Annotated in this window: 104 protein-coding genes and 1 tRNA gene (2 of these 105 only partly in view); 59 read left to right on the forward strand and 46 right to left on the reverse strand. The window is 68.5% G+C overall.

What is annotated here, in order from left to right; all coding sequences use genetic code 11:
* The 7 genes from MEU52_RS05135 to MEU52_RS05165 form a co-directional block, all read left to right on the forward strand.
* A protein-coding gene (locus tag MEU52_RS05135; protein ID WP_238119597.1) for a c-type cytochrome crosses the window boundary here: on the forward strand, positions 1 to 1,010 show its 3' portion. The gene continues 82 nt to the left of window position 1, outside the view; the window shows 1,010 of its 1,092 coding nt (coding positions 83-1,092); the start codon falls outside the window, past its left edge; it ends in the stop codon at positions 1,008 to 1,010.
* 120 nt (positions 1,011 to 1,130) lie between these two features.
* Positions 1,131 to 3,935 (forward strand): [protein-PII] uridylyltransferase, encoded by a 2,805-nt coding sequence (locus tag MEU52_RS05140; protein ID WP_238119595.1) that lies wholly within the window; start codon positions 1,131 to 1,133, stop codon positions 3,933 to 3,935.
* Positions 3,936 to 4,283: 348 nt separating this feature from the next.
* Positions 4,284 to 5,456 carry a tRNA 2-thiouridine(34) synthase MnmA gene (gene mnmA, locus MEU52_RS05145; protein ID WP_238119594.1) on the forward strand — a complete coding sequence of 391 codons (1,173 nt, stop codon included), beginning with the start codon at positions 4,284 to 4,286 and terminating at the stop codon, positions 5,454 to 5,456.
* Positions 5,457 to 5,508: 52 nt separating this feature from the next.
* Entirely contained in the window at positions 5,509 to 6,150 is a 642-nt protein-coding gene (locus MEU52_RS05150) for a class I SAM-dependent methyltransferase (RefSeq protein ID WP_238119592.1), read from the forward strand.
* Between the two features lie 22 nt (positions 6,151 to 6,172).
* Entirely contained in the window at positions 6,173 to 6,913 is a 741-nt protein-coding gene (locus MEU52_RS05155) for a DUF4336 domain-containing protein (RefSeq protein ID WP_238119590.1), read from the forward strand.
* Positions 6,914 to 7,085: 172 nt separating this feature from the next.
* Positions 7,086 to 7,162, forward strand: a tRNA-Met gene (locus tag MEU52_RS05160).
* 219 nt (positions 7,163 to 7,381) lie between these two features.
* Entirely contained in the window at positions 7,382 to 7,825 is a 444-nt protein-coding gene (locus MEU52_RS05165; RefSeq protein WP_238119588.1) for a DUF805 domain-containing protein, read from the forward strand.
* 77 nt (positions 7,826 to 7,902) lie between these two features.
* On the opposite strand, the gene mmsB is transcribed toward MEU52_RS05165, so the two are convergent.
* The 5 genes from mmsB to MEU52_RS05190 all read right to left on the reverse strand — a co-directional run bounded on the left by mmsB (position 7,903) and on the right by MEU52_RS05190 (position 11,980).
* On the reverse strand, positions 7,903 to 8,799 hold the full coding sequence (mmsB, locus tag MEU52_RS05170; protein ID WP_238119586.1) for a 3-hydroxyisobutyrate dehydrogenase: 897 nt from the start codon (positions 8,797 to 8,799) through the stop codon (positions 7,903 to 7,905).
* A 57-nt stretch (positions 8,800 to 8,856) separates the two neighbouring features.
* A complete protein-coding gene (locus tag MEU52_RS05175) occupies positions 8,857 to 9,999 on the reverse strand; it encodes an isobutyryl-CoA dehydrogenase (protein WP_238119576.1) in 1,143 nt (380 codons plus the stop codon).
* Position 10,000: 1 nt separating this feature from the next.
* Positions 10,001 to 10,174, reverse strand: coding sequence for a hypothetical protein (locus MEU52_RS05180; protein ID WP_238119568.1), 174 nt, complete (start codon positions 10,172 to 10,174; stop codon positions 10,001 to 10,003).
* Positions 10,171 to 10,398, reverse strand: coding sequence for a FitA-like ribbon-helix-helix domain-containing protein (locus tag MEU52_RS05185; protein WP_238119566.1), 228 nt, complete (start codon positions 10,396 to 10,398; stop codon positions 10,171 to 10,173). Before MEU52_RS05185 ends, MEU52_RS05180 begins: the two co-directional genes overlap by 4 nt.
* Positions 10,399 to 10,483: 85 nt before the next feature.
* Positions 10,484 to 11,980, reverse strand: coding sequence for a CoA-acylating methylmalonate-semialdehyde dehydrogenase (locus MEU52_RS05190; RefSeq protein ID WP_238119564.1), 1,497 nt, complete (start codon positions 11,978 to 11,980; stop codon positions 10,484 to 10,486).
* Positions 11,981 to 12,193: 213 nt separating this feature from the next.
* Here MEU52_RS05190 and MEU52_RS05195 point away from each other — a divergent pair, with 213 nt between their 5' ends.
* The 4 genes from MEU52_RS05195 to MEU52_RS05210 all read left to right on the forward strand — a co-directional run bounded on the left by MEU52_RS05195 (position 12,194) and on the right by MEU52_RS05210 (position 15,079).
* A complete protein-coding gene (locus MEU52_RS05195) occupies positions 12,194 to 13,135 on the forward strand; it encodes a LysR family transcriptional regulator (RefSeq protein ID WP_238119562.1) in 942 nt (313 codons plus the stop codon).
* A gap of 113 nt (positions 13,136 to 13,248) precedes the next feature.
* Positions 13,249 to 14,043, forward strand: coding sequence for a DUF1217 domain-containing protein (locus tag MEU52_RS05200; protein ID WP_238119560.1), 795 nt, complete (start codon positions 13,249 to 13,251; stop codon positions 14,041 to 14,043).
* 158 nt (positions 14,044 to 14,201) lie between these two features.
* Complete coding sequence (gene rpmB / locus MEU52_RS05205; protein WP_238119558.1) at positions 14,202 to 14,501, forward strand: 50S ribosomal protein L28; 300 nt, start codon at positions 14,202 to 14,204, stop codon at positions 14,499 to 14,501.
* 62 nt (positions 14,502 to 14,563) lie between these two features.
* Positions 14,564 to 15,079 (forward strand): queuosine precursor transporter, encoded by a 516-nt coding sequence (locus MEU52_RS05210; RefSeq protein WP_238119549.1) that lies wholly within the window; start codon positions 14,564 to 14,566, stop codon positions 15,077 to 15,079.
* A gap of 86 nt (positions 15,080 to 15,165) precedes the next feature.
* Here MEU52_RS05210 and MEU52_RS05215 read toward each other — a convergent pair whose 3' ends face one another.
* Positions 15,166 to 15,927 (reverse strand): alpha/beta hydrolase, encoded by a 762-nt coding sequence (locus tag MEU52_RS05215; protein WP_238119547.1) that lies wholly within the window; start codon positions 15,925 to 15,927, stop codon positions 15,166 to 15,168.
* 14 nt (positions 15,928 to 15,941) lie between these two features.
* Positions 15,942 to 17,132 (reverse strand): succinyl-diaminopimelate desuccinylase, encoded by a 1,191-nt coding sequence (dapE, locus tag MEU52_RS05220; protein WP_238119539.1) that lies wholly within the window; start codon positions 17,130 to 17,132, stop codon positions 15,942 to 15,944.
* A gap of 426 nt (positions 17,133 to 17,558) precedes the next feature.
* Between dapE and MEU52_RS05225 the strand changes: the two genes are divergently transcribed.
* From MEU52_RS05225 to MEU52_RS05235, 3 genes are all read left to right on the forward strand, one after another.
* Positions 17,559 to 20,144, forward strand: a complete 2,586-nt coding sequence (locus MEU52_RS05225) for a DUF3772 domain-containing protein (protein WP_238119529.1) — start codon at positions 17,559 to 17,561, stop codon at positions 20,142 to 20,144.
* A gap of 116 nt (positions 20,145 to 20,260) precedes the next feature.
* Positions 20,261 to 20,791: a CAP domain-containing protein gene (locus tag MEU52_RS05230; protein WP_238119521.1), complete on the forward strand. Its 531-nt coding sequence runs from the start codon at positions 20,261 to 20,263 to the stop codon at positions 20,789 to 20,791.
* A gap of 328 nt (positions 20,792 to 21,119) precedes the next feature.
* Complete coding sequence (locus MEU52_RS05235) at positions 21,120 to 22,718, forward strand: AMP-binding protein (RefSeq protein ID WP_238119518.1); 1,599 nt, start codon at positions 21,120 to 21,122, stop codon at positions 22,716 to 22,718.
* A gap of 2 nt (positions 22,719 to 22,720) precedes the next feature.
* On the opposite strand, the gene MEU52_RS05240 is transcribed toward MEU52_RS05235, so the two are convergent.
* Together MEU52_RS05240 and MEU52_RS05245 are read right to left on the reverse strand one after the other, a co-directional pair.
* Positions 22,721 to 25,294: a sensor domain-containing diguanylate cyclase gene (locus MEU52_RS05240; protein WP_238119516.1), complete on the reverse strand. Its 2,574-nt coding sequence runs from the start codon at positions 25,292 to 25,294 to the stop codon at positions 22,721 to 22,723.
* 96 nt (positions 25,295 to 25,390) lie between these two features.
* Positions 25,391 to 25,996, reverse strand: coding sequence for a ribonuclease HII (locus tag MEU52_RS05245; RefSeq protein WP_443266061.1), 606 nt, complete (start codon positions 25,994 to 25,996; stop codon positions 25,391 to 25,393).
* A gap of 284 nt (positions 25,997 to 26,280) precedes the next feature.
* Between MEU52_RS05245 and ypfJ the strand changes: the two genes are divergently transcribed.
* The 13 genes from ypfJ (at position 26,281) to pgi (ending at position 40,521) form a co-directional block, all read left to right on the forward strand.
* Positions 26,281 to 27,204: a KPN_02809 family neutral zinc metallopeptidase gene (gene ypfJ / locus MEU52_RS05250; protein WP_238119505.1), complete on the forward strand. Its 924-nt coding sequence runs from the start codon at positions 26,281 to 26,283 to the stop codon at positions 27,202 to 27,204.
* 182 nt (positions 27,205 to 27,386) lie between these two features.
* Complete coding sequence (locus MEU52_RS05255) at positions 27,387 to 29,003, forward strand: acyl-CoA dehydrogenase family protein (RefSeq protein ID WP_238119503.1); 1,617 nt, start codon at positions 27,387 to 27,389, stop codon at positions 29,001 to 29,003.
* A gap of 324 nt (positions 29,004 to 29,327) precedes the next feature.
* Positions 29,328 to 29,609 (forward strand): acyl carrier protein, encoded by a 282-nt coding sequence (locus MEU52_RS05260; protein ID WP_012113283.1) that lies wholly within the window; start codon positions 29,328 to 29,330, stop codon positions 29,607 to 29,609.
* 15 nt (positions 29,610 to 29,624) lie between these two features.
* The gene (locus tag MEU52_RS05265) at positions 29,625 to 30,098 is read left to right on the forward strand and encodes a 3-hydroxyacyl-ACP dehydratase FabZ family protein (protein ID WP_238119501.1); all 474 of its coding nucleotides are present in this window, start codon (positions 29,625 to 29,627) and stop codon (positions 30,096 to 30,098) included.
* Complete coding sequence (locus tag MEU52_RS05270) at positions 30,091 to 31,278, forward strand: beta-ketoacyl-ACP synthase (RefSeq protein ID WP_238119486.1); 1,188 nt, start codon at positions 30,091 to 30,093, stop codon at positions 31,276 to 31,278. The genes MEU52_RS05265 and MEU52_RS05270 overlap by 8 nt, the downstream gene beginning before the upstream one ends.
* A 262-nt stretch (positions 31,279 to 31,540) precedes the next feature.
* A complete protein-coding gene (locus MEU52_RS05275; RefSeq protein WP_238119478.1) occupies positions 31,541 to 32,824 on the forward strand; it encodes a beta-ketoacyl-ACP synthase in 1,284 nt (427 codons plus the stop codon).
* A 31-nt stretch (positions 32,825 to 32,855) separates the two neighbouring features.
* On the forward strand, positions 32,856 to 33,605 hold the full coding sequence (locus MEU52_RS05280) for an SDR family oxidoreductase (protein ID WP_238119470.1): 750 nt from the start codon (positions 32,856 to 32,858) through the stop codon (positions 33,603 to 33,605).
* Between the two features lie 32 nt (positions 33,606 to 33,637).
* Positions 33,638 to 34,660 (forward strand): zinc-binding dehydrogenase, encoded by a 1,023-nt coding sequence (locus MEU52_RS05285; protein WP_238119461.1) that lies wholly within the window; start codon positions 33,638 to 33,640, stop codon positions 34,658 to 34,660.
* Positions 34,661 to 34,682: 22 nt separating this feature from the next.
* Complete coding sequence (locus MEU52_RS05290; RefSeq protein ID WP_443266005.1) at positions 34,683 to 35,618, forward strand: lipid A biosynthesis lauroyl acyltransferase; 936 nt, start codon at positions 34,683 to 34,685, stop codon at positions 35,616 to 35,618.
* A 610-nt stretch (positions 35,619 to 36,228) separates the two neighbouring features.
* Complete coding sequence (purE, locus tag MEU52_RS05295; protein WP_238119452.1) at positions 36,229 to 36,711, forward strand: 5-(carboxyamino)imidazole ribonucleotide mutase; 483 nt, start codon at positions 36,229 to 36,231, stop codon at positions 36,709 to 36,711.
* Positions 36,712 to 36,715: 4 nt separating this feature from the next.
* Positions 36,716 to 37,825: a 5-(carboxyamino)imidazole ribonucleotide synthase gene (locus MEU52_RS05300; protein ID WP_238119451.1), complete on the forward strand. Its 1,110-nt coding sequence runs from the start codon at positions 36,716 to 36,718 to the stop codon at positions 37,823 to 37,825.
* 322 nt (positions 37,826 to 38,147) lie between these two features.
* A complete protein-coding gene (gene rpsU / locus MEU52_RS05305) occupies positions 38,148 to 38,375 on the forward strand; it encodes a 30S ribosomal protein S21 (RefSeq protein WP_234052638.1) in 228 nt (75 codons plus the stop codon).
* A gap of 517 nt (positions 38,376 to 38,892) precedes the next feature.
* Complete coding sequence (pgi, locus tag MEU52_RS05310; RefSeq protein ID WP_238119450.1) at positions 38,893 to 40,521, forward strand: glucose-6-phosphate isomerase; 1,629 nt, start codon at positions 38,893 to 38,895, stop codon at positions 40,519 to 40,521.
* Positions 40,522 to 40,526: 5 nt separating this feature from the next.
* On the opposite strand, the gene MEU52_RS05315 is transcribed toward pgi, so the two are convergent.
* Positions 40,527 to 40,997 carry a CBS domain-containing protein gene (locus tag MEU52_RS05315; protein WP_238119449.1) on the reverse strand — a complete coding sequence of 157 codons (471 nt, stop codon included), beginning with the start codon at positions 40,995 to 40,997 and terminating at the stop codon, positions 40,527 to 40,529.
* 260 nt (positions 40,998 to 41,257) lie between these two features.
* Positions 41,258 to 42,496: a glutamine-hydrolyzing carbamoyl-phosphate synthase small subunit gene (carA, locus tag MEU52_RS05320; RefSeq protein WP_238119448.1), complete on the reverse strand. Its 1,239-nt coding sequence runs from the start codon at positions 42,494 to 42,496 to the stop codon at positions 41,258 to 41,260.
* Positions 42,497 to 42,849: 353 nt separating this feature from the next.
* Here carA and MEU52_RS05325 point away from each other — a divergent pair, with 353 nt between their 5' ends.
* On the forward strand, positions 42,850 to 43,311 hold the full coding sequence (locus MEU52_RS05325; RefSeq protein WP_238119447.1) for a GatB/YqeY domain-containing protein: 462 nt from the start codon (positions 42,850 to 42,852) through the stop codon (positions 43,309 to 43,311).
* Positions 43,312 to 43,578: 267 nt separating this feature from the next.
* Here MEU52_RS05325 and MEU52_RS05330 read toward each other — a convergent pair whose 3' ends face one another.
* A complete protein-coding gene (locus MEU52_RS05330) occupies positions 43,579 to 45,027 on the reverse strand; it encodes an alanine/glycine:cation symporter family protein (protein WP_238119446.1) in 1,449 nt (482 codons plus the stop codon).
* A 311-nt stretch (positions 45,028 to 45,338) separates the two neighbouring features.
* Here MEU52_RS05330 and dnaG point away from each other — a divergent pair, with 311 nt between their 5' ends.
* The gene (gene dnaG, locus MEU52_RS05335) at positions 45,339 to 47,312 is read left to right on the forward strand and encodes a DNA primase (RefSeq protein ID WP_238119445.1); all 1,974 of its coding nucleotides are present in this window, start codon (positions 45,339 to 45,341) and stop codon (positions 47,310 to 47,312) included.
* 188 nt (positions 47,313 to 47,500) lie between these two features.
* Positions 47,501 to 49,501: an RNA polymerase sigma factor RpoD gene (gene rpoD, locus MEU52_RS05340; RefSeq protein ID WP_238119444.1), complete on the forward strand. Its 2,001-nt coding sequence runs from the start codon at positions 47,501 to 47,503 to the stop codon at positions 49,499 to 49,501.
* A 69-nt stretch (positions 49,502 to 49,570) separates the two neighbouring features.
* Here rpoD and MEU52_RS05345 read toward each other — a convergent pair whose 3' ends face one another.
* The 12 genes from MEU52_RS05345 to MEU52_RS05400 form a co-directional block, all read right to left on the reverse strand.
* Entirely contained in the window at positions 49,571 to 50,284 is a 714-nt protein-coding gene (locus tag MEU52_RS05345; protein WP_238119442.1) for an ABC transporter ATP-binding protein, read from the reverse strand.
* Positions 50,281 to 51,030 carry an ABC transporter ATP-binding protein gene (locus MEU52_RS05350; protein ID WP_238119440.1) on the reverse strand — a complete coding sequence of 250 codons (750 nt, stop codon included), beginning with the start codon at positions 51,028 to 51,030 and terminating at the stop codon, positions 50,281 to 50,283. The genes MEU52_RS05345 and MEU52_RS05350 overlap by 4 nt, the downstream gene beginning before the upstream one ends.
* Positions 51,023 to 51,967 carry a branched-chain amino acid ABC transporter permease gene (locus MEU52_RS05355; protein WP_238119431.1) on the reverse strand — a complete coding sequence of 315 codons (945 nt, stop codon included), beginning with the start codon at positions 51,965 to 51,967 and terminating at the stop codon, positions 51,023 to 51,025. The genes MEU52_RS05350 and MEU52_RS05355 overlap by 8 nt, the downstream gene beginning before the upstream one ends.
* A gap of 26 nt (positions 51,968 to 51,993) precedes the next feature.
* On the reverse strand, positions 51,994 to 52,914 hold the full coding sequence (locus MEU52_RS05360) for a branched-chain amino acid ABC transporter permease (RefSeq protein ID WP_238119429.1): 921 nt from the start codon (positions 52,912 to 52,914) through the stop codon (positions 51,994 to 51,996).
* An 88-nt stretch (positions 52,915 to 53,002) separates the two neighbouring features.
* On the reverse strand, positions 53,003 to 54,190 hold the full coding sequence (locus MEU52_RS05365) for an ABC transporter substrate-binding protein (RefSeq protein WP_238119420.1): 1,188 nt from the start codon (positions 54,188 to 54,190) through the stop codon (positions 53,003 to 53,005).
* A 159-nt stretch (positions 54,191 to 54,349) separates the two neighbouring features.
* The gene (locus tag MEU52_RS05370) at positions 54,350 to 54,823 is read right to left on the reverse strand and encodes an arsenate-mycothiol transferase ArsC (RefSeq protein ID WP_238119418.1); all 474 of its coding nucleotides are present in this window, start codon (positions 54,821 to 54,823) and stop codon (positions 54,350 to 54,352) included.
* Between the two features lie 4 nt (positions 54,824 to 54,827).
* A complete protein-coding gene (locus MEU52_RS05375) occupies positions 54,828 to 55,310 on the reverse strand; it encodes a UPF0262 family protein (protein WP_238119416.1) in 483 nt (160 codons plus the stop codon).
* A gap of 4 nt (positions 55,311 to 55,314) precedes the next feature.
* Positions 55,315 to 56,619 carry a histidinol dehydrogenase gene (gene hisD, locus MEU52_RS05380; protein ID WP_238119414.1) on the reverse strand — a complete coding sequence of 435 codons (1,305 nt, stop codon included), beginning with the start codon at positions 56,617 to 56,619 and terminating at the stop codon, positions 55,315 to 55,317.
* A gap of 92 nt (positions 56,620 to 56,711) precedes the next feature.
* Entirely contained in the window at positions 56,712 to 57,182 is a 471-nt protein-coding gene (locus MEU52_RS05385; RefSeq protein WP_238119412.1) for a DUF2948 family protein, read from the reverse strand.
* A gap of 168 nt (positions 57,183 to 57,350) precedes the next feature.
* Positions 57,351 to 58,913, reverse strand: coding sequence for a putative bifunctional diguanylate cyclase/phosphodiesterase (locus MEU52_RS05390; RefSeq protein WP_238119404.1), 1,563 nt, complete (start codon positions 58,911 to 58,913; stop codon positions 57,351 to 57,353).
* Positions 58,914 to 59,306: 393 nt separating this feature from the next.
* The gene (gene murA, locus MEU52_RS05395; RefSeq protein WP_238119402.1) at positions 59,307 to 60,596 is read right to left on the reverse strand and encodes a UDP-N-acetylglucosamine 1-carboxyvinyltransferase; all 1,290 of its coding nucleotides are present in this window, start codon (positions 60,594 to 60,596) and stop codon (positions 59,307 to 59,309) included.
* Positions 60,597 to 60,697: 101 nt separating this feature from the next.
* The gene (locus MEU52_RS05400; protein WP_238119401.1) at positions 60,698 to 60,898 is read right to left on the reverse strand and encodes a hypothetical protein; all 201 of its coding nucleotides are present in this window, start codon (positions 60,896 to 60,898) and stop codon (positions 60,698 to 60,700) included.
* A 211-nt stretch (positions 60,899 to 61,109) separates the two neighbouring features.
* Here MEU52_RS05400 and MEU52_RS05405 point away from each other — a divergent pair, with 211 nt between their 5' ends.
* The 3 genes from MEU52_RS05405 (at position 61,110) to MEU52_RS05415 (ending at position 64,000) form a co-directional block, all read left to right on the forward strand.
* A complete protein-coding gene (locus MEU52_RS05405; RefSeq protein WP_238119399.1) occupies positions 61,110 to 62,153 on the forward strand; it encodes a flagellar motor protein MotA in 1,044 nt (347 codons plus the stop codon).
* Positions 62,154 to 62,156: 3 nt separating this feature from the next.
* Entirely contained in the window at positions 62,157 to 63,176 is a 1,020-nt protein-coding gene (locus tag MEU52_RS05410) for a peptidoglycan -binding protein (protein WP_238119397.1), read from the forward strand.
* A gap of 356 nt (positions 63,177 to 63,532) precedes the next feature.
* Positions 63,533 to 64,000, forward strand: a complete 468-nt coding sequence (locus MEU52_RS05415; RefSeq protein WP_238119395.1) for a GNAT family N-acetyltransferase — start codon at positions 63,533 to 63,535, stop codon at positions 63,998 to 64,000.
* 28 nt (positions 64,001 to 64,028) lie between these two features.
* Here the strand turns inward: MEU52_RS05415 and MEU52_RS05420 are convergent, their stop codons facing one another.
* Positions 64,029 to 65,852, reverse strand: a complete 1,824-nt coding sequence (locus tag MEU52_RS05420; protein ID WP_443266015.1) for an ABC transporter transmembrane domain-containing protein — start codon at positions 65,850 to 65,852, stop codon at positions 64,029 to 64,031.
* A gap of 109 nt (positions 65,853 to 65,961) precedes the next feature.
* Here MEU52_RS05420 and rpmE point away from each other — a divergent pair, with 109 nt between their 5' ends.
* Positions 65,962 to 66,186, forward strand: coding sequence for a 50S ribosomal protein L31 (rpmE, locus tag MEU52_RS05425; protein WP_238119393.1), 225 nt, complete (start codon positions 65,962 to 65,964; stop codon positions 66,184 to 66,186).
* Between the two features lie 111 nt (positions 66,187 to 66,297).
* Here rpmE and MEU52_RS05430 read toward each other — a convergent pair whose 3' ends face one another.
* Together MEU52_RS05430 and MEU52_RS05435 are read right to left on the reverse strand one after the other, a co-directional pair.
* A complete protein-coding gene (locus MEU52_RS05430) occupies positions 66,298 to 66,747 on the reverse strand; it encodes a hypothetical protein (protein ID WP_238119392.1) in 450 nt (149 codons plus the stop codon).
* 316 nt (positions 66,748 to 67,063) lie between these two features.
* On the reverse strand, positions 67,064 to 67,246 hold the full coding sequence (locus MEU52_RS05435; protein WP_238119390.1) for a DUF1192 domain-containing protein: 183 nt from the start codon (positions 67,244 to 67,246) through the stop codon (positions 67,064 to 67,066).
* A 135-nt stretch (positions 67,247 to 67,381) separates the two neighbouring features.
* Between MEU52_RS05435 and MEU52_RS05440 the strand changes: the two genes are divergently transcribed.
* On the forward strand, positions 67,382 to 68,404 hold the full coding sequence (locus tag MEU52_RS05440) for an NAD(P)H-quinone oxidoreductase (RefSeq protein WP_238119388.1): 1,023 nt from the start codon (positions 67,382 to 67,384) through the stop codon (positions 68,402 to 68,404).
* Positions 68,405 to 68,634: 230 nt separating this feature from the next.
* The gene (locus tag MEU52_RS05445) at positions 68,635 to 71,568 is read left to right on the forward strand and encodes an EAL domain-containing protein (protein WP_238119386.1); all 2,934 of its coding nucleotides are present in this window, start codon (positions 68,635 to 68,637) and stop codon (positions 71,566 to 71,568) included.
* A gap of 49 nt (positions 71,569 to 71,617) precedes the next feature.
* Here the strand turns inward: MEU52_RS05445 and MEU52_RS05450 are convergent, their stop codons facing one another.
* A complete protein-coding gene (locus MEU52_RS05450) occupies positions 71,618 to 72,235 on the reverse strand; it encodes a YqgE/AlgH family protein (RefSeq protein WP_238119385.1) in 618 nt (205 codons plus the stop codon).
* Between the two features lie 156 nt (positions 72,236 to 72,391).
* Between MEU52_RS05450 and MEU52_RS05455 the strand changes: the two genes are divergently transcribed.
* Entirely contained in the window at positions 72,392 to 73,267 is an 876-nt protein-coding gene (locus tag MEU52_RS05455) for a protein-disulfide reductase DsbD domain-containing protein (protein ID WP_238119382.1), read from the forward strand.
* Positions 73,268 to 73,354: 87 nt separating this feature from the next.
* On the forward strand, positions 73,355 to 73,840 hold the full coding sequence (locus tag MEU52_RS05460) for a peroxiredoxin (protein ID WP_238119380.1): 486 nt from the start codon (positions 73,355 to 73,357) through the stop codon (positions 73,838 to 73,840).
* Between the two features lie 44 nt (positions 73,841 to 73,884).
* Here MEU52_RS05460 and MEU52_RS05465 read toward each other — a convergent pair whose 3' ends face one another.
* Positions 73,885 to 74,091, reverse strand: a complete 207-nt coding sequence (locus tag MEU52_RS05465; protein ID WP_238119379.1) for a YdcH family protein — start codon at positions 74,089 to 74,091, stop codon at positions 73,885 to 73,887.
* A 406-nt stretch (positions 74,092 to 74,497) separates the two neighbouring features.
* On the opposite strand from MEU52_RS05465, the gene MEU52_RS05470 reads away from it, so the two are divergent.
* Both MEU52_RS05470 and MEU52_RS05475 read left to right on the forward strand, forming a co-directional pair.
* Positions 74,498 to 74,677: a YdcH family protein gene (locus MEU52_RS05470; protein ID WP_238119377.1), complete on the forward strand. Its 180-nt coding sequence runs from the start codon at positions 74,498 to 74,500 to the stop codon at positions 74,675 to 74,677.
* Between the two features lie 192 nt (positions 74,678 to 74,869).
* Positions 74,870 to 76,684, forward strand: coding sequence for an ABC-F family ATP-binding cassette domain-containing protein (locus MEU52_RS05475; RefSeq protein ID WP_238119368.1), 1,815 nt, complete (start codon positions 74,870 to 74,872; stop codon positions 76,682 to 76,684).
* Positions 76,685 to 76,688: 4 nt separating this feature from the next.
* On the opposite strand, the gene MEU52_RS05480 is transcribed toward MEU52_RS05475, so the two are convergent.
* Positions 76,689 to 77,456: a phosphatase PAP2 family protein gene (locus tag MEU52_RS05480; RefSeq protein WP_238119358.1), complete on the reverse strand. Its 768-nt coding sequence runs from the start codon at positions 77,454 to 77,456 to the stop codon at positions 76,689 to 76,691.
* A gap of 155 nt (positions 77,457 to 77,611) precedes the next feature.
* Here MEU52_RS05480 and MEU52_RS05485 point away from each other — a divergent pair, with 155 nt between their 5' ends.
* The 3 genes from MEU52_RS05485 to MEU52_RS05495 all read left to right on the forward strand — a co-directional run bounded on the left by MEU52_RS05485 (position 77,612) and on the right by MEU52_RS05495 (position 80,140).
* Positions 77,612 to 78,229, forward strand: coding sequence for a 2-hydroxychromene-2-carboxylate isomerase (locus MEU52_RS05485; RefSeq protein WP_238119356.1), 618 nt, complete (start codon positions 77,612 to 77,614; stop codon positions 78,227 to 78,229).
* A 137-nt stretch (positions 78,230 to 78,366) separates the two neighbouring features.
* Positions 78,367 to 79,065, forward strand: coding sequence for an orotate phosphoribosyltransferase (locus MEU52_RS05490; RefSeq protein WP_238119354.1), 699 nt, complete (start codon positions 78,367 to 78,369; stop codon positions 79,063 to 79,065).
* 4 nt (positions 79,066 to 79,069) lie between these two features.
* Complete coding sequence (locus MEU52_RS05495; protein WP_238120279.1) at positions 79,070 to 80,140, forward strand: quinone-dependent dihydroorotate dehydrogenase; 1,071 nt, start codon at positions 79,070 to 79,072, stop codon at positions 80,138 to 80,140.
* A 63-nt stretch (positions 80,141 to 80,203) separates the two neighbouring features.
* Here the strand turns inward: MEU52_RS05495 and mscL are convergent, their stop codons facing one another.
* Positions 80,204 to 80,623, reverse strand: coding sequence for a large conductance mechanosensitive channel protein MscL (mscL, locus tag MEU52_RS05500; RefSeq protein ID WP_238120277.1), 420 nt, complete (start codon positions 80,621 to 80,623; stop codon positions 80,204 to 80,206).
* 333 nt (positions 80,624 to 80,956) lie between these two features.
* On the opposite strand from mscL, the gene fabA reads away from it, so the two are divergent.
* The 5 genes from fabA (at position 80,957) to MEU52_RS05525 (ending at position 85,873) form a co-directional block, all read left to right on the forward strand.
* Complete coding sequence (gene fabA, locus MEU52_RS05505) at positions 80,957 to 81,490, forward strand: 3-hydroxyacyl-[acyl-carrier-protein] dehydratase FabA (protein ID WP_238119352.1); 534 nt, start codon at positions 80,957 to 80,959, stop codon at positions 81,488 to 81,490.
* Between the two features lie 188 nt (positions 81,491 to 81,678).
* Positions 81,679 to 82,896 (forward strand): beta-ketoacyl-ACP synthase I, encoded by a 1,218-nt coding sequence (gene fabB / locus MEU52_RS05510; protein ID WP_238119350.1) that lies wholly within the window; start codon positions 81,679 to 81,681, stop codon positions 82,894 to 82,896.
* Positions 82,897 to 83,137: 241 nt separating this feature from the next.
* Positions 83,138 to 83,986: an enoyl-ACP reductase FabI gene (gene fabI / locus MEU52_RS05515; protein ID WP_238119348.1), complete on the forward strand. Its 849-nt coding sequence runs from the start codon at positions 83,138 to 83,140 to the stop codon at positions 83,984 to 83,986.
* A 134-nt stretch (positions 83,987 to 84,120) separates the two neighbouring features.
* The gene (locus MEU52_RS05520; protein WP_238119346.1) at positions 84,121 to 84,882 is read left to right on the forward strand and encodes a bestrophin-like domain; all 762 of its coding nucleotides are present in this window, start codon (positions 84,121 to 84,123) and stop codon (positions 84,880 to 84,882) included.
* A 100-nt stretch (positions 84,883 to 84,982) separates the two neighbouring features.
* Positions 84,983 to 85,873: a cation diffusion facilitator family transporter gene (locus MEU52_RS05525; RefSeq protein WP_238119338.1), complete on the forward strand. Its 891-nt coding sequence runs from the start codon at positions 84,983 to 84,985 to the stop codon at positions 85,871 to 85,873.
* Between the two features lie 21 nt (positions 85,874 to 85,894).
* Here MEU52_RS05525 and mog read toward each other — a convergent pair whose 3' ends face one another.
* Positions 85,895 to 86,428: a molybdopterin adenylyltransferase gene (gene mog, locus MEU52_RS05530; protein WP_238119336.1), complete on the reverse strand. Its 534-nt coding sequence runs from the start codon at positions 86,426 to 86,428 to the stop codon at positions 85,895 to 85,897.
* A 205-nt stretch (positions 86,429 to 86,633) separates the two neighbouring features.
* Here mog and MEU52_RS05535 point away from each other — a divergent pair, with 205 nt between their 5' ends.
* The gene (locus MEU52_RS05535) at positions 86,634 to 87,521 is read left to right on the forward strand and encodes a helix-turn-helix transcriptional regulator (protein ID WP_238119334.1); all 888 of its coding nucleotides are present in this window, start codon (positions 86,634 to 86,636) and stop codon (positions 87,519 to 87,521) included.
* 75 nt (positions 87,522 to 87,596) lie between these two features.
* On the opposite strand, the gene MEU52_RS05540 is transcribed toward MEU52_RS05535, so the two are convergent.
* Positions 87,597 to 89,300: an AAA family ATPase gene (locus MEU52_RS05540; RefSeq protein ID WP_238119326.1), complete on the reverse strand. Its 1,704-nt coding sequence runs from the start codon at positions 89,298 to 89,300 to the stop codon at positions 87,597 to 87,599.
* A gap of 270 nt (positions 89,301 to 89,570) precedes the next feature.
* On the opposite strand from MEU52_RS05540, the gene MEU52_RS05545 reads away from it, so the two are divergent.
* From MEU52_RS05545 to MEU52_RS05555, 3 genes are all read left to right on the forward strand, one after another.
* The gene (locus MEU52_RS05545; RefSeq protein WP_238119324.1) at positions 89,571 to 90,800 is read left to right on the forward strand and encodes an argininosuccinate synthase; all 1,230 of its coding nucleotides are present in this window, start codon (positions 89,571 to 89,573) and stop codon (positions 90,798 to 90,800) included.
* A gap of 194 nt (positions 90,801 to 90,994) precedes the next feature.
* Positions 90,995 to 91,972: an iron exporter MbfA gene (mbfA, locus tag MEU52_RS05550; RefSeq protein WP_238119322.1), complete on the forward strand. Its 978-nt coding sequence runs from the start codon at positions 90,995 to 90,997 to the stop codon at positions 91,970 to 91,972.
* A 104-nt stretch (positions 91,973 to 92,076) separates the two neighbouring features.
* Positions 92,077 to 93,066 (forward strand): zinc-dependent alcohol dehydrogenase family protein, encoded by a 990-nt coding sequence (locus tag MEU52_RS05555; protein ID WP_238119320.1) that lies wholly within the window; start codon positions 92,077 to 92,079, stop codon positions 93,064 to 93,066.
* Positions 93,067 to 93,126: 60 nt separating this feature from the next.
* On the opposite strand, the gene MEU52_RS05560 is transcribed toward MEU52_RS05555, so the two are convergent.
* The 5 genes from MEU52_RS05560 to MEU52_RS05580 all read right to left on the reverse strand — a co-directional run bounded on the left by MEU52_RS05560 (position 93,127) and on the right by MEU52_RS05580 (position 98,426).
* Positions 93,127 to 95,067, reverse strand: coding sequence for a PHA/PHB synthase family protein (locus tag MEU52_RS05560; protein WP_238119318.1), 1,941 nt, complete (start codon positions 95,065 to 95,067; stop codon positions 93,127 to 93,129).
* A 206-nt stretch (positions 95,068 to 95,273) separates the two neighbouring features.
* Positions 95,274 to 96,230, reverse strand: a complete 957-nt coding sequence (locus MEU52_RS05565) for a CHAD domain-containing protein (protein WP_238119316.1) — start codon at positions 96,228 to 96,230, stop codon at positions 95,274 to 95,276.
* Positions 96,231 to 96,436: 206 nt separating this feature from the next.
* Positions 96,437 to 96,982, reverse strand: coding sequence for a biotin transporter BioY (locus MEU52_RS05570; protein ID WP_238119307.1), 546 nt, complete (start codon positions 96,980 to 96,982; stop codon positions 96,437 to 96,439).
* A 2-nt stretch (positions 96,983 to 96,984) separates the two neighbouring features.
* A complete protein-coding gene (locus tag MEU52_RS05575) occupies positions 96,985 to 97,662 on the reverse strand; it encodes an energy-coupling factor transporter transmembrane component T family protein (protein WP_238119298.1) in 678 nt (225 codons plus the stop codon).
* The gene (locus MEU52_RS05580; RefSeq protein WP_238119288.1) at positions 97,659 to 98,426 is read right to left on the reverse strand and encodes an energy-coupling factor ABC transporter ATP-binding protein; all 768 of its coding nucleotides are present in this window, start codon (positions 98,424 to 98,426) and stop codon (positions 97,659 to 97,661) included. Before MEU52_RS05580 ends, MEU52_RS05575 begins: the two co-directional genes overlap by 4 nt.
* Before the next feature lie 160 nt (positions 98,427 to 98,586).
* Between MEU52_RS05580 and MEU52_RS05585 the strand changes: the two genes are divergently transcribed.
* Positions 98,587 to 99,315, forward strand: coding sequence for a GNAT family N-acetyltransferase (locus MEU52_RS05585; protein WP_238119286.1), 729 nt, complete (start codon positions 98,587 to 98,589; stop codon positions 99,313 to 99,315).
* An 11-nt stretch (positions 99,316 to 99,326) separates the two neighbouring features.
* On the opposite strand, the gene MEU52_RS05590 is transcribed toward MEU52_RS05585, so the two are convergent.
* A complete protein-coding gene (locus MEU52_RS05590) occupies positions 99,327 to 99,779 on the reverse strand; it encodes an arsenate-mycothiol transferase ArsC (protein WP_238119284.1) in 453 nt (150 codons plus the stop codon).
* 362 nt (positions 99,780 to 100,141) lie between these two features.
* Here MEU52_RS05590 and MEU52_RS05595 point away from each other — a divergent pair, with 362 nt between their 5' ends.
* A complete protein-coding gene (locus tag MEU52_RS05595; RefSeq protein ID WP_238125003.1) occupies positions 100,142 to 101,266 on the forward strand; it encodes a hypothetical protein in 1,125 nt (374 codons plus the stop codon).
* 79 nt (positions 101,267 to 101,345) lie between these two features.
* Here the strand turns inward: MEU52_RS05595 and MEU52_RS05600 are convergent, their stop codons facing one another.
* The 4 genes from MEU52_RS05600 to MEU52_RS05615 all read right to left on the reverse strand — a co-directional run bounded on the left by MEU52_RS05600 (position 101,346) and on the right by MEU52_RS05615 (position 104,369).
* On the reverse strand, positions 101,346 to 101,945 hold the full coding sequence (locus MEU52_RS05600) for an OmpA family protein (RefSeq protein ID WP_238119280.1): 600 nt from the start codon (positions 101,943 to 101,945) through the stop codon (positions 101,346 to 101,348).
* Between the two features lie 71 nt (positions 101,946 to 102,016).
* The gene (locus MEU52_RS05605) at positions 102,017 to 102,430 is read right to left on the reverse strand and encodes a hypothetical protein (protein WP_238119278.1); all 414 of its coding nucleotides are present in this window, start codon (positions 102,428 to 102,430) and stop codon (positions 102,017 to 102,019) included.
* A 104-nt stretch (positions 102,431 to 102,534) separates the two neighbouring features.
* Positions 102,535 to 103,902 (reverse strand): multidrug effflux MFS transporter, encoded by a 1,368-nt coding sequence (locus MEU52_RS05610; RefSeq protein WP_238119276.1) that lies wholly within the window; start codon positions 103,900 to 103,902, stop codon positions 102,535 to 102,537.
* Positions 103,899 to 104,369: a MarR family winged helix-turn-helix transcriptional regulator gene (locus tag MEU52_RS05615; RefSeq protein WP_238119274.1), complete on the reverse strand. Its 471-nt coding sequence runs from the start codon at positions 104,367 to 104,369 to the stop codon at positions 103,899 to 103,901. Before MEU52_RS05615 ends, MEU52_RS05610 begins: the two co-directional genes overlap by 4 nt.
* 166 nt (positions 104,370 to 104,535) lie before the next feature.
* Between MEU52_RS05615 and MEU52_RS05620 the strand changes: the two genes are divergently transcribed.
* Positions 104,536 to 105,645, forward strand: coding sequence for a site-2 protease family protein (locus MEU52_RS05620; protein WP_238119265.1), 1,110 nt, complete (start codon positions 104,536 to 104,538; stop codon positions 105,643 to 105,645).
* A gap of 15 nt (positions 105,646 to 105,660) precedes the next feature.
* Here the strand turns inward: MEU52_RS05620 and ubiG are convergent, their stop codons facing one another.
* A complete protein-coding gene (gene ubiG, locus MEU52_RS05625; RefSeq protein ID WP_238119263.1) occupies positions 105,661 to 106,401 on the reverse strand; it encodes a bifunctional 2-polyprenyl-6-hydroxyphenol methylase/3-demethylubiquinol 3-O-methyltransferase UbiG in 741 nt (246 codons plus the stop codon).
* A gap of 219 nt (positions 106,402 to 106,620) precedes the next feature.
* Here ubiG and MEU52_RS05630 point away from each other — a divergent pair, with 219 nt between their 5' ends.
* The 3 genes from MEU52_RS05630 (at position 106,621) to fdxA (ending at position 110,788) form a co-directional block, all read left to right on the forward strand.
* Positions 106,621 to 109,938, forward strand: coding sequence for a helicase-related protein (locus tag MEU52_RS05630; RefSeq protein ID WP_238119235.1), 3,318 nt, complete (start codon positions 106,621 to 106,623; stop codon positions 109,936 to 109,938).
* A 107-nt stretch (positions 109,939 to 110,045) separates the two neighbouring features.
* The gene (locus MEU52_RS05635) at positions 110,046 to 110,360 is read left to right on the forward strand and encodes an RNA-binding S4 domain-containing protein (RefSeq protein WP_238119226.1); all 315 of its coding nucleotides are present in this window, start codon (positions 110,046 to 110,048) and stop codon (positions 110,358 to 110,360) included.
* 92 nt (positions 110,361 to 110,452) lie between these two features.
* Positions 110,453 to 110,788: a ferredoxin FdxA gene (fdxA, locus tag MEU52_RS05640; protein WP_238119224.1), complete on the forward strand. Its 336-nt coding sequence runs from the start codon at positions 110,453 to 110,455 to the stop codon at positions 110,786 to 110,788.
* A gap of 105 nt (positions 110,789 to 110,893) precedes the next feature.
* Here fdxA and MEU52_RS05645 read toward each other — a convergent pair whose 3' ends face one another.
* Positions 110,894 to 111,964 carry a hypothetical protein gene (locus MEU52_RS05645; RefSeq protein WP_238119216.1) on the reverse strand — a complete coding sequence of 357 codons (1,071 nt, stop codon included), beginning with the start codon at positions 111,962 to 111,964 and terminating at the stop codon, positions 110,894 to 110,896.
* A gap of 169 nt (positions 111,965 to 112,133) precedes the next feature.
* Complete coding sequence (locus MEU52_RS05650; RefSeq protein ID WP_238119214.1) at positions 112,134 to 112,586, reverse strand: hypothetical protein; 453 nt, start codon at positions 112,584 to 112,586, stop codon at positions 112,134 to 112,136.
* Positions 112,587 to 112,645: 59 nt separating this feature from the next.
* Here MEU52_RS05650 and MEU52_RS05655 point away from each other — a divergent pair, with 59 nt between their 5' ends.
* Positions 112,646 to 112,827, forward strand: partial view of a peptide chain release factor 3 gene (locus MEU52_RS05655; RefSeq protein WP_238119212.1) — the beginning only. 1,444 nt of this gene lie beyond the right edge of the window; the window shows 182 of its 1,626 coding nt (coding positions 1-182); its start codon is at positions 112,646 to 112,648; its stop codon lies off the right edge, out of view.

A 112,827-nucleotide genomic window follows, 5' to 3' on the forward strand; every position in this document is an offset into this window, starting at 1 on the left:
AGGCGCCGGCCACCCCGCCGGTGCAACAGGTGGCGGCGAAGAGCGCGCCGGCGGCAGAGCCGGCCGGCTGGACCGTGCCCGACGTGGATGCGCTGCCGGACAACGCCTATGGTCGCATGGTGCGCAAAGGCCGCGAGCTGACCCAGCGGACCTTCGCCCACCTGGGACCGGAGGTGGCGGACCCCGCCATGCGCTTCGCCGGCAACAATCTCGCCTGCCAGAGCTGCCACCTGGAAGCCGGCACCAAGGAATACGGCCTGCCGTTCGTCGGCGTGTTCGCGGATTTTCCCATGTATCGCGGGCGCGAGGGCCGGGTCGCCTCCCTGGAGGACCGCATCAACGGCTGCATGACCCGCTCCATGGATGGCCAGCCGCTGCCGGTGGATTCCGAGCCGATGATGGCGTTCGTCAGCTACATCAAGTTCCTGTCGTCCGACCGGCCCATCGGCCATCCCACTCCGGGCCGCGGCACCCCCAAGCTGGCCGAGCTCGACCGTCCGGCGAGCCCGGAAAAGGGCTCCATCGTGTTCGAGCAGCACTGCGCCTCGTGTCATGGTCCGGAGGGACGCGGCAAGCGGGTCGGCGCGGTGGGCGATGGCAAGGGCTATGAATTCCCGCCCCTGCGCGGCAGCGACACCTTCAACAACGGCGCCGGCATGGCTCGGCTGATCACCGCCGCCAGCTTCGTGCGTGCCAACATGCCGTTCGGCACCAGCCACGACGCGCCGGTGCTGACCGAAGAGGAGGCCTGGGACGTCACCGCCTATGTGGAGGCCATGGACCGGCCGCAGCGGGAGGGAATCGACAAGGATTATCCCAAGCTCACCGAGAAGCCGGTGGATGCCGCCTATGGCCCCTTCGCCGACAGCCTGCCGGCCGCCCAGCACAAATACGGGCCATTCCAGCCGATCCGCGACGAGATCAAGAAGCTGAAGGCCAAGGCGGCCGAGGGTAAGGCGGCCGAGAGCAAGGCGGCCGAGAGTGCGGCGGCGCCCAAAACCACCAACTGAGCCCACGCGCCCCGGCCATGTGCGGCCGGGGCGCCAGCCCGCGCAATGCACCGCTCGCGATGGCGCGCGGATTGCGGTAAGGATGGCGGCTGTTCTCCAAGTGGTTTCAGATCGCCGCGCATGTCCAGTGTCCGTACCTCCAAAGCCCGCACCATCGGCGAACCCTTCGAGGGGCAAAAGCTGCGTGCCGACGTCCGCGAGATCGCCCGCGCCCACCAGGGCCGCGATCTCGAATTGCGCAATGCGGTGGTCGCCTACCTGAAGACCGCCATGCAGGAGGCGCGGACCGAAGCCGAACGGCTCTTGAAAGAGGATGGCTGCGGCCGCTGCTGCGCCATGCGCCTGTCCGCCTTCCAGGACGCCATGATCGCCAGCGCCCATGAGGTGGCCACCACCATCCTCTATCCGGCGGACAATCCCTCCCGCTCCGAGCGCATGTCCATCGCCGCCGTGGGCGGCTACGGGCGCGGCATGCTGGCGCCGGGCTCCGACACCGACATCCTGTTCGTGCTGCCCTACAAGCAGACCGCCTGGGGCGAGAGCGTGGCCGAGGCCATTCTCTATATTCTGTGGGATCTCGGCCTGAAGGTGGGCCACGCCACCCGTTCGGTGGACGAGTGCCTGCGCCAGGCCCGCGCCGATTTCACCATCCGCACCTCGATCCTGGAAGCGCGCTACCTCGCCGGCGACCGCGCGTTGTTCGACGACCTGCAGACCCGCTTCGACAAGGAGGTGGTGGACGGCACCGCCGCCGAGTTCGTCGCCGCCAAGATGGCCGAGCGGGAGGAGCGCCTGCGCCGGGCCGGCCAGTCGCGCTATCTGGTGGAGCCCAACGTCAAGGACAGCAAGGGCGGCCTTCGGGACCTGCACACCCTGTTCTGGATCGCCAAATACGTCTACCGGGTGCAGACTGCCAGCCAATTGGTGGCCAAGGAGGTGTTCACCCGCGAGGAAGCCCGCCTCTTCACCCGCTGCGAGGACTTCCTGTGGTCGGTGCGCTGCCACCTCCACTTCCTCACCGGCCGGGCGGAGGACCGCCTGTCGTTCGACGTGCAGCGGGAGATGGCGCAGCGGCTCGGCTATACGGAGCACCCCGGCCAGAGGGACGTGGAACGCTTCATGAAGCACTACTTCCTGGTGGCCAAGGACGTGGGCGACCTCACCGCCATCCTGTCCGCCGCTTTGGAAGAGCATCAGGCCAAGCCCGTCCCGGGCCTGCGCGGCATGGTGGAGCGCTTCCGCGGCGGCCACCGCCGCAGCACCCTGAAGGACAGCCCCGACTTCATCCTCGATCACGACCGGCTCAACGTGTCCGACGCCGAGGCGTTCAAGCGCGATCCGGTCAACCTCATCCGCATCTTCCACGTGGCCGACAAGCGCAACCTGGCGCTCCACCCGGACGCCATGCGCCTCGCGGCCCGCTCGCTGGGGCTCATCGACGCCAAGCTGCGGGAAAATCCGGAGGCCCACCGCCTGTTCCTGGAGGTGCTCTCCTCCAAGACCGCGCCGGAAACGGTGCTGCGGCGCATGAACGAAGCGGGCGTGCTGGGCCGCTTCCTTCCCGATTTCGGGAAGATCGTCGCCATGATGCAGTTCAACATGTACCACCACTATACGGTGGACGAGCACCTGCTGCGCTGCATCGGCGTGCTTTCGGAGATCGAGCACAAGACCAATCCCGAGAACGGCCTCGCCAACGAGCTGATGCCGACGCTGAAGAACCGCACCCTGCTCTATGTGGCGATGCTGCTGCACGACATCGCCAAGGGCCGGCCGGAGGATCATTCCATCGCCGGCGCCCGCATCGCCCGCCGCCTGTGCCCGCGGCTCGGCATGAGCCCGGTGGAAACCGATACCGTGGCCTGGCTGGTGGAGCAGCACCTGGTGATGTCCACCGTCGCCCAGTCCCGCGATCTCTCCGACCGCAAGACCATCGAGAATTTCGCCGCCGTGGTGCAGAGCCTGGAACGGCTGAAGCTGCTCACCATCCTCACCACCGCCGACATCCGCGCGGTGGGCCCGGGCACCTGGAACGGCTGGAAGGCGCAGCTGCTGCGCACGCTTTACTATGAGACCGAGCCGGTGCTCACCGGCGGCTTCTCCGAGGTGGACCGCGGCAAGCGCGTCAACGCCGCCCAGGGGCAGTTCCGCCACGCCCTCACCGACTGGCCCGACGCCAAGGTGGATGCCTATGTGGCCCGCCACTATCCCTCCTATTGGCTGCGCATGGACCTGGAGACCAAGCTGCGCCACGCCCGCTTCATCGACGCCACGGAAGCGGCGGGGGAGAGCATCGCCACCCAGATCACCCTGGAGCCCGAGCGGGGCGTGACCACCCTCACGGTGCTGGCGCCCGACCATCCCAAGCTGTTGTCCATCATCGCCGGGGCCTGCGCGGCGGCGGGGGCCAACATCATGGATGCCCATATTTCCACCACCACCGATGGCCTCGCGCTCGATTCCATCGCCATTCGCCGCGGCTTCGACATGAACGAGGACGAGGAGCGGCGCGCCACCCGCGTGCGCGAGGCGGTGGAGCAGGCGCTGAAGGGGGAGGTGCGGCTGCCGGAGGTGATGGCCCGCAAGCTGCCCAAGAGCGGCCGGCGCACCTTCTCGGTGGAACCGGAAGTGACGGTGAACAACGCCTGGTCCAACCGCCACACGGTGGTGGAGGTCTCCGGCCTCGACCGGCCCGGCCTGCTGTTCGCCCTCACCAACACCCTGTCGAAGCTCAACCTCAACATCGCCTCGGCCCATGTGGCCACCTTTGGCGAGCGGGCGGTGGACGTGTTCTACGTCACCGACCTGATGGGCGCGAAGATCACCGCCGCCGCCCGCCAGTCGGCCATTCGGCGGGCGCTCATGGCGGTGTTCGAGGGGCCCGTGGAGGATGAGGACACGCCCCGCCGCGCCGCCCGGGCGTGAGTCCTTCCGACCGCCAGCGCGGATGCCGCGGCCGCCCGCGCCGCACGCATGATCACGACACGCATGATCACGATGCGTGACAGCATTGCACATTCGATCACGACCACCGCCGCACGCGCCGGGGTCGGCGCCGAGGGGCGCCGAGGGGCGCAGAGCGTTGATCGCAGAGGATTTTTATGTCACCCGGCGGCGCCGGAAACCGCCGCGGCGCGACCGTCCCATGGACCCGCGCCGGCCGATGGCCCATTTTTCGCCTTGCTCCCATGGCCTGAGAGATGCGAGCAAGTTGCAGCTGAGATCCGGCCCCTGGCTTCGACCCCCCTTTTCCCTGCGACACCCACAGCGGACATGAACGCGCCTTCCACCCTCCTCGATATTGATGGCGATCCGGCTTCCATCCGCGTGGTGGTGGCCATGTCGGGTGGCGTCGATTCGTCGGTGGTGGCCGGCCTGCTGGCCCGGGCCGGATACGACGTGGTGGGCGTGACCCTGCAGCTCTACGACCACGGCGAGGCGGCCCACCGCCGCGGCGCCTGCTGCGCCGGCCAGGACATCTATGACGCCAGCGAAGTGGCCCGCACCCTGGGCATTCCCCATTACGTGCTGGATTATGAAAGCCGGTTCCGCGAGGAGGTGATCGACCGCTTCGCCGCCAGCTATGCCTCGGGGGTCACCCCCATTCCGTGCGTGGACTGCAACCGCACCGTCAAGTTCCGCGACCTGCTGGCCACCGCCGAAGAGCTGGGCGCGCAGGTGCTGGCCACCGGCCATTACGTCTCCAGCCGGGCCCTGCCCGATGGTCGTCGCGCCCTCTACCGGGCGGCGGAAGAGGCCCGCGACCAGAGCTATTTCCTGTATGCCACCACCGCGGCCCAGCTGAAGAAGCTGCGCTTTCCGCTGGGGGACCGGCGCAAGTCGGACGTGCGGGCGCTGGCGGCCGAGCTGGGTCTGCCGGTGGCGGACAAGCCCGACAGCCAGGACATCTGCTTCGTGCCCGGCGGCAATTATGCCGAGGTGGTGGAGCGGCTGCGACCGGAAGCGGCGGAGCCGGGCGACATCGTCCACCTGGATGGCCAGGTGCTCGGCCGGCATCGGGGCGTGATGCATTACACCATCGGCCAACGCAAAGGCCTCGGCATTGCCAGTCCCGAGCCGCTTTACGTGGTGGGCATCGATGCGCGCCAGCATCAGGTGGTGGTGGGCCCGCGCGCGGCGCTGAAAGTGCGCACCATCGCCATCGCCGACGTGAACTGGCTGGGCGACACACCGTTTGACGCGGCCTGCGCCGCCGGTACCGAGGTGCAGGTCAAGGTGCGCTCCACCCGCGCCCCCGCCCCCGGCCATCTGGGCCGGGACGCGGCCGGCCAGCCGGTGGTGCATCTGGCGCTCGGTGAAGAAGGCGTTGCACCGGGGCAGGCTTGCGTGTTTTACGATGCGGCCGGGGCGCAGGCGCGCCTGCTGGGTGGCGGAACCATTTTGAAGGCGGAGCGGGACGCGCGCAGCATGGCCGAGGTGGCCTGAGGGCCACCAGCCATCGACGACCGCGCGCGGAACAGGCTGGAAGAGGGCGAGAATGGCGGTTCAGTACGATCTTGAGGGCCAGAAGCGCGCTTATGCCAAGTGGGCCCCCATCTATGACAAGGTCTATGTGAAGCTGTTGGCCGATGCCCAGCGCAAGGCGGCCACCACCGCCGCCGCCTGTGGCCCCAACATCCTCGAGGTGGGGGTGGGCACCGGTCTGGTGCTGCCCTATTACCCCAAGGGCGCCCACGTCACCGGCATCGACCTGTCCGCTGACATGCTGCGCAAGGCGGTGGAAAAGAAGGTGGGGCGCAACCTCACCCAGGTCGGCCTGCTGGCCGCCATGGACGCCTGCAACCTCGGCTTTGCCGACCAGACCTTCGACGCGGTGACCGTGCCGTTCGTCATCACCCTGGTGCCGGACCCGGAAGGCGCGCTCGACGAGATGTACCGGGTGCTGAAGCCCGGCGGCGAGATCGTGGTGGCCTCCAAGCTCGGTGCCGATGACGGCCCGGTGGCCCAGATCGAGCAGGCGCTGGCGCCGCTGGTGAAGAAGGTGGGCTGGTCCATCGCCTTCAAGGCGAGCCGGCTGCGCAACTGGGCGGCCAAATATCCCGACATGGACGTGGTGGAGATCTCCCCCGTGTTCCCGGTGGGCTTCTTCAAGCTGGTGCGCATCAAGAAGCAGGCCTGAGGCTGAGGGCAGCGGAGGCGCCATGGACGCGGATCACGGCGCCTATCCCCCGCTCGACACCCTGAAGCCGGTGGCCGACGACGTGTGGATCGTCGATGGGCCGGCCCTGCGCTTCGGCCTGCCCTGGCCGAAGATGCCGTTTCCCACCCGCATGACCATCGTCCGCCTCAAGGGGCGCGACCTGTTCGTGCATTCGCCCACGCCCTTGCCGCCCATCCTGCGGCGGGCGGTGGAGACGCTCGGCACGCCGCGCTGGATCGTCGGGCCCAACCGCATCCACTATTGGTGGATCCCCGATTGGCACGCCGCCTATCCCGACGCCCAGATCTACCTCGCCCCGCACATCCTCGCCCAGGCCCACGGGCGCATCACCGGCCCGTCGCAGCCGCTGGAGGCGGCGATGGGCTATCCCTGGGATGGTGCGCTCGACACCTTGCCCATCGTCGGCCGCTACATGACCGAGGTGGAGTTCTTCCACCGCGCCAGCCGCACCCTGATCCTCACCGACCTCATCGAGAATTTCGAGGCGAGCCATCTGCGCTCGCCGCTGCTGCGGCTGCTGGCGCGGCTCGGCGGGGTGCTGGCGCCCCACGGCGGAACCCCGCGCGACCTGCGCCTCACCTTCCCCCGGCCGGAGCTGCGGGCGGCGGTGGAGACCATGATCGGCTGGGCTCCCGATCGGATCATCCTCGCCCATGGCCGCTGGCATCCACAGAACGGCACCGCCGAGCTGCGACGTGCCTTCGCCTGGCTCCAGGACTGACGTGCCCTTGCTCCGCAACACCGGCTTCGTGCCACGGCCGCGAGGCTGCGGGCGGGGTTCCCGAGGGGATTTTTCACCACGGGGGAAAGCCCCCGCGCCTTCCTTGACAGGGGCAAGGCGACACTTCTATATGCGCCTTCTCGCAGCGACGGCGCGCCGTCGCGTTGGTCGAGGCAGCGTAGCTCAGTTGGTGAGAGCGCCGGATTCATAACCCGGAGGTCGGCGGTTCAAGTCCGCCCGCTGCTACCACTTCGCGAGCGCTCCGCCTTCATCACATCCGCCCTCAGCAAGACCGCCTTTCAGCGCGTCTGTCCCTTGGCGCGTCTGCTCCTTGACGAGTCAGCTCCTTGGCACGCGCCGTCCGGGGGGCACGGGCCTCGGCGGTGAAGCGACCTCCATGGCGAACGCCGCCGCGCTCCGCTATAGGCTGAGGCACAGCGGGCGTGCCCGCGTCGTGAGGAGGGGGCGATGACGTTTGGAGCTGCAGTTCAAAGCTGCCTGTCGAAATATGCCGTGTTCCGCGGCCGCGCGCCGCGCAGTGAATTCTGGTGGTTCTGGGTGTTCACCATCCTGGTGGAGGTGGTTGCGGCCATCATCGGCGTCATGCTGTTCACCAGCTCCGTCAGCGAGCATGCGGTGGTGATGGGCCCGGGCATGTCGTCCATGTCCGCCTTTTATGTCTATGCCGCCCCCAATTGGCTGAGCGGCCTCGTCCACCTGCTGCTGATCCTGCCCTCCCTCGCCGTCACGGTCCGACGGCTGCATGACGTGGGGCGCAGCGGCTGGTGGTTTTTCATCCTCTTCCTGCCGTTCATCGGCTTCCTGGTGCTGCTGTTCTGGTGGGTGCAGCCCTCCGAGCCGCGGGACAATGCCTATGGGCCCTCGCCCCTGCCGCTGCTGCCGCGCCCCTGAGGCGCCGGCACCATAAAAAGGGGGCGGATGACCCGGGTCATCCGCCCCCTTTTTCATGACCTGACGGAGAGATGCGCTCAAGTATCGTCGCGGGTGCGGATCCACTCCACGATACCGGAGAAGTCACGCCCCTCGTTCCCCGCCTCGGCAAAGGCGGTGTAGAGGGCGGTGGCCGCCGCGCCCAGCGCGGTGACCGCGCCGGCCGATCCCGCCGCCTCCTGGGACAGGCGCAGGTCTTTCAGCATCAGCGCCGCGGCAAAGCCCGGCTGATAGCCGCGATTGGCGGGGCTGGTGGGCACCGGCCCGGGCACCGGGCAATAGGTGGTGAGCGACCAGCACTGGCCGGAGGAGGTGGAGGCCACCTCATAGAGTGCCTCATGGGAGAGGCCCAGCTTCTCCCCCAGCACGAAGGCTTCCGAGACGGCGATCATGGAAATGCCGAGGATCATGTTGTTGCAGATCTTCGCCGCCTGCCCGGCGCCGGCACCGCCGCAATGGACGATCTTCTTGCCCATCAGCTCCAGAAAGGGCCGCGCCTTGGCGAAGGCGCCATCGGTGCCGCCCACCATGAAGGTGAGGGTGCCCGCCTCCGCCCCGCCGACGCCGCCGGACACCGGCGCATCGACGCTCTCATGGCCCGACGCCTGGGCCGCCGCATGGAAGGCGCGGGCGGACTCCACGTCAATGGTGGAAGAATCGATGAATAATGTGCCGGCCTTGGCCAGGGCGAACAGGCCCTCGGCGCCGGTGGTGGCCCCCACCACATGCATGCCCGACGGCAGCATGGTGATCACCACGTCCGCATCGGCCACCGCCGCCTTGGCGCTGGAAACCACCGTGACGCCCCGCGCCATCGCCCCTTCGATGGCCGCCGCCGAGAGGTCGAAGCCGAGCACCTGATGGCCCGCCTTGATGAGATTGGCGGCCATGGGCCCGCCCATATTGCCGAGGCCGATGAATGCGATGGTGGTCATGTGGCTCCTCCCCAATCGTTTGCCTCCCCTCGCCCCTTGCGGGAAAGGGAGATCGTCTTAATGGCCCTCGGCGATCAGCGATCGTGACACGATGAGCCGCATGATCTCGTTGGTGCCTTCCAGGATCTGGTGCACCCGGAGGTCGCGCACGATCTTCTCGATGCCGTAGTCGGCGAGGTAGCCGTAACCGCCGTGCAGCTGCAGCGCCTCATTGGCCACCTTGAAACCCACATCGGTGGCGAAGCGCTTGGCCATGGCGCACAGGCGGGTGGCATCGGCGCGCTTGGCATCGAGGGCGGCGGCCGCCCGCCACAGGAAGGTGCGCGCCGCCTCCAGCTCGGTGGCCATGTCGGCCAGGCGGAATTGCAGGGCCTGGAATTCATCGAGCCTTTTGCCGAACGCCTTGCGCTCGCGCATGTAGGCGAGGGTCTTGTCCAGGGCCGCCTGGGCGCCGCCCAGGGAACAGGCGCCGATGTTGAGCCGGCCGCCATCGAGCCCCGCCATGGCGATCCTGAAGCCCTCGCCTTCCGCCCCCAGCCGGTTGGCGACCGGCACCCGCGCGCCCTCGAAGATCACCGCGCGGGTGGGCTGCACGTTCCAGCCCATCTTCTTCTCATTGGCGCCGAACGACAGGCCGGGGGTATCGGCGGGCACCACCAAGGTGGAGATGCCTTTTGGGCCGTCACCGCCGGTGCGCACCATCACCACATAGAGGTCGGAGGCGCCGGCGCCGGAAATGAACTGCTTCTGCCCCTCGAGCACATAATGGTCGCCGTCGCGCACCGCCCGGGTCTTCAGCGCCGCCGCGTCCGAACCCGCCCCGGGCTCGGTGAGGCAATAGGAGGCGAGGTGCTCCATGGTGGTGAGCCTGGGCGCGAAGGCCGCCCGCTGGGCGTCGTCGCCGAAGCGGTCGATCATCCAGGTGGCCATGTTGTGGATGGAAAGATAAGCGGAGGTGCCCGGGCAGCCGGTGGCCAGCTGCTCGAAGATCAGCGCGGCATCGAGCCGGCTGAGGCCGGAGCCACCCACATCCTCGCCCACATAGATGCCGCCCATGCCCAGCGCCGCCGCCGCCCGCAGGGTCTCCACCGGGAAATGCTTGCGCTCGTCCCACTCCACGGCAAAGGGCGCGATCTCGGCGGCGGCGAAATCCCGCGCCATATCGCGGATGGCTCTCTGGTCGTCAGTGAGGGTGAACATGTCAGGGGCGCCAGTCGGATAAGGGAAGGATGGAGGCCGCATAAGGCGAGGCCGCGAATTTGCGGATGAGGCGGGCGTCAGTGGTGATCAGCGGCAGATCCAGCTGCCGGGCAGCCTCCTCCTTCACGAGCCCCTTCACCGCAACGCTGGCATCCACGACGACGGGGTCACTCATTCGAGGCCTTCGCGGATGTCATCGAGCGTGAGCGGCGGCGAGACCTTCAAGGTCTTGGAATGGAAATAACGCGAGATCGCCACCCGCTCTTCCGGCGTATAGGGCCGGTTCTGCTCCAACAGATTGCGGATCTCCTGTTCCAGCGAGATCCCGTTCCGCTTCGCTCGCTCCCGATAGACATTCAAGGTCTCCTCGGGAATGTTGCGGATCAGCACCTGGGCCATGGCCCGCCTCATGCTCTCAAATGTGCTATCAAAAATGATAGCACATTCTCAATTGAGCCAGCGGCGGGCCGCAACCGGGTGCGTCTCACCCCATGGTGGGGATGTTGAAGTCGGCGCCGTCCTTGATGCCCGAGGGCCAGCGGGCGGTGACGGTTTTGGTCTTGGTGTAGAAGCGCACGCCATCCGGCCCGTGCTGGTTGAGATCGCCAAAGCCGGAGCGCTTCCAGCCGCCGAAGGTGTGGTAGGCGAGCGGCACCGGGATCGGCACGTTGATGCCCACCATGCCCACGTTCACCTTGGAGGCGAAATCGCGCGCCGCGTCACCGTCGCGGGTGAAGATGGCGACGCCGTTGCCATATTCATGCTCGGTGGGCAGCCGCAGGGCTTCCTTATAGTCCGGCGCGCGGACCACGCTGAGCACCGGGCCGAAGATCTCTTCCTTGTAGATGCGCATGTCGGGCGTCACGTTGTCGAACAGGCAGCCGCCCATGTAGAAGCCGTTCTCATAGCCCTGCAGGGTGAAATTGCGGCCATCCACCAGGAGCTTGGCGCCTTCCTGCACGCCGAGACCCACATAGCCCTTCACCCGTTCCACCGCCTCGCGGGTCACCAGCGGGCCGAAATCGGCGGTGGGGTCGGTGGAGGGGCCGATCTTCAGGCTCTCGACCCGGGGAATGAGCTTCTCGATCAGCCGGTCGGCCGCCTCCTGCCCCACCGGCACCGCCACCGAGATGGCCATGCAGCGTTCGCCAGCGGAGCCGTAGCCGGCGCCGATCAGGGCATCCACCGCCTGGTCCATGTCGGCGTCGGGCATGATGATCATGTGGTTCTTGGCGCCGCCGAAGCCCTGCACCCGTTTCCCGTTGGCGGCGCCGCGGGCATAGATGTACTGGGCGATGGCGGACGAGCCCACGAAGCCGATGGCGTGGATATCCGGATCATCGAGAATGGCGTCCACCGCCACCTTGTCACCGTTCACCACATTGAGGATGCCAGCCGGCAGGCCCGCCTCCATCATCAGCTCGGCGAGGCGCATAGGCACCCCGGGGTCGCGCTCGGACGGCTTCAGGATGAAGGCGTTGCCGCAGGCGATGGCCGGCCCGAACTTCCACATGGGAATCATGGCCGGGAAGTTGAACGGGGTGATGCCCGCCACCACGCCGAGAGGCTGGCGCATGGAATAAAGGTCGATGCCCGGGCCGGCGCCGTCGGAGAAGTCGCCCTTCAGGAGATGGGGAATGCCGCAGGCGAACTCGATCACCTCGAGGCCGCGCTGGATGTCACCCTTGGCATCGGGAACGGTCTTGCCGTGCTCGCGGGCGAGCAGTTCCGCCAGGGCGTCATACTCGCGCTGCACCAGCTCCAGGAACTTCATCAGCACCCGGGCGCGGCGCTGCGGGTTGGTGGCGGCCCAGGCCGGCTGGGCCGCTTTGGCGTTTTCCACCGCCGCCCGCATCTCCTCGGTGGAGGCGAGGGCCACCTTACCGACCACCTCGCCGGTCATGGGCTCAAACACATCCGCCTTGCGGCCGGAGGTGCCCGGCACGTGCTTGCCGCCGATGAAATGGCCGATGTCGCGCATGGTGCGTGTCCTTCCCTGGGGCTTGGCCCGTGGCCCCGGGGCCGGGCCCGGGACCGTTGCGTTTCCAAAACTGTTCCGGCCGCTGAACGCGACCTTGATTGCGGTGACGATGCCCTATCCTTTTGCGCACAGCTAGGGCAATTCTTGCACGATCCCTGTGCGCCCTTTCACATGCGCCATTGCCCATTGCGCCATTGCCCATCCGGAGGTCCCGTGCGCGCCAGCGACTTTGAATGGTCGGACCTGAAGTTCTTCTTGGCGGTGGCGCGGGCCGGGCGCCTCACGGTGGCGGCGGCGCGGCTCAAGGTGGAGCATTCCACCGTCAGCCGCCGCCTCGCCGCTCTGGAGGGCGCGCTGGGCGCCCAATTGTTCGATCGCCAGCCCCATGGCTATGCCCTGACCGCCGCCGGCGAGCGGCTGCTGGCGGCGGCGGAGGGCATGGAGAGCCTGGCGCTATCCGCCCAGGGGACCATCGGCGGCGCCGATCTGGGCGTTGCCGGCACGGTACGGATCGGCGCGCCGGACGGCTTCGGCACCTTCTTCCTCGCCCCGCGCATCGCCGCGCTGGCCGAGACCCATCCCGATCTCGACATCCAACTTCTGGCCATGCCGCGCCTGTTCTCTCTGTCGAAGCGCGAGGCCGACCTCGCCATTTCCCTGAGCCGGCCCAAGGCCGGGCGGCTCCATGCCCGAAAGCTCACCGACTACCGGCTGCGGCTCTATGCATCGCGGGGCTACCTCGCCCGCGCCGGCGTCATCGACAGCCGTGCCGCCCTCTCCCGCCATGCCTTCATCGGCTATGTGGATGACCTCATCTACACGCCGGAGCTGGATTACGTGCCCTTGGTGGCGAAGGATCTCAGGGTGCGGCTGAAGAGTTCCAGCCTGGTGGCCCAGCTCACCGCCACCCGCGGCGGTGCCGGCGTGTGTGTTCTGCCCTGCTTCATGGGCGACCTTTTTGCCGGCCCCGGCGATGACGATCTGGTGCCGGTGCTGGCCGACGAGGTGAGTCTCACCCGCACCTTCTGGCTCCTCAGCCACACCGACATGCGCGACCTTGCCCGGGTGCGGGTGGCGGCGGACTTCATCGTCGATGCGGTGGCCCGGGACCGTGCCACTCTGCTGCCCCCGGGCGGGCCGGCGAAGCTGGCGTGAGGCTTGCGGCGGCGACGCTGGTGCCCTTGAGGCGCAAAGCACCCCGTGCCTAGAGTGGAGGGATCAACGGGCGACGCCGGTCGCTCCACCGGGTGTCCCATGAGCATCGATCCATGAGCATCTATCTCGGCTCCACCGTCGCGACCTATAATTATTACGCCAAGAACAGCGCCGCCGCCCTGAAGCAGCAGGCGGCGGATCCGCAGGTGAAGACGGAAACCGCCTATTTCCGGGCCAACATCGGCAAGGTGAAGACGGTGGATGACCTCATCGGCAACTACCGCCTGTTCAATTATGCCATGACCGCCTACGGCCTCAGCGATATGACCCACGCCAAGGCCTACATGAAAAAGGTGATCACCAGCGATCTCAGCGATTCCAAGAGCTTCGCCAACAAGCTGGCGGACAATCGATTCGTCAATTTCGCCAAGGCGTTCAGCAATCTCAATCCGAACGCCTCGGCCGCGCTCTATGCCCCCGCCAGCGCCGATGACGTGGTGAAGGCCTATCTGCAGCAATCCATCGAGGAGACCCTGGGGCAGAACGACCAGGGGGTGCAGCTCGCGCTCTATTTCAAGCGCGTGGCGCCGAGCGTGAAGAGCGCCTATGGCCTGCTCGGCGACTCGGCGCTCTGGAAGGTGGTGCAGACCACTTTTGGCCTGCCCGAGAACATGGGCAAGGTGGATGTGAAGACCCAGAAATCCATCGTTGATGCCAAGCTCAAGGTGGCCGACCTGCAGGACCCCGCCAAGCTCGACAAGCTGCTGGCCCGCTTCACCGCCATCTGGGATGCCACCCAGAACGCGGCCTCGGCCCCGGTGCTGCAATTGTTCGACACCAGCGGCGCCGGCGGCACCCTCGGCTATAATGTGGGCGCGAGCCTGCTCAATCTGCGCTATGGGGGCTGAGCGGACCCTCGCCGAAACCCGGCTGGAGACCGCCGCGACCTTGACGCCCGCGCGCTTCGCCCCTATAGGAGCCGCTTCCCGATCCAGCGGGTGAGTGCGGCAGGGCCCGAAGGCTCTCAGCGTTCCCTGCGTGCAACAAGACTAGAAGGACTTCTGCCATGTCCCGGCGGTGTGATCTGACCGGTAAGGCGGTTCTGACCGGCCACCTCGTGAGCCACTCGAACCGCAAGACCAAGCGCCGGTTCCTGCCGAACCTGTGCAACGTGACCCTGCAGAGCGAGACCCTCAACCAGTCGATCCGCCTGCGCGTGTCTGCCAATGCGCTCAAGAGCGTGGACCACCGCGGTGGCCTCGACGCGTTCCTCAAGAAGGCCCGCGACGAGGAGCTGTCGCCGCGCGCCCTCGAGCTGAAGCGCAAGATTGCCAAGGCTCAGAGCGCGGAAGCGCCCGCCGCCTGATGTCCGGCCTTTCTGGTCTGGTGCGGTCCGAACCGCGGGCGTTCGCGCTCGCGGTTTTTGCCATGTGCGCCACGGTTCTGGCGGCCAACGTCCTGGTGCAGTTCCCGTTCACCCCGTTCGGGCTGCAGGATTACCTCACCTTCGGTGCCTTCACCTATCCCTTCACCTTCCTGGTGAACGACCTCACCAATCGCCGGCTGGGGCTCGCGCGCACGCGGCAGGTGATCTATGCGGGCTTCGCTCTGGCGCTGGCCTTGTCGGCGCTGTTCGCCACGCCGCGCATCGCGCTCGCCTCCGGCACCGCCTTCATCGTCGCCCAATTGCTCGACGCCACGGTGTTCAACACTCTGCGCCGGCGCGCCTGGTGGCTGCCGCCGTTCCTCTCGGGCGTCGTCTCCTCGGCCATCGATACGGTGGTGTTCTTCTCCCTCGCCTTTTCCGGCACCGACCTGCCGTGGACCAATTGGGCGATGGTGGATTACCTGGTGAAGCTCGCCATGGTGGCGCTGTTCCTCGCGCCTTATCGCTACCTCATCGCCCGCATGCCCATGTGGTCGCCCGCCCGCGCCGAGGCCTGAGCCCATCTGTCCCGGTCTTCGACCGGTCCCAAGTGGAGGTGCTCAAGCCGAGGCGCTCACGCGCCGCGCGGGCGCATCCGGCGTCGTCAGAAGAACTCTTCCACCGCCACGCCGAGCCGCTCCAGGTCTTCGGGGCGCGACAGGCGATGGTCGCCGTCCTTGATCAGCGAGAACACCACGTCGTCCTCGGCGAGGCAGGTGACGAGCGCCATGGCGTGCTCCCACGGTACGTCCTCATCCTTCGCCCCCTGCAGGATGCGCACCGGGCAGCCCACCGCCAGCGGCGCGCTGAGCAGCAGGTGGTTGCGACCATCCTCGATCAGCGCGCGGGTGATGACATAGGGCTCCTCGCCATAAAGCGAGGGCTTGAGGAATTGCCCGCTGCCGAGAATCAGCTCCTGCACCGGTGGCGGGAAGCGGGCCCACATGAGCTCCTCGGTGAAATCGGGGGCCGGGGCCACCAGGACCAGCGCCTTGAGCCGGCTGTCGCCGCGCGCCTTGAGCGCCCGCGCCAGCAGCAGAGCGATCCAGCCGCCCATGGAGGAACCCACCACGATCTGCTCGCCCTCGGTGGTGGTATCGAACACCGCCAGCGCCTCCTCCAGCCAGCGGGAGATGGTGCCGTCCTCGAACAGGCCGCCGGAGGCGCCATGGCCGGAATAATCGAAGCGGGTGTAAGCCTTGCCCCGATCAGCGGCGAGATCGGCCAGATATTGGGCCTTGGTGCCCGTCATGTCGGACTTGAAGCCGCCCAGCCAGAACACGCCCGGGCCCTCGCCCGGAATGGTCCGCACGGCGATGTCGCGATCCTCGAAGTCGAGGTGGAAGGAGGTCTCGGCTGCGCTCATGATGGATCCCGTGCTCAGGCGAACTGCGCGAAATAGTGGGTGATGATCTGGCTGTAGATGGCGGTAAGGTCGGTGACGTCCGACACTGGCGTCGCCTCGTCCACCTTGTGCATGGTCTGCCCCACCAGGCCGAACTCCACCACCGGGCACAGGTTCTTGATGAAGCGGGCATCCGAGGTGCCGCCGGAGGTGGAAGCCTGGGGCCGGCGGCCGGTGACCGCCTCCACCGCCCCGGCGACGATGTCCACGAACGGGCCCGGCGCGGTGATGAAGCTCTCCGAGGCGCCGGCCTGGATTGCGAGCGCATAACCGGTCCCGGCCCGATCCAGCCGGCGGCGGATTTCCTGTTCCAGGCTCGCCAGGGAATAATGATCGTTGAAGCGCACGTTGAAGCGCGCGGTGGCGGTGGCGGGAATGACGTTGAAGGCGGCATTGCCCACGTCCACCGACACCACCTCCAGATTGGAGGGCGGGAAGAAGTCCGAGCCGGCGTCCAGCGGCTCGGCGATCAGCGCCGAGAGCAGGTGCACCAGCCGCGGCACCGGATTGTCGGCGAGGTGCGGATACGCCACGTGCCCCTGCACCCCCTTCACCGTGATGACGCCGGAGAGGCTGCCGCGCCGGCCGATCTTGAAGGCATCCCCCAGCGCCGCCGGATTGGTGGGCTCGCCCAGCACGCAATGGTCGATGGTCTCGCCCTTGGCGGCGAGCCATTCCACCACCTTCACGGTGCCGTCGAGGGCGGGACCCTCCTCGTCACCGGTGATGAGGAAGGAGAGGCTGCCCTTGGCCGGTTTGCCATGGCGCAGGGCCGCGGCGAGGAAGGCGGCCACCGCCCCCTTCATGTCCACCGCGCCGCGGCCATACAGCAGCCCGTCGGCCACCTCACCGGTGAACGGGCCGTGGGTCCACTGGCCGGCGTCGCCTACCGGCACCACGTCCACATGGCCGGCGAAGCACAGGTTGGGGCCCGTCTCGCCGATGCGGGCATAGAGGTTGACGATGGGGGTGCCGCCGGTGGCGAAGGTGAGCCGCTCCACCCGATAGCCGGCCTGTTCCAGCAGCCGCGCCACGATCTCCATCGCCGGCTCCGCGTCCGGCGTCACCGACGGCGCTCGGATCAGGGCGGCGGCGATGGCGACGGGATCTTGCGTATCGGGCAGGACGACGCTGGTTGCGGACTTGACGGAATCTTCGGGTGTCATCAAGGAATGCCTCGCGCGGACCCGGCTCGAACCCGCCGGATGCAGGCCGAATTAGCGGCAAGTTCAGCGTCGCGGCAAGTCTGGTCTGGTGGCAAGTCTGGTCTGGTGGCAAGTCTGGTCTGGTGACAAGTCTGGTCTGGTGACAAGTCTGGTCTGGTGGCAAGTCTGGTCTGGTGACAAGTCTGGTCTGGTGACAAGTCTGGTCTGGTGACAGGTCCGGCGTCGTGACAGGTTCCATGTGGTGACAGACAGGATCCCGGGGGTGCAGCGCCCCGCCTCCCCTCCGGTTGCCCCCTAAGGCGCCGAGCCGGCGCAGCGGCATGATGCCGTGCCACAGGGCCTTGCCATCACGCCGCCTTGCCATAAGGCCCTGCCATGACGCCGCCGTGTTCGCGCGACAGGAACGCCGCTCCGGAGGTGGAAGGTATGCGTTCGCAGTCGAAGGGGGTCCTCGCGTTTCTGGTCCTGTGGGCCGTCCTGGCCTGTGGCCCGAACCTGGTCTTCGCTCAAGGGGGCGCTGTACCGGCCGCCGCGCCGGTCGCAGCGGCAGGCGACAAGGCCCCGGCCGCCACGCCCGCCGCGACACCGCAGCCCGCCGCGCCGGCGGTCGCGCCCGAGCCACCCAAGCCACCGGCTGCAGTGCCGGACCCCATGATCACCGGCGCGCGCGACAAGATCGAATCGAGCCGCGCCGCGCTCGACGCTCTCGAAGCCGCGCTGTCGGTGGAGGGGCTGCGCCCCAATGATCTCGACGACCTGCGCCGGCGGATCGACCCCATCCGCCGAGACCTCCAGCAATTGTCGGAAACCGTCGCCCCCCGCCTGGCCGATGCCCGCGCGCGGCTGAAGTCGATCCCCGCCAAGGCCACCGAGGACACGACCGAAGACCCCACCGTCACCGCCGACCGCGAGCGGGTGCAGAAGCAGGTCGCCGAGCTCGATGCGGTGTTCGGGCCCATCCGCACGCTCTCGGAGCGCACCAGCCAGGCCGCCGACCGCATCAGCACCCGCCGCCGGGCGATGTTCACCAGCCAGCTGTTCGAGCGTTCCGACTCCATTCTCGACCCCACCTTGTGGGCCAATGCGCTGGCGGCCACCGCCGGCGAGGCGCGCGCCACCCAGTTCCTGATGACCGATTGGAGCGCCTACGCCACCCGCACCCACGGTCCACTGGCGCTCTCCGGCATTCTCGGCGGCACCGCCGTGCTGGTGGGCCTGGTGGTGGCCGTCGGCCGCTGGCTCCGCAACCGCCTGCGCACCCCGCCGCCGGCCGATGGCCGCAGCTTCTCGCGCCTGCGCGCCGCGGGCGAGGCGATCAAGGTGCTGGTGCTGGAAGCCACCGTCGCGCCGCTGGCCAGCATCATCGCCGTGATGATCCTCAATGCCTTCTCGCTGATCCCACCGCGGGTGGAAGACCTGGTGCACGGCCTCATCGCCGCGGTCTTCATCAAGGCCATCGGCACCGGCGCCGCCCGGGCCATGCTGGCACCGGGGGAGGCCTGGCGCCGCATGCCGGCCATCTCCGACCGCGCCGCCATGATCACCTTCCGCTATTTCTCGTGGGCGGTGTGGGCGCTGGTGGTGGCGGTGGTGCTCAATGCCCTGCACCGGGTGCTGTTCGCCCCGCTCGATCTGACGGTGGTGACCAGCGCCGTCATGGCGCTCCTGATCGGCGCCTTCATCGCCCGGTTCCTGCTGCACCTCGCCCGCTCCGAGGAAGACGAGGATGCCGCGCCGCCGGCCGTCGACGCGGCGGCCGGCGGCCACCCCATGGAGGGCCGCCACTGGGTGCGCTTCCTGGTGTGGCTGGTGGTGCTGCTGCTCTTCACCGCACTGGTGCTGGGCTATGTGAGCTTCGCCGCCTTCGTGGCCGGCCGAGTGGTGATGGCCAGCGCCATCCTGGGCATGCTCTACGTGCTCTACAGCCTCATCGATGCCTTCTTCGGCGAGGGCCTCTCCTCCGAGACCACGCGCGCCCGCCACCTGTCGAAGACCCTCGGCCTCAAGCCCGCCAACCTGGAGCTGATGGGCATCATCGTCGCCGGCCTGCTGAAGGTGCTGCTGTTCGTGGTGGCGGTGTTCCTCATCGTCGGCAGCTGGGGGGCCTCGTCCACCGACGTGCTGGACACGGTGGAGCGCCTGTCCTTCGGCATCCGCATCGGCACCGCCACCATCACCCTCACCGGCGTGCTCTATGCCGCCGGCATGCTGCTGGTGGGCCTGGCCGTGGCGCGCGGCCTGCAGCGCTGGATCTCGGTGTCCTTCCTGCCCCGCACCGGGCTCGAACCCTCGCTGCAGTCATCCATTTCCACCATCGTCGGCTATGTGGGCGTGATCATCGCCATCATGGTCTCCATGAGCGAATTGGGGCTCAATCTCGAGAACCTGGCGCTGCTCGCCGGCGCCCTGTCGGTGGGTATCGGCTTCGGCCTGCAGGCCATCGTGTCGAATTTCGTCTCGGGGCTGATCCTACTGGCGGAACGGCCGATCCGGGTGGGCGACACCATCAATGTGAAGGGCGAGGAAGGCTATGTGCGGCGCATCTCGGTGCGCTCCACCGAGATCGAGACCTTCGACCGGGCCTCGGTGATCGTGCCCAATTCCGACCTCATCACCGGCATGGTGAAGAACTGGACCCATGCCAACACCACCGGCCGCGTCATCATCACCGTCTCGGTGGCCTATGACGCGGATCCCGAGGAGGTGCGCGACATCCTGGTGGGCTGCGCCTGCACCCATCCGCAGGTGCTGCAGACGCCGCCGCCGCGGGTGTTCCTCACCAAATTCTCGGAAATGGGCATGGTGTTCGAGCTGCGCTGCGTGGTGGCGAACGTGGATTATTCCCTCACCGTACGCAGTGACCTGCACTTCCAGCTGCTGGCCAAGTTCCGCGCCGCCGGCATCGGCATGGCCTCCCAGCCCTGGGCGTCGCTGGCGCGGGCCCCGGCCGATCTGGTGCCGCCGCGCCCCGCGACGCCTTCGGCCGAGGAACCCCAGGGCGACGAGGCCTGAGCCCCGCCGGCCCGCTTTAACGCCTCCTATACCCGGCTGGGCGCACAACGACGCCCAACCGGCCAGCCGGCCTTCGCCGGCGCAACCGTCCGTTCGTTCAGCCAGTCGGAGCCGCCATGCGCGCCCCCTTCGCCCGTCGTCATGCCGGCTTCGGTCTCTTGCTCGCCCTGCTGCTCGCCGGCTGCGGCACCACCGACACCAGCCTCACCGACCAGCCGGCCTTCTACACCAACCTGGCGAAGACCGGGAAACCGGTGGATCCGGAGGCCGCCGCCTCCATCATCTCCGATTACCGCACCGCCCGCGGCCTGACCCCGGTCAGCGTCGACCCGGCCCTCAACAAGATCGCCCAGGACCAGGCCAATGCCATGGCCCGGGCCGACAACCTGTCCCACGAGGTGGGCGGGCGCAGCTTCATGCAGCGCATGAAGGCCTCGGGCTACGATGCCAAGCTGGCGGTGGAGAACGTGGGCGCCGGCTACCACACCCTGGCGGAAGCGTTCTCCGGCTGGCGCGACTCCCCCTCCCACAACAAGAACATGCTTGCCCCCGGCATGACCCGCATGGGGATCGCCACCGCCAACGCGCCGAACTCCAAATACAAGGTGTATTGGGCCCTGGTGCTGGCGCAGCCCGACGAACGCTGAGGGTGCGCCGCCGCACGTTCCGTTGCGTCGCGGCAAAACAATCGTGGACCGGCCGCCCCTGAGGCCCTAAACCCTTGGTCACGCGAGGCGACCGGGGTCAAGGCGCGTCACACGCCAGACCGGCATGCCGCGTTGAAGAGCTGCCGTGGCAGCCCACCGCTTCAGCGGCGCAGTTCGGCGGGTCACCTCAGCGCTTGGCCGCGGCGGCGGCACCCGGCGTGGGGCCTTGGCGCATCACCCCCGGCACCGAGAGCGGACCGGCCGTCCCGTGACCGCCCAACCGCTCCGGCGAGCGCCCGTCATGCGAGGGGCGAACGGGGTGTGAGGAATGCTGCCGGACATTCACGATTATGATGCGCTGACCCGCGCCTTCCGCTGGAACCTGCCGGCCACCTACAACATGGCCACCGACGCCTGCGACCAGTGGGCCCTGCGCGCCCCGGACCGGCCGGCCCTGCTCGTGCCCGAGGTTGGCGACCTGCGGGCGGTCTCCTACGGTGCCCTGTGCGCCCTCTCCAACCGGCTGGCCCATGCCCTCGCCGCCCACGGCATCAGGCGTGGCGATCGGGTCGCCATCCTGCTGCCCCAGTCGGTGGAAGTGCTCGCGACCCATTTCGCGGTCTACAAGCTCGGCGCCATCGCCGTGCCCCTGGCGGGCGCCTTCGGCGTCGACGCCATCGCCTATCGGCTGACCGATTCCGGGGCCCGCGCCCTGGTGACGGACGATGCCGGCCTCGCCAAGATCAGCCCCCGGCCCGAGACGCTGGAGCTGGTGGTGAACGTGGATGGCGCGCGCGCGGACGTGCTGGATTTCCACGGGCTGGCGGCGCGCGCCGCCGACACTCCGCCCGCCGTCTCCACCGGTCCCGAAACTCCGGCGCTGATGATCTACACCTCCGGCACCACCGGCCAGCCCAAGGGGGCGCTGCACGGCCACCGGGTGCTGCTGCCGCACGTGAGCGGGGTGCGCTTCACCCATGATTTCATGCCCCATGCGGGCGATCGCATGTGGACGCCGTCCGACTGGGCCTGGGCCGGGGGCCTGCTCAACACGGTGCTGCCGGCGCTGGTTTTGGGCGTGCCGGTGGTGGTGCAGCCCAAGGGCAAGTTCGATCCCGAGGCGGCCTTCGCGCTGATGGCGCGGGCCGGCATCCGCAACGCCTTCATCCCCCCCACCGCCCTCAAGATGATGCGCGCGGTCCCCCAGCCGAAGGCACGCTTCGGCTTCGATCTGCGCACCGTGGGATCAGCCGGTGAGGCGCTCGGCGCGGAGACCTTTGAATGGAGCCGCGCCGCCTTGGGGCTGCAGGTGAACGAATTCTATGGCCAGACCGAGTGCAATTACGTGATCGGCTCCAACGCCGCCTTGGGCGTCACCCGCGCCGGCGCCACCGGCAAGGCCCTTCCCGGCCATGAGGTGGCGGTGCTGCGCGAGGACGGTACCGCCTGCGCGGTGGACGAGATGGGGCAGATCGCCGTGCGTGCGCCCGATCCGGTGATGTTCCTCAATTACTGGAACCGGCCCGAGGCGAGCGCCGCGAAATATGCCGGCGACTGGCTGCTGACCGGCGATCTCGCCCGGCAGGACGCCGACGGCTACTTCCATTTCCTCGGTCGCGACGACGACATCATCACCTCGGCCGGCTACCGTATCGGCCCGGCGGAGATCGAGGATGTGCTGCTGCGCCATCCGGCGGTGGCGCTGGCGGCGGTGGTGGGCAAGCCCGATGCGCTGCGCACGGAAATCGTCAAGGCGGTGCTGGTGCTGGCGCCGGGCCACGCGCCCAGTGACGCGCTGGTGGCGGAGATCCAGGACTTCGTGCGCACCCGCCTCGCCGCCTATGAATATCCGCGCGAGATCGTCTTCGCCCCGGAGCTGCCGCTGACCACCACCGGCAAGGTGATCCGCCGCGCCCTGCGCGACTGAGGTCAGCCGCCGCCCGCCGGCGGCGCCGCATCCGGCACCATGGCGCGGGCCACCACCATGCGGTCGCGGCCCTCCGCCTTGGCCTGGTAGAGGGCGGCATCGGCGGCGGCCACCAGCTCCTCCACCCGCTCCACGTGCTGCGGGAACACCGCAAGGCCGACAGACACGGTCACCTCGTCCAGCACCCCGCCGGGCCACAGCACCTTCAGCCGGCGCACCGCCGACAGCAGGTGATTGGCCACCGCGATGGCCCCGTCGAGCCCGGTGTCCGGCAGCAGCACCAGGAATTCCTCGCCGCCGTAGCGGCCGACGATGTCGGTGGCCCGGGTCTGCTCCCGCAGCACATCGCCCATGGCCCGCAGCACGGCGTCGCCGGCCTCGTGGCTGTAGGTGTCGTTGATCCGCTTGAAATGGTCGAGATCGAGCAGCGCCAAAGCGAGCGGATGGCCGCTGCGCAGGGAGCCCGCCCCCTCCAGCGCCAGCGCGCCCTCCAGGAAACGGCGATTGGCCAGCCCCGTGAGCGGATCGCGCAGCGCCTGGCCGCGCAATTGCTCGCGCAGCTCGATATTGGCGATGGCCAGGGAGACCTGCTCAGCCAGCATGGTGGCGAGCTGCTGGGCATGGGCATCCCCCACCGCCGGCGTCTCGCGATAGAGCAGGCCGAGCAACGTGTTCTGGGCGAACAGCGGCTGGCACACATAGTCGGGCGCCGCCTCGCCGCAGCAGCCGGACACATGATTGCAGACCAGGCCGCGGCTGGCCTCGGATTCGGGAAACACCCGGCCGCGCCGCAGGCCCCAGCACTCATCCGGCGCAAAAGCCGTCACATCCGCCTTCAGCGCGCCCCAGCGGCTGCCGCGCACCGCCTGGTCGCGGGCTTTGTTCAGCACGTAAAGCGCCCCTGCCTCGTCCGGGAAGAGACGGGCGGCATAGGTGGTGACGGAGCGGAACACCTCGTCGAGGCTGTGGCAGGATTGCAGCACGCCGCTGAGCTCGGTCAGCAGCGTGATCTCCCCGGCACGGGCCTCGGCCACGTCGAGCAGGCCGGTCAGGCGGGCATTGGCTGCCTTAAGGGCGCGCTCGTGCTCCTGCCGCTCGGCCTCGTGCTTCAGCGCATCGGTCTTGTCCTGCACCACCCAGAGGGTGGTTCCACCCCCGGACCGGCCATCGCGCAGGGGCCGGGCGAACGCATCCACCGGCACCGGACACCCCTCGGCCCCCTTGAGATGCAGCACCGCGTGGCTCGCATGTCCGGCTTGGACCGTGGCCAGCACCTTCTCGAAGGCGGCGACATCGGCCGGGCCGTCCAGCAGCGCCTCCACGTCCAGCCCTTCCAGGCTGTCGCGCTCACGGGCGCACATAGCGGCCAGCCTCTGGTTGCCGCGCACCACCGTTCGGCCGCGCAGGAACAGGATGCCGGCCAGGGGATTTTCCACCAGCGCCCGCTGCTCCGCATCAAGGGCGCTGAGGTTGCCGGACAGCCGGTTGGCCCGCAGCGACACGAACGTCACCAGCGCCAGCAGGAGACTGATGACGCTGCCACCGGCCAGCACCAGCCGGGGGGTCATGCGGTCCACTTCGTAGACGGAGCCGGCGCGGGCGGCGAAATGCAGCCGCCACAGGCGATCCCCCACCACCAGCGAGCGCTCGGCGCTGATGCCGATGGGCACCGAGGCCACCGGTGTCACCAGGCTCAGGTTGGGCTCCCGGCTGTCGAACATCAGTGACCCCGGCAGGTCGGGGTCGGCCGGCTCCCAGATGGGGATGCCCTCGGCGGAGAGCTTGGCGTAGCCGAGATCCACCACCCGCACGATCATCTGCTGCAGGGTCCGCACGTCGAGCACGCCGCGCATGAGGTCATTCATGCGATAGACGGCGGCGGCGTAGCCGCGCAGGGCCGCCCGCCGCTGCTCCACGCTCTGCACCGTCAGGCCGGCGCGGTAGATGGGCACCCGCAGAATGAAGCCGAGGCCGCCGCTCTGGTCCTGCAGCAGCTTCACCGGTGGGGTGGCGACGATGCGGCCGCTGTCGGCGGCGCGGGCGAGGGAATCGAGCTCCTGCGGCTTGGAGCCGGGATCGAAGCCGAGCACCATCTCATTGCCGCGCAGCGGCTCCACGAACTCGATGGGGAAATAGACCGGCCGCGCGCCGGCCGGATGAACGGTGAAGTCCAAATAGGTGCGGTCCGCCAGGCTGCGGTCGGCCCGCACCTCGGCGATGAAGCTGTCGAGATCCGCCGGCGCCACCTTGCGCAGCACCTGCAGCGAGTCGAAGCCGGGGTGGCGCCGCATCAGGTCCAGGGTGTCCACATAACGCTGGAACTGGGCGCGATCGATGCGGCCGACGGTGGCATACAGCCCCTGCATGCTCACCAGGACTTCCGAATGGGTGCGCAGGCGCTCACCCACATCGGTGCTCATGGCGGCGGCATCGGAAGCGAAGCGGGCCTGCGCGTTGGCGTGCATCACCCGCTCCGCCAGCCGCTGGCCGGCGACGCTGGCCCCAACCCCCACCGCCAGCACCACCGCCGACAGCAGCAGGGCACGGTGCCGCAGCGGCGCAAACAAATCTGCCATCCCCAGGTTCCCTGTCGCGCGCATCGGGCGCCCAACTCTCGCCGCGGTGGAATACCATCAATCCGCCGCCTGTCGGAAGAGGCGGGGCGCCCCCGTTCAGTCGGTTGCGTCGGGGTGTGGCGGGAACAGCGCAAGCTGCTGCGCGCGCACCGGAGCGAACGACTGCCGGTGATGCGGGCACGGCCCCTCCGCCCGCAGGGCGGCAGCGTGCTGGGCGGTACCATAGCCCATGTGGCGTTCAAAGCCGTAGGCGGGAAATGCCGCCCCCAGCCGCGCCATCAGCCGGTCGCGCACCACCTTGGCGACGATGGAGGCGGCGGCGATGGAGGCGATCAGCCCGTCGCCCCCCACGAAGGTCTCCACCGCGCAGGGGGCCGGCGGCGGATCGTTGCCGTCCACCAGCAGCAGAGCGGGACGGCGCGGCAGCCCCTCCACCGCCTTGGCCAGCGCCCACAAGGTGGCCTGGCGGATGTTGTCGCGGTCGATCCGGGCCGGCGGCGCCAGGCTCACCGCCACCTCGGCGGTGGCGCAGATCTGCGCATAAAGCGCCTCCCGGCGGGACGCGGTCAGCTTCTTGGAATCGTTGAGCCCGGCGGGGATGCACGCGGGATCGAGCACCACCGCGGCGGCCACCACCGGGCCGGCCAGCGGCCCGCGCCCCACCTCGTCGGCGCCGGCCACCGGCACCAGGCCCTGGGCCATCAGCGCCCGCTCGTGGCTGAAATCCAGCGGCGGAAACAGCGCATCACCCCGTTGCCCGGCCCGCCCACGGCCCGTGCCGCGCTGTGCTCCCGCGCTTTTCGCCCGCATCGTCCCTCGGCTCCCGGTCCCGGCGCAATTGCGCCGCCAGCGGCTGATAGCACGAAAGGCAGGGGCCCGGCGCGCCCCCCTGCCGCAGGGGTGGCGGGGGATGGGCAGCGGCGTTGCCAGGGTGTAATTCCAGATCAGACATGCAAGGGCGCGCTCGCCGCGCGGGAGATCTCAGGATGCGTTGGGAAGACTACCGCTCCAGCGACAATGTGGAGGATCGGCGCGGCAGCGGCGGCGGCGGCGGCTTCCGCATGCCAGGCGGCCGCGGCGGCCTCGGCATCGGCACCATCATCGTGGTCGGCCTGATCGGCTGGGCGCTGGGCATCAATCCCGCCATCCTCATCGGCGGGCTGGAAGCCATCAACGGCGGGGGCGGACAGCAGCAATATGCCCCGCAGCAGCGCCAATCGGCCCCGCAATCGTCGGCCCAGGGCAACGGCACGCAGGCGGCGCCGAAGGATCAGCTCGGCCGCTTCGCCGCCACCGTTCTGGCGCAGACCGAGGACGTGTGGACCGACATCTTCCGCGCCCAGGGCAAGACCTATCAGGACCCCAAGCTGGTGCTGTTCTCCGGCGCCACCCGCTCGGCCTGCGGCGGCGCGCAGTCGGCCATGGGGCCGTTCTATTGCCCGCTGGATCAGAAGGTCTATCTCGACCTCTCCTTCTTCCAGGAGATGAAGACCCGCTTCAACGCCCCGGGTGATTTCGCCGCCGCCTACGTGATCGCCCATGAGGTGGGCCACCACGTGGAGAACCTCATCGGCATCCTGCCCAAGGTGCAGCAGGCGCAGGCCCGCGCCACCTCGAAGGCGGAGGCCAACGACCTCTCGGTGCGGGTGGAGCTGATGGCCGATTGCCTCGCCGGCGTGTGGGCCTACCACGCCGATGCCCGCGCCAAAATCCTCGAGCAGGGTGACGTGGAAGAGGCCCTCAACGCCGCCAGCGCCATCGGTGATGATCGCCTGCAGAAGCAGGCCCAGGGCTATGCCGTGCCCGACAGTTTCACCCATGGCACGTCGCGCCAGCGGGTCACTTGGTTCACCCGCGGGCTCAAGACCGGCTCCATGCAGCAGTGCAATACCTTTGACGGCGGGATATGATCTGAACGCATGGCTGTATCGCGTCGGGCACATCCTGCCTTGCGAAAGGCGAGACGCCTGTAGCAATCTTTGGTTGCAGAAGACGCCGCCGCGATCCCGCCTGGCGCGCCCGGCCCGTGTCCTCCGCCACGGGCCACAGGGCCGAGGCGGGACGCGCGCGGCGCCGGCGATAGGGGAACGCCATGCCCGCAGAGCTGCCCACTGACATCGTGTTCAATCAGTCGCCGCCGTTCGAGAACATTAATCTCGCCAGCCAGGATCTGCCGCTCATGGCCTGCGCGGCGGCCATGGGCAATGGCGAGGACCTGGTGACCTTCGGGGCCGAATGGGGCGCCGCCGACCAGTTCGCCCTCGGCCGGCTTGCCAATGAGAATCCCCCCATCCTGCACACCCACGACGCCCAGGGGCGGCGGTGCGACATGGTGGAGTTTCATCCCGCCTACCACACCCTGATGGCCCAGAGCATGAGCGCCGGGCTGCACTGCTCCAGCTGGGAGATCGCTGGCGGGCCGGCCCACGGGCGCCGCGCCGCCCACCTCTATCTGGTGAGCCAGGTGGAGGCCGGCCACGTCTGCCCGCTGACCATGACCCATGCGGCACCCGCCGCCCTCGCCGCCGCGCCCCATCTGCTGCGGGACTGGCTGCCGCGCATCCGCTCGCGCTCCTATGACGGCCGCTTCCTGCCGTTCTGGGAAAAGGCCAGCGTGACCATCGGCATGGGCATGACCGAGAAGCAGGGCGGCACCGACGTGCGCGCCAACATCACCCGGGCGGAGCCGGTGGCGGGAGACGAATATGCCATCACCGGCCACAAATGGTTCTTCTCCGCCCCCATGAGCGACGCCTTCCTGGTGCTGGCGCAGGCGCCGCGCGGGCTGACCTGCTTCCTCATGCCCCGCTTCCGCCCGGACGGCAGCGTCAACGCCATCCATCTGGTGCGTTTGAAGCGCAAGCTGGGCAACCGCGCCAATGCCTCCTCCGAGGTGGAATTCGACCGCGCCTTCGCCTGGCGGGTGGGCGAAGAGGGCCGCGGCATCCGCACCATCATCGAGATGGTCCAGCGCACCCGGCTCGACTGCGCGGTGTCCTCCGCCGGTGTCATGCGCATCGCCCTCAGCCTCGCTTTGCACCATGCCCGCCACCGCACGGTGTTCCAGAAGCGGCTGGTGGACCAGCCGGCCATGACCATGGTGCTGGCCGATCTTGCCCTGGAGGCGGAGGCCGCGACCGCGCTCACCCTGCGACTGGCCTGCAGCTTCGACACCCACCAGGGCGAGGAGGGCGCCCGTGCCCGCCTGCTCACTCCGGCGGTCAAGTTCGCCGTATGCAAGGCCGCCCCCGGCTTCGTGTTCGAGGCCATGGAGGCGCTGGGCGGCAATGGCTATGTCGAGGACGGCATGCTGCCGCGCCTGTATCGCGAGGCTCCGGTCAACGCCATCTGGGAGGGCAGCGGCAACGTCATGGCCCTCGACCTGCTGCGCGCCACCGCCCACGAACCGGACAGCCTGCAACAAGTGCTGGCGGAGCTGAAGAAGGAGGCCGCCGGCCTGCCCGGCGCGGATGCCGCGGCGGAGGAGATCGCGGCCCTGGTGCGCGGCAGCGCCGCGGAGGCCCACGCCCGCCGCGCCTGCCATCTGCTGGCCACCCTGGCGGCCACCGCCGCCCTGGTGCAGACCGCCCCCGCCGCCATCGCCGAAACCTTCGCCCGCACCCGGCTGAAGGCGCCGCGGGCGCTGTTCGGCGCCAACGACGTCGCCCCCGTGGCGGCGCTGCTGCTCGACCGGGCGCTGGCGAGCTAAGACGCCGCGGCCGCCCGAGTCAGCCGAAAGGTCCGCGCCAACGCACGTGCTGAAGCCCTTGCCGAAGCACTTGCCAAGGCACTTGCCAAAGCACTTGCGGCAACCGGCGCGGCATGCGAAGGAATCGCCGCACCCCCGCGGCGAAGACTGGCGGTTTGGTCTGGACCTGCGGAGCCGACCATTGAAACCATCTCGCGCGTTCGCTATAGGGGCGGTCAACTCATCCGAAGGGCCCTCGGGCCGCACCCTCGGCTGCGGCCGTGGGCGGCATCGCCTGCAGCCGGTGCGGCGGGAGCGGCCGAGTTTACGAAGAGGCAGCAGTCCATGTCTTCCACGTTCGACACGGTGGCCAACATCATCGCGGAAACGTGTGATATCCCGCGGGACACCATCACGCCGGACAGCCACGCCATCGACGATCTGGGCATCGACAGCCTCGACTTCCTGGATATCGCCTTCGCCATCGACAAGGCCTTCGGCATCAAGCTGCCGCTGGAGCAGTGGACGCAGGAAGTCAACGACGGCAAGGCCACGACCGAGCAGTATTTCGTGCTCAAGAACCTCTGCGCGCGCATCGACGAGCTGGTCGCTGCCAAAGCCGCGTGAGGGCAGGCGGAGCTGATGCGTCCTGAAGTCTTCAAGATGATCGACCGGGTCGTGGCTATCGACCCGGCGCTCAATAAGATCCATTGCCAGGGCCTGGTGCCGCAGGAAAGCTCCATCTTCGAGGGGCACTTCCCCGGTCATCCCATCATGCCCGGCGTGCTCCTCATCGAGGCCATGGCGCAGACCACAGGATGGCTCATCCTGGCGCGCAACCGCTTCGAGAAGATGCCTTTCCTCGCCACCGTGAAGGAAGGCAAGCTGCGCACCTTCGTGGTGCCCGGACAGAATCTCGACCTTTATTCCGAGGTGCTGCACGAGGGCTCCGGCTTCGTCGTGGCCCGCACCCAGGGCCTCATCGAAGGCAAGCTGATCTGCAACGCCGAGCTCACCTTCCGCGTGCTCCCCTGGCCGGAAGGCAAGATGAAGGCGGTGGTCCTGAAGGTGGCCGAGCACGTTAACTTTCCCCTGACGGACATCGCCAATGCCTGAAGCGCGCGCCAAACGGCGTGAGGTGTGGATTACGGGCATTGGTCTCGTATCCTCCCTCGGTGAGGGCCTTGAGGCCCATTGGGAAGCTCTGACGCAGGGTCAGGCCCCCGTCACCGACGCGACCACGTTCGCGCCGTACGTGGTGCATCCCCTGGTCAAGGTCAGCTTCGACAGCCAGATCCCCAAAAGGGGCGATCAGCGGCAGATGGAGCCGTGGCAGCGCATCGGCACCTATGCGGCCGGCCTCGCCCTCGATGCCGCCGGCATCGCCAAGAATGTCGACATCCTGTCGAAGACCGACATGGTGGTGGCGGCGGGCGGCGGCGAGCGCGACTTCGCGGTGGATGCGGCCATCCTCAACGATCTGGCCACCTCCAACGACGCCGGCCGGCTGCTCAACGAGCGCCTGCTGTCGGACCTGCGCCCCACCCTGTCGCTGGCGCAGCTCTCCAACCTGCTCGCCGGCAACATCTCCATCGTGCACGGCGTCACCGGCTCCTCCCGCACCTTCATGGGCGAGGAGAGCTCGGGCGTGGACGCGGTGCGGGTGGCCTATTCGCGCATCGCCTCCGGACAGAGCGAAATCGGCCTCGTCGGCGGCGCCTACAATGCCGAGCGTGAGGACACACTGCTCCTCAACGATCTCGACGATTTCTGCATGAAGGGCGCGCCGCGTCCGGTGTTCAGCAGCCCCGAGCCGGGCATTGCCGCCGGCTCCATGGGCGCCTTCCTGGTGCTGGAATCGCCCGAGCACGCCACCGCGCGCGGCGCCACCCCCATCGCCAAGATCTCCGGCGTGTGGTCTGAACGGGCCCGCCGCCAGGTGGAAGGGGCCATCAAGGACAAGGTCCGCGCGCTCCTCACCACCGCGGGCACCGCGGCCGGCACCGCCATCATGTCCGGCGCCTCGGGCGCGCGCGGCGCCACCGCGCCGGAAGCCGAGGTGCTGGCCGCCACCGGCCTGCCGGTGCGCTCCATCGCCAACCGGCTCGGCCACGGCTTCGAGGCCCAGTTCATCGCCGGCCTGGCGCTCGCGGCGCTGTGCGTCTCCAAGGGTGCCCTGTTCCCCGCCCTTCCCACCGATCCCGCCGAGACCGGCGGCGATGCGGTGAACCGGGTGGTGGTCACCGGCGTCGGCCACTGGCGCGGCGAAGGCGCGGGCGTGGTCGAGAAGGTCTGATCCTTCCCGCTCCGCGCAACCCTTGAACCGGGGTCCGGCCATGCGCGCCGGGCCTTTTGCCGTTCAAGCCCCCTCGCCGCTGTGCGGTGATCGGGGCGAAACGACCGCTGCCGGGCCCCTCATTTACCTTGAGTGCGGCTTCGGCGTATTTTCCGGCGAGATCGGCCGCCGGCAGCGCGCTTTCCAAGCGATTCGCGCCGGGCCGATCTTCGCCATCCACGTGCGCCTGGGGCGGGCGCGCCTCACATCGGGGAGCCGCGACATGACGCAGGCGCATTTGGACAAGTTCGGACGGCCCGTCGTCGTCGTCACCGGCATCGGCCTCATCACCTCCCTGGGCCAGGGCAAGGCCGACAACTGGCGCCGCCTCACCGCCGGCGAATCGGGCATCCACACCATCACCCGCTTCCCCATCGAGGGCATGCGCACCACCATCGCCGGCACCGTGGACTTCCTGTTCGACGGCCGGGTGCCCGCCCCCGACCTCTCCGAGAAGCTCGCCACGCTGGCGGTGGAAGAGGCCATCGCCGAGGCCGGCATCGGCGCCGCCGGGGATTTCCCGGGGCCGCTGTTCGCCGCAGTGCCGCCGGTGGAGCTGGAATGGCCGGAGCGCCGCCAGCTGGCCGACGCGGTGGGCCATTACCCCATCGTCTATCACGACCTTCTGGCGGCGGCGGATTCCGGCAAGTTCCGCCCCTGGCACGAGCGCTTCCTGTTCGGCTCGGTGGCCGACCGGCTGGCCGACAAGTTCGGCACCCGCGGCCAGCCCATCTCCCTCTCCACCGCCTGCGCCTCGGGCGCCACCGCCATCCAGCTCGGCGTCGAGGCCATCCGCCGTGGCGAGACCGAGGTGGCGCTGTCGCTCGGCACCGACGGTTCGGTGCATCCCGAAGCCCTCATCCGCTTCTCGCTCCTGTCGGCGCTCACCACCGCCAACGACAAGCCCGAGGAAGCCGCCCGCCCGTTCGCCAAGAACCGCGACGGCTTCGTGATGGCGGAGGGCGCCGCCGCCCTGGTGCTGGAAAGCTATGCCCACGCGGTGGCGCGCGGCGCCAAGATCCTCGGCGTGCTGGAAGGCTGCGGCGAGATGGCCGACAATTTCCACCGCACCCGCTCCAATCCGGACGGCCGGCCCATCATCGGCTGCATGAAGAATGCCTTCGCCGATGCCGGCATCACCGCCGACGACGTGGACTATATCAACGCCCACGGCACCTCGACCCCCGAGAACGACCGCATGGAATATGTGGGACTCAAGGCGGTGTTCAGCGAGGAGAAGCTGGCGGCCACCCCCATCTCCTCCAACAAGTCCATGATCGGCCACACGCTGACGGCGGCCGGCGCCATCGAGGCGGTGGTATCGCTGCTCACCATCGCCAATGGCCGCATTCCGCCGACCATCAATTACAACATCCCCGATCCGGCCATTCCGCTGGACGTGGTGCCCAACGTCGCCCGCGACGCGACGGTGAAGCGGGTGATCTCCAACTCGTTCGGCTTCGGTGGCCAGAACGTGTGCCTGGTGCTGACCGGGGAGCCGGCGTGAGCCGCGCCCCGCACCCGGCGGGAAACCTCACATGAAGCCCGTGCTGGTCACCGGCGGCGGGCGGGGCCTCGGCGCCGCCATCGTGCGGCGCCTGGCGGCGGCGGGCTTCGCCGTCACCTTCACCTATCGCTCCGCTCACGCCGAGGCGGAGGCGCTGATGGCCGAGATCCGCGCTGCGGATCCAGCCGCGCAGATTGCCGCCCGCCCCCTGGACCTTGCCGACCGCGCGGCGGTGGACGCCTTCGCCGAGGAGCTGGAGGCAGGAGAGGCCTGGTACGGCTTCTGCCACAACGCCGGCGCCTCCTATGACACGCTGGCCGCCATGATCGACCAGGACAAGGCCGAGGCGGTCATGCAGGTGAACCATTTCGCCTTCGTGCGCCTCGCCCGGGCGCTCATCCGGCCGATGACCCGGGCCCGCGCGGGGCGCATCGTCGCCATCGGCTCGGTGGCGGCGCTCCAGGCCAATCCCGGCAACGCCGCTTATGCCGCCTCCAAGGCGGCCCTGCTGGCCCATGTGCGGGGCCTGGCGGTGGAGAGCGCCCGGCGCGGCGTGACGGTGAACTATGTGGCACCCGGCTTCATCGATACCGCCATGCTGGAGAAATATGCCGACTACCGCGCCCGGATGGAGGCGCAGATCCCCGCCGGCCGTTTCGCGCAGCCGGATGATGTGGCGCAGGTGGTGGCCTTTCTCTTCTCCCCCGGGGCGGGCTATATGACCGGCGCCGTCCTGCCGGTGGATGGGGGCCTCTCCGCCAGCCTGCCGGCCCATCGCTGATCCGAACCCATCAGACAACCGCGAGAATAAGAATGCGCGCCCTCCAGCTCGTCTCCGATCGCAAGCTCGAAATCGTCGACATGCCCGAGCCCGCCGCCCCCGGCGCCGGAGAGGTGCAGATCCGGGTGAAGGCGCTGGCGCTCAACCATATCGACGTGTGGGGCTGGCGCGGCATGGCCTTCGCCAAGCGCAAGATGCCGCTGGTGGTGGGCGCGGAAGCCGCCGGCGAGATCGTCGCCCTGGGCGCCGACGTGCGCGGCCTGAAGGTGGGCCAGACGGTGGCCATGTATGGCGCCATGACCTGCGGCCACTGCAAGGCCTGCCTCGCCGGCCGCGACAACCTGTGCCAGAACGTGGGCGGCGTGCTGGGCTTCCACATCGACGGTTTCGCCCGCGACGTGATCAACATGCCCGAGCGGCTGGTGATCCCCGCCCCCGCCGGCGTCTCCTTCGAGGAAGCGGGCTGCGCCGGCATCACCTTCTCCACCGTCGAGCACATGCTGTTCGACAATGCCAAGCTTGAAGACGGCGAGACCGTGCTGGTGCACGCGGGCGGCTCGGGCATCGGCTCCGCCGCCATCCGCCTCGCCAAGGATGTGGGCGCCACGGTCATCACCACCGTGGGCGATGACGAGAAGGCCGAGAAGGCCAAGGCGCTCGGCGCCGATCACGTCATCAATTACCGCCGCGACCGGTTCGAGCACGAAGTCCGCAAGATCACCAAGAAGGTGGGCGTGGACGTGGTGTTCGAGCATGTGGGCGCCGACACCTGGAACGCCTCTTTGCTCTCCATGAAGCCGGGCGCCCGGCTCGTCACCTGCGGCTCCACCTCGGGCGTCACCGTGCAGATGAACCTGATGCAGCTGTTCCAGCGCCAGTACAAGATTTTCGGCTCGTTCGGCGCCACCATCAAGAATGTGGCCGACGGCCTCGAGAAGATGGGTCGCGGCATCAAGCCGGTGATCGACACCGTGGTGCCGCTGGAGAATTTCAACGACGGCCTGGAGCGGCTGGAGAGCCGCAAGGTGTTCGGCAAGATCGTCGTGAAGTTCTGACGGGCGAGCCCCGAGCCGCGCCGTGCCCCCCTTGAAACAGAAGCTCCGCCGCTGGCGCAACCGCCTGCGGCCGGTGTTCGCGCCGCTGGTCGAGGCCATCGTCGGCGGCTATGTGCGCTTCTCCATCTGGTGGCTGCGGCTGTGGCCCCTGTGGCTCTCCTCCGGCGGCATGGCCTTCTGGGCGCGCCTTCTCGGCCCCTTCTTCCCGGTGAGCAAGGTGGCGCGGCGCAATCTCGCCGCCGCCTTCCCGGACAAGAACCGGGCCGAGATCGAAGCCATGGTGCGCGGGGTGTGGGCCAATATGGGCCGGCTCGCCGCCGATTTCGCCCAGCAGGACCAGCTGTGGGATTACGACCCGGCCCATCCCAATGCCGGCCGCATCGAGGTGAAGGGCGCCGACATCCTCGAACGGCTGCGTGACGACGGCCGCCCGGCCCTGTTTTTCACCGCCCACACCGGCAATTGGGAATTGTGCGCGGTGGCGGGGGCCAAGTTCCAGGTGCCGGGTGGCGTGCTCTATCGCGCCCCCAACAACAAGAAGGCCGCCGACCTCATCGAGGAGATGCGCGCCGGCAACATGCCCGGCCTCATCCGCGCCAGCCGCAAGGCGGGGGTGATGATGGCGCACATGCTGGCGGACGGGCAGCATCTGGGCATGCTGGTGGACCAGTATTGGACCGGCGGGCCGCAGGTGACCTTCTTCGGCCGCCCCTGCGCCACCAACCCGACGCTGGCCCGCCTCGCCCGCCAGTTCGATTGCCCGGTGCACGGCATGCGCGTCATCCGCCTGCCCGGTGCCCGGTTCCGGGTGGAGATCACCGAAGAGGTGGTGCTGCCCCGCGATGGCGAAGGCCAGATCGACGTGCAGGGTGCCATGCAGGCGGTCACCAGCGTGATCGAGGGCTGGGTCCGCGAATATCCCGAGCAATGGCTCTGGCTGCACCGCCGCTGGCGGTAAGACGGCCCAGGCCCGCCTGAACGCCGCCACGGGTCCTTCCCGGTCCCACCTGCCCCTCCCTCGCCCTCCCCCGCGAGCGGGAGAGGGGATAGCGCGTTGCAGCAGAACAGCCGCGCGGCGACCAGCCCAGCGAAGAAAAGCCCGGCCCTCTCCGCGCCTCTGCGCCAAAGCCCTCTCCCGCTTGCGGGGGAGGGTTGGGAGGGGGAATGCCACACCAGCCGCCGCGCGACGCCCCCGGACCGCAACACCGCCCGCCTTCCGCCAACCGGCAGCAAACGCTCCAGCGCCGCCGGCCCCCTCCCTCGCACCCCCCCGCAAGCGAGAGAGGGGATAGCGCGGTGCAGCAGAACAGCCGCGCGGCGACCAGCCCGGGGAAGAAGAGCCCGGCCTTTCCGTGTCCCTGCGCCAAAGCCCTCTCCCGCTTGCGGGGGAGGGTTGGGAGGGGGAATGCCGCACCACCCGCCACGCGACGACCCCGGACCGCAACACCGCCCGCCTTCGCCCGACCGCCCCGAGGAGCCCGTCGCGCAAGGCCCCCCCATTCTCCCCCTTGCCCGCCGCGCCCTGATCCGATAAAGCCGCGCTTTCCGTTTTCACGAGGTGGAATGGGATGAGCGCGCCTGACGTGGCGGTCATCATGGGTAGCCAGTCCGATTGGGACACCATGCGTCACGCCGTCGAGACGCTGGCGGCGCTCGGCGTCTCGCACGAGGCGCGGATCGTGTCCGCCCATCGCACGCCCGAGCGGATGTATGACTTCGCCCGCGGCGCCAAGGCGGCCGGCACCAAGGTCATCATCGCCGGCGCCGGCGGCGCGGCCCATCTGCCGGGCATGGTGGCGGCGCTCACCACCCTGCCGGTGTTCGGCGTGCCGGTGGAATCCAAGGCCCTGTCCGGCGTCGACAGCCTCTATTCCATCGTCCAGATGCCCGGCGGCGTGCCGGTGGGCACCCTCGCCATCGGCAAGGCCGGCGCCACCAATGCCGCTTTGCTCGCCGCTGCGGTGCTGGCGCTCAGCGATGCCGCCCTCGCCACCCGGCTGGAGGCCTGGCGGGCCGAACGCACGGCGGCCGTCGCGGAGCAGCCGGCCTAGGTCCATGCTGCAGCCCGGAGACACCATCGGCATCCTCGGCGGCGGCCAGCTCGGCCGCATGATCGCCCTCGCCGCAGCCCAGCTCGGCCTGAAGAGCGTCGTGCTCTGTCCCGAGGCGGACAGCCCCGCCTTCCAGGTGTGCGACAGCGTCATCTGCGCCGGCTATGAGGACGAGGAGGCGCTCGCCCGCCTCGCCGATGCCGTCGAGGTGGTGACCTACGAATTCGAGAACGTGCCGCTGGCCACTGCCGAGTTTCTCACCGGCCGGGTGCCGCTGCATCCCGGCGCCCGCGCCCTGGCGCTCACCCAGGACCGGCTGGCGGAGAAGACCTTCGTCAACGGCCTCGGCATCGAGACCGCGCCGTTCCGCGCCGTGGAGGATCTCGCCACCCTCCATGACGCGGTGGCGCAGATCGGCCTGCCGGCGGTGCTGAAGACCCGCCGCTTCGGCTATGACGGCAAGGGCCAGGTGACGCTCCGGCCCGGCGATGACCTCGCCGCCGCCTGGACCGCCATCGGCGCCCAGCCCGCCATTCTGGAAGGCTTCGTGCCGTTCGAGCGGGAAGTGTCCGTGGTCGCCGCGCGCCGCGCCGATGACGCCTTCGTCGCCTATGAGGTGACGCAGAACGTCCATCGCGACCACATTCTGCACACCTCCACCGTGCCGGCCGAAGTGAATGCCGCCACCGCCCGCCAGGCCCATGCCCTGGCCTATGCCATCGCCGGCGCGCTCGATTATGTGGGCGTCTTCGCGGTGGAATTGTTCGTGGTGGGCCGCGGCAGCGAGGAACGGGTGATCGTCAACGAGATCGCCCCGCGGGTGCACAATTCCGGCCACTGGACCCAGGATGGCGCGGCGACCTCCCAGTTCGAGCAGCACGTGCGCGCCATTGCCGGCTGGCCGCTGGGGGAGGTGGATCGCCTCGGCCGGGTGCAGATGACCAATCTCATCGGCGAGGACGCGCTCGCCTGGCATGGCCTGCTCAGCGAGCCCGGTGCCCGCCTGCACCTCTATGGCAAGAGCGAGGTGCGCGCCGGCCGCAAGATGGGCCATGTGAACCGCATCTGGCCCGACGGCTCCAGCTGCCCGGGTGCCGCCCAAGACGGCTGCTGACCGCCACCGCGCCGTCACGCCTGGGGGTGCCGCAGCGATTCCCGCGCGGACAGGCCTTCGGCCGAGCCACGTGGCCTAGCCCCGGGGGGCCGGGTCGAAACATCCTCTTCAGCGGGCGCGGGCGGCGCCGTTATGAGCCGGCACAAGGGTTCGCGACGCCGCGCCCGGTGGCGAAGACGAGTGGACAACCTTTTTCAGCTCTGATAAGAGAACGCCTCCTTCGGACCCACGGCAGGGACGTCGCTTGGCGTTTTGCTCCCGGATCCGGACACCCAATTCATGATCGCACCGGATCGGCGCAACAGCTTGAAGAGGCAAACACGTGCAAGTTCTCGTCCGCGACAACAATGTTGATCAGGCCCTCAAGGCGCTCAAGAAGAAGATGCAGCGCGAGGGGATCTTCCGCGAGATGAAGCTGCGTGGTCATTACGAGAAGCCGTCGGAGAAGCGCGCCCGCGAGCAGGCGGAAGCCATCCGCCGCGCCCGCAAGCTGGCCCGCAAGCGCGCCCAGCGCGAAGGCCTGCTGCCGTCCAAGCCCCGCAGCCGCTGAGTTCTCAGCCGCTGACTTTTTCGGCCGTGGCACCCGCCGGCAGGCATCCGCCCGCCCGGGGCGCCGCGGTTTCGGATCCGCCTTCGGGCCATGCCGACTGTTGATCGACCAAGCCGATCCGCGCAGAGCGATCTCAGGCCTCATTTGATCCGCGCAGCCCCCTGCGCGGATTTCGTTTATGGGCCCCACCTCATCCGACCCGCGACGCGCCCGCCCGAATGGCAGCAACCTGAAGCGCGCGCACCGCACCCCGGCACCGCCCTCTGCGCGGCATTGAATACCTCCCGGATTCGGCGCACGCACCCCTGTCTTCGCGTCCATTGTATGGCCGTCCCCATAGATTTTCGTGCGCCCTTCCGCCGGATTGCCTTCCTTCGACAGTTGAGGCAAAGGTCTTGTTGCGGCGCACCGCTGCCGACAATTCGTAACAGGACGACGCCGCGCCCGCGGCGGGCTGCGTGATCCTCACCCACACCGGTCCACACTGGCGCGATGATGGAAGAGGACTTCTCTGCCCATGAGCGAATTGAAGCCGGTCTGGCGCGCTCTTGCCGCCGCCCACGGCACCACCCAGCAGCCGCTGCGCGCCCTGTGCGCAGACCCCGCGCGCTTCCCCGCCTTCTCGCGCCGGGCGGATGACCTGCTGCTGGATTTCTCGAAGACCGCCCTCACCGACGACAGCCTGGCGCTGCTGCTGCAGCTGGCGCAGGCCGCCGATGTCGCCGGCAAGCGCGACGCCATGTTCGCCGGCGACCGCATCAATGCCAGCGAGGGCCGCGCGGTGCTGCATGTGGCCCTGCGGGCCGCCGGCGACGCGCCCTTCGTCGTGGATGGCGTCGCCGTCGGCGACGACGTGCGCCAGGTGCTGGCCCAGGTGTCGGCCTTCGCCGATTTAGTCCGGCAGGGCACCGCCCGCGGCGCCACCGGGGCCGCCTTCACCGACGTGGTGAACATCGGCATCGGCGGCTCGGACCTCGGACCGGTGATGGCCACCCTGGCCCTCGCCCCCTATCACGACGGGCCCCGCTGCCACTTCGTCTCCAATGTGGACAGCGCCCACATCGCCGACACCCTGAAGGGACTCGATCCCGCCACCACCCTGTTCATCGTCGCCTCGAAGACCTTCACCACCGTCGAGACCATGTGCAACGCCGGCACCGCCCGCGCCTGGATCACCGCCGCCCTCGGCGAGGACGCGGTGGGGCGGCATTTCGCGGCGGTCTCCACCGCCCTCGACAAGGTGGGGGCGTTCGGCATTCCCCCCGAGCGCACGTTCGGGTTCTGGGATTGGGTGGGCGGGCGCTATTCCCTGTGGTCGGCCATCGGCCTGTCGCTGGTGCTGGCCATCGGTCCGGTGCGTTTCGGCGAGCTGCTGGCCGGCGCCGCCGCCATGGATGCCCATTTCCGCACCACCCCGCTGGCCGACAACCTGCCGGTGCTGCTCGGCCTCATCGGCCTGTGGCATCGCGATGTGTGCGGTTATCCCAGCCGCGCCGTGGTGCCCTATGACCAGCGCCTGGCGCGCTTTCCCGCCTATCTCCAGCAGCTCGACATGGAGAGCAACGGCAAGAGCGTGACCGTGGACGGATCACCGGTGACGCAGCCCACCGGCCCCATCGTCTGGGGGGAGCCGGGCACTAACGCCCAGCATGCCTTCTTCCAGCTGCTGCACCAGGGCACGCAGATCGTGCCGGTGGAGTTCCTCATCGCCGCCGAGAGCCACGAACCGGCCCTCGCCCACCACCATGAGCTGCTGGTGGCCAATTGCCTGGCCCAGTCCGAGGCGCTGATGCGCGGGCGCACCCTGGCGGAGGCGGCGGACCAGCTCCGGGCCAAGGGCCTGCCCGAGGCCGAGGTGGCCCGGCTCGCCCCGCACCGGGTCTTTCCCGGCGGTCGCCCCTCGGTCACCTTGGCCTATCGCCGCCTCGACCCCTTCACCCTGGGCCGGCTCATCGCCCTCTATGAGCATCGCGTGTTTGTGGAAGCGGCGGTGTGGAACATCAACGCCTTTGACCAATGGGGCGTGGAGCTCGGCAAGGAGCTGGCCACCGCTTTGCTGCCGGCGGTGCGCGAGGGCACCGTCCCGCCGGACGCCTCGTGCTCCACCGCCGGCCTCATCACCCACCTGCGGGCGGCGCGCGCTTAGGGCGCTCAGCTCAGCACCGACAGCTCTGGCGAGGTCGGGTGGAGCATGGGATCCACCGCGCCCCGGCTCTCGGCTTCCTTGAGATAATGGCGCAGCAGGTCGGTGGCGCTGATCACCCCCTGCAAGGCGAAATCCTCCATCACCGGCAGGTGGCGGATCTGGTGCTCGTTCATCAGCCGCAGCGCCGTGACGATGGAATCGGAGGGCGCGCAGCAGATCAGCTCCCGCTCCAGGAACTCGGCCAGCACCATGCCCGGGGTCGCCGGCCCATGCTCCAGCACCGCCCGCGTCACGTCGCGCTCGGAGAATACGCCGATCAGCGTGCCATGTTCGGAGCGGCAATCGTCCATCACCAGAACGGAGGAAACATTCTCCCGCTTCATCAGCAGGGTCGCCCGCGCCACCGTCTCGGTCATGCGGATGGCGATGAGCCGGGTGTCGTGCTTCTCACGCAGAATATCGTTCACGGTGATCACAGGCGCATCCTCCTCGCCGGTTGCGGCGGGGCCGGCCGGGCGGCTCGATGGCGCTCTGCGGCGCGGGCCCGGTGAAACCCCACGCCTATGCTGGGGTGCGACAATTCATCCTGTCAATGAAAACTGCGACAAATCACCCCATCGAGGCCAAATCCAGCCCGGACGTCGCCGCTGCGCCCATGAAAATGCGCCCATGAAAAAGCCGGCCCGAGGGCCGGCTTTCTTGAGCAAGAGCGCGCCGGCGGGCGGCGCGGCTGGTCTCACGCCGCCTTGGTTTTGGCGATGAGGTCCACGAAGCGGTTGAACAGATAGTGGCTGTCCTGCGGCCCGGGGCTCGCCTCCGGGTGGTACTGCACCGAGAACACCGGCTTGTCGGCCAAAGCGATGCCGGCGTTGGACCCGTCGAACAGGGAGACATGGGTCTCCACCGCATTCTTGGGCAGGGTGTCCCGATCCACGGCGAAGCCATGGTTCATGGAGGTGATCTCCACCTTGCCGGTGGTCAGGTCCTTCACCGGATGGTTCGCGCCGTGGTGGCCCTGGTGCATCTTCACCGTCTTGGCGCCCACCGCGAGGCCGATCATCTGATGGCCGAGGCAGATGCCGAAGGTGGGCACGCCGCTCTCGATCACCTTCTGGATCACCGGCACCGCATATTCCCCGGTCGCCGCCGGATCACCCGGGCCGTTGGAGAGGAACACGCCATCGGGCTTCAGCGCCAGGATGTCCTCGGCCGAGGTGGTAGCGGGCACCACGGTGACCTTGCAGCCAGCGCCGGCGAGCAGGCGCAGGATGTTGCGCTTCACCCCGTAGTCCACCGCCACCACATGGTGCTGCGGCGCCCCTTCATGGCCGAAGCCCTCCGGCCACTGCCAGGGGGTCTCGTCCCAGTCGAAGCGCTGGGCGGAGGTGACGGACGGGACGAGGTCCATCCCCACCAGGCCCGGCCAGGCGCGGGCTTCCGCCTTGAGGGCGGCGAGATCGAACTGGCCGTCGGGGGAATAGGCGATCACCGCATTGGGCATGCCCGCCTCGCGGATCAGCGCGGTCAGCGCCCGCGTGTCGATGCCGGTGATGCCGGGGATGCCCCGCGCCTTCAGCCAGGCATCCAGATGCCGGGTGGCGCGATAATTGGAGGGCTCGGTGATGGCGGTGCGCAGCACCACCCCGCGCACACCCGAAGCGGCCGCCATGGACACCGTCTCGATGTCCTCTTCATTGGTACCGACATTGCCGATGTGGGGGAAGGTGAAGGTGATGATCTGCCCGGAATAGGACGGATCGGTGAGGATCTCCTCATAGCCGGTCATGGCGGTGTTGAAGCACACCTCGCCAGCCAGCGTGGCCGCGGCACCGATGCCGAAGCCTTCGAGCACCGTGCCGTCGGCAAGGACGAGGACGGCGGTGGGAACGGGTTCGCTCCAGCCGTCAGCCGCGGGGGAGCGCCCGGAACCGGTGGAAACCGGATCGGTGGGGGTCTGGTCTTGTTCGTTCGTCATGGATCGCCTAGATAGAGCGTCACGCGCCGCGTTTCCAGCGTCCGCGCGCGAATTTGTGTGCGTCCATGCGGTCGCATGGAGGTCCTGCTGCGTGAAGGTCCACCCGGCTGCCAGTGTTCCGTTTCCGGAATGCAGCGATGACGGGCCTTTCAAGGGGATGTGGCCATCTGCGGGATGCACATGCCGACGCTGAACCATTCGAGCCGATGCGGGTGAGACCTCTCGAGACCCTTGTGTTCTGCAGAACTCTCATGTGCTGAGCGATGGTCGCGACCCGAAACGGGATCGCCGATGGCAGCGATGCTGCCCGATGCCACCCACTGGCTTTTCTCTACCCTTAAGGAATCCGATCCGTGCTTCGTGACGACATCAATGCCGCCCTCAAGGAGGCGCTGAAGGCCCAGGACAAGCGCCGCACCTCCACCCTGCGCCTCATCAATGCCGCGCTGAAGGATCGCGACATCGAACAGCGCGGCCATGGCAAGGACCCCTTGACCGACGACGAGCTGCGCGCCCTGCTCGCCAAGATGGTGAAGCAGCGCGAGGAAAGCGCCAAGATCTATGACGAGGGCGGCCGCCCCGAGCTCGCCGCCCAGGAGCGGGAAGAGATCGGCTATATCCAGGTGTTCCTGCCGCAGCAGATGAGCGAGGCGGATACCCGCGCCGCCATCGCCACGGTGATCGCCGAGATCGAGGCCAAGGGAATCAAGGACATGGGCCGCACCATGGCGGTGCTGAAGGAGCGCTATGTGGGCGCCATCGACTTCGGCAAGGCTTCCCAGTGGGTGAAGGACGCCCTCACCGCCGCCGGCTGAGGCGCACCCGCGGCACCAGAACACGCCGCCCAGAAGACGCTTCGTGGAAGACGCTTCGCGGAAGACGCCGCGCGCGGCCTCAGCCGATGCCCCTCGTCCCGGTGCTCTCCCTCTCCCGCTTGCGGGGGAGGGTTGGGGCGGGGGCAAGGCGTTGGCGAAGCCGACCGGGCAGCGCGGTCAAGCGCGCCACTCAGGCGGCCCTGCCCCTCCCCCGGCACGCGGAGGAGGGTACGCGCGCCACAATCGTCTCTTCGAGCGCCGATCGCCCTAGCCGCGGGCGGCCGGATCGGGCGCGCCCTCGCGGCGGCTCCAGATCTGCGGATCGATCTGGCCTTCCAGCTCCGGCATCTCGCTGGCCACGAACGTCGGCTCCTGGCCGGCCCGGCGCTTGGCGAGATAGTCGGCGGCGAGCTTTGACACCAGGCCCGACAGCAGCACGATGGCGATGAGGTTGATGGAGGCCATCAGCCCCATGGCGGCATCCGCCGTGTTGAACACGGTGGCGACGCTTTGGAGCGCGCCCCAGATCACCATGGCCAGCAGCGCCAGCCGCAGCACGATGATGCCCCCCACATGGCCGTGGCCGAGGAACACCAGCGCATTCTCCGCATATGAATAGTTGCCGATGATGGAGGTGAAGGCGAAAAAGAAGATGGCGATGGCCACGAAATAGCGCCCCGCCGAGCCCACATGCACTTCCATGGCCGCCTGGGTGAGCTGGGTGCCGGTGACGCCATTGCCCGGCACCAGCACATCCGCCAGCAGGATCAGCAGAGCGGTGGCGGTGCAGATCACGATGGTATCCACGAAAACGCCCAGCGACTGCACGAAGCCCTGGCTCACCGGGTGGTGCGGATCGGGGGTCGCCACAGCGGCGATGTTCGGGGCGCTGCCCATGCCCGCCTCGTTGGAGAACAGGCCGCGCTTCACCCCGTTCATCATGGCCGCGGCCACCGCGCCGCTCACCCCGCCCACCGCCGGTTCCAGGCCGAAGGCGCTGGCGACGATGTGATACAGCATGGCCGGCACTTCGGTGATGTTGGTGGCCACCGCATAGAGCGCGAACAGCACATAGATGCCGGCCATGAACGGCACCACCAGCTCGGCGGTGCGGGCGATGGCGGCGATGCCGCCGAAGATGATGATGCCGGCCAGCGCCGCCACCACCACGCCGGTGCCGATCTTGGGCACGCCGAACGCGCCATCCATGGCATCGGCGATGGAATTGGCCTGCACCGCGTTGAACACCAGGCCGAACGACAGAATGAGGCAGACCGAGAAGATGGCCCCGGCCCACGGCGCCTTCAGCCCCTTGGCGATGTAGAAGGCCGGCCCGCCGCGATAGCGGCCCTCGTCGTCCTTCACCTTGTAGAGTTGGGCGAGGGTGCTCTCGGCGAAGGCGGTGGCCATGCCCAGGGCCGCCACCACCCACATCCAGAAGATGGAGCCCGGCCCGCCCAGATAGAGCGCCACCGCCACGCCGGCGATGTTGCCGGTGCCCACCCGCGAGGCCAGCGAGGTGCACAGGGCCTGGAACGGGGTGATGCCGGAACGGTCATTGGCGTCGGAGCGCAACACCGAGCGCAGCATCTCGGGAAAATGCAGGATCTGGATGAATTTCAGCCGCAGCGTGAAATAGATGCCCACGGCCAGAAGGCCATAGATCAGCACATAGCCCCAGAACACCGTGTTCAGAAAATCGATGATCGCATTCATCAGCCCGCCCCACGCTGGATTTTTCAACAGGCTAGCCGCGCCTTCCCCTGCGGTCCACGATCAAGCGTGGCCGTTTCGCGTGTCCGGGAGTTCCGTTGCACGCAAGTCGCAGTTCGCGGGCGCGGAGCGGCGCGCAAGGCCGGGCGGATCGAGCGGCGCGGGCATCGATCAGCAGGTGTGGATAAGGGGGATTGCGGGCGCAACGGGAACGGCGCGCCCGCCTGCGGCCCCGTCCTCACGAAAGCCCAGATCCTGTGCAAGACGGACGCCTTACCATAGCCGGCCAGACCTTTGATCGAGTTGATTCGCGCATGCGCTTCCCACCGGCGTTCCTGGACGAGATCCGCGCCCGCCTTCCCGTGTCGGAGGTGGTGGGTCGGCGCGTCAAGCTGAGGAAGCAGGGCCGCGAGTTCGCCGGCCTCTCGCCCTTCAACCCGGAAAAGACGCCCTCTTTTTTCGTCAACGATCAGAAGGGGTTCTATCACTGCTTCTCGTCCGGCAAGCATGGCGACGTGTTCGACTTCCTGATGGAGACGGAAGGCATGCCGTTCGGCGAGGCGGTGGAGCGGCTCGCCGGCATGGCCGGCCTGCCGCTGCCGGAAGTCACCCCCGAGGCCGCCGCCCGGGAGGAGCGCCGGCGCTCGCTCCATGAGGTCATGGCGCTGGCTGCCCGGCATTTCGAGGACACCTTGCAATCGCGCGCCGGCGCCAAGGCGCGGGGCTATCTGGCCGATCGCGAGCTCGGCCCCGCCACCCAGCAGCGCTTCCACCTGGGCTATGCCGCCGGTGAGCGCTTCCACCTCAAGGAGGCCCTGGGTAAGCAGGGGGTGAGCGTGGAGGCCATGATCGAGGCCGGCCTGCTGATCTCCGGCGACGACATCCCGGTGCCCTACGACCGGTTCCGCGACCGGGTCATGTTCCCCATCACCGATCTCAAGGGCCGGGTGGTGGCCTTCGGCGGCCGGGCGCTGGAGAAGGATGTTCCGGCCAAGTATCTGAATTCGCCGGAAACCCCGCTCTTCCACAAGGGCAGCCTGCTCTACAACGGCTTCGGCGCCCGCGCGGCCGCCCACACTGGCGCCCGGGTGATCGTGGTGGAAGGCTATGTGGACGTCATCGCCATGGTGGAGGCCGGCTTCACCGGCGCCGTGGCGCCGCTCGGCACCGCCCTCACCGAGGATCAGCTGCAACTGCTCTGGCGCATGTCCGAGGAGCCGCTGCTGCTGTTCGACGGCGACAAGGCCGGCCGCCGCGCCGCCCATCGAGCCATGGACATCGCTTTGCCCCACCTCAAGGCCGGCCGCAGCCTGGCCTTTGCTGCGCTGCCCGAAGGCCAGGACCCGGACGATCTCATCCGCCGTTCCGGCCGCGACGCCATGGAGCAGGTGCTGGCCGGCGCCCGCCCGCTCGCCGCCGAACTGTGGGCGCGGGAGAGCGAGACAGCCGCCATCGACACCCCGGAACGCCGCGCCGCCCTGGAGGCCCGCCTCAATGAGGTGGTGGGCGTCATCGCCGACGAAACGGTCCGCAAACACTACCGTCAGGACATGAACGAGCGCCTGCGCGCCCTGCTCGCCCCCGCCAGCGGCCGCGGCGGCTGGCGCGACGGCGGCGGTCGCCCGCAGGGCGGCTGGCAAGGCGGGGGATGGCAGGGCGGCGGCTGGACCAACGGCCGGCGGAACGGCCGCGGCGGGTCCCCCCGGGATGGCGGGTTTCCCCTGCCCGGCTCGGAGATCGCCAAGAGCTCGGCCGTGCGCGGGCCGCTGGCGAGCTTGCCGCGCAATGAGGCGCTGCTGCTGTTCTGCCTCATCAACCACCCTTTCCTGCTCGACGAGGCGGCCGAGGAGGTGGCGCGGCTTCCGTTCGCCAATCCCGAGGCGGACCGGCTGCGTCAGGCCCTCATCGGCGCCCATCTGGAGGGGCTCGACTGGAGTCGGGACGGCTTCGAGACCCTCCTCGGCGCCCTCGGCCAGGGGGACCTCGACGACCTTTCGCGGCGGGTGAGCACCCTCGCCAATCCAAAAATGGACTGGCCAGCCTATCCAGATACCGCAAAAGAGGATGTCCGGCTCTGGTGGCAGCAGCGGACGGCCTTGCATCACAAGGCTTACGCGCTATCTAGGGAGTTGAAGGAAGCCGAGCGGTCGCTGGGGGAGGACCCGAGCGAGGCGAATTTTGCTTGGCTGCGCGATGTCCGCGAGCGTCTCTCCACGGTGGAGGGGATGGATGCGCTGGTGGAAGGCTTCGGCGCCCTCTCGGGCCGCCGCGCGGTGCGCTCCATGTGAGCGGCGCGGCATCCGGGCGGCCGGCGGAATGGGGATAAGCCCTTCGGGGCGCACCGCCGTTCAGGCGGGCTTAACGGGGATGCGTCAACAACAGGCGCGCCCGGAGCATGAGAACGACAGGCGGCGGAGCCCTTTGGCTGCGTCGCCGCTTCGCCGTTGTATACCGGCGAGACCATCAGGAGATGTCCATGGCGAAGCAATCTGCCGAGACGACCGAAGCGCCAGAGAAGGAGACCGACGCCCCCGACGGGCCGTTGCTCGACCTCTCGGACGCGGCCGTCCGGAAGATGATCAAGAACGCCAAGCGCCGGGGCTATGTGACCTACGAGCAGCTCAATGAGGTGATGCCTTCCGAGGAAGTCACCTCCGAGCAGATCGAGGACACCCTCGCCATGCTCAACGACATGGGCATCAACGTCATCGAGGCGGAAGAGGCCGAGAGCGAGGAGAACGCCGAGGAGGCCGAATCACCCGACGAGCCCGAGGAGGCCGAAGGCGGCGAGATCGCCGAGACCTCGTCGCGCGCCGTCGCCCGCTCCGAGACCAAGTCGGAGCCCGCGGAGCGCACCGACGACCCGGTAAGAATGTACCTCCGAGAGATGGGCTCGGTGGAGCTGCTCTCCCGCGAGGGCGAGATCGCCATCGCCAAGCGCATCGAAGCGGGCCGCGAGGCGATGATCGCCGGCCTGTGCGAGAGCCCGCTGACCTTCCAGGCCATCATCATCTGGCGTGATGAGCTGGTGGAAGGCAAGGTTCTGCTGCGCGACATCATCGACCTCGAAGCCACCTATGCCGGCCCGGAAGGCAAGAACCCGCCGGCGGCGCTGGGTGACGAGGCCGCGCTCGCCCCGGAAGCCGGCGAGGACGGCATGCTCGGCGACGGCGCCGGGCCGGAGGGCGACGAGGACGACATGGAGAATTCCATGTCGCTGGCGGCCATGGAGGCGGAGATCAAGCCGAAGGTGCTGGAAACCTTCGACCGCATCGCCGGCTCTTACGTGAAGCTGCGCCGCCTGCAGGACCAGAACGTCGAATCGAAACTCAAGAATGAGACCTTGTCCCCGGCGCAGGAGCGCAAGGCCAAGAAGCTCAAGGAAGATCTCGTTCTCGACGTGAAGAGCCTCTCCCTCAACCAGGCGCGCATCGACGCCCTGGTGGAGCAGCTCTACGAGATCAACAAGCGTCTCGTGTCCCTGGAAGGCCGGCTGATGCGGCTGGCCGACAGCTATGGCGTGGGCCGCGACGACTTCCTGAAGAACTACCAAGGCTCGGAGCTCGACCCCAAGTGGGTGCTGCGGGTGTCCAAGCTGGGCTCGCGCGGCTGGAAGGGCTTCGTCGCCCACGAGAAGGACGGCATCAAGGACCTGCGCGGCGAGATTCACGCCCTCGCCACCGAGACGGGGCTCGAGATCGCCGAGTTCCGCAAGATCGTCCAGATGGTGCAGAAGGGCGAGAAGGAAGCCCGCCAGGCCAAGAAGGAAATGGTGGAGGCGAACCTGCGCCTCGTCATCTCCATCGCCAAGAAATACACCAACCGCGGCCTGCAGTTCCTGGATCTCATCCAGGAGGGCAACATCGGCCTCATGAAGGCGGTGGACAAGTTCGAGTACCGGCGCGGCTATAAGTTCTCCACCTATGCCACCTGGTGGATCCGGCAGGCCATCACCCGCTCCATCGCCGACCAGGCCCGCACCATCCGCATTCCGGTGCACATGATCGAGACCATCAACAAGATCGTGCGCACCTCGCGGCAGATGCTCCATGAGATCGGCCGCGAGCCGACCCCGGAAGAGCTGGCGGAAAAGCTCGGCATGCCGCTGGAGAAGGTCCGCAAGGTGCTGAAGATTGCCAAGGAGCCCATCTCCCTCGAAACCCCCATCGGCGACGAGGAAGATTCCCACCTGGGCGACTTCATCGAGGACAAGAACGCCATCCTGCCCATCGATGCGGCCATCCAGAGCAACCTGCGCGAGACGACCACCCGCGTTCTCGCCTCGCTGACCCCGCGCGAAGAGCGGGTGCTGCGTATGCGGTTCGGCATCGGCATGAACACCGACCACACCTTGGAAGAGGTGGGACAGCAGTTCTCGGTGACCCGCGAGCGCATCCGCCAGATCGAGGCCAAGGCCCTGCGCAAGCTCAAGCACCCCAGCCGCTCGCGCAAGCTGCGCTCGTTCCTGGACAATTGAGCGAACGTTCTGCGCAATCAGACTGCAAAAAGGCGGCTTCGGCCGCCTTTTTCTTTTCCGCGCCCATCCTCAAACTCCAAGCAGCCGCCCAGCCAGTTCGGGATCGGCGGCGAAGTCGGTGGCGGGGCCGGCGTGGATCACGCGGCCCTTCTCCATCACCGCCACCGTGTCGCAGATGCGGGTCAGAGCACCGATGTGCTTGTCGATGACGATCAGCGACAGCCCCTCGCCCTTCAGGGTGTTGATGACCGACCAGATCTCCTCGCGGATCAGCGGGGCGAGGCCCTCCGTCGCCTCGTCGAGGATCAGCAGGCGCGGGTGGGTCATCAATGCCCGGCCGATGGCCAGCATCTGCTGCTCGCCACCGGAGAGGCGGTTGCCATAGTGGCGGCGCCGCTCGCCAAGGCGGGGAAACAGCCCATAAACCCGCTCCAGGGTCCAGGCCGGCAGTCCGGCACGGGGCGCCATGGCGGTGGCGACGAGGTTTTCCTCCACCGTCAGCGTGGGGAAGATCTGCCGCCCTTCCGGCACCAGGCCGAGCCCCGCCCGCGCCACCTTGTGCGGCGGCAGGCCGGTGAGCCGCGCGCCGTCCAGCTCCGCCGCGCCGGCGCGCGCGGGCAAAAGGCCCATGAGGGTGCGGATGGTGGTGGTCTTGCCCATGCCATTACGGCCCAGCAAGGCCAGAGCACCGTGCCGGGGCACGCAAAGGTCGACGCCGAACAGCACCGGCGCCCCGCCGTAGCCGGCCTTGAGCCCGCGCACGGTGAGCAGCGGGGTGCTCATGCCTCATCCCCGAGATAGGCGGCGCGCACGCCGGCATCGGCCTTCACCTCATCGGCACTGCCGCAGGCGATGACACGCCCCGCCACCAGCACGCTGATGCGGTCGGCCAGGCGGAACACGGCATCCATGTCGTGCTCCACCAGCAGTATGCCGGCCGCCCCGCGCACCTGCTCCAGAAGCCGCACCATGGCGGCGGATTCCTCATGGCCGGTGCCGGCCATGGGCTCGTCCAGCAGCAGCAGGCGCGGCCGCCCCGCCAAAGCCATGGCCAGCTCCAGCGCGCGCTTTTCCCCGTGGCTGAGATCGGCCGCCGGCACCTGCGCCCGCGCCCCGAGCCCCACCTGCTCCAGCAAAGCGGCGGCCGCCTCCAGGGCGGTGCGATCACTGCGGGCGGGACGGATGAAGCGGAAGGTGTGCCCCTGCGCCGCCGCCACCGCCAGGGCCACGTTCTCCAGTGCCGTGAAACCGGCGAGGACCGAGGTGATCTGGAACGAGCGGGCGAGCCCGCGCCGCGCCCTTTTGTGCACCGGCAGCCGGGTGATGTCGGCGCCGGCGAACAGGATCTGCCCGCCATCGGGCACCACCTCGCCGGCGATCTGCGACACCAAGGTGGTCTTGCCGGCGCCATTGGGGCCGATCACCGCATGGATCTCGCCCGGCCGCACGTCGAGGCTCACTCCGTCGGTGACCTGCAGGGCGCCATAGGCCTTGCGCAGATGGCGGATGGACAGGAGCGGCTCAGCCACGATCCGCCCCTCCCTTGCCGCCCAGCACTGCGGCGAGGCCACCGCGGGTGAACAGCACGATCAGCACCAGCAGCGGTCCGAACAGGATGCGCCAGTGCTCGGTGATGAGGGACAAGCCCTCTTCCGCCAGCACCACGCCGAGCGCCCCCAGGATGGCGCCATAAAGGGTGCCGACGCCGCCCGCCACCACCATCACGATCAGCTCGCCGGAACGGTACCAGGAGAGATAGGCCGGGCTCACGAACTCGGTGAGGTTGGCGAACAGCGCGCCGGCCAGCCCCGCCAGCGCGCCGGCCAAGGTGAAGGCGATGAGCCGATAGGGATAGGGGTTCACCCCCAGCGCCCGCATCCGCCGCTCGTTCTCCTTCGCCCCCTCCAGCACCCGGCCGAACGGCGCCCGCACCAGCATGCGGCAGAACAGGAACGTGAGGGCCAGAAGACCGAGGATCACATAATGGAAGATGAGCGGATCGCGCAGCCAGCGGTGGCCGGCGATGGTGGAGCGCACCGCCAGCGACAGGCCATCGTCGCCCCCATAAGCGGAGAGGCTCTGGGTGACGAAATAGGCCATCTGGCCGAACGCCAGGGTGATCATGATGAAATAGACGCCGCGGGTCTTCAGCGAGATGGCGCCGGTGACCAGGGCGAACAGGCCGGCCGCGGCCATGGCCGCAGGGAAGGCGACAAGGGCATCGCCGATGCCCTCCTCCGCCAGAATTCCCACCGCATAGGCGCCGATGCCCATGGTGGCGGCATGGCCGAACGACACCAGCGCCCCATAGCCCAGGATGAAATCGAGGCTCACCGCCGCCAGCGCGAAGATCATGGCCCGCGCCAGCAGGGACAAGGTGTAGCCGTCGCTCGCCAGCGGCGCGACGGCCAGCAGCGCGAACAGGATGAGGGGGATGGCGGCGCGTCTCATGCTGGTCGTGTTCATGCTCGCCGGTCTCATGCCCGCCGGTCTCATGCGGGCGCCGGAAACAGGCCGCGCGGGCGGAAGAACAGCACCAGCGCCATGAGCAGATAGACGCTCATGGAAGCGAGGGCCGGGCCGGCCTGGTTGGCATCGGCGGCGGGCATCACCAGCTTCAGGAGATCGGTGATGAAGGACCGGCCCAAGGTGTCGATGAGCCCCACCAGCAGAGCGGCAATGAAGGCGCCGCGCATGGAGCCGATGCCGCCGATGACGATGACCACGAAGGCGAGGATGAGCAGGCTGTCGCCCATGCCCGGCTCCACCGAGAGGATGGGCCCGGCCATGGCCCCGGCGAAGGCCGCCAGCATGGCGCCGAAGGCGAACACCTTGGCGAACAGGGCGGTGATATCCACCCCCAGCGCCGAAACCATGGGGGCGTTGGAGGCTCCCGCCCGCAGCAGCATGCCGGAGCGGGTGCGGGTGACCAGGAGATAAAGACCGCCCGCCAGCGCCAGCCCGACGGCGATCAGCGCCAGCCGGTAGACCGGGTAATTGAGCCCGTCGAGCAGCGGCACCGAACCGGACAGCGCCTGCGGCATGGGGATGGAGAGGGGCGAGGCGCCCCAGATCATCCGCACCGCTTCATTGACAAACAGGATGATGCCGAAGGTGGCCAGCACCTGCTCCAGGTGATCGCGCCCATAGAGCTGGCGGATGACGAGACGCTCCAGCACCAGCCCCAGCACCAGCGCCGCCACCAGCGCCAGCGGCAGGCCCAGCCAGAAGCTGCCCGTGAGCGCCGTGGCGGTGACCATCAGATAAGCCCCCAGCATGTATTGCACGCCGTGGGCGAGGTTGATGACATCCATCACCCCGAACACCAGGGTCAGCCCCGCCGCCACCAGGAACAGCAGGATGCCGAGCTGGAGCCCGTTGAGGATCTGGACCAGGAACAGGGCAAGGGACATTGGGGGAGCGGTGAACCAGGAACAGCGGGGACGAAAAGCACGGGCGGGCGCTGTGCGGCCCGTCCCGACACGGTGAGGGCGCCGGCCCTCACTTCATCTTGCACTTCTCGGCATAGGCGTCGCCGTAGTCGGAGAAGATCTTCTCCACCACCTGCGTCTGGAACTTGCCATCGGGGCGCTTGGTCGCCTCCACCAGGTAGAAGTCCTGGATGGGGAACTGGTTGGTGTTGAACTTGAAGTTGCCGCGCACGGAAGCGAAGTCGGCCTTCTTCAGGGCGGCGCGCAGGGCCTCCTTGTCGGCGGTCTTGCCGCCGGTGGCCTTCAGCGCGGAATCGATGAGCTTGGCCGCGTCATAGCCCTGGGCGGCATAGAGCGCGGGCACGTAGCCGTATTCCTTCTCGAACGCCGCCACGAACGCCTTATTGGCCGGCACGTCGAGGTTCGGCGCCCACGGCGCGCCGGAATAGAAGCCCGCCGCCGCCTCGCCGGTGGCCGGCAAAGTGGTCTCGTCCACGGTGAAGGCGGAGAGGAAGGGAATGGTGTCGGCAAGGCCCGCCTGGCGATACTGCTTGACGAGGTTCACACCCATGCCACCGGGCATGAAGGTGAAGATGGCGTCGGGCTTGGCGGCGGCGATCTTGGCAAGCTCGGCGGAGAAATCCAGCTGGCCCAGTGGCGTGTAGATCTCGTCCAGCACCTCGCCCTTGTAGTGGCGCTTGAAGCCGGCCAGTGAATCCTTGCCCGCCTGATAATTGGGGGCCATCAGCACGACCTTCTTGTAGCCCTTGTTCTGGGCGTACTGGCCCAGCACCTCGTGGACCTGATCGTTCTGGTAGGAGGCGGAAAAGAAGAACGGGCTGCAGCCCGCCCCGGCGATGGGCGAGGGCCCGGCATTGCCGGAGATCAGGAACACGTCATTGGCGGTCACCGGCTTCACCACCGCGCCCATGACATTGGAGAACACCACGCCGGCGACGAAATCCACGTGGTCGCGCTCGATGAGGCCCTTCACCTTCTGCACCGCCACGTCGGGCTTCAGCTCGTCATCCACCACGATGACGTCGGTCTCCTGGCCGCCGAGCTTGCCGCCCAGCTCCTTCACCGCCAGCAGGAAGCCGTCGCGCATGTGCTGGCCCAGCACCGCCGAGGGGCCGGACAGGGTGGAGACGAGGCCCACCTTCACCGGATCGGCAAGCGCCGCGCCGGAGCTGGCCAGCGCCCCCGCAAGGAGCGTTCCGGTGAGAGCGGTGGCGGCGAGAAGTCCCTTCAGCGACATGGTTCCCCGGTCCTCGATTGGCGCGATGACGTTTCGGCACCGTTGCAGAGCGCCAACACGATCACAAGGTCAAAGAACAGGCCGCGGCCGCTTGTCCGGTGGACAGCCGGCCCACGCTCAAGCGGGCGCGGGCGCCGCTCGAAGACCCGGTCGGTGGGCTCACAGGTGGCGGAAGCGCTCGCGGATGCGGGCTTCGAGCTCGTCGCGCACCGCCCGGTAGGCCTCCAGCCGCTGCTCGCGGTTGCCGCCTTCGCGGGTGGGATCCGGCGTCGGCCAGTATTCCACCTCCAGCGCGTTGGTGCGCGTCAGCTCCAGGGCGCGGTGATGGGCGCTGGGGCACAGGGAGATGGCGAGATCGAAGCCAAGCCCCTCATATTCCTCTAGATCCTCCACGCTCTGCGGGCGATGGCGGTGCACGTCGAGGCCGATCTCCTCCATCACAGCGGTGACGAACGGATCCGCCTCGCCGGCCATGACGCCGGCGGAGCCCACATAAATGGACTTGCCATAGAGGTGGCGCAGCAGCGCGGCCGCCATGACGGACCGCACCGCGTTCTGCCCACAGATGAAAAGCACCGACTGGGGCCGAGCCGAACGCGGATGCGCTACGGAAGGGTCCGGCGCGGAGGCCATGGGCTCAGCCCTTCCAGTGCAGCGCGCAGATCAGCGTGAAGAGCCGGCGGGCGGTATCGAAATCCACGTCGATCTTGCCCTGAAGGCGCTCGCGCAGCAGTTCGGACCCGTCGTTGTGCGCCCCCCGGCGGCCCATGTCGATGGCCTCGATCTGGGTCGGCGAGGCGGTGCGGATGGCGGCGTAATAGCTCTCGCAGATCAGAAAGTAGTCTTTCACCACCTTGCGGAAGGGGGTGAGGGAGAGGTGGTGCTGCACCACCTGCTCGTCATTCTCCCGCTTGATGTCCAGCACCAGGCGGTTGTCCATGAGCGAGATATGGAGCTTGTAGGGCCCCTGCCCGGGATCGCCACAGGGATGGAACGCATTGTCCTCGATCAGATCCCAGATGGCGGTGGCGCGCTCGTGCTCCACATCGGCGCCGGCATGGCCGATGGAGCCTTCGTCCAGGGTCACGGCGCACAGCCGCGCGGGCGACGTCTCGCTCATGGGGTCACTGGCCTCCTCCGGCATTGGTGCGGATCGACACCGAGCGCCCGTGCGCCTGCAGGCGCTCCACCTCGGCAAGGCGCACCGCCGCCGGGCCCAGCGCACCCAGCGCCTCGGCATTCAGCTTCAGGATGGAGGTGCGCTTCATGAAATCGAGCACGCCAAGGCCCGAGGAGAAGCGGGCCGAGCGGGCGGTGGGCAAAACGTGGTTGGTGCCGCCCACATAGTCGCCGATGGCCTCGGGCGTATAGGCGCCGACGAAGATCGCCCCCGCATGGCGGATGCGCTCGGCCAAGGTGTCGGGGGCCTCGGTCTGGATCTCCAGATGCTCAGGCGCGACCCGATCCACCAGCGCCGGCGCCTCGTCGAGGCTCTTCACCTTGATGAGGGCGCCATGGTCGCGCCAGGAGGCACGGGCGATCTCGGCCCGTGGCAGGGTGGCGAGCATGCCCTCCACCGCCGCGTCCACCCGCGCCAGGAGATCGGCGCTGTCGGTGACCAGGATGGACTGGGCCGCGGTGTCGTGCTCCGCCTGGGCCAGAAGGTCGGCGGCGATCCAGTCGGCATTGGCATTGCCGTCGGCGAGGATCAGCACCTCGGACGGGCCGGCCACCATGTCGATGCCCACCTTGCCGAACACCTGCCGCTTGGCCTGGGCCACATAAGCGTTGCCGGGACCGACGATCTTGTCCACCGGCCGGATGGTTTCCGTGCCGAAGGCCAGCGCCGCCACCGCCTGGGCGCCGCCCACCCGGTAGACTTCATGCACACCGGCGAGCCGCGCCGCCGCCAGCACCAGCGGAGCAATCTGCCCGTCGGGCGCCGGCACCACCATGACGATGCGCGGCACACCGGCCACCTGCGCCGGCACGGCGTTCATCAGCACCGAGGAAGGATAGGCGGCGGTGCCGCCGGGCACATAGAGCCCCACCGCATCGACGCTGGTCCAGCGCTGGCCGAGGGTGACGCCGGCCGCATCCGTATAAGTCTCGTCGTGGGGCCGCTGGCGGGCGTGGTGGCTCTCGATGCGCCCCTTGGCGAATTCGAGCGCCGCGCGGGTCTCCGGGGGAATGGAGGCGAGGGCGGCATCGAGCTCGGCATCGGTCACGCGCAGGCCGAGGGCGGCGAGGTCCACCCGGTCGAACTTGCGCGACAGGTCGATCAGCGCCGCGTCGCCGCGGGCGCGCACCTCGGCGATGATGGCGGACACCTGGTCCTGCACATCCACCGAGGCCTCGCGCTTGGAGCCGAGGAAATCAGCGAACCGCTGGGGGAAATCGGAAGTTTCGGTATCGAGACGGATGGGCATGGGCGTCTTGCTAGATCAGGTCGGCGGCGGAGGGAAGCCCCGGCGCACCGGATGCGCCGCCGTGACGCCTTCGGAAACGCCCTTTCTTGCGGTCAGGCCGGATGCATACCGGCGTCATCCGGCGCCTCTTGCGGGCGTCCGTCATGCTTGGGCGCGTGGGCGCAGCCCCAGGCGGGCCCGAGATCTTTCAGGCCAGCCTCGATGCATTCCACCTCCAGCCGCACCTCGGCACCGCCGGAAAAGGTCAGCAGCACATAGCCGGACGGCGCATCGGTGGGCAGGAAGGTGACGGCCAGAAGATTGAGCACGCCATCCCGCGCGGCCGCAGCCATGCCCCGGCACTGGGCGGCACGCACGCGCTCGAAATGAAGCCCCGTGCGACGCCGCACGCTTTCCCCCGCGACCACCTGCTGATCCCAGTCGAACCGGTTCAGCAGCAGGGCGAAGCGCTGCGCGGTGGGCAGAAAGCCCATGTCGATGATCTTCACCACCGCATCCTGCAGATGGGCGGACACGACGGCGAGGTCCTCCTCGTCCAGGGCCAGCAGTTTCAGATCGGTCATGGCTCTCGCCTTCTCGCTGCCTTCTTGCTCGTGCGCCGTCTTGCGGCCCTTTCGAGATAGACAGCGCCGACCCCGGTTTCAATGCGTCAGCGACACATGCCTCCAATGCCGCCACGGGGGAGCGTGAGCTTCAGCGCAGTGCGAACCGGGCATCGGGCGCCCGTTCCGTCATAACGCCACCAGGCCGCCGAGACCGAGCGCCTCCTCGGGCGGCAGCGGCCGCGCGAACAGATAGCCCTGCCCCAGGTGGCAGCCCTGGGAGCGCAGCCAATCGGCTTCCTGCGGCGCCTCCACCCCCTCCGCCACCGTGGTCATGCCCAGGGCCGAGCCCAGATGCAGCATGGAGGTGATGATCTTGCGGCATTGCGGATCACCGACGATGCGCTGGGTGAACGAGCGATCCACCTTGATCTTGTCGATGGGCAGCTCCCGCAGGTGGCGCAGCCCGGAATAGCCGGTGCCGAAATCATCCAGCGACATACGAACGCCGGCCTCGCGCAAGGCGGACATGGTGCGCCGCGCCGTGTCGAAATCCAGCAGCAGCGCCGTCTCGGTGATCTCGATCTCGATCCTTTGAGGCGGCACACCCATGTCGGCCAGGAGGGCGAGGATGTGGTCCGCCAACCGGCTGTCCAGCAGTTGGGGAGGCGACAGGTTGATGGCGACGGTGAGGTCCGGCGCCCAATCCTTCGTATCCAGGCACACCCGCTGCAGCATGGCGGTGAACAGGCGCTCGCTCAGCCCCGCATCCTCGACGATGGGGATGAATTCCGGCGCGCCCAGAAGGCCGCGGGTGGGATGCTGCCAGCGGGCCAGCGCCTCGAAGCCGCGCGGACGCATGGTCGCGAGATCCACCAGGGGCTGGTAATGGGCGACGATCTCACCCCGCTCCAGGCCATCGCGCAGGTCGCTTTCCGCAGCCAGGCGCTGGCGCCGGCACGCCTCCAGACCCGCGTCATAGAGCGCATAGCGGTTCTTGCCGCTGCTCTTGGCCTGCATCATGGCGTTTTCCGCGCGTTGCAGCAGCACGGTGTCCTGGTCCCCGTCACGCGGATACTTGGCGATGCCGATGCTGCCGGTAAGCTCCACCTCACGGTCGCCACACACGAAAGGCTCGCGCAGAACGGCAAGGATCCGGGTGGCCAGACGGAACAGGTCGTCGGTCTGCTCGGTCACCATGGGAAACAGCACCACGAATTCATCGCTGCCGAGCCGCGCCACCAGATCGCCCTTGCGCAGGACCCCGCGCAGGCGCTCGGCCACCTCACGCAGCACCCCGTCGCCCACCGTATGCCCCCAGGCATCGTTGACCGCGAAGAAGCCGTCGATGTCGATCACCCGCACCGCCAGCCGCGTGCGCGTGGCCTTGGCCCGCTCCAGGCCCCGAGCGAACTCTTCCTGGAACATCATGCGGTTGGGGATACCGGTCAGGCCGTCGTAGCGGGAGGCGTTCTCTGCCTGCCGCTCGGCCTGCTTGCGCTCCACCAGAGCCGCCCGCAAGTGCCGCTCGTGCACCACAAGGGTGGCGATCAACGCAAACGTGGCGATGACAAAGAACGAGAACAGCTCATCCAGCTGCCAGGCCTCATAGTGGCGCGACAGCTCATAGGCCTTCTCGAAGGCGTCGCTGCCGTAGAGCAGCGCGAACGCGCATGCCGAGACGACGGCGATGAGAAGATAGGTCTTCCAGTAGACCCGCCTGGACTTCGGAAAAAGATCCGCGCACACCATTTTGGACCGCCCTCCGGCCCCGCTGTTTCCGACCCCACCCCGACGTGCTGTCGAGGCAATTTTGGATGCAACGTCCAGATGCAGTTAGGCAATCGCGCAACCACATACCTTCAGCGCCATCTCGTCACATGTCCACACAGGAGCTGGAAGCTGTCAATGCGGACAAAGACGGACGCAATCTAGCCACACGAACCTGTCCCGAAGCTGACCGGCAGCAACCGGCCACACCGTGGCGAAGGCCTCGATGATCCGAGCTCATGGGCGCATGACCCGCTGGGCGCATGACCCTCCGCGCGCCGGACCAAGGCCCGCCGTCACGACAGTGTCACATTCCGTCGCTTGAGCAACGCGGCGGCGCGCCCCTGGGTTCCATAGGGCAGCCGAAAGGGGCGATCAGCCGGAAATGCGCTCGATCTCGGCGCCGCAGCGGGACAGCTTCTCTTCCAGCCGCTCGAAGCCCCGGTCCAGGTGATAGACCCGCTGCACCAGGGTCTCGCCCTCTGCCGCAAGGCCGGCGATGACCAGCGAGACGGAGGCCCTGAGATCGGTGGCCATCACCGGCGCGCCGGTGAGCCGCTCGGCGCCCTCGATGGTGGCGGTGTCGCCATCCAGCTGGATCTTCGCGCCGAGCCGCGCCAGCTCCTGCACGTGCATGAAGCGGTTCTCGAAGATGGTCTCGGTGATCCGAGAACGCCCCTTGGCCTTGGTCATCAGCGCCATGAGCTGGGCCTGCAGGTCGGTGGGGAAGCCCGGATGGGGCGCCGTGCTCACCTCCACCGGCAGGATGCCGGCGCCGTTGCGGCGCACCCGGATGCCCTCATTGGTCGCGTCCACTTCCACCCCGGCCTGGCGCAGGATGTCGATGGTGCTCTCCAGAAGGTCCGGCCGGGCGCCGGCCAGCAGCACGTCGCCACCGGTCATGGCGGTGGCCATGGCATAGGTACCGGTCTCGATGCGATCCGGCAGCACCGCGTGGCGGGCACCGCGCAGCCGCGGCACGCCCTGAATGTAGATGGTGGACGTGCCGGCGCCGCTGATCTGCGCGCCCATCTTCATGAGGCACTCGGCGAGGTCCGTCACTTCCGGCTCGCGGGCGGCGTTCTCGATCACGGTTTCGCCGTCGGCGAGGGTCGCCGCCATCAGCGCCGTGTGGGTGGCGCCCACCGAGACCTTCGGGAAGACGATGCGGGCGCCCTTCAGCCCCTTGGGCGCGCGGGCCCGCACATAGCCGGCGTCGATCTCCAGATCGGCACCCAGCGCCCGCAGGGCATCCAGGTGGAAATCCACCGGCCGGGTGCCGATGGCGCAGCCGCCGGGCAGCGACACCCGGGCTTCGCCCATGCGCGCCAGCAGCGGACCGACCACCCAGAACGAAGCGCGCATGCGCGAGACGAGGTCATAGGGCGCGGTGGTATCGACGATCACCCGGGCGTCGATCTCCAGGGTCTGGCCGGCATTGGGATCATCCCCGTTGCGCTTGCCATTGGTGGTGATGTCCACCCCGTGGTTGCCGAGAATGCGTTGCAGCAGCGCCACGTCGGCCAGCCGGGGCACATTGTCCAGAATCAGCTTGTCCTCGGTGAGGAGGCTCGCGATCATCAACGGGAGGGCTGCGTTCTTGGCACCGGAGATGGGAATGGTGCCCTTGAGTTCGTTCCCGCCGACGATCCGAATCTTATCCATGCTGGTCCTGTCCCAGAGGCCCGTTGCCAAAGCCGGCACCGCGCGCGCAGCCGAGGTCGCACCGGACCCACTCCCGGACCGCCCGACCGAAGACGCTAGCTCTAGCCCGCCTCGTCCTTCGACACAATCGTGACATTTCCCGCGGGCGCCGCACCACTACCTTCGCGTGCGTCGACGCTGCCGGCGTCAGCAGCGTCCACCGCCGGCCCATCCTTACGGGCGCGCGCCTGTGCCTTGCGGCGGGCCAGATTGGCACGCAGGGCCGCGGCAAGGCGTTCGGACTTGGCCGGATCGGACGACATGTCGGCGGATTAATCCCCCGCGCCCGGCTGCGCAAGGGGGGCGACAGCCCCCATGCTATCCCTGCGTCATGATCGGCACGCGCAATGCGGTTTCATTTGTCGCCCGCTGTGCCATATTCGGCCACCGATGGAACCTGCGGGGGGCGCTGTCCATCGTGCGCCCGTTTCCGGGGCTCCGGAGCCGCCCGAACAGGAGCACGTTGGAGCAGCCATGGCGCGCGTCGTCGATCCATTCCTGAAAGTGTCGTCGCCGCGCATCTTCCTGGTGCGCATCCTCGTTTTCCTGGCCCTGTGCGCCGCCCTCGCCGCCGTGCTCTACCGGCAGATCTGGGCCGCCTTCCTCAACAATCCCGGGCTCAACGGCGTCATCTTCGGCGTGCTGGCGGTGGGCATCATCCTGGCCATCCGCCAGGTGGCGCGGCTGTTCCCCGAGGTGGAATGGGTGAATTCCTTCCGCCTCGCCGATCCGGGCCTGGCGGTCTCCCAGTCCCCCACCCTGCTCGCCCCCATGGCGGCGCTGCTGGGGGACCGGGTGGGCCGGATGGCCATTTCCCAGACCACCATGCGCTCCATTCTCGATTCCATCGGCACCCGGCTGGACGAGAGCCGGGACATGGCGCGCTACCTCACCGGCCTCCTGGTGTTCCTGGGCCTGCTCGGCACCTTCTGGGGCCTTCTGGAAACCGTCTCCTCCATCGGCTCGGTGATCGGCACGCTGCAGGTGGGCTCGGATTCCGGCTCCGTGTTCGAGGATTTGAAGACCGGCCTTGCCGCGCCCCTGGGCGGCATGGGCATCGCCTTTTCCTCCTCGCTGTTCGGCCTCGCCGGCTCACTGGTGCTGGGCTTTCTGGACCTGCAGGCGGCCCAGGCCCAGAACCGCTTCTATACGGATCTCGAAGACTGGCTCTCCACCACCGTGCGCGATCTCGACCGCCCGCGCGAGGAGGCGGAAGCCGCCTCGGCCCACGGGGTGGCGACCACGGCGCCCCTCGCCCTGCCGGCGCCGAAGCTCGATCTCGAGCCGCTGGTGGGCGCCATGGGCCGGCTGGAGAAGACCATGACGGAGGCGAGCTCCCAGCGCGTCACCACCGCCATGTCGCATCTTGCCGAGAGCCTGCAGGGTCTCGTCACCCACATGCGTTCCGAGCAGGCGCTGCTGAAGCAGATGGTGGAGGCCCAGGGCCGCCAGCACGAGCAGCTGCGCGCACTGGTGCAGCGGCTGGAAAAGCTCACCGACGACGCCGGGCGGGGGTGAGCCATGGCCCTCGGCAAGCGCGGCCGCGACCGCCATGTGGACTATTGGCCGGGCTTCGTCGACGCGCTGTCGACCCTGCTCCTGGTCTTCATCTTCCTGTTGTCGGTGTTCATGCTGACGCAGTTCTTCCTGACCCAGGAGATCACCGGCAAGGATAACGTGCTGCAGCGGCTGCAGGCGCAGATCCGCCAGTTGACCGAGCTGCTCTCCCTGGAGCGGGCCTCGGGCCAGACCACCGAGGGCGAGCTCGCCGCCATGAAGGCCAGTCTCGCCGCCACCGAGGCGGAGCGTGACCAGCTGCGCAGCCAGCTCGCCGCCGCGCCCGCCGCCCCGGACGACAGCCGCGCCCAGTCCCTGGCCCGCGATCTCGACGCCCAGAAGGACGTGGCCGCCCGCGCTTTGTCGCAGATCGAGCTGCTCAACCAGCAATTGGCCGCCCTGCGCCGGCAGATGGCGGCGCTGGAGGAGGCCCTTGCGGCCTCCGAGAAGAAGGATGCGGAAAGCCAATCCAAGATCGCCGATCTCGGCCGCCGGCTGAACGTGGCCCTGGCCCAGCGGGTGCAGGAGCTCACCCAATACCGCTCCGAATTCTTTGGCCGCCTGCGGCAGATCCTCGGCAACCGGCCGGACGTGCGCATGGTGGGCGACCGCTTCGTGTTCCAGTCGGAAGTGTTCTTCGATCCCGGCTCCGCCACTTTGCGCCCCGAGGCGCTGACGGAGCTGGACAAGCTCGCCGCCGCCATCGTCGATCTCGAGCGGGAGATCCCACCGGACGTGAACTGGACCCTGCGCATCGACGGCCACACCGACAACCGGCCCATCGCCACCAGCCAGTTCCCTTCCAACTGGGAATTGTCGGCGGCCCGCGCCATCGCCGTGGTGCAATATCTCATCGCCAAGGGGGTGAGCCCCAAGCACCTGATCGCGGCCGGGTTCGGCGAATATCAACCCATCGACACCGCCGACACCGACGAGGCCCGCGCCCGCAACCGCCGCATCGAGCTGAAGCTCACCGAGCGCTGAGCGGCGGCGATGGCAGAGGGGCGAAAGCCCTCTCCCGCCTGCGGGGGCGGGTTGGGAAGGGGAACTCTCCGCCTTCGGCATCCAGCGCTCCACGTGGTCTCGTGCCCGGCGGCGGCTCTAACGGAAAGCGCCTGCCCCCTCCCCCCCTCCCCGGCCCTCCCCCGCAAGCGGGAGAGGGAGCCGCGTTGTAGAGCCCCGATGGGGGTTGGCGGGCCCCGCCGCGCATCGGGGTCGTCGGCGGGCTGCGGAGGGCGTAGCGTGAGAGAATGCGGGGGCGTGATTCCCTGTGTACTCTGCGGCGCCTCCACGCCACCACTCTCCCCGCGGGTGCACTCGACCGGCTACAGGCCCATCCCATGTCCGCCACCTCTCCCTCACCCGCCTACAGCCTGCGCCCCGCCACTGCGGGCGACCGGCCGGCCATGGCGGATCTGTGGGTGGCGAGCTGGGTGAAGACCTTGCCGGAGATCGATTTCGAGGCGCGCCGGCCCTGGCTCGACAGCCATCTCGACGAACTGGCCGCCGGAGGCACGCTGATCCGCGTGGCGGCGGCGGAAGGTCAGCTGGCGGGCTTCGTGGTGATCCACCCGGGCACCGGCTATCTGGACCAGATCGCCGTCGGCCCCACCTTCTGGGGCCGAGGCGCGGCGGAAGCGCTGATGGCCGAGGCCAAGGCGATCTCCCCCTCCCTGGTCGCCCTCGACGTGAACCAGGAGAACCCGCGCGCGGTGCGCTTCTATGAGAAGATGGGTCTCGCCATCACCGGCGAGGGCGAGAACCCCCTGTCCGGCCGGCGCACCTTCCGCATGGAATGGCGGCCCTGAACGGCCCCCACCAACAGGGCACGGGCGCTCACGCCGCGCCCTGGAACTGCAGCGCGGCGAGACGGGCGTAGAGGCCGCCCTTGGCCACCAGCTCGGCGTGGCTGCCCTCGTCGACGATACGGCCGGCCTCCATCACCAGGATGCGGTCGGCGGAGAGCACGGTGGCGAGCCGGTGGGCGATGACCAGGGTGGTGCGCCCCTCCATGGAGCGCTCCAGCGCCGTCTGCACCAGGGTTTCGCTCTCGGCATCGAGGGCGCTGGTGGCTTCGTCCAAAAGCAGGATGGGCGCGGCCCGCAGGATGGCCCGGGCGATGACGATGCGCTGGCGCTGGCCGCCTGAAAGGGTCACGCCCCGCTCGCCCACCTGGGTCTCCCAGCCTTCCGGCAGCCGGGCCACGAACTCATCCACCAGCGCGGCGCGGCCGGCGGCCTCCACCTCGGCATCGGTGGCGTCAGGCCGGCCAAGGCGGATGTTGCCACGCACCGTATCGGCGAAGATGGCCACCTCCTGCGGCACCAGCGCCATCTGGCGGCGCACTGCCACCGGATCACAGGCGTGGATGTCGGTGCCATCGAACAGGATGCGCCCGGCCTGGGGATCGTAGAAGCGCTCCAGCAGCTGGAACACGGTGCTCTTGCCGGCGCCGGAGGGGCCCACCAGGGCCACCCGCTCGCCGGGCCGGATCTCGAACGAGATATTGTGCAAGGCGGCGCTGCCGGGGCGGCGCGGATAGGCGAAGCTCACCTCGTCGAAGCGGATGGCGCCGGCGATGCGGGCTGGCAGCACCGCCGGCCGGGCCGGCGCCTTCACCGCGGGCTCGGCCCGCAGCAGCTCGCCGATGCGCTCGGCGGCGCCCGCAGCGGCCGCCGCCTCGCCCCAGGTCTGGGAGAGATCCCCGAGCGAGGTGGCGGCCAGCACGGCATAGAGCACGAACTGGCTCAGGGCCCCGGGGCTCATGGTGCCGGTGAGCACCGATTGGGCGCCCACCCACAGCACCACCACGATGGAGGCGAACACCAGGAAGATGGCGACGCCGGTGAGCAGCGCCCGCGCCCGGCTCGCCTCCTGGGCGGCACCGAAGGCCCGTTCGACCGCGCCGGAGAAGCGCCCCAGCGCCGCATCCTCGGCGGTGGAGGCCTGGAGCGAGCGCATGGCGGTGAGCGCCTCGGCGGCATAAGCGGAGGCATCGGCCAAGGTGTCCTGCGCCAGCCGCGAGCGCGAGCGCACCTTGCGCCCCGCCGCCACCAGCGGCAGCACGATGATGGGAATGGCGATGAGCACCAGGCCCGACAGATGGGCCGAGGTGACCACCATCATGATGATGGAGCCGATGCACAGCACCAGATTGCGCAAGGCGGTGGAGGCCGAGGCGCCCACCGCCGCCTTGATCTGGGTGGTATCGGCGGTGAGGCGTGAGGTGAGCTCGCCGGAACGCGCGCCGTCATAGAAGGCGCCGTCCAGGGTCACCAGGCGCCGGAACACCGCCGTGCGCAGATCGGACACCACCCGCTCGCCCAAGGTTGTGACGAGGTAGTAGCGGGCGGCGGAGGCGGCAGCCAGCACCGCCACCACAGCCACCAGCAGCTCGAAATAGCGATTGATGAGGTCCGCATGCTCGGCCGCAAAGCCGAAATCGATCATGCGCCGCACCGCCAGCGGCAAAGCGAGGGTGGCCAGCGCTGCCACCAGGATGGCCGCCAGCGCCGCCAGCAGCCGGCCGCGATAGCGCACCAAATGCGGCCACAGCGCCTTTAAGGGTTTCAGGTTGCGCCGGCGCTTGCCCGGACGGCCCGCGGTTTCGGGCTCGGCATCGGTGGGCGGAAGTTCGGTTGCGAGGTCGGCTTGTGTCAACGGAGGCTCTCGGCTATAGACCCGCCACTTCCGGCAGGAAACGAATTTCAGCGCGTCGGGGTCTTATGGGATCGTCTCATGAGCCCGGCGAGGCGAAAGGATTGAAGCAATGAAAAGCGACATCCATCCCGACTACCATTTTATCAAGGTGGTCATGACGGACGGCTCCGAGTACACGACCCGGTCGACCTACGGCAAGGAGGGTGACACCCTTCAGCTCGACATCGATCCCCGCACCCATCCGGCGTGGACCGGCGGCACCCAGCAGCTCATGGACCGCGGCGGCCGCGTGTCCCGCTTCAAGAACAAGTTCGGCGCGCTGCTGAAGGGCTGAGGCCCAAGGCCGGACGGCGGCGGCCCTGCCTCTGGGAAAGCTGCGCGCCTCGGCCGCAGCTTCCCTCACGCGGATGTCACCGCAGAAGTTCCGTTCAGTCCAAAGTTCCGTTCAATCCTCTGATGGAACCACATGAAGCCGCGGGCGCCCGGTGGGGCGCCGTCGCGGCTTTTCCTGTTGGGGGTGGCCATCCGGCTCATCTGCGGCTTCCGCCAGCCCATCGAGCAGCGCCAGCACCTGCGCCGCGAGGCCGTTGACCTGCAGCAGCACCACCTGCAAGGCAGGCGCGCGCGCCTTGAGCAGCGCCGGCGCCAGGGCGCGGGCCACCTGCCCCGGCAGATCGAGCCGCGCGGCCTCACCCACCGCATGGCTGGCGACGAGGTCGCCCTCGCCGGCGGCGCGCAGCAGCAGCAGGGCCGAGGACAGATCGAGGGACAAGGCCGACAGTGCGGCGAGCGCCGCGCCGTCCAGGCCTTCGGTGAGGGTGGGATCGGCCAGCCGCGCGCGCACCTGCGCCAGCAGCGCCATGCCGCCTTCGACGACCGGATCGAGACCGTCCATCGTCCCCTCCCGCTTGCGCGCCACGCCAGAACCCCCCCAGCCGAGCCGGCATGAAGACGGGGGGGCGCGCAAAGGTAAAGGGTGATCGCCGCCGCCGCTCTGGGGATAACGGGCACACGCCGGCCGCTGCAAAGAAGAGCCGCCTCGCGGCGGCTCGCAGTCTGACAGGGAGTTGCCAGGAGTCCGGGGGAGGAATCGAAACCCATCGGACACGATCGAGTGTCTGCCTCGATCGTTAACGAAAGGTTAACAAACCCGCGCCCCTGCAATCAACGGTCGTGTTTTCTTGCTCCTCGCGGCACGCCGCCCGCCGGCGTCACAACTTGAAGGCCGCATCGGCCGCCGCCCGGGACGCCTGCTTGGAGACCAGGGCCGCCTCCAGCCGGAGCACCTCCGCCTTCAGGGCGGCGATCCGCGCCTCGATCTCGGCCACCGAGAGACGCGACACGTCGATCCCCACCAGCGGGTCCGGTCGCGGGGCGGGTTGCTCCTCCTCCATGACATCCTCCGTGCGTTTGCGAGGCGATGGTAGCCACCAGCAACCGGCCTGGGAATGGGCGGGCGCGCGCTTTGGATTTGGTCCACCACGATGGTGGAGCTATACAGCAGAGCCCGGCCGTACTGGAGCTTCGCCATGAAAGAGCCCGCGCAGACAGAGCCCGCTTTGCCCGCGACCATGACCGCCATCGCCATCACCGCGCCTGGCGGGCCGGAGGTGCTCCAGCCCGAGCAGCGCCCGGTGCCGCGGCCGGGGCCCGGCGAGGTGCTGGTGAAGGTGGAAGCGGCCGGCGTCAACCGGCCGGATGTGATGCAGCGCAAGGGGCTTTATCCGCCGCCGCCCGGCGCCTCCGACATTCCCGGCCTGGAGATGGCCGGCACGGTGGTGGCGCTGGGCGCCGACACCAGCCGCTTCAAGCTGGGCGACCGCATCTGCGCGCTGGTCTCCGGTGGCGGCTATGCGCAATACTGCCCGGCGCCGGAAGCCACCGCCCTGCCCGTGCCCGAAGGGCTCAGCGCCGCCGAGGCCGCCGCCTTGCCGGAAACGGTCTTCACCGTGTGGAGCAACGTGTTCGAGCGCGGCACCCTCAAGGCCGGCGAGTGGCTGCTGGTGCACGGCGGTGCCAGCGGCATCGGCACCACCGCCATCCAGCTCGCCAAGGCGTTCGGTGCCCGCGTCATCGTCACCGTCGGTTCCGACGAGAAATGCGCCGCCTGCCTGGCTCTCGGCGCTGATGTGGCGATCAACTATGCCACCACCGATTTCGTGCCGGAGGTGAAGAGCGCCACCGGCGGCAAGGGCGCCAATGTGATCCTCGACATCATCGGCGGCCCCTACATCCAGAAGAATTACGAGGCCGCGGCCGTGGATGGGCGCATCGTGCAGATCGCCTTCCAGAAGGGCTCCAAGGCGGAAGTGGACTTCATGCGGCTGATGCTGAAGCGCCTCACCCACACCGGCTCCACCCTGCGCGCCCGCCCGCTCGCCGAGAAGGCCGCCCTCGCCGCCGCCGTCACCGCCCAGGTGTGGCCGCTGGTGACCGCCGGGAAAATGCGGCCGGTGATGGATCAGGCCTTCCCCCTCGCCGAGGCCGCGGCCGCCCACGCCCGCATGGATGCCAGCGCCCACGTGGGCAAGATCGTGCTCACCCTTCGTTGAAACCCGGTGGATCTGTGTAGAAGTGCCCATTCACCCAAGGGCAGAGGCGACTTTCCGTTTCCCCCGCGCAGACGAGGTGCTCTAACCTTCGACCAAAGTTCCGCACGATCCGGCACGGCGCCGGATCCCGATCCGCAAAACACTACCATGTTACAGCCGGAGCGCCTTGCTCCAGCCGTATGGCTTCGTTAGTGAACGAATCGTCGCCCGGCCGCCGCCGGGCCGGAGACATGCCGTTGCGTCCCTTTCTCGCCGCTTTTTGCACTGTCGCGGTCGCCTTGATCCTGGCGGCGCTGCTCCTGCCCGTGGAGCGCGCCCAGGCCCTGGAGCCCGTCGCCATCCGGCTCGACGCGAAAGTGACGGACCTCGCCCCGGCGGTGGAACGCGAGACCACCGAGAATGGCCGCTTCCAGCTCTCCACGGCGCCGGATTCCGAAGGCGTGGTGCGGCGGATCGAAGTGCAGACCACCGACGGGCGCCAGCACGCCGAGTGGATCGCCTTCGCACTCACCAACAATACGGACGAGCAGGTGGACCGCCTCATCGTCGCCCCCCATTACCGCATGGTGGGCTCGGGCCTGTTCTGGCCGGATCTCGGCAACCGCCGCATCGTCTCGCTCACCCCCAGCCAGGGCTTCAAGCCCGAGCGGCAGAACGCGCCTGACGCCGACGTCTTCCTGGTGACGCTCGATCCCGGCTCCACCGTCACCTTCATCGCCGAACTGGGCAGCTCCACGGTGCCGCAGCTCTATCTGTGGGAGCCCGATGCCTACAAGGACCGGGTGAACGCCTTCACCCTCTACCACGGCATCGTCATCGGCATCGCCGGCCTGTTGGCCCTGTTCCTCACCATCCTGTTCGTGGTGAAGGGTTCGGTGATGTTCCCGGCGGCGGCGGCGCTGGCGTGGGCGGTGCTGGGCTATATCGGCCTCGATTTCGCCTTCTGGTCCAAGGTGTTCGGGCTGTCCCCGGTGGCCGAGCAATTCTGGCGCGCCGCCGGTGAGGCGATCCTCACCGCCACCCTGCTGGTGTTCCTGTTCGCCTATCTCAATCTCAACCGCTGGCACGTGCGCTATGTGCATGTGGCGGCCGGCTGGCTCACCTTCCTCGCCGCGCTGGTGGTGGTGGCGCTCCTGGATGCGCCGGTGGCCGCCGGCGTGGCCCGCCTGTCGCTGCTGGCGGTGGCGGTGGCCGGCTTCGGCATCGTGCTGTGGCTGTCCCAGCATGGCTATGACCGGGCCGTGCTCATCATTCCCACCTGGGGCCTGTTGCTGGTGTGGGTGCTCATGGCCGGGCTCACCATCGCCGGTGTGATTTCCAACGAGCTCGCCGCCCCGGCCCTCTCCGGTGGCCTGGTGCTGATCGTGATGCTGATCGGCTTCACCGTGATGCAGCACGCCTTCGCCGGCATCGGCGGCATCCAGGGCTCCACCTCGGAACTGGAGCGCCGTGCCCTGGCGCTGGCCGGCTCGGGCCTCATCGTCTGGGATTGGGATGTGGACACCGACCGCATCTACACCTCGCCCGAGGCGGAAGAAGCCCTGGGCCTGAAGCGTCATTCCCTGGAGACCGAGGCCGCCGGCTGGCTGGAGGTGCTGCACCCCGCCGACCGCGACCGCTTCCGCGCCACCCTCGACGGCATCATCGACCAGCGTCGCGGCCGTATCGACCAGGACTTCCGCCTCAAGGCCATCGACGGCCATTACCTCACCTTCAACCTGAAGGCCCGCCCGGTGGTGGGGGCCGATGGCGAGGTGGTGCGCTGCGTCGGCACCCTGTTCGACGTCACCGGCGAGCGCATCGCCGCCGAACGGCTGCTGCACGACGCGGTGCGCGACAATCTCACCGGCCTGCCCAACCGCGAACTGTTCCTCGACCGGCTGGACCAGGCCCTCACCCTCGCCCGCCTCGATTCCAAGGTGAAGCCGACGGTGATGGTGATCGACCTCGATCGCTTCAAGCAGATCAACATGCAGGTGGGCATGGCGGTGGCGGATTCCATCCTGCTCACCGTCTCGCGCCGGCTGATGCGGCTGCTGAAGCCGCAGGACACCCTGGCCCGCATCGCCGGCGACCAGTTCGGCCTCATCCTGATGTCGGAGCGCGACGCCGAGCGCATCACCACCTTCGCCGACACCCTGCGCCGCTCCCTGCGCGCGCCCATCTCGTTCGCCGAGAAGGAAGTGTTCGTCACCGCGTCCATCGGACTGGTGCTGTCGGGACCGGAGCTCGGCAAGCGCGATGACGTGCTGAAAGATGCGGAGCTCGCCATGTATTACGGCAAGCGCATCGGCGGCGACCGCATCGAGGTGTTCCGCCCGGCCATGCGCCAGCAGAAGATCGACCGCGTGGCGCTGGAGACCGAGCTGCGCGAGGCCCTCGACAAGGGCGAGATCTTCGTGCGCTATCAGCCGGTGGTGCGGCTGGGCGATCGTGCCATCGGCGGCTTCGAGGCCTATATGCGCTGGAACCATCCGCGCCTGGGCGAGCTGGCCGCCTCCGAATTCCTGACACTGGCGGAAGACAGCGGCCTCATCCTCGATCTCGGCCTGTTCGTGCTGGAGCGGGCGGCGAGCCAGCTCGCCCTCTGGCAGCGCATGCTGCGGGTGGACCCGCCGCTGTTCGTGCAGGTGAACGTGTCGTCGCGGCAGCTCTTGCGGCACGATCTCATCCAGGACCTCAAATCGGTGCTCACCCGCAATCAGCTGGCCCCGAGCTCGCTCAAGCTGGAGATCACCGAGACCCTGGTGATGGAGAATCCGGAATATGCCGCGGTGCTGCTGGGCCGCGTGCGCGAACTGGGGGCCGGTCTGATCCTGGACGATTTCGGCACCGGCTATTCCTCCCTCGCCTATCTGCAGCGTTTCCCCTTCGACACCATCAAGATCGACCAGCGGTTCGTGCGCGACACCGCCAAGGGGCCGGCCCGGGCGGCCCGCCCGGTGATCGTCAACTCCATGGTGGAGCTCGCCCACCAATTGGGCATGGACGTGATCGCCGAGGGCATCGAGCGCGAGAGCGAGATCGCCGAGATGGCGCATTTCGGCTGCGAATACGCCCAGGGCGTGGTGTTCGGCGAGCCGCTCACCGCCGATGAATGCCGGGTGCTGATCGAACCCGCCCCGGCCGAGCCCAAGAAGAAGAAGCGCGCCTCCGGCGAGTGAGGGTCGGCACGGGCCACCCGCCACGCGCTGCAATCACGGCTCCTCGACCTCAGGCGTGCCCGGCCTCGCTGGAGAGCATGGCGGGGTCGATGCCCAGCTTTTTCAGGGCGGCGTCATAGCGCCCCTCGATGGCCCGTCCGAAGATCAGGTCCTGATCCGCCGGGCAGTTCAGCCAGCCATTGGCCTGGATCTCGGCTTCCAGCTGCCCCGGCGCCCAACCGGCATAGCCCAGCGCCAGCACCGCGCTGCGTGGCCCGCTGCCGCCGGCGATGGCCTTGAGGATGTCCAGGGTGGCGGTGAGGCAGATACCGTCATCGATGGGCAAAGTGGAATTCTCGACGAAATAATCCGCCGAATGCAGCACGAAGCCGCGGCCCGTCTCCACCGGCCCGCCCTTCAGCACCTTGACGGCACCGGCGCTCTTGGGCAGCAGGATGCGATCGGCCGCCGGCACCACATCGAGCTGCACCAGAAGGTCGGTGAAATCGATATGGCTCGCCAGCTGGTTGACGATGATGCCCATGGCGCCTTCCGCCGAATGGGCACAGACATAGACGAGGCTGCGCGCGAACTGATCGTCCCGCAAGGTCGGCATGGCGATCAGCATTTGCCCATCGAGGAAGCGCGAGCCGCCAGTCGGGGGGATGGGGGTATCGGTCGCGATCATGGGTCGAGGGTACCGCGCCTCGTGGCGTTTGGGAATGGAGCGGACGCCGGGCCGCGCCCTCACAGCCGCGCCGCGGCAGCCCTGGTCCCAATGGCTCACGCCCTTGTGCGCGCCCCGGCTTTGCACCGCAGCGGCAAAACCGGTACCGGCAGAGACATGATCGCTCCGCATTCCACTCGTGCCCGCCGGCGGCCGAAAGCGCCCTGGACCACCGCCCTGCTGGCGCTTTCCGCGCTGCTGATGGGCGCGGCGCTATCGGTGGCGCAGGCCGAGCCAAGCAGCGTGACCCTGCCGGGCGTCACCGTCCGCCTCTTCAATGGGGGGGGCACTGCCGACACCCGCGACGTGGGGCTGGAGCTACAGCTGCAAACCCATTGGAAGACCTATTGGCGCTACCCGGGCGACAGCGGCGTGCCGCCGATGCTGGCCTTCGAGCAATCGGAAAACGTGGCCGACGTGGCGGTGGGCTGGCCGGCACCGCGCCGCTTCGCCGATGGCGCCGGCGGCTTTTCCATCGGCTACAAGGGCACGGTGGTGCTGCCGCTGACGGTGACCCTCAAGGACCCCAGCCAGCCGGCAAAGCTGGTGTTGGGATTGGATTTCGCTGTCTGCGAGGCCCTGTGCATGCCGGCCACCGCCGATCTGACCCTCGACCTAGCCGCCGAGCCCGACCCGGGCGCCGCCGCGCGCATCGCCGCCGCCCGCGCCAGGATCCCCGAGCCGCAGGCGGTGGGTGTGGCGGGCACGCCGCAGATCGTCTCGGCGCGCCTGGACACGGGCGCGACGCCGCCGCAGCTGGTGGTGGATGCGCGCGACGTCACCCCCAAGGCCGACCTGTTCGCGGAGGGGCCGGACCATCATTGGGCGCTGCCGCTGCCACAGAAGGTCGCCCTCGCCGATGGGCTGGTGCGCTTCACCCTGCCGCTGGAAGGCGTGCCGCCGGACGCCGCGCTGCCGGGCGCGGTCCTCACCCTCACGCTGGTGGACATGCCGCGCTCGGTCACCGCGCCCTGGACGATTCCTGCGCCGTGAAGGGGCGCCAAAGGCGCTTTTCTCCTCCGTAAAACCACGTATTGTCCGCACGCGGTCGCTTGGGGCCGCTTTGCCGCGGAGAATGCCATGACCATTTCGGTCGGCGATAAGCTGCCTTCTGCCACCTTTCGTGTGATGACCACCGATGGGCCGGTGCAGAAGACCACCGACGAGATCTTCAAGGGCAAGCGCGTGGTGCTGTTCGCGGTGCCGGGCGCCTTCACCCCCACCTGCCACAAGAATCACCTGCCCGGCTATGTGGCCGAGGCGGAGGCCATCAAGGCCAAGGGCATCGACACCATCGCGGTGGTGGCGGTGAACGATCCGTTCGTGATGGGCGCCTGGGAAAACGCCTCCGGCGCGGCGGGCAAGATCGTGTTTCTGGCCGATGCCGACGCCAGCTTCGCCAAGGCCCTGGACCTCACCTTCGACGGATCGGGCGCCGGCCTCGGCGTGCGCTCCAAGCGCTATTCCATGATCGTCGAGGATGGCGTCGTGAAGACGCTGAACATCGAGGAGACCCCCGGCAAGGCGGACGTCTCCAGCGCCGCGGCGATGCTCGCCCAGCTCTGAGCCGCGCGGAACCATGCGGGCCGCCAGACGGGCGGCCCGCTTTTTCAAGCGATGATGTCGGGGAACAGCTGATCCTCGATATGCGTGATGCGATCCTTGAGCTGCAGCTTGCGCTTCTTCAGCCGCTGCACCTGGAGCACATCGGACCCGGTCACGCCGGTCAGGGCCTCGATGGCCGCGTCAAGGTCGCGATGCTCCTGTCTCAAGCGCTCCAGAAGAAGCTTGAGGTCCCGTTCCTCGTCACTGGTCATGCACCCATCCGTCGCAACACGGCCCCCACGAACGCGACACGCCCCTGAAGGGTTGGAGCCGCAGCCTCATGGCCGCGGCCGCGCGCCTCGCCAAGCCTTCACCATTTCCGCCCCACTCCGGCGCTGACCGCGCCGCACCTCACGCAGCTGTGTCCTCCAGCCGTCGGCCGCGCCAGTCGCCCGGCCGCCGCGGGTCCACGCCGCGGCGCCCGGCGCCGCCCCCGTTCACACCACTAGAGTTCCCCGTGGGACCGCCTGCCGCAAGCCCCTTCCTTCATCCTCGACTATGGCACGGGCTTTTTGCGCTGCAAGATAAGTTGCCGCGCCGCTCGCAAGAAAGGTGGTCGACTCAGTGTCAACTCCGTGACACACTTCCTGGCGTGATGCAGACAGGGAGTGGCTCAGCATGTCCATCCAGTCGCACCTTTCGGAGTTGAAGCGTCGCCACGCGGCTCTCGATCAGGAGCTCGCCCGCGAACTCGCCTCCCCCGCCAAGGACTCTGTCCGAGTGGCGGAAATCAAGCGCAAGAAGCTTGTTCTGAAAGACCAAATGAGCCGCCTGGGCGGTGCAACCACCCTCCATTGATGCGCCCGCAGGGCCTGTGACCGACGTCGGGAATGTCCCGGCGGCGGAAGCAGGGATGCGGCTGAAGCCTGGCGCGTGACGCAGCTTCGGCGGCGGTTCGATTTGTCGTATTTACGACAATGCCGTTCCTGATCTGCGGCTTCGGAACGCACACCCTTTGCGTTCCGGCGCCGGTGGCTTTAATCGGGCGTCATGGCCCCTCCGCTGATCCTGCTGCAAGACATCCACCTGCGCTTCGGCGCCACCCCTCTTCTCGATGGGGCGGACCTGTCCGTCTCGGCGGGTGACCGCGTGTGCCTGGTCGGCCGCAATGGCTCGGGCAAGTCCACGCTGCTGAAGGTTGCGGCGGGTCTGATGGCGCCCGATGACGGGACGCGCTTCTTTCAGCCCGGCGCCACCGTGCGCTATCTGCCGCAGGAGCCGGATTTTGCTGGCTTCGCGACCACCCTCGCCTATGTCGAGGCCGGCCTCGGCCCCGGTGACGACGCCTACCGCGCCCAATATCTCCTGGAGCAGCTCGGCCTGAGCGGCCAGGAAGATCCCGCCCACCTTTCGGGCGGGGAGGCGCGGCGGGCGGCGCTGGCGCGCGTCATCGCCCCCGAACCGGACGTGCTGCTGCTCGACGAGCCCACCAACCATCTCGATCTGCCAGCCATCGAATGGCTGGAAAGCGAGCTGAGGGGGCTCAAGTCCGCCATCGTGCTCATCAGCCATGACCGGCGCTTCCTGGAAAACCTCTCCCGCGCCACCATCTGGCTCGATCGCGGCCAGACCCGCCGGCTCGACCAGGGCTTCGCCGGCTTCGAGGCCTGGCGCGACAGCGTGCTGGAACAGGAAGAGACCGAGCGCCACAAGCTCGACCGCAAGATCGTCGCCGAGCTGGACTGGCTGCGCTATGGCGTCACCGCCCGCCGCAAGCGCAACGTGCGCCGGCTTGGCCTCTTGCAATCCATGCGCAAGGACCGGCGCGAAGAGCGCAAGGCCCAGGGTAACGTCAAGATCACCGTCACCGAGGCGGAAACCTCCGGCAAGGTGGTGATCGAGGCCAAGGGCATCAGCAAGGCCTATGACGGCACGCCGGTGGTGACGGACTTTTCCACCCGCATCCTGCGCGGCGACCGCATCGGCATCGTCGGCCCCAATGGCGCCGGCAAGACCACCCTCATCAAGCTGCTCACCGGCGAGATCCGGCCGGATTCCGGCACCGTCAAGCTCGGCACCAACCTCGAGATCGCCTCGCTCGACCAGAAAAGGGCGGCGCTGGCCCCCACCACCACTTTGCGCGATGCCCTGACCGGCGGCGGCTCCGACACCGTGATGGTGGGCGGCACCCCCAAGCACGTCATGGGCTATCTCAAGGACTTCCTGTTCAGCCCGGAGCAGGCCAACACGCCCCTGTCGGTCCTCTCCGGCGGCGAGCGCGGCCGGCTCATGCTGGCCCGGGCGCTGGCCCTGCCCTCCAACGTGCTGGTGCTGGACGAGCCCACCAACGACCTCGACCTCGAAACCCTCGACCTGCTGCAGGAGATGGTGGCCGATTATCCCGGCACGGTGATCCTGGTCAGCCATGACCGCGACTTCCTGGACCGCACCGTCACCAGCGTGATCATGGCCGAGGGCGCCGGGGTGTTCCGCGAATATGCCGGCGGCTATTCCGACATGCTGACCCAGCGCGGCCGTGGCGTGGAGGCGAAGGCCAAGGCATCGGCCCCTGTGGGCAAGGCCGACAGCTCTGCGAAAGGCGAGGCGGCCGCCAAGCCGCAGGCCAAGAAGCGCCTATCCTTCCATGAGCAGCACGCCCTCAAGACGCTGCCGGAGACCATGGAGAAGCTGAAGAAGGAGCTGGAGAAGCTGGCCGCGGCGCTGGCCGATCCGCAGCTCTATGCCCGCGATCCGGCCAAGTTCGAGGCCACCTCCGCCGCCCTCGCCAAGACCCAGGGCCAGCTCGATGCGGCCGAGGAGGAATGGCTGCGGCTGGAGATCCTGCGCGAGGAACTGGAAGGCTGAGGCGTCAGCCCGCCCGCCGCGCCAACAGGCGGGCGGCGCCCCGCCAGAGGGCGAGGACCCCGTACCGCAAGGCGAAGCCGACCCGGCCGATGGCCGCCTCCACGGCGGCATCGGTGGGCGCGCGGGGACGATCGTAGAGCCACAGGCGCGCCAGCACCACGATCAACACCACCAGCACACCGGAAAACACCACATCAGTAAAGAAGTGGCCGCCGAAGCCGATGCGCAGGCCGCCGGCCGCCGCCCCGAACAGCACCGCCGCGCCCAGCGCTACCGCCCCGAGCGGACCGGGCACCAGGCTGGCCGGCGCCGTCATCCAGAAGCCCAGCGCACCTTCGCCGGAAACGAAGGAGCAATTGCCCGGGCAGGCGCCGGAATTGTCATACCAGGGCATGAAGGTGTCCTTGCCCCCGAAATCGTCCACATGCACGGGCCGCGGCCGGCCCCACTCCTGCTTGAGGATGCCGTTGACCACGAGGCCGGGACCGAGCGCCATGGTCAGCGCCAGCAGCACCGCCGCCCGCGCCGGCATGAACATGCGCTGGTCGGGAAACAGCAGCTTCAGCACCAGCGCGGCGAACGCCGGCACGGCGAAGATCCAGGGAATATAGTTGCCCCACGCGCGCAAGGTCTGGGCCCAAGGCTGGCGCGCCAGGGCGAAATGGCGCCGCGACGCATCCCAGAACAGCTCGGTGATGGCGAGATCCCATTGCGGGAACACGGTGAACAAAATCGCCACCGCGGCGCCGATCACCAGCATGAAGAACAGCACCCACCTCACCGCATCACCCGCACGTCATCTCTCCGCAACGCTCGCCGGATCGCGCGTGAGAGCCGCGTTTTCCGTGCATGCTTGATTCACACCCTTGCCCCACCCGGGTCGGCGGCCGCACATTTGGCCGCGCGATGTACAAGGAGGATCATGTCATGGCCAGGGCCACACTCGATTTCTATTACGAGTTCGCCTCGCCATATTCCTATCTCACCGCGGCCCGCATCGCCGCTCTGGCCGAGGCGCATGGGGTGGTGGTGCACTGGAAGCCGTTCCTGCTGGGCCCCATCTTCGCCGCCCAGGGGTACACGACCTCGCCCTTCAACGTCTATCCCATCAAGGGTGCGCACATGTGGCGCGACATGGATCGCCTGGCCGCCCGCGCCGGCCTGCCGCCCATCACCCGGCCCCAGCCGTTTCCCGCCAACGGCCTGCTGGCGGCCCGGGTGGCGCTCTATCTCAACGAGGCCTCGCGGCCGGCCTTCACCCGCGGCGTCTTCCATGCCGAGTTCGCCGAGGGCCGCGACATCTCCGATCGCGCCACCATCAGCCAGGTGCTGGGCGGGCTCGGCCACTTCTGTGACGGGCAGCTGATCGACGAGGCGCAGTCGCCGGCCGCCAAGGAGCGGCTGCGCGCCCAAACCGAGGAAGCCAGGGCCCGCGGCATCTTCGGCGCCCCCAGCTTCATCACCGCCGACGGAGAGCTGTTCTGGGGCAATGACCGACTGGAGATGGCGCTGGAGCACGCCCACACCCTGGCTGCGGCCGCCTGAGGTCCGCGCGCACATCTTTTGCCGGCTTCGACGTCGCAGGCGGGGTGTTTGCGGCCGCCGGCTCTGCTATATGCCGCGCGGCGGGCCGCCCGTGTCCGCCCGCCTTCTTTCCCGCGACCCGAGAGGCTCAGCCGACCATGGCGAATGTTACCGCTTTTCCGGACAAGGCCACCATTGCCGAGCAGACCGCGCGGATGCTCCTCGAAGTGGAGGCCGTGCGCTTTTCGTCCGGCGAGCCGTTCATCTTCACCTCCGGCTGGGCGAGCCCGGTCTATATCGACTGCCGCCGCCTCATCTCCTTCCCCCGCGTGCGCCAGACCCTGGTGGATTTCGGCATCTCCACCATCTATCGCGACATCGGCTATGAGCAGATCGACGCGGTGGCCGGCGGCGAGACCGCGGGCATTCCGTTCGCCGCCTGGGTGGCGGACCGGATGATGCTGCCCATGCAGTATGTGCGCAAGAAGCCCAAGGGCTTCGGCCGCAACGCCCAGATCGAGGGCCACCTCGCCCCCGGCCAGCGCATCCTCCTGGTGGAGGACCTCACCACCGACGGCCGCAGCAAGGTGAATTTCGTCAACGCCCTGCGCACCGCGGGCGCCGACTGCAATCACTGCTTTGTCTTCTTCTATTACGACATCTTCTCGGAGGCCGCCGGCATCCTGGACGAGGCCGGCCTCAGCCTGCACCGGCTCGCCACCTGGTGGGACATCCTGGCGGAAGTGAAGCGCTCCAACCGCTTCGAGAACGCTCAGGTGGGCCAGATCGAGGCGTTCCTGCACGATCCCCACAGCTGGTCCAAGGCCCACGGAGGCACCGCCGTCAGCGGCGAATGAGATGATGGACCTTTATGCCCTCGCGCGGCCGCTGCTGCGTTTCATCACGCCGGAGCAGGCGCACGGCCTCGCCATCAAGGCGCTGCGGCGCGGCCTCGCGCCCCGGCTGGCCCGGCCGGATGATCCGGTGCTGGCCACGCGGCTGTGGGGCATCGACTTCCCCAACCCCATCGGCCTCGCCGCCGGCTTCGACAAGGATGCCGAGGTGGCGGACCAGGTGCTGAAGCTCGGCTTCGGCTTCGTGGAGGCGGGCACGGTCACGCCGCGGCCACAGCCGGGCAATCCCAAGCCCCGGCTGTTCCGGCTCGATGCGGATGAAGGGGTCATCAACCGGTTCGGCTTCAATAGCCAGGGCCTCGCCCCGTTTGTGTCGCGCCTGGGGCAGCGGCGGGCGGCGGGCGCCACCGGCATCGTCGGCGCCAATGTGGGGAAGAACAAGGAGAGCGAGGACGCCATCGAGGACTATGTGCTCGGCGTCTCCGCCACCTGCCGGCTGGCCGACTACCTGGTGTGCAACATCTCCTCGCCCAACACCCCGGGTCTGCGCTCCCTGCAGGCGCGCAGCGAGATGTCGGCCCTGCTGACCCAGGTGCTGTCGGTGCGCGATGCCTCCATTCCCGACCCCGCCGGGCGGCCCCCGCTGCTGGTGAAGGTGGCGCCCGATCTCGACGACGCAGGCTTGGCCGACGTGGCCGAAGTGGCGCTCACCACCGGCGTCGACGGCATCGTCATGGGCAACACCACCCTGTCGCGCCCGGCCAGCCTCAAGAGCCCGGACAAGGGCGAGACCGGCGGCCTCTCCGGCAAGCCGCTGATGGCGCTTTCCACCGAGCGGCTGGCGGCGCTCGCCCGATTGGTGGACGGCCGCCTGCCGCTGATCGGCGCGGGCGGGGTCGCTTCCGGCGCCGATGCCTATGCCAAGATCCGCGCCGGCGCGAGCCTGGTGCAGCTCTATTCGTCGCTGGTGTTCCACGGTCCCGGCCTCGTCAACCGGGTGAAGGCCGAGCTTGCCGCGTGCCTGAAGGCCGACGGCTTTGCGCATGTGAGCGATGCCGTGGGCGCAGACGTGCGTTGAACACCGCGCCGCCCTCGCGGGTCCATCCGCGGCAGCCGGTCCCGAAGGACCGGCCGTAGCGCCTCACGCCCCCGGCGCGCGCTTGGCGAGCAGATCACGGATTTCCGTGAGCAGCACCTCGGTCTTGGAGGGCGCCGCCGGAGCCGCCTCGTGCTTGCGACGCAGGCCGTTGAGGGTGCGCACCACCAGGAACAGCACGGCCGCGACGATCACGAAATTGATGGCGATGGTGATGAAGGCGCCGTAGGCCAGCACCGCGCCCTGTTTCTTGGCGTCCGCCAGATTCTCGGCCGTGACCGATTTCGCCAGTGGAATGAAGTAGTTGGAAAAATCGAGGCCGCCGGTGACCGCGCCGATCACCGGCATGAAGACATCACCCACCAGCGAGCTGACGATATTGCCGAAGGCGGCACCGATGATCACGCCGACGGCGAGATCCACCACATTGCCCCGGACGGCGAATTCCTGAAATTCCTTCAAAATCCCCATGGACCAACTCCCAGCATGCGCCCCGAATGGCGTTCGCGGTGGAGAATCACCGCGTCGCGACATCTGACCTCAACCGCCCCCAGGGGACAAGAATGGCCCCCGTGCGGGTGCTGGCCACCCGTTCCCCGCGCTGCGCCGCGCCTCGATGACGCCGATGGCCGCCTTGCGTTGCGCCTTCTTCGCGGCCGTGACGCTTTCATGACTTTGAGTGCGCCCGTGCGTATGTTAGGGAGTGCCCGCCCCCGATCTCGAACTCGGCTTCGGGGGCGGGCCGCAGGGCCCGGTGGAAACGACCCTCACGGGCAGCAAGGCGATTAAGCTCTGAAAATGGCAGAACGGCAGACCAGCTTCGGGTATGAGGATCTCCTCGCATGTGGACGTGGCGAGCTGTTCGGGCCAGGGAACGCGCAACTGCCGCTGCCGCCCATGCTCATGTTCGACCGCATTTCCGAGATTTCCGAGACCGGCGGTGAATTCGGCAAGGGCATGGTGCGCGCCGAGCTCGACGTGAACCCCGACCTGTGGTTCTTCGACTGCCACTTCAAGGGCGACCCGGTGATGCCCGGCTGCCTCGGCCTCGATGCCATGTGGCAGCTGGTGGGCTTTTTCCTCGGCTGGCTCGGCTCGTCCGGTCGCGGCCGCGCCCTGGGCCTGGGTGAGCTGAAGTTCACCGGGCAGGTTCTGCCCGGCGTCAAGAAGGTGGTCTACGGCGTCGATTTCAAGCGCGTGATGCGCTCGAAGCTGGTGCTCGGCATCGCCGACGGCTGGCTGGCCGCCGATGGCGAGATCATCTATCGCGCCAAGGATCTGAAAGTGGGCCTGTTCCAGGCCGAAGCAGCACCGGGAGCGGCCGGCGCCTGACAAGGCGCTGCCACGATCCGATGTCACAGTGCCGGTGACGGCGGGCGCCTTGATGCAAGGCGGGACCCGCCATTCACGGGTGGAGCCGGGCCCTCTGCGCTCCCCGCACGACGCCACAGCGCAGGCTGGCCGGCGCCGGTCACGGCGGGGGAGAGGGTCTGTTTCGAGCGTTCCAATGGGGATATGACATGCGCCGCGTCGTCGTCACCGGGATGGGCATCGTCTCGTCCATCGGCAACACCACGCAGGAGGTGCTCGCCAGCCTGCGCGAGGCCAAGAGCGGCATCACCTTCGCGGAAGACTATGCCAAGCTCGGCTTCCGCTCCCAGGTGCAGGGCGCCCCGACCCTGAACGCCGAAGAGGTGGTGGACCGCCGCGCCATGCGCTTCCACGGCGGCGGCACCGCCTGGAATCACGTGGCCATGGATCAGGCCATCCGCGACGCCGGCCTTGAAGCGAACGAGATTTCCAACGAGCGCACCGGCCTCATCATGGGCTCGGGTGGCTCCTCCACCAAGACCATCGTGGATGCCGCCGACATCGCCCGTGAGAAGGGTCCCAAGCGGGTGGGCCCGTTCGCGGTGCCCAAGGCCATGGCCTCCACCGCCTCGGCGACGCTCTCCACCTGGTTCAAGATCAAGGGCCCGAGCTATTCCATCTCGGCCGCCTGCGCCACCACCAACATCTGCATCGGCAACGCCTACGAGATGATCCAGTACGGCAAGCAGGACATCGTTTTTGCCGGTGGCTGCGAGGACCTGCACTGGACCTTGTCGGTGCTGTTCGACGGCATGGGCGCCATGTCCTCGGCCTATAACGACCGGCCGCAGGTGGCCTCGCGCGCCTATGACAAGAATCGCGACGGCTTCGTCATCTCCGGCGGCGCCGGGGTGCTGGTGCTGGAAGAACTGGAGCACGCCAAGGCGCGCGGCGCCCGCATCTATGCGGAAATCGCCGGCTATGGCGCGTCCTCCGACGGCGCCGACATGGTGGCGCCCTCCGGCGAGGGCGCCGAGCGCGCCATGAAGCTGGCCATGAGCTCCATCAAGGCGCCCATCGACTATATCAACCCGCACGCCACCTCGACCCCGATCGGCGATCTGAAGGAGATCGAGGCCATCCGCGCGGTGTTTGGCGACACCTGCCCGCCCATCTCGGCCACCAAGTCGCTGACGGGCCATTCCCAGGGCGCCACCGGCGTGCACGAGGCCATCTATTCCATCCTGATGATGCAGAACGGCTTCATCTGCGAGAGCGCCAATATCGAGGAGATCGATCCGGCCTTCGCGGACATGCCCATCGTGCGCAAGCGGATCGACAATGTGAACCTCGGCCATGTGCTCTCCAACGGCTTCGGCTTCGGCGGCACCAATGCGAGCCTCGTCATCAAGCACGTGGATGCCTGAGCGTGGCCGTTGCCCGCACACGCTTTGTCATGATTGGTCGTGAACGGTGAGTTGAAGGGCGTGGCGCGGCGGCCGAAGGTCTGTTATCGGCTGACCAGAACAATCGCGCGGCAACCGCGGCACGCCGCCGCAGTGTCCGCTTTCCCGAATGCCCTTGCGGCATGCGCGGGAGGGACATCGCCGGCGATAACGCGGTGCGCGGGTCGCCGCGAACAGGAATGATCACGCTCAAGGGTGGGTGATGCAGGAGCTGATGACAGGCAAGCGCGGCCTCGTGATGGGTGTCGCCAACGATCACTCCATCGCCTGGGGCATCGCCAAGGCGCTGGCGACACAGGGCGCGGAACTCGCCTTCACCTATCAGGGTGAAGGCATGGCCAAGCGGGTGCGGCCCCTGGCCGAGAGCCTCGGCTCGTCGATCCTGCTGCCTTGCGACGTGGAAGACCTCGCCAGCGTGGACGCGGTGTTCGACACGCTGAAGGAAAAATGGGGGTCGATCGACTTCCTGGTGCATGCGGTGGCCTTCTCCGACAAGTCGGAGCTCAAGGGCCGCTATGCGGACACCAGCCGCGAGAATTTCTCGCGCACCATGGTGATCTCCTGCTTCTCCCTCACCGAGATCGCCAAGCGCGCATCAGCGCTGATGCCCCATGGCGGCTCCATCATCACCCTCACCTATGGTGGCTCCACCCGGGTGATGCCCAATTACAATGTGATGGGTGTGGCTAAGGCGGCGCTGGAAGCCTCCGTGCGCTATCTCGCCGCCGATTACGGCCCGGCGGGCATCCGCGTGAACGCCATCTCCGCCGGCCCGGTGCGGACCCTGGCGGGCGCCGGCATCGCCGATGCGCGGCTGATGTTCAACTATCAGAAGCGCCACGCGCCGCTGCGCCGCACGGTGACCATTGAGGAAGTGGGCAACTCCGCCCTGTATCTGCTCTCCGACCTCTCCACCGGTGTCACCGGCGAGGTGCATTTCGTGGATTCGGGCTACAACATCATCTCCATGCCCCATCCCGACGTGCTCAAGACCCAGGAAGACGCCGAGGCCAAGCTCGCCGCCGAAGAACCGGTGAAGGCGGCCGAATAGGCGGTGCTTTCCGCCCTGGAGCGCCCCGCCCGCGATCTTGACCCACCGGCCGGGCGCCGGCGATGCTGCGTGCGCATGACTTTGGTACCTGAACCTGGTTCATGACCATGTCAGGACCTGCGGCGGGGAATGGCATGCCTTCACTGGCGGTATCGGCGCTGGTCTTCATCAGCCTCTTGGCCGGCGCCGGCCTCGGCATGTGGGGCGCGCGGCGGCTACGGGCCGAGCATCTGTCCAAGGAGACCCAGGAGGCGGTCAAGCTGGGGGTGGGCATGGTGGCGGCCATGTCCTCGCTCATCCTGGGGCTGATGACAGCCTCTGTGAAGGGCAATTTCGACGCCACCAGCCGCGACGTCCAGCAGTTCGCCACCACCCTCATCACCCTTGATGTTTCCCTGCGGGCCTATGGTCCCGGCGCCGGCGACGCGCGCCAGGCGCTGCGCGCCTATACCCACCACGCGCTCGAAGAAACCTGGCCGGATGACCCCGGCGTGCGCAGCCAGGTGCAGAGCGGCACCTCGGAGCAGCTGATGCTGGACCTTGGCCGGCGGGTGCGGGCGCTCACCCCCACCGACGCGGACCAGACGGAGCTCAAGGCGGAGGCGATCACCGGCTTTCAGACCATTTCCGCGCTGCGCTGGAACGTCATCGCCGAAAGCGAGACGGTGGTTCCACCGGTCTTCATCGCCGTCCTGATCGCCTGGCTCACCCTCATCTTTGTGAGCTTCGGGCTGTTCGCCCCCATCAACCGGGTCTCGCTGGTGATGTTCGTGCTGTGCTCGGCCTCGCTGGCGGGCGCCCTGTTCCTGATCCTGGAACTGGGTGGGCCGTTCGAGGGCGTCATCAAGGTGCCGGCCACCGCCATGCGGACGGCCCTCGCCCACATGAGCAGCTGACCCGGTGGTGGGCATTCGGCCATGGGAATGTTGCAGCGCAACTTTAGAATAGATACAAACACGTCGCTCGCGCCACCGGCGCCACCACAGGAGTAGAGGCATGAGCCGCAGGACCCTTTGGGTGGCCGCGACCAGCGTGCTCGTCGGCATCGTGGTGCTGGGCCTCAAGACCCTGGCCTGGTGGGTCACCGGCTCGGTGGCGCTGCTGTCCGATGCGCTCGAGAGCATCATCAACGTGGCCGCCTCGCTCGGCGCGCTCGTCGCGCTCCAGATCTCGGCGCGGCCTGCCGACGACAACCATCAATTCGGGCATTACAAGGCGGAGTATTTCTCGGCAGTGGCCGAGGGCGTGCTGGTCATGCTGGCGGCCTTCACCATCCTGCGTGAGGCCTACGGCGGCTTCATGAACCCCCGCCTGCCGGATCAGCCGTTCCTCGGCATGGTGTTCAACGGCCTCGCCACGGTGCTCAATGCCATCTGGTGCTGGGTGCTGCTGCGTGAGGGCAAGGCGCATCGCTCACCGGCCCTGATCGCGGACGGCAAGCACCTGCTGTCGGACGTGATCACCTCGGTGGGCGTGCTGGCGGGCTTCGTGCTGGTGCCGCTCACCGGCTGGCCGCGGCTCGATCCGGCCATCGCCGCCCTGGTGGCCCTGAATGTGCTCTGGATGGGCTGGGGCCTGATGCGCGAATCCGTGGGCGGATTGATGGACGAGGCGGCGCCGGCGGATGTGGTGGCCCGCATCCGCGAGTTGGTCTCCAGCCACGCCCAGGGGGCGCTGGAGGTGCACGACCTGCGCACCCGGCATGCCGGCCGCATGACCTTCGTGGAATTCCACCTTGTTGTGCCCGGCGACATGACGGTGGCGGCCGCCCATGCCATCTGCGACCGGATCGAGACCGCCTTCGCCGAGGACATGAAGGACGCGCTGCTCACCATTCACGTGGAGCCGGAGGCGGAAGCCAAGCTGCACGGCGTGGTGGTGCTCTGAACGCGCCGCCGGCCTACCGTCTCAAGCGCCCTTGGGGCGGAATGCCGTAACCACCTGCGGATCCGTCTCCAGCCGCGCGGCACCGATGAGATCCAGGCAATAGGGGATGGCGGGAAACACCGCCGCCAGGCACACGGCGATGGAGGCCGGCTTGCCGGGCAGATTGACGATCAGCGTCTTGCCCCGCACCCCGGCTTCCTGCCGCGACAGAATGGCGGTGGGCACCTCATTGAGGGAGATCCGCCGCATCTGCTCGCCGAAGCCGGCCAGCGGCTTGTGGATTACCGCCGCCATGGCTTCGGGAGTCAGGTCGCGCGGGCTGGGGCCGGTGCCGCCGGTGGTGCAGATGAGGTCCAGCCCCTCCCCGTCGCACATGTCGATCAGGGTGTCGCGCACGCTTTCAAACCCATCGGGAATGATGCGGTAATCGACGCTCCACGGGCTGGTCAGCGCCGCCCGCAACCACGCTTCGATGGCCGGTCCGCTCTTGTCCTCATAGGTGCCCTGGCTGGCCCGATCCGAGATGGTGACGATGCCGATGCGTGCCGTTGCCATGCAGGCGATCCTCTTTCCGCAGCTTGGGGAGACATATGCCACGCTTGTCTGGCCACCTCCACCCTGGCGCCCCCCGTGCGTCCGGGCAGCGATCCGGCGGATGCCGCCGCGCATTTTAATTGCGTCTGGCCGATGACACCGTATTTATGCGGATATAGCTTTTCTGTGTCGTTTTTTCCGCTCCTTTTCCCATCCGGACATCTCCATGTCGGAGTTTCTCACCACACGCGAGCTGGCCGCGCTGCTGCGCGTCAAGGAACGCAAGGTTTATGACCTGGTGGCCTCGCACACCCTCCCGGTGCGCCGTGTCACCGGCAAGCTGCTGTTTCCGCGCAAGGAAATCGAGGCCTGGCTGGGCGCCGGCACCCGCGGCAGCGCCGCCGAGGAGGCGGGCGAGGCGGTGGAGGCCAGCCGCCCGCTGGTCGTTGCCGGCGGCCACGACCCGCTTCTGGAATGGGCGCTGCGCGAGTCCCGCTCGGGGATCGCCGCCTTTCTCGACGGCACGCTGGATGGCCTCGCCCGGGCGGCGGCGGGGACCTGCATCGCCGCCGGCCTGCACATGCCCGATGGCGACGGCTGGAACATTTCCCAGGTGGAACATCAATTCGGCCACGAGCCGTGGGTTCTGCTGGAATGGACGCGGCGCAGCCGCGGCCTGATCTGCCGCGCCGATCTGCGCCGCCCGCCCAGCCGCCTCAAGGAGGCCCGCGGCCTGCGCTTTCAGCTGCGCCAGCCGGAAGCAGGCAGCGAGCTGGTCTTGGACCGGCTGCTGCAGCGGGAAGGACTGAGCCGCGCCGACCTCCTGCCGGTGGACACGGTGGAGCGCTCCGAAACCGACCTCGCCATGGCCATCGCCACCGGGCGGGCCGATGTGGGGCTCGGCATCGAGGCGGCGGCGCGCCAGTTCAATCTCGATTTCGTGCCCCTGCAGGAGGAACGCTTCGATCTGCTGGTCTGGCGGCAGGCCTATTTCGAGCCGTCCTTCCAGAAATTCGTCACCTTCTGCCGGGCCCCCGCCCTTGCCGCCCGGGCCGAGGCCCTGGGCGGCTATGATGTCTCCGGCTTCGGAAGCGTGCATTTCAACGGACACTGAGCCTCGCGCGTGGGCGCCCTCACAGAGCGCATTCATCACGCCCCCTCATCACGCCCCTTGCATCACGCCGCTTCATCACATGGGCGGCACGTCGAGCGCGCGGAAGATGGCGCAGCGGCGGAAGATCTCGATGGAGGGCGGCACGTTCTTCTGCGAGCAGAATTTCGAGACCAGCTTGGCGAGCCCCTTGATGTCGCGCCCGGAAGTGTCCGGGAACTGGGTCACCAGCATGTCGATGAGGCCCGGCTCCAGATCCAGCGCGAACTGCTCGGCCATCACGCCCCAGATCTTGCGGCGATCATCGGCGCTGGGCGAGTGGTATTTGATGAGGGCGATGCAGCGCGAGACAATGGCCTCGTCGATATCGTCCACCCTGTTGGTGGTGAGGAACAGCAGGCCGTTGAAATATTCCAGCACCCGCAGGAACACGCCCACCACCGCATTCATGGTGAGATTGTCCTGCCGCCGCTTGATATAGACGTCGGCCTCGTCGATCAGCATCACTGCCCCCCAGCGCTGGGCGCGGGTGAGCGCGTCCTTTAGCGCCGTCTCCATGGTGGCGACGTCGAGGCCAAGCTGGCCCGAATGCACCCGGTAGAGCGGCCGCTGGATGATCTCTGAATAGACCTCGGCGGTGAGCGTCTTGCCGACGCCGGGCGGGCCGGCGCACATCACCGTGGTACCTCCGGACTTGCCCTCGACAATGTCCGCCATGAGCGTGTTCATCTCGGCGGTGAGAATGTCGATGAGGTCGGTCTGCTCCGGCGGCAAAACCAGCTTCTGCTTCAGTTCCGGATGGTATTGATAGGGCTTGATGTCATCCACATGCACCCACACGTGGTGATGCAGTTCCAGGTGGAACATCAGGATCAGCGGGTGCACCGGCATTTCGGTGAAGGCCCCCTTGGGGATGCGCGACTTGGCGTTCTTCAGGGCCTCGTCCACCGCCATGTCGAAGCAATTCTGCTTCTCCGCCTTCTTCACCAGCTTGTCGAGGAAGAAGCCGGAGGTTTCCGCCCCCAGCACCCGGTCGCCCAGCAGTTCCTCGTCATTGACGAGGCGCGCCGCCGAGCCGGTGGAGGACAACACGATGACCGACTTGCGCGCCCAATCGGTATCGCGGCGGTTGGCGGTGGGATCCTCGGCGAAGATGCCGGTACCGGTGGCGGAGAATTGCTGGCCGTAGCGGCTGCGCCAATCGAAATAGAGCACCATCTCCTGGTCAAATGACTTCAGGAGCGCCTCGTCCTCCATCAGCCAGCCCTTGGCGGCCAAAGTGCCGAGGATGGTGAGCCCGCGCAGATCCTTGGAGCGGATCAGCAGGTTCTCCACATGGGTCTTGCCGCGGTTGTTGGCCTTGAGCTCGATGATGACGCGCCCCGCCTCCTCGTCCCCCGGCGGGGTATAATCGAGACGGGTGACGAGATAGGGCTCCGGCTTGCCGCCGGGGTTCATGCGGAACAGCCAGCCGCGAATGCAGTGGTCCACCAGGAAGATGGCCAGCGCGCCGGCCAGCTCTTCCAGATCGTCGGGGGCGAATTTCGGCCCGTCGTCCTGGAACACCCTCACCAGATTGGAAAGCTGCTCCTCCTGGCCGCGAATGACCGTGCCGCCGGTCTTCAACACCAAATCGTGCAGATGGGCGAGGGCATCGGGTTTCAAGGTGTCGAGCCCCACCTCCACCCGGTTGGAAAAGCGCGGCTGCGCCAGGAGGTGGGCCTGATCGGGAAAGGTGTCCACCAGGGATTCGATCACCAGCCGTTCGACGATCAGTTTCATGGATCACCCCATAGTCGCAAGCGATGTCCGGGCCCGGACAATTTGTCGGTCCCGCCACAGGGCGCGACGGCTTCAACCGCCGGGCTGCGCGGACCGCCGCACCGCAGCAAGAAGCGGGCCGCTCTTGATCTCGATCAAATTCACGGGCAAGAGCGCCGCCGGAACAGGTGCCGCCGGCCCGCTGCCTTGCGTCGGCGGCCTTGCCACGGCGGCGCGCCGGCCTATAGTCCGCGCCGGTTTTCCCTTTCCTCAGACGCTTCGAGAGACCTGATGGCGCGTGACGTGAAGAAGGTGGTGCTGGCCTATTCCGGCGGGCTCGACACCTCCGTGATCCTGAAATGGCTGCAGACCACCTACAATTGCGAGGTGATCACCTTCACCGCCGATCTCGGCCAGGGTGAGGAGCTGGAGCCGGCGCGCAAGAAGGCCGAGCTTCTGGGCATCAAGCCCGGGAACATCTTCATCGAGGACGTGCGCGAGGAATTCGTCTCGCAATATGTATTCCCCATGTTCCGCGCCAATGCGGTCTATGAGGGTCTGTACCTGCTCGGCACCTCCATCGCCCGCCCGCTGATCGCCAAGAAGCAGATCGAGATCGCCCGCAAGATGGGGGCGGACGCGGTGTCCCACGGCGCCACCGGCAAGGGCAACGACCAGGTGCGCTTCGAGCTCGCTTATTATGCGCTGGAGCCCGAGATCACCGTCATCGCCCCCTGGCGCGAATGGGATCTCGCCTCCCGCACCCGGCTGCTGGAGTTCGCCGAGCAGCACCAGATTCCGATTTCCAAGGACAAGCGCGGCGAGGCCCCGTTCTCCGTGGACGCGAACCTCCTGCACTCCTCCTCCGAAGGCAAGGTGCTGGAAGATCCGGCCGAGGATGCGCCCGAATACGTCTACCAGCGCACCATTTCCCCGGAAGCGGCGCCGGACGAGCCCACCCTCATCACCATTTCCTTCGAGAAGGGGGATGCGGTCGCCATCAATGGCGAGGCCCTCTCCCCCGCCACGCTGCTCACCCGCCTCAATGCGCTGGGCAAGGCCAACGGCATCGGCCGGCTCGATCTCGTCGAGAACCGCTTCGTCGGCATGAAGAGCCGCGGTGTCTATGAGACCCCCGGCGGCACCATCCTGCTCGCCGCCCACCGTGGCATGGAGAGCATCACCCTTGACCGCGGCGCTGCCCACCTCAAGGACGAGCTGATGCCCCGCTATGCGGAGCTCATCTACAACGGCTTCTGGTTCTCCCCCGAGCGGGAGATGCTGCAGGCCGCCATCGACCACTCGCAGACCTATGTGACCGGTGAAGTGACCGTGAAGCTCTACAAGGGCAACGCCACCGTCATCGGCCGCAAGAGCCCCTACTCGCTCTATAACCAGGAACTGGTGACGTTCGAGGAAGGCGCGGTCGCCTATGACCACCGCGACGCGGCGGGCTTCATCAAGCTCAACGCTTTGCGCCTGCGCACCCTGGGCAACCGGGCCCGCAAGATCTCCGAGTGAGCCATGCCACCTCAGGGTGGCCGGTTCGACAACGACCCGCCGGTGCGCCCCCGCGCACCGGCTTTTTTGTGTCCGGAACATTCCGGGGTCGCAGGCGCCGCCACCCCGGATTACCCTGCGACATTGCAACCTATTTGCAAAAATGCCTCATGGACTATGATCATATTTAGAGTAATTCTAAACTGGAAATCGCGATGAAATCCCTGTTTCCCAATCGCCGCCGGTTTTCCGACCTCTCCGAACAGGAGGTGCTCGCCCTCGCCATCTCCTCCGAGGAGGACGATGCGCGGGTCTACGTCGATTATGCGGAGCACCTGCGCAAGGACTTTCCCGACACCGCGAAAGTGTTCGAGGCCATGGCCAGCCAGGAGCGCGGCCACCAGAAAGCGCTCACCCGCGACTATGAACGCCGCTTCGGCCCCCATGTGCCGCTGATCCGCCGCGAGAGCATCGCCGGCTACTATAATCGTCGGCCGGTCTGGTACGTGTGCAACCTCGGCATCGAGCGAATCCGTCAGGAAGTGGGCCTGATGGAGGATGAATCCGCCAATTTCTACCTGCACGCCAAGGAGCACGCGAAGGATCCCGAGACCCGGGCCCTGCTGCAGCGTCTCTATGGCGAGGAGACCAAGCACGAGGAGATCGCCAGCGAGCTCGCCGCCCGCTACCTGCCCGTGGACAAGAAGGAGGAGGAGAACGAGAAGGCTCGCCGCCAGTTCGTGCTCACCTGGGTGCAGCCGGGCCTTGCCGGCCTGATGGATGGCTCGGTCTCCACCCTCGCCCCCATCTTCGCCACCGCCTTCGCCACCCAGAATTCCCACACCACCTTGCTGGTGGGCCTTGCGGCGGCGGTGGGCGCCGGCATCTCCATGGGCTTCACCGAGGCGGTGCATGACGATGGCGTCATCTCCGGCCGCGGCTCGCCCATCAAGCGCGGCATCGCCTCCGGCACCATGACGGCGCTGGGCGGCCTCGGCCATGCCCTGCCCTACATCATCCCGGAATTCTGGACCGCCACCGCCATCGCCATTGCCGTGGTGTTCGTGGAATTGTGGGCCATCGCCTTCATCCAGAACCGCTACATGGAAACCCCGTTCTGGCGCTCGGTGATGCAGGTGGTGCTCGGCGGCGCCCTGGTGCTGGCCGCCGGTATCTTCATCGGCGGCAGCTAGGCGGCCAGCGGGGCGGGCGACAGATGCCCGCATGGCGCGCGTCGCCGCCCCGCTGCGCGTCTGTCCACGCTAACATGGGCGCATCCCAATGAAGGAGGCCGCCCATGTTCGCGATGGTTCTCAACCACACCGGCACCCCGCTGGTGGGCGAGACCCGGCCCGATCCGGTGCCCGGCCCAGGCGAAGTGCTGATCCAGATCACCGCCTGCGGGGTGTGCCGCACGGACCTGCATGTGGTGGATGGCGAACTGCCGGAAACCCGCCTGCCCATCATTCCCGGCCATGAGATCGTCGGCCGGGTGGCGGGGCTGGGGGCCGGCGTCTCCCACCTGAAGCTCGGCGAGCGGGTGGGAGTGGGCTGGCTCGGCCATGCCTGCGGCACCTGCCCCTATTGCGCGGCGCACGAGGAAAATCTCTGCGACACGCCGGAATTCACCGGCTGCACCCGCAACGGCGGCTTCGCCACCCACACGGTGGCGGACGCCTCCTTCACCTATCCCCTCGGCGAGATCGGCGAGGATGTGGCGCTGGCGCCGCTCCTGTGCGCCGGGCTCATCGGTTGGCGCACCCTGAAGATGGCGGGGGAAGGCCGGCGCATCGGCATCTATGGCTTCGGCGCCGCGGCCCACATCATCGCCCAGGTGGCCCGCCACCAGGGCCGCGAGATCTACGCCTTCACCCGCCCCGGCGACACCAAGGCCCAGGACTTCGCCAGAAGCCTCGGCGCCATCTATGCCGGCCCTTCCGACGCGCCAGCGCCCGTGCCGCTGGACGCAGCCCTGATCTTCGCCCCCGCCGGCGAGCTGGTGCCGCAGGCCCTCCGGGCGGTGCGGAAGGGCGGCCGGGTGGTGTGCGGCGGCATCCATATGAGCGACATCCCCTCCTTTCCCTATCGCTGGCTGTGGGAGGAGCGGAAAATTATGTCGGTGGCCAACCTCACCCGCGAGGATGCCCACGAATTCCTGGCCCTGGCGCCCCAGGTGGGCGTCACCACCCATGTAACGCCCTATCCCCTCACCAAGGCCAACGAAGCGCTGGACGATTTGCGTACCGGCCGCCTCACCGGCGCCGCGGTGCTGGTGCCGGAGCACTGATCCGCCCAACGAAAAAGGCCGGCGCCCTGGAGCGCCGGCCTTTCGTGTTCGCAATACGCCTCAGCGCTCCATCACATAGGTGCCCGGCGCCGGGCAGATGGGGGCGAAGCCGGGGGCACCGATGGGTGGCAAAGAGAAGCGCCCCGGCGCGGAATGGGCGGTGAGCCACTCTTCCCAGGCCGGCCACCACGAGCCCTCGATGGGGGCATTGGCCTCCACCCACTCGTCGGGACCGAGATGCAGTTCGCCGAGCTTGGTGTCGTGGATGCGATAATGACGGTGCTTGTGGCCGGGCTCGCTGACAATGCCGGCATTGTGCCCGCCGGAAGTGAGCACGAAGGTCACGTCGGTGTCGGTCAATTGGTGGATCTTGTAGACCGACTTCCACGGCGCCACGTGGTCGCGCTCGGTGCCCACCACGAACAGCGGCACCCGCAGGTTCAGCAGCGACACCGGCCGCCCGTCCACCTGGTAGCGACCCGCGGCCAGATCGTTGTCAAGAAACAGCTTGCGCAGATAATCCGAATGCATGCGGTAGGGCATGCGGGTGGCATCGGCGTTCCAGGCCATGAGATCGTTCATGGGCGTGCGCTCGCCCATCAGATATTCATGCACCATGCGCGACCACACGAGATCGTTGGAGCGCAGCATCTGGAACGCCCCGGCCATCTGCCCGGCGGACAGGTAGCCCTGGTTCCACATCATGCTTTCCAGCACGTAGAGCTCGCTCGGATCGACAAACAACTGCAGCTCGCCCGGCTCGCTGAAATCGGTCTGGGCGGCGAACAGGGTCACCGAGGCGAGGCGGTCGTCATTGGCGCGGGCCATGGCGGCGGCGGCCACCGACAGGATAGTGCCGCCCAGGCAATAGCCCACCGCGTGGATCTTGCGGCCGGGCACCACCGCCCCCACCGCATCGAGCGCCGCCATCACCCCCAGCCGGCGATAATCATCGAAGCCGAGGTCACGGTCCTCCTCCCACACATTGCGCCAGGAGATGCAGAACACCGTGTGCCCCTTCTCCACCAGATAGCGCACCAGGGAATTGTGGGGCGACAGATCAAGAATGTAATATTTCATGATCCAGGCCGGCACGATCAGCACCGGCTCGGCGGCCACGTCCGCCGTGGTGGCGCGATACTGGATCACCTCGATCAGGTGGTTGCGGAAGATCACCTCGCCCGGGGTCACCGCCACGTTCTTGCCGGGCGCATAGGCCTCGGCTCCGGGCGGCGGCTGGTTGGTGGCCTTGCGGGCCATGTCATCGAGGAAATTGCGCCAGCCCTGCACGAAGTTCATGCCGTGGGTCTCGCGCGTCCGCCGCACCACTTCCGGATTGGTGAAGGGGTTGTTGGAGGGCGAGAACATATCGAGCAGCTGGCGCGCCACGAAGGCCACCACCGCCTCATTGTGCGGATCGACACCGGGGACGTCATGGGTGGCATTGTGCCACCACTGCTGGTTCAGCAGGAACGCCTGCGACCATAGGCAATAGGGCCAGGCCTGCCATTCCGGCGCCCGGAAGCGATCATCGCCCGCCAGCGGCGTGATGCAGGGCTGGGCCTCGCGATCGAGGGCGGCAGCCAGCACGCCGGTGCCGAAGCGGGCCATCTTGCGGGCCGCCTTCACCGCCAGTTCCGCCCGCTTTCCAGGCGCGGCGGACAGGTGCATCCACCAGTCCAGGAACGCCAAGGTAAGCGCCGTGGGCGAGAAGCCGGACGTGAGGTGGGCCACATAAGCGGCAGCCGCGCGATCCACCGCGCGCAAGGCCTCCTGGCCGCTGCCCCGGTCGAAATCGCTGTCGTCCACCCGGCTCAGGCTCGCCAGCGCTTCCGCCAGCAGTTGGCCGGGATGGGCCAAAGACAGAGCCGAGGTCTGCGCCGCGGCAGCGGCCGGCGCCGCGGCAGGGGTCTGAACCGCCGGCAGTTTCGGCTCGGGCGCCAGTTCCGGCGCGGCAGCCACCGTCTCGGAGGGACGGGCGACGGGAGTTTCCACGGACATCGGTCTTCCTGCCTTTCGGGCGCCGCGCCCTTCCGGGTCTGGCGCCGGTCAACACCGCGCCAGCCGCAATCCCGGAACACGAGCGACCACCAATCGAACCCCATGCTACCGCAACCGCGGATCATGGCGAAACAATGTGAGGGCGCACCGAGAACCGGCAAGATGGCGTCATGTCTTGCGCCCGGCGCGGTTCCGCAGGGGTGCGCTCACTCGTCGCGGTCCACCGGCTCCAGCTCGGCATCCGCCACATCGGCGCGTCGACCGGTGCCGGGGTGAAGATCGGAGAATTTGCGCTCGAACGCGGCCGGCGCCCGGTGGAAGAGCGCCCGGTGCTGGCGCACCGCCTCCCGCTTCAGGCGCTTCTGCAGGCGGGCCATGCTCAGCTCCAGCCGGTCCAGGGTGCTCGGCGGCAAGACGGACGCCGCCCGCAGCATGGGCCGCAGGGTCTCCACGTCCTGATACGCTCCGAGCACGTCGCGCAGCCGCTGCGCCCGGCCAGCCCGCTTGGCGCCGCGCCCGCCGAACTGGCTGGCGATGAAGCTCATCTGGTAGCGATGGGTCACCACGCGCTTGCGCGCCTCATGCATGGCGGTCGGTGACGTCAGGCGCGTGCGACGGGCGGCGCCATAGGCGGCGGCGAGCCCGGCCGCCAGATCGGCCTGATCGGCATGGGCTTCCAGCTTCTCTTCCAGATGGGTCCGCGTCTCGGTCACGAAGCGTTCGAGATCACTACGCAGGTGCGCGGCTTCCGACACCTCACTGCCGTCGGAAGCCAGCGCCGCCCGCGCCTCCTTCAGATCGCAGGCAAGGCACAGGCCGGCGACGTCCAGAAGGTCCAGCGCCTCCTGGGCGGTGGCGCGATTGCGCGCGGCAGCCAGTCCACGCGCCACCGCGGCGGCGGCATGACGGGCGGCGCGCGCCGCCGCCCCATCCACCAGGCGCAGCAACGCGCGATATTCCTTGATCGCCTTGCGGGCGTCGTGAACCATCTCCACCGGATCGGAATCGGCCGCCGCCCGCGCGACCTTGTCCAGCGTGCGATGCAGCGCCGCCGCCAACGGCGCCCGCGCCGCAGGGTCAGCGGAGACCGGAGCGGGCGGCGCCGCGCTCATCTGCGGTGCGGACACGGGATCAGCTCGGCTCGGGTCGGGGCGATGCATCATCAGGACATCCATCCAGCGGGCGACAAATACGATCGGGCCATTCTCGGCCAACGCACGCCGACGACAGCGGTTCCTCACCCGAAGAGCGAAGGCGAAGGTGTCGCAGGCGCGGTGGCGCGAAAGCCCGCCGGTTCGCTTACACCGGGCACATCTCCATTGGATGAACCCGACCGGGATACCGCAGCCCTGTGCCAATCACCCGCCTTCTAGGCGCGTGCCGGAATACGCCAGCTCTTGAGCACGGTGGAGGCCAGCACCGCCGCCGCCACCGCCTTGAGCAGATCGCCGGGCAGGAACACGGCTGAGCCGATCAAGGCCTGCTGCAGGCTGATGCCCGCCACCAGCGCCAGCGCTGGCACGCCACAAAGATAGATGACACCCACCCCGCCGACCACCGCCGCGAGAATGGCCGACACCAGCGCCGGCAGACGCAGGCGCTGCGCCAGCCAGCCGGTGACGAAGGCGCCGGGAATGAAGCCCAGGAAGAACCCCACCGTGGGCCCCGCCAGCACGCCCAGGCCGCCGCGGCCGCCGCTGAGGAGTGGCGCGCCCAGCAGCACCACCAGCGCAAACAGGGCGCAGGCCGCGGCGCCGCCGCGCGCCCCCAGCAACAGCCCCGCCAGCATCACGCCGAGGGTCTGCGCGCTCACCGGCACCCCCGCGGCGATGGGCAGAAACACCGGCGGCACGAACCCCAGCGCGCCGATCAGCGCGGCCACCAGAGCGATGCGAACAAGGGCCCGCGTTTCCATGCTCAATCCTCTCTCGTCTCTTGTCTTGTCTGTTGCCGCACCACGGGCCTCATGCCCTGCCCCGCCTCTCCCGGCACCCGCCCGGTCGCGGCGAAGCCGCGGGCCTCCAGCGCTTCGGCCACCTGATCGGCACTGCGCAAGGCGCCCGAGAAGAAGGCGCCGACCAGCGCCAACCCCACGCGCCGGCTGCTGCGGGCGCGCCAGGCCTCCTCGCGGGCCCGCCAGTTCGCCAGCAGCACCGGCACGAAGCGGATGACCAGCGCCACCGCCAGGGAGAGCCGCCGGCTCTCGAAGCCGAAGCGCTCGAACGGCCGCAACACCACCGTCAGCGCATCCATCATATCCTGCAGGCGGGTAGACAGGGTGACGAGATCCGCCAGCAGCACCATCAGCGCGATGCGCAGCACGCTGGTGGCCGCCACGCTCCACGAGGCGGCCCAGATCTGCAGCGCGGCAATGGCCGCCAGCAACGGCGCCAGCACCAGCCATTGCCGCAACCGCGCTACCCCGCGCCGGCCGAAGCTGGCATAGACCAGGATGACCGCCGCCAGCGCCAGCACCAGCACCAGCGGCGACTCCACCGGCAGCAGCACCAGTGACAGCAGCGCGAGGCCGATCAGCTTCACCCCCGCCGGCAGCCGGTGCAGGGGGCTGCGCAGGTCGAGATAGCCGCCGATCATCCGCCCGCTCCCCCCGCGCGCGGTGGCGCCACGGCGAGGCCGGCCTTCAGGCGGGCGTGTGCCTCATAGAGCGGCAGCACCACCTGCGGCGGACCATCCGCCGCCACCTCCCCGCCGCGCAGCCACAGCAGGCGATCGAAGCCGGTGAACAGGCTGAGATCATGGCTGGCCATGATCACCTGCTGATCCAGCCCGGCGATCCGCGCGCACAGAGCCAGCCGTGTGGGCAGATCCAGCGCCGAGAACGGCTCGTCGAGCAGCAGCAGGCGCGGCCCGGCCGCCAGCGCGGCGAGGATGCAGACCAGCTGCTTCTGGCCTTCCGACAGTTCGTCCACCGCCCGCTCGCCCCAGCCGGCACAGCCGTGGTCGGCCAGCAGGCGCTCGGTGAGATCCGCGGCCGCCGCCTTGCTGAAGCCCTGCTCGCGCGGGCCGAAGGCGATCTCCTCCCGCACCGTGGGGAAGATGATCTGATGATCCACATTCTGGAAGACGAACCCCACCTGTGCCGGCAGCTGCCGGCGATGGCCGCGGGTTTCCAGGCCCGCCACCTCCACCCGCCCCTTGTCGGGCAGCAGCAGGCCGTTCAGCAGCCGCAGCAGGGTGCTCTTGCCCGCCCCATTGTCCCCCACCAGGCCGATGCGGCGCTCGGTGAGGGCCAGGGTGAGGCCGGAGAACACCACGCGGGCGCCGCGCGTCACCTCCACATCGGCAAGGCGAACGCCAGCGCCGGCTGCGGGCGCATCGGAACGAGAGGAAGCGAACAACGGTGTCAGTCCCTTCAGTGTCTGGCTTCGATGTAACGGATCCTTCCGCCGCGCAAGTGTTCAGGCTCGCTCCCGCACCATGGCGTCGGCGGATCAGCCACGCTATCAGAAGAAACTCCATCGCCGGCCCACGGGCCCGGCGCGCCCGGGAGGCGGTGCCATGATTGAGAATCCTGCCCTATCCGGCCCGGCATGGCCGCCCGCGTCACCCATCGGTCCTAAGGTGGCCGGCGTGGCCGCGCGCCGGCCGGAACCGGTAGCCTTGGACGGGCGCCATGTGCGCGTGGTGCCGTTCGCCCCGGAGCGCCACGCCGCCGACCTTTTCGCGGGCTCACATGGGCCAGAGAAGGCGGCACTCTGGGCCTATCTGACTCCCGAGCCGTTCGCCAACCTCGAAGCCTTCACCGAATATTACGCGCGCGCGGCGGCCGCGTCCGACCCCCTGCTGTTCGCCATCGAGGACAGGCGGGATGGCCGGGCGGTGGGGCATGCCAGCTACATGCGCATCGAGCCGGGGCATCGGGTGATGGAGGTGGGCAACATCCTGTTCACGCCGCAGCTCCAGCATCGGCCCGGCGGCACCGAGGCCATGTATCTGATGGCGCGGCACGCCTTCGAGACCCTGGGGTTTCGTCGCTATGAATGGAAGTGCAATGCCCTCAACACCCCCTCCCGTCGAGCCGCCGAGCGGCTCGGCTTCACCTTCGAGGGCATCTTTCGCCAGCATATGATCGTCAAGGGCCGCAACCGGGATACCGCCTGGTACGCACTGCTGGACGGCGACTGGCCACGGGCGCGGGCGGCGCTCGAAGCCTGGCTCGCCCCGGAGAATTTCGATGCGGACGGCCGCCAGCGCCGGCGGCTTGAGGACCTGCGGGCGGCGCTTTAGGCGCGCGCCCTTCAGGCCGCCGAGGCGAAGCCGTCCTCACGCACCAGCAGGGCGGAGACGGCGGCCCGCAGATCCGGCAGCAGGCGACGATACCCCACCCGCCGCGCCTGGGGATCGGCCTGGCGCGCGACATCCTCGAAATGCCAGGTCCGCAGCCGCATCAGATGCATCCAGGGCAGCCGCCGGGCGGCGCGGTGCGCCTCGTCCACCAGCGTCACCACCAGATCCACCCGCGGCGCCCCCGACAGCGCGAACAGTTCCACCGGCTTGGAGGACAGGCCATCGGCCGGAATATGCGCGTGGTGCAGGGCCTCCAGCGCCGCCCCATCCACCGGCGCCGGAGTGCCCACCGCCGCGCTGAAGGCCCTCACCCGAGCCGACACGTGCATGGCCACCGCTTCAGCCATCAGGCTCAAGCCGGCATTGTCACGGCAGACGAACAGAATGGACGGCCGCGCGATCATCACGCTCGCTCCCCTCACCAAGAGCCGAATCACAAAGAACGGGTGATTCGGTTGGCGCGGACCATAAGAGCGGGCCCCGACGCGAACATGACAATGCCGTCGCAGCCCTTGGCCCGGACCACGCCCGAACCAGCGGAACCACCGCGAACACCTTGCCGCTGCAGGGTTTTAGCCGCGGCATATGCGGCCCGGCCACACCGTCATCGGCGGTTCCCACGAACCATTGAGCTTGCGTTAACCATTCTGAAATTGATGCGCGAGATCAATGAGATGCTGGCGGGCGCCAACATAGGCCGACATGGAACAGGGCCGACATGGACTGCACGTTGAATCTTCGCCGGCGCTCAGATGTGGAGGCAGAAATGGCGAAGAGTGAAGTCACGAGCGCGGAGGTGGCCAAGATCGCCGCCAAGGCGCTCAAGGACCCCGGCAGCATCACCCATGAGGACATCAAGACGCTCGCCGCCTCTTGCCTCACCCAAGTCGCCGACAAGCCCAAGGCCGCGACGAGCAAGGCGACCGCCAAGCCCGCGAAAGTGAAGGCTGCGGCCAAAGCTCCGGCCACCAAGCCCCCCGCGACAAAGACGGCCGCGCCGGCGAAGGCCACCGAGCCTGTGGCGACGCCGGCCGTCAAGGCGGCCCCCCAAAAGGCGGCGGCCAAGACCGCGACCAAGCCCGCGGCCAAGCTCGCAACCAAGCTCGCAACCAATCCGGTCGCTGAAAAGCCGGTGAAGGCGCCGGTGAAGGCAGTGGCCAAAGCTGCTCCGAAAACGGCGGCGGCGCCGATGGTGAAGGCCGCCAGCGCCAAGAGCGCTACGCAGAGCGGGACGAAGGGAAAGGCAAAGGCCGCATCGCAGTCCGCGCCGGCGCCCACCACCAACACCAAAGCCTCCGCCGCCAAAGCCAGCGCGGCGAAGGCCAGCGCGGCGAAGACTTTCGCCTCTCCCAAGGGCACGGCACCCAAGACGGTCCCGCCAAAGGCGACTGCGCCGAAGAGCACGCCCAAGGCTGCAGCGTCTAAGCCGGCCGCCTCTCAGGCCACTGCGCCGGTGACAGAGCCCGTAGCTGCACCGAAGGCCGCCGGGAAGGCTGCTGCCGCGAAGCCCGCGACCGCCAAGGCTACGACCGCCAAGGCTACGACGGCCAAGGCTGCGACGGCCAAGGCCAAGGCGCCGACCACCAAGACCGTCGCGCCCAAGGCGCCGGCGACAAAGACCTCCGCCCCGAAGGCTTCTGCGCCCAAGACCCCTGCGCCCAAGACCCCTGCGCCCAACCCCGCTGTGGTCGAGGCAGCAGCGCCGGAAGCCGTGGCCAGCGCCCCGGCCGCGCCCAAGGCGCCGGCGAAGAGCGCTGCCAAAGCCGCGCCGAAGACCACCCCGAAGACCGTGACAAAGACGGCGACCAAGACCTCTGCCAAGACAGCGACCAAAGGCCCAGTCAAGGCGCCCGCCAAAGCGCCCGCCAAGGCGAAGGCCGCGAAGTCCTGATCGGTCGAACCGCTATGTGAAAAGGGCCCTCCCGCTGCAGGCGGGAGGGCCCTTTGTCATGATCGGGACCGCTCGCCTGTCACAGCGGCGGCAGCGGGCCGGCGCGTCCGACGTTGAAGATCTGCACCCGGCGATTGATGGCGGCGTCGGGATGCTGGGTATCCTGCAGTGCCTCCTCGCCGAGCCCCACCGCCTGGATCCGCCGCGGATCCACCCGGAAGGTGGTGGTCAGGGCGCTGGCGATGGCATCGGCCCGCTCCTGGCTCAGCTTCATGTTATAGGCCCGGGTGCCGGTGGCGTCGGTGTTGCCGACCACCAGGAACCTGTAGCCGAGCAACACCGGATTGTGCATGGCGTCAGCGATGGCGCCGAGGGTGCGGTAGGACGATGGCTTCACCATCGCCGAGTTCAGTTCGAACTCGATCTCCACGTTCACCTGGGCCAGTTGATCCAGCTGCAGGGCCAACGGCGGCCGGCTCTGCGGCGGTCCTTCATACTGCATATGGGCCTCGGCGAGGCCGCGCAGGGCTTCCGCCGAAACGCCCGGCACATCGTCCACCGAGCTGGAGAGCCCCTGGACGATCTCGGCGTTAGGCGTGAACACCTGGGCCATGGCCGGCGTGCCGGCGGCCAACAGCAGCGCGCTGGCGGCCACCGCGGCAGCCAGGGCATCGGCCATCGATCCTGCAAACGATCCTGCAAACGACTTGGCTGTCATGGATCCTGCCTCCCGCTTGGTTCCGGCGCGCATCAGCGATACCCCGCATTGGTCAGGCCGGCCTCGCAGGCCTGGCTCACCACCTTCGAGGCCTCCAGCAGGCAGGAGACGATATTGCCGTCGCCGGGCTGGACGCCCGGGCAGAATTCGGCGCGGTCGCGATCGCACAGCCGGTGCACGGCCTGCTGCGCCGCGGCGCGTGCCTCGGTCATCATGCGGATGGATTCGTGATTGGCCGCGCAGTTCGGCGCCAGCTTCGCCTGGTTGGCCGCCAGGCACTGGCTGATGGCGCCATTGCCGAGATTGACCCCGCGGCAATGCCGCATGATGTCCTCGCCACAATGCTGCGCCAGCTGGCCGGCCGCCTCCGCATAGCTCACGGTCTGCGCCTGCGCCACTGCCGGCAGCAGCAACAGCGCGCCCAGGACAAGTCCTGAAAATCTCATATGTTTCTCCCACCCCCTGGCCGGCGTGCGGCCACCCTGACGTTTGATCATGCCGTTACGGAGCAGGTCAACGCGAACAGGGGTGGGTGGGGTGCCGAAAATTGCTATGCGGATCGCGAGTAGGTCTGCGCCTCGATCTCGTCGCCCGCCGCCCCCACCACACCGAGGGGATCGGCGGCGAGCTCGAGGTCCGCCGGGTTCACCGGCCCGGCGCCCACCGGTGTGGCAGGCGCCGTGTCCGAGGCTTGCGCCGCGCGGGGACGCAGCAGCAGATGGCCGGCCAGCGCCACCAGCGCCGCCGCCGGCAGCAGCGTGCACAGGGCCGCGAGCGGTGACGCGAACAGCAGCGAGACCGCCGTTCCCAGAAAGCCGCCACCAATCTGCATGAAGCCCATCAAGGCGGAGGCGGCGCCGGCGATCTGCGCGAAATTGGCAAGGGCGGACGTGGTGCAGCCCGGCATCACCATGGCGACGCCGCACGCCCACAGGCCGATGGGAGCCATCACCGTCAGGGTGGAGAGCGGCAGCACCCGCGGACCGACGCCGAGCCCCACCGCGCCACACAGAATCAGGGTGAGGCCAATGGGCACGAGTGCGGCCGCGCTCATGCGCTTCAGCAGCTGGCCGGCAATCAGCGTGCCGCACAGGAAGGAGCCGGTCTGCGCCAGCATGGCGAGACCGAACTCGGTGGGGGTGAGGCCCACCCCCTGGATCAGCACGAAGGGCACCAGGGCGGACAGGGTATAAAGGCCACCAAGGCCGCCGCCCAGCACCAGGCTCGCCCGCATGAAGGAGCGGTCACCCAGCAGCCGCGCATAGCTGCGGGCGATGCCCACGGGCGAAGCGAGCGAAGCATCCCGCGCGATATTGGTCTCCGGCACGAAAAAGACAAGCAGACCCAGCAGGATCACGCCATAGGCGGCCATCACCACGAAGATCATGTGCCAGCCGGCGGCGCCGAGAATGACGCCCCCGAGGGTGGGCGACACCGCCGGGCCGATGGCCAGCATGGTGCCGATGAGGTTCATGATGCGGGCCGAGACCTGGCCGGTATATTGATCGCGCACCAGCGCCCGCGACACGGCGATGCCGGCGGCGCACCCCACCCCTTGCAGGGCCCGGCCGGTGACCAGCCACGACATGCTGGGCGCCCAGGTGGCCGCCAGCGAGCCGAGCACGTAGATGCTGAAGAAGCCCAGCGCCACCGGCCGCCGCCCGAAGGCATCGGACAGCGGCCCACAGGCCAGCTGAGAAAACGCATAGCCGAGGAAGAACACCGTCAAGGTGAGCTTCACAGCCGCCGGGGTGGTCTCGAACGCCGAGACCAGTGCCGGCATGGCAGGGGTGTACATGGCGAGGCTGATGGGGCCGAGCATCACCATGAGCGCCCCGAGCACGGCCACCCGAAGTTCCGACATCATCGGCGCGGGACGGCCTGCGGTCGTGGTTCCGGACAGCTCAGCGCGGCTCATTCTTCGCTCTTGCTCCCGTCATCCCGGGCGCCCTCCTCCCGACAGCGTGCGAGGTTGGCACGCACTTGGATGAGAAAGGCGCGCAGCTGCGCCTGGTCGGCGTCGGAAAACCCGGCCAGGGCCTCGGCCCGCGCGGCGGTCGCGGCGGCCAGCACCCCTTCGAGATAAGGCTGCGCCGCATCGGTCAGGCGCACGATCTTGGCGCGCCGATCGGTGGCATCGGTCTCCCGCACCACCAGGCCCAGCCGCTCCAGCCCATCGAGGAAGCCCACCAGGGTCATGGGTTCCACATTCATCTTCACCGCCAGCGCGTTCTGCCGGAGGCCCGAATGCTCGTTCACATAGGCAAGGGTGCGCGCTTCCCCCGCGGTGAGGCCGAGCCCGGCCTGGGTGAAGGCGCGGTCGATGCGCGCGCGGTAGAGCCGCGCCGCATCGACGATGAGGAATCCGATGGGAGTTTCAGCCATTTCAAAACAAACCTTATAATAAGGTGACCTTACAAACAAGCGTCTCCATGAGCACGCCCCCCGCAATGCCCGCGATGGGGCGCGATGGTTTGCACGGCGCGTTCCAGGGCCTATGTCTGGGCCGAACCGCCGGCAGCGATCCCGCCGCCGGCCCGTGGAGATCCCCATGCCCTGGTCCTTGACCATTGGACGCCTCGGCGAGACCGCCATCCGCATCCATGTCACCTTCCTGCTGTTCCTGGTGTGGATCTGGGCTGCCTATTACCGCATGGGGGGCGCCGATGCCGCCTGGCAGGGGGTGCTGTTCGTCGCCCTGCTGTTCGCCTGCGTGCTGCTGCACGAGCTCGGCCACGTGTTCGCCGCCCGCCATTACGGCGTGAAGACCCCGGACATCACCCTCTGGCCGTTCGGCGGCATCGCCAGCCTGGAGCGCATGCCGGAGAAGCCCTCCGAGGAGCTGGTGGTGGCCATCGCCGGGCCGCTGGTGAACGTGGCCATCGCCGCGGTGCTGCTGTTGATCCTCGGTGCCGGCTTCAAGGTGGACGACCTGTCGAAGATCGAGGATCCCGGCACCTCCATGCTGGTGAAGCTCGCCGGCGCCAACATCTTCCTGGTGGTGTTCAACCTCATCCCCGCCTTCCCCATGGATGGCGGCCGGGTGCTGCGGGCGCTGCTGGCCATGAACATGGGCTTTGGCCGGGCCACCGCCATGGCCGCCTCCATCGGCCAGGCGATCGCCATCGGCCTCGGGCTGCTGGGCATCTTCACCAATCCCATGCTGATGATCATCGGCGTGTTCGTGTTCCTCGCCGCTTCCGGCGAGGCCGGCCAGGTGCAGCTCAAGGAAGCGTCGCGCGGGCTCAGCGTCGCCGACGCCATGATCACCCATTTTGAGACCCTGGGCCCCACCGCCACGGTGGACGATGCGGCCGATGCCCTCATCCGCTCCACCCAGAAGGAATTCCCCATCGTCGATGGCGGCGGCCACCTGCGCGGCGTGCTGACCCGCGACGCCATGATCCACGCCATGAAGGACGAGGGCCCGCAGACCCCGGTGATCCAGGTGATGCAGAAGGACGTGCCCACGGTGGAGGCTCGCGCCCGGCTCGATTCGGCGCTGAAGCTCATCACCACCGCCCAGGTGCCAGCGGTGGGGGTGGTGGATGGCGACGGCCGCCTCGTCGGCCTGCTCACCCCGGAGAATGTGGGCGAGCTGATGATGATCCATGCCGCCCGCCCCGAGCGCGGCCCCAACCTGTTCCGCCGCGCCGGCTGAGGCGCGGCGCCACCGTCACATGCGCTCGGCGACCATGAAATAGTTCACGTCGAGATCGGCCGAGAGGCTGAAGGTGCGGCTGAGCGGATGATAGACCAGCCCCGCCTTCTCGGTGGGGGCGAAGCCGGCGGCGGCAAGTGTCGCCTCCAGCTCGTCCGGGGTGATGAACTTCTCCCAGCGATGGGTGCCCGGCGCCAGCCAGCGCAGCACATATTCGGCGCCGACGATGGCGAGGGCGAAGCTCTTGGCCGTGCGGTTGAGGGTGGAGAGGATGAGCAGGCCTCCCTCATCCACCAGCTGGCCGGCGGTGCGCACGAACAGGCTCACGTCGGCCACGTGCTCCACCACCTCCAGCGCCACCACCACGTTGAAGCGGGCGCCGCGGGCCGCCAGCTCTTCCGCCGTCGAGGGCAGATATTCGATGTCGAGGCCGGACGCGCGGCCGTGGGCGCGGGCCACCTCGATATTGCCGGGGGCGGGATCGATGCCCGTCACCTGCGCGCCCATGCGGGCCAGCGGCTCGCTGAGCAGCCCGCCGCCGCAGCCGATGTCCAGCACGCGAAGCCCGCCGAGCGGCCGCAGCGCCTTCTCATCGCGGCCGAAGTGCCGCACCAGGGCGCCGCGCAGGAAGGCGAGGCGGAAGGGATTCATGGCGTGGAGCGGGGCCATCTTGCCCTTCTCGTTCCACCACTCCTCGCCGAGCGCGTCGAAGCGGGCGACCTCTTCGGGATCCACCGTGGCCTGGGACAGCGACATGGCAACCTCCTTCCCCCATCTGGGGCACGGGTGAGCTTTAAGCAGCCCGGCGGCCGCCCACAAGAGCGCAGAACGAAGCGCGATCCCGTGCCGCGCCGCGATTCGCGCGCGCTTTGTCGCCGTTTCGTTCCCGGCGATGACGCGCTGCACCTTTCGCCCTCGCGTCGGCGACCCAATATGGTACAGATCCCCTCTCACTGCGGATCGAACCTGACGCCGATGGATGACATCACCCAATGGGCCGTATTGCCGCGCACCGTGCGTGCGCGGGGGGTGAGCGCGGTCCTCGGCCCCACCAATACCGGCAAGACCCACCTCGCCATCGAGCGCATGCTCGGCCATGAGAGCGGCATCATCGGCCTGCCGCTGCGCCTGCTCGCCCGCGAGGTGTACCAGCGCATCGTCGAGAAGGTGGGGTCGGACAAGGTTGCCCTCGTCACCGGCGAGGAGAAGATCAAGCCCAAGCATCCGCGCTACTGGGTCTCCACCGTGGAGGCCATGCCGCGCGACCTCGACGTGTCGTTCGTCGCCATCGACGAAATCCAGCTCGCCACCGATCTCGACCGCGGCCATGTCTTCACCGACCGCCTGCTGAACCGGCGCGGCCGCCACGAGACCCTGCTGCTCGGCTCCGCCATCATGCGGCCTTTGATCGAGAAGCTGCTGCCGGGCGTCAATGTGATGATGCGCCCGCGCCTGTCGACCCTCTCCTTTGCCGGCGAGAAGAAGATCTCGCGGCTGCCCCGGCGCTCGGCCATCGTCGCCTTCTCGGCGGAGGAGGTGTACGCCATCGCCGAGTTCATCCGCCGCCAGCGGGGTGGCGCGGCGGTGGTCATGGGGGCGCTCTCGCCCCGCACCCGCAATGCCCAGGTGGAGCTCTACCAGTCCGGCGACGTGGATTATCTGGTGGCCACCGACGCCATCGGCATGGGCCTCAATCTGGACGTGGACCATGTGGCCTTCGCCTCGGACCGCAAGTTCGACGGCTGGCAGTTCCGCCGCCTCAACCCGTCCGAGATGGCGCAGATCGCCGGCCGCGCCGGCCGCGCGCTGCGCGATGGCACCTTCGGCACCACCGGGCGATGCGCCCCCCTCGACGAGGAACTGGTGGCGCAATTAGAGGAGCATGCGTTCGACACCGCCAAGGTGTTGCAATGGCGCAACTCCCGTCCGGACTTCAGGACCATTTCCGCGCTGCTGGCCGCACTGTCGCAACCCCCGCGCGAAGAGGGATTGACCCGAGCCCCCACCGCCGACGACGTGGCGGTGCTGGAAATCATGAGCCGTGACACGGAGGTGGCGCGGCGCGTGACCTCCCCGGCCCAGGTGGAACGCCTGTGGGAGGTGTGCCAGGTCCCCGATTATCGCAAGGTGTCGCCCGGAGCCCATGCGGAGCTCGTGGGCACCCTGTTCGGGCATGTGGAAGGGGGGGGTTTCATCCCCGATGACTGGTTCAAACGTCAAATCGCCTTGACCGATCGCCAAGAAGGCGACATCGACACGTTGTCGAGCCGGATCGCGCAGGTGAGGACTCTCACCTACGTGGCCAACCGGCCCGACTGGCTCAAGGATCCGGAGCACTGGCAAGGCGTCACGAGAGGGGTCGAGGACAAGCTGTCCGATGCACTGCACGAAAGGCTGGCTCAGCGTTTCGTGGATCGGCGGACCAGCGTGCTCATGCGACGCCTGCGAGAGAAAAAGATGCTCGAAACTGAAATCAGCAAGACCGGCGACGTCACCGTCGAAGGACATGTCATCGGCCATCTCCACGGCTTCCAGTTCCAGGCGGAACCGACCGCCGGCGGAGAAGAGGCCAAGGCGCTACGCACCGCCGCCCAGCAGGCGCTGGCCGGCGAGATCGAAGCGCGCGCCCAGCGTCTGGCCCAGGCCGTGGATGAAGCCTTCGTGCTCACCATCGACGGCACCATCCGCTGGACCGGCGAGGCGGTGGCCAAGCTCATTCCCGGCGACGAGGTCCTGAAGCCCCGCTTCAAGATCATCGCCGACGAGCACCTGACCGGGGCTGCCCGCGACCAGGTGGATGCCCGCATCACCCTGTGGCTCGCAGCCCATGTGGACAAGCTGCTCGGCCCGCTCCTGAAGCTGCAGGCCGCCGAGGACATCACCGGCATCGCCCGCGGCATCGCCTTCCAGATCGTCGAATCACTCGGCGTGCTGGAGCGCGCCCGCGTCGCCGAGGACATGAAGAGCCTCGACCAGACCGCCCGCGCCACCCTGCGCGGCTATGGCGTGCGATTCGGCGCCCACCACATCTACCTGCCGGCGCTGCTGAAGCCCGCCCCCCGCTCGCTGGCGGTGGAGCTCTACGCCCTCAAGCATGGCGGCCTCGCCCAGAAGGGCCTTGACGAATTGCCGCACCTGGCCGCGTCGGGCCGCACCTCCATACCCGTGGATCACGAGATCCAGAAGGGCCTCTACCGGGCCGTCGGCTTCCGCGTGTGCGGCGAGCGGGCGGTGCGCGTGGACATTCTGGAGCGCCTTGCCGACCTCATCCGCCCGGCGCTGGACTGGCGCCCGAGCTCTCCCGGCCCCAAGCCGGCCGGTGCCGTGGATGGCCGCGGCTTCTCCGTCACCGTCGGCATGACGTCGCTGGCGGGCTGCTCGGGAGAGGATTTCGCCTCCATCCTGAAATCCCTGGGCTATCGCATGGAACGCCGCCCGGCGCCGCCGCCGGAAGAAGCGGCGCCCACCGCCGCACCGGCGGAGCTTGTGCCGGCTCCGGAAGGCGCCATCGAGGCGGACCTGCTGTTCGAGACCCCGGCCGAGGCGCCCGACACCGAGGCCGCTTCGGAACCGGCAACTGAAGTGGATGCCCCGGCGCAGGACACCGCGCAGGGCACCACCCCGGCCGAGCCCCCGATTGAAATCGCCCAGGTGGACGACACCCAGGTGGACGACACCCAGTTGGAAGAGGCTCGGGTGGAGGCGGATGCCGCGACCGAGGGCGTCGAGCATGCCAAGACCGAGGACCTGGTGGAAACCGAGGTCGCGGTGGAGGCCCTGGACGCCAGCGGAGACCCCACCGCCGCCGAAGTGGCGGCTGAGGTGGAGACCCCCGCCGCTCCCGGTGGTCCCGAAGTGGTGGAAGGCGAGCCCGCCGAGCCGGAGATGATCGAGGTGTGGCGTCCCGGCCGGCCGCCGGGCGCGCCCCGTCGCGACCGGCCCCATGGCCAGCGTGGCGAGGGCCAGCGCGGCGAGGGCCAGCGTGGCGAAGGTCAGCGTTTCGGTGGCAAGGACGGGCACCGTCGTGGTGAGCGCCGTGGCGAGGGCGGGCATCGCCGCGCCGAAAACGCGCCAGCCGCCGATGCCGGCGCCGCCGAAGGCGAGCGCGCGCCGCGGCCGCCGCGCGGGGAACGCCCGCCGCGCGGCCCGCGGGAGGACAACCGGCCGCCGCGCAACGAGCATCGCCCCGCCCACCAGGAACGCCGGCGCGACAAGCCGATGGATCCCGATAGCCCGTTCGCCGCGCTCGCCGCCCTCAAGGCGCGCATGGAGACGGAGAAGAAGGGCAAGTAGGATCCCCTAAGGATCCCATGAGGGTTCGCGTCCCGCGGCCCTCGACATCAACGGACCGGAGCCCCACGCAGGTGGGCTCCGGCCGCTTTGCGCGGGGAACAGGTCGCGTGAGGAAAGGCCGATCTGCCGCGGTACCCGACCCCGCGATCGAGCCGGGCGATGGACGCCAGCGGCTGGATCGCTGGATCTGGCATGCGCGGGTGGTGCGGTCCCGCACCGATGCCGCCACGCTCATCCGCGCCGGCCACGTGCGGCTCGACGGCCATCGTGTGACCAGCCCGGGCCAGGGCGTGCGGGTGGGACAGGTCCTCACCATCGCCCTCGATTTTCGCGTACGGGTGCTGCGAGTCTTGAGCTTTTCTGAACGGCGCGGAGATGCTAACTCAGTCGCCGAGCTTTTCGATGAAATCACCGAAAACTGACGTGCAATAGAGGACGCGGCAAGAGCGCGCCGCCGATCGGCCAGGAGCCGGCAAGGTAAGCGCGCACTGGGACGCCGCGAAAGGGATCATCCATGGCCTACGTCGTCACCGAGAACTGCATCCGCTGCAAGTATACGGATTGTGTTGCCGTGTGCCCCGTGGATTGCTTCTACGAGGGCGAGAACATGCTCGTCATTCACCCTGACGAATGCATCGACTGCGGCGTGTGCGAGCCCGAATGCCCGGCCGAGGCCATCAAGCCCGATTCCGAGCCGGGCCTTGAGAAGTGGGCCGCCCTGAACGCCGAATATGCCAAGACCTGGCCGAACATCACCGTGAAGCGCGACGCCCTGCCCGACGCCAAAGAGTGGGACGGCAAGCCCGGCAAGGACGAGATGTTCTCCCCCGAGCCCGGCACCGGCGACTGATCGCCGCGCAATCACCTCTCCCGAAGGACCCGTTCGCGGGGACGCGGCTGCTCGCCTCGTCCGCCGTGCGATGATCCCTGCGCGGCGCATAGCCGCCCTCTCGGCTCAGGCCACCGGCAGGGCCCGCAGGTGCGCCAGCAGCCCCTCGCCCCGAGGCAGGTCCGCGACCGCCTCCACCTCCAGGCGCCCGTCGGTCAGCGCATCCAGCATGGCGGCCAGGTCGGTGAACCGCCGCTCGGCGTGATCGATCAGATCCGCCCATAATTGGTCGAACTGGTCCAATAGCCCCACCAATGGGGTGATGGGCAGGGGCAGGCCGGTGTAGCGGGGATAGATGTTGGTGAGCTTCTTCCATTCCGCCTTGAGGCTGTCGCGCAGCTCCGGATCGTTGGTGAGCCTGTTGTCGCGGCCGCCGCTCTCGAACGGGGCCTTGGTCTCCAAGAGCTGGCGGAAGTGAGCCACCACTTTGGCCCGCAGAAGCGGCCGGGTGCGGTTCTTGAAATAGCGCGCGAGCATGTCGGTATAGTCCGCATCGCCATAACACACGTCCCGCACCGTCGCGCCCTCGGGGCCGGCTGGCCGTTCGCCGTCCGGTGACCGGGAGGTGACGAGGACGATGACCCCCGCCGGCAGGGCTGCGGCCGGCGGCGGCAGAGCGGCCCCCTCCGCCAGCTTCTCCACCCCATCGAGGCAGACCAGCAGCCGCTTGGCCCCACTGCCCACCACCTGGGCATGCCACTTCCTGAAGCGCACGAGCAGCGCCTCGGCCGGTGTCTGGGCCTCCCCATCCACCGTCGCACCCGGCCCGCACTCCGCCGCGAAGGCTGCGTCGAGCGCGGCGAGCACCGCCGCCGGTGGGTCACCGGCCACCAGATGCACCCCGAACGCCCGCACGTCGCTGGAGGTGGCGCTGTCGATGCCTTCCTGCTCGGCCGGGTTCCGCCCCGGGCGCCGGGCGATGATGCCGCGCACGAACAGGGTCTTGCCCACGCCGTGCGGTGCCCGCAGCCAATAGAGGCCCCGATCATTTCGCAGCAGGAACTCCCGGAACGGGGTGCGTAGATAGGTGGGCGACACATAGGCCGCGTCCAAAGCGGCAAGCTCCGCTGCGGACAATGGCGCTTCCTGCGCTGGCGCTGACGTGAGGGGCGATAAGGCGACGTCTGGGGCGGTCATGGGTGTCTCTCCGGATCGGCGGCGCCGCGCGCGCCGCAGGGACGGATCGCCGGTCCACCGCCTGAGGACGCCGCGTCGCGCGCCGGATCCGTGGCGGGTTTCCACCCAAAGGGTCCCCTGCCCTCCCCTCAAGCAGGAACCGTGCCCTTGTGGCACCCCGACCGGGCGTTCACGGCAGTTGCGTCAGCACCTGGTATTGTGACTGCACCACCCGGCCGGCGCCATCGAGCCAGGCGCGGCCGAAGCGCGAGGCGGCCAGGGTGGGCACCGCCTGGTAAATGGTGCCGCCGATGGGGGGCTGCGCGCCGGGCTCGACGCAAGGAACATCGAGCACGACCCGTGCACCGGGCTGCAGCGTGGTGCCCCGCTCCACCTGTCGCACCACGCCCGTGACCCGACAGGCGCCGTAGCCTTCCGTGGGCGGCGTCACGCCCTGCACCTCCAGCACGATGACACTGGCGGCATCTCGCCGCGCATTTTCATAGACATAAGGCGGCATCAGCGCCGCCGCGGGGGCGACGCCCCACGCGAGCCCAGCCACCAGCAGGCAGGCGGTGCGCGGCAGCAGTCCCGCGCCGCCGGCGCCCTGCCCCGCCCTTATCCGCCCAAATTTGCGCGTCATCACCCCGCTCCCTTGCGTTGGCCGTTTATCGGCGGCCGGTTTCGCACTATATAGCCGCCATGCTCCACACCCCTGACCATGGCGCGGCGCGCGCGGCCGCCAGACCGGACGCCCTGCCCGATTATGCCCGCCGGCGCACCTTCGCCATCATCTCCCATCCGGACGCCGGTAAGACGACGTTGACGGAAAAGCTGCTGCTTGCCTCCGGCGCCATCCGCATGGCCGGCCACGTGAAGGCGCG

This window comes from Xanthobacter sp. NM-25, from assembly GCF_022138605.1.
GTDB lineage: Bacteria > Pseudomonadota > Alphaproteobacteria > Rhizobiales > Xanthobacteraceae > Xanthobacter.

Coding starts and splice junctions, on each gene's coding strand:
- MEU52_RS05140 (WP_238119595.1), top strand. CDS start 1,131: ATGTCCAGTGTCCGTACCTCCAAAGCCCGCACCATCGGCGAACCCTTC.
- mnmA (WP_238119594.1), top strand. CDS start 4,284: ATGAACGCGCCTTCCACCCTCCTCGATATTGATGGCGATCCGGCTTCC.
- MEU52_RS05150 (WP_238119592.1), top strand. CDS start 5,509: ATGGCGGTTCAGTACGATCTTGAGGGCCAGAAGCGCGCTTATGCCAAG.
- MEU52_RS05155 (WP_238119590.1), top strand. CDS start 6,173: ATGGACGCGGATCACGGCGCCTATCCCCCGCTCGACACCCTGAAGCCG.
- MEU52_RS05165 (WP_238119588.1), top strand. CDS start 7,382: ATGACGTTTGGAGCTGCAGTTCAAAGCTGCCTGTCGAAATATGCCGTG.
- mmsB (WP_238119586.1), bottom strand. CDS start 8,799: ATGACCACCATCGCATTCATCGGCCTCGGCAATATGGGCGGGCCCATG.
- MEU52_RS05175 (WP_238119576.1), bottom strand. CDS start 9,999: ATGTTCACCCTCACTGACGACCAGAGAGCCATCCGCGATATGGCGCGG.
- MEU52_RS05180 (WP_238119568.1), bottom strand. CDS start 10,174: ATGAGTGACCCCGTCGTCGTGGATGCCAGCGTTGCGGTGAAGGGGCTC.
- MEU52_RS05185 (WP_238119566.1), bottom strand. CDS start 10,398: ATGGCCCAGGTGCTGATCCGCAACATTCCCGAGGAGACCTTGAATGTC.
- MEU52_RS05190 (WP_238119564.1), bottom strand. CDS start 11,980: ATGCGCGACATCGGCCATTTCATCGGCGGCAAGCACGTGCCGGGCACC.
- MEU52_RS05200 (WP_238119560.1), top strand. CDS start 13,249: ATGAGCATCTATCTCGGCTCCACCGTCGCGACCTATAATTATTACGCC.
- rpmB (WP_238119558.1), top strand. CDS start 14,202: ATGTCCCGGCGGTGTGATCTGACCGGTAAGGCGGTTCTGACCGGCCAC.
- MEU52_RS05210 (WP_238119549.1), top strand. CDS start 14,564: ATGTGCGCCACGGTTCTGGCGGCCAACGTCCTGGTGCAGTTCCCGTTC.
- MEU52_RS05215 (WP_238119547.1), bottom strand. CDS start 15,927: ATGAGCGCAGCCGAGACCTCCTTCCACCTCGACTTCGAGGATCGCGAC.
- dapE (WP_238119539.1), bottom strand. CDS start 17,132: ATGACACCCGAAGATTCCGTCAAGTCCGCAACCAGCGTCGTCCTGCCC.
- MEU52_RS05225 (WP_238119529.1), top strand. CDS start 17,559: ATGCGTTCGCAGTCGAAGGGGGTCCTCGCGTTTCTGGTCCTGTGGGCC.
- MEU52_RS05230 (WP_238119521.1), top strand. CDS start 20,261: ATGCGCGCCCCCTTCGCCCGTCGTCATGCCGGCTTCGGTCTCTTGCTC.
- MEU52_RS05235 (WP_238119518.1), top strand. CDS start 21,120: ATGCTGCCGGACATTCACGATTATGATGCGCTGACCCGCGCCTTCCGC.
- MEU52_RS05240 (WP_238119516.1), bottom strand. CDS start 25,294: ATGGCAGATTTGTTTGCGCCGCTGCGGCACCGTGCCCTGCTGCTGTCG.
- MEU52_RS05245 (WP_443266061.1), bottom strand. CDS start 25,996: ATGGCCCAGGGCCTGGTGCCGGTGGCCGGCGCCGACGAGGTGGGGCGC.
- ypfJ (WP_238119505.1), top strand. CDS start 26,281: ATGCGTTGGGAAGACTACCGCTCCAGCGACAATGTGGAGGATCGGCGC.
- MEU52_RS05255 (WP_238119503.1), top strand. CDS start 27,387: ATGCCCGCAGAGCTGCCCACTGACATCGTGTTCAATCAGTCGCCGCCG.
- MEU52_RS05260 (WP_012113283.1), top strand. CDS start 29,328: ATGTCTTCCACGTTCGACACGGTGGCCAACATCATCGCGGAAACGTGT.
- MEU52_RS05265 (WP_238119501.1), top strand. CDS start 29,625: ATGCGTCCTGAAGTCTTCAAGATGATCGACCGGGTCGTGGCTATCGAC.
- MEU52_RS05270 (WP_238119486.1), top strand. CDS start 30,091: ATGCCTGAAGCGCGCGCCAAACGGCGTGAGGTGTGGATTACGGGCATT.
- MEU52_RS05275 (WP_238119478.1), top strand. CDS start 31,541: ATGACGCAGGCGCATTTGGACAAGTTCGGACGGCCCGTCGTCGTCGTC.
- MEU52_RS05280 (WP_238119470.1), top strand. CDS start 32,856: ATGAAGCCCGTGCTGGTCACCGGCGGCGGGCGGGGCCTCGGCGCCGCC.
- MEU52_RS05285 (WP_238119461.1), top strand. CDS start 33,638: ATGCGCGCCCTCCAGCTCGTCTCCGATCGCAAGCTCGAAATCGTCGAC.
- purE (WP_238119452.1), top strand. CDS start 36,229: ATGAGCGCGCCTGACGTGGCGGTCATCATGGGTAGCCAGTCCGATTGG.
- MEU52_RS05300 (WP_238119451.1), top strand. CDS start 36,716: ATGCTGCAGCCCGGAGACACCATCGGCATCCTCGGCGGCGGCCAGCTC.
- pgi (WP_238119450.1), top strand. CDS start 38,893: ATGAGCGAATTGAAGCCGGTCTGGCGCGCTCTTGCCGCCGCCCACGGC.
- carA (WP_238119448.1), bottom strand. CDS start 42,496: ATGACGAACGAACAAGACCAGACCCCCACCGATCCGGTTTCCACCGGT.
- MEU52_RS05330 (WP_238119446.1), bottom strand. CDS start 45,027: ATGAATGCGATCATCGATTTTCTGAACACGGTGTTCTGGGGCTATGTG.
- dnaG (WP_238119445.1), top strand. CDS start 45,339: ATGCGCTTCCCACCGGCGTTCCTGGACGAGATCCGCGCCCGCCTTCCC.
- rpoD (WP_238119444.1), top strand. CDS start 47,501: ATGGCGAAGCAATCTGCCGAGACGACCGAAGCGCCAGAGAAGGAGACC.
- MEU52_RS05345 (WP_238119442.1), bottom strand. CDS start 50,284: ATGAGCACCCCGCTGCTCACCGTGCGCGGGCTCAAGGCCGGCTACGGC.
- MEU52_RS05355 (WP_238119431.1), bottom strand. CDS start 51,967: ATGAACACGACCAGCATGAGACGCGCCGCCATCCCCCTCATCCTGTTC.
- MEU52_RS05360 (WP_238119429.1), bottom strand. CDS start 52,914: ATGTCCCTTGCCCTGTTCCTGGTCCAGATCCTCAACGGGCTCCAGCTC.
- MEU52_RS05365 (WP_238119420.1), bottom strand. CDS start 54,190: ATGTCGCTGAAGGGACTTCTCGCCGCCACCGCTCTCACCGGAACGCTC.
- MEU52_RS05370 (WP_238119418.1), bottom strand. CDS start 54,823: ATGGCCTCCGCGCCGGACCCTTCCGTAGCGCATCCGCGTTCGGCTCGG.
- MEU52_RS05375 (WP_238119416.1), bottom strand. CDS start 55,310: ATGAGCGAGACGTCGCCCGCGCGGCTGTGCGCCGTGACCCTGGACGAA.
- hisD (WP_238119414.1), bottom strand. CDS start 56,619: ATGCCCATCCGTCTCGATACCGAAACTTCCGATTTCCCCCAGCGGTTC.
- MEU52_RS05385 (WP_238119412.1), bottom strand. CDS start 57,182: ATGACCGATCTGAAACTGCTGGCCCTGGACGAGGAGGACCTCGCCGTC.
- MEU52_RS05390 (WP_238119404.1), bottom strand. CDS start 58,913: ATGGTGTGCGCGGATCTTTTTCCGAAGTCCAGGCGGGTCTACTGGAAG.
- murA (WP_238119402.1), bottom strand. CDS start 60,596: ATGGATAAGATTCGGATCGTCGGCGGGAACGAACTCAAGGGCACCATT.
- MEU52_RS05400 (WP_238119401.1), bottom strand. CDS start 60,898: ATGTCGTCCGATCCGGCCAAGTCCGAACGCCTTGCCGCGGCCCTGCGT.
- MEU52_RS05405 (WP_238119399.1), top strand. CDS start 61,110: ATGGCGCGCGTCGTCGATCCATTCCTGAAAGTGTCGTCGCCGCGCATC.
- MEU52_RS05410 (WP_238119397.1), top strand. CDS start 62,157: ATGGCCCTCGGCAAGCGCGGCCGCGACCGCCATGTGGACTATTGGCCG.
- MEU52_RS05415 (WP_238119395.1), top strand. CDS start 63,533: ATGTCCGCCACCTCTCCCTCACCCGCCTACAGCCTGCGCCCCGCCACT.
- rpmE (WP_238119393.1), top strand. CDS start 65,962: ATGAAAAGCGACATCCATCCCGACTACCATTTTATCAAGGTGGTCATG.
- MEU52_RS05430 (WP_238119392.1), bottom strand. CDS start 66,747: ATGGACGGTCTCGATCCGGTCGTCGAAGGCGGCATGGCGCTGCTGGCG.
- MEU52_RS05435 (WP_238119390.1), bottom strand. CDS start 67,246: ATGGAGGAGGAGCAACCCGCCCCGCGACCGGACCCGCTGGTGGGGATC.
- MEU52_RS05440 (WP_238119388.1), top strand. CDS start 67,382: ATGAAAGAGCCCGCGCAGACAGAGCCCGCTTTGCCCGCGACCATGACC.
- MEU52_RS05445 (WP_238119386.1), top strand. CDS start 68,635: ATGCCGTTGCGTCCCTTTCTCGCCGCTTTTTGCACTGTCGCGGTCGCC.
- MEU52_RS05450 (WP_238119385.1), bottom strand. CDS start 72,235: ATGATCGCGACCGATACCCCCATCCCCCCGACTGGCGGCTCGCGCTTC.
- MEU52_RS05455 (WP_238119382.1), top strand. CDS start 72,392: ATGATCGCTCCGCATTCCACTCGTGCCCGCCGGCGGCCGAAAGCGCCC.
- MEU52_RS05460 (WP_238119380.1), top strand. CDS start 73,355: ATGACCATTTCGGTCGGCGATAAGCTGCCTTCTGCCACCTTTCGTGTG.
- MEU52_RS05465 (WP_238119379.1), bottom strand. CDS start 74,091: ATGACCAGTGACGAGGAACGGGACCTCAAGCTTCTTCTGGAGCGCTTG.
- MEU52_RS05470 (WP_238119377.1), top strand. CDS start 74,498: ATGTCCATCCAGTCGCACCTTTCGGAGTTGAAGCGTCGCCACGCGGCT.
- MEU52_RS05475 (WP_238119368.1), top strand. CDS start 74,870: ATGGCCCCTCCGCTGATCCTGCTGCAAGACATCCACCTGCGCTTCGGC.
- MEU52_RS05485 (WP_238119356.1), top strand. CDS start 77,612: ATGGCCAGGGCCACACTCGATTTCTATTACGAGTTCGCCTCGCCATAT.
- MEU52_RS05490 (WP_238119354.1), top strand. CDS start 78,367: ATGGCGAATGTTACCGCTTTTCCGGACAAGGCCACCATTGCCGAGCAG.
- MEU52_RS05495 (WP_238120279.1), top strand. CDS start 79,070: ATGGACCTTTATGCCCTCGCGCGGCCGCTGCTGCGTTTCATCACGCCG.
- fabA (WP_238119352.1), top strand. CDS start 80,957: ATGGCAGAACGGCAGACCAGCTTCGGGTATGAGGATCTCCTCGCATGT.
- fabB (WP_238119350.1), top strand. CDS start 81,679: ATGCGCCGCGTCGTCGTCACCGGGATGGGCATCGTCTCGTCCATCGGC.
- fabI (WP_238119348.1), top strand. CDS start 83,138: ATGCAGGAGCTGATGACAGGCAAGCGCGGCCTCGTGATGGGTGTCGCC.
- MEU52_RS05520 (WP_238119346.1), top strand. CDS start 84,121: ATGCCTTCACTGGCGGTATCGGCGCTGGTCTTCATCAGCCTCTTGGCC.
- MEU52_RS05525 (WP_238119338.1), top strand. CDS start 84,983: ATGAGCCGCAGGACCCTTTGGGTGGCCGCGACCAGCGTGCTCGTCGGC.
- mog (WP_238119336.1), bottom strand. CDS start 86,428: ATGGCAACGGCACGCATCGGCATCGTCACCATCTCGGATCGGGCCAGC.
- MEU52_RS05535 (WP_238119334.1), top strand. CDS start 86,634: ATGTCGGAGTTTCTCACCACACGCGAGCTGGCCGCGCTGCTGCGCGTC.
- MEU52_RS05540 (WP_238119326.1), bottom strand. CDS start 89,300: ATGAAACTGATCGTCGAACGGCTGGTGATCGAATCCCTGGTGGACACC.
- MEU52_RS05545 (WP_238119324.1), top strand. CDS start 89,571: ATGGCGCGTGACGTGAAGAAGGTGGTGCTGGCCTATTCCGGCGGGCTC.
- mbfA (WP_238119322.1), top strand. CDS start 90,995: ATGAAATCCCTGTTTCCCAATCGCCGCCGGTTTTCCGACCTCTCCGAA.
- MEU52_RS05555 (WP_238119320.1), top strand. CDS start 92,077: ATGTTCGCGATGGTTCTCAACCACACCGGCACCCCGCTGGTGGGCGAG.
- MEU52_RS05560 (WP_238119318.1), bottom strand. CDS start 95,067: ATGTCCGTGGAAACTCCCGTCGCCCGTCCCTCCGAGACGGTGGCTGCC.
- MEU52_RS05565 (WP_238119316.1), bottom strand. CDS start 96,230: ATGATGCATCGCCCCGACCCGAGCCGAGCTGATCCCGTGTCCGCACCG.
- MEU52_RS05570 (WP_238119307.1), bottom strand. CDS start 96,982: ATGGAAACGCGGGCCCTTGTTCGCATCGCTCTGGTGGCCGCGCTGATC.
- MEU52_RS05575 (WP_238119298.1), bottom strand. CDS start 97,662: ATGATCGGCGGCTATCTCGACCTGCGCAGCCCCCTGCACCGGCTGCCG.
- MEU52_RS05585 (WP_238119286.1), top strand. CDS start 98,587: ATGATTGAGAATCCTGCCCTATCCGGCCCGGCATGGCCGCCCGCGTCA.
- MEU52_RS05590 (WP_238119284.1), bottom strand. CDS start 99,779: ATGATCGCGCGGCCGTCCATTCTGTTCGTCTGCCGTGACAATGCCGGC.
- MEU52_RS05595 (WP_238125003.1), top strand. CDS start 100,142: ATGGCGAAGAGTGAAGTCACGAGCGCGGAGGTGGCCAAGATCGCCGCC.
- MEU52_RS05600 (WP_238119280.1), bottom strand. CDS start 101,945: ATGGCCGATGCCCTGGCTGCCGCGGTGGCCGCCAGCGCGCTGCTGTTG.
- MEU52_RS05605 (WP_238119278.1), bottom strand. CDS start 102,430: ATGAGATTTTCAGGACTTGTCCTGGGCGCGCTGTTGCTGCTGCCGGCA.
- MEU52_RS05610 (WP_238119276.1), bottom strand. CDS start 103,902: ATGAGCCGCGCTGAGCTGTCCGGAACCACGACCGCAGGCCGTCCCGCG.
- MEU52_RS05615 (WP_238119274.1), bottom strand. CDS start 104,369: ATGGCTGAAACTCCCATCGGATTCCTCATCGTCGATGCGGCGCGGCTC.
- MEU52_RS05620 (WP_238119265.1), top strand. CDS start 104,536: ATGCCCTGGTCCTTGACCATTGGACGCCTCGGCGAGACCGCCATCCGC.
- ubiG (WP_238119263.1), bottom strand. CDS start 106,401: ATGTCGCTGTCCCAGGCCACGGTGGATCCCGAAGAGGTCGCCCGCTTC.
- MEU52_RS05630 (WP_238119235.1), top strand. CDS start 106,621: ATGGATGACATCACCCAATGGGCCGTATTGCCGCGCACCGTGCGTGCG.
- fdxA (WP_238119224.1), top strand. CDS start 110,453: ATGGCCTACGTCGTCACCGAGAACTGCATCCGCTGCAAGTATACGGAT.
- MEU52_RS05645 (WP_238119216.1), bottom strand. CDS start 111,964: ATGACCGCCCCAGACGTCGCCTTATCGCCCCTCACGTCAGCGCCAGCG.
- MEU52_RS05650 (WP_238119214.1), bottom strand. CDS start 112,586: ATGACGCGCAAATTTGGGCGGATAAGGGCGGGGCAGGGCGCCGGCGGC.